Source organism: Flavobacterium hauense, assembly GCF_054457175.1.
Genome location: NZ_JBTKVX010000008.1, coordinates 1 through 115343 on the forward strand (window position 1 = coordinate 1; position 115343 = coordinate 115343).

Sequence of the window (115343 nt, forward strand, 5' to 3'; positions counted from 1 at the left end):
TCAAAGCGGCTGCAAAACTACAACTTCTTTTTAATCCCGCAAGCTTTTTCAAAAAAAAATTTTTCTTTTTTTAAAGCTTACCTTTTTAAGTCTTCCAGTCTTTTATGAACTCCCCATCCTTGCGGTTTGGGAGGGCAAAGATAAATCCTTTTTCCCTTTAATTCCAAAAGTTTTCTAAACTTTTTTTTCGGTTATTTTCACTCCTTAGTATAAAGATGAAAATGCGGTCAGTATCTCAAAGTACGTTGCTGCGTTAAGCGGGTGCAAAGGTAAGATTGTTTTTCTTAATTCCTAATATTATTTCAGCTTTTTTTATTTCCTTCTTTCAAAGGAATCCCTTTATTCATAAGGGTTAGCCGGTATCAGGATGTCAGTGAACTTCTTCGTTATTGCGAGTGCAAAAGTAGACCCTTTTTCCGCTTTCGCAAACTTTAAGCAACCTTTTTTTTACTTTATTTTAACCTTTAAACATAACTGACTGTTATATTGATATTTGGAATCGAAAGTTTTTGAAGGGTTTTTTAAAATCATTCCTGAAAGCCGTCCAAAAAAGACTCAAAGTTACCCACAACTCCATTAACTCTCCACTACCCTACATCAAAAACACACTATACATATATATGTATACAACAACATATTCTCGACTCATATCCCTAACAACCTATAAACCAACACATAATCACGTAAAAACACCTGTAAATAAATGAAGCCCTATACTTAATTTTACTCTACAATTCATTCAAAACAAACTCAACCATCCAATTATCAACTACTTAACACCTTACTCACATGAAAACCACAGGCAAATTCATCCTTATGGATCGCGACGAATTCGCAACCTGGCTCACGACCCAAAAGATTGGCCGTAAAATAGTACTGGTACAGCAACACCATACTTATATACCCGGATACACCCATTTTACAGGCGACAATCATTTTAAGATGTGCCAAAGCATGGAGAACTCACATAAAGAAAGAGGATTTTCGGAGATCGGGCAGAACTTCACCACATTTCCCGACGGGAAGATCATGGTGTGCCGCAGCCTGAACGCTACTCCTGCCGGCATAAAAGGTGCGAATGCCAACGGTATCTGCATTGAACACGTAGGTTATTTTGATACCGGCAAAGACAAGATGACCGACGAACACCGCGAAACTATCCTTTTCCTGACCAGGATGCTGCTTCAGAAATTCAACCTTAAGCCTAGCGACAAGTCTATCGTATACCATCATTGGTACGACCTGAACAGCGGACTACGTGTTGACGAAGGCAAAGGCTCTACCAAAAGCTGCCCCGGTACGGCGTTCTTTGGCGGGAATACAGTAAAGGCGTTTAATACAAACTTCCTTCCGCTTATATAATAGTAAGAGCTATTCCGCGAAGATGCACAAAGGCGGCGCAAAGATTCGCAGAGTTTTATTTGATCAGTACGTTATGAGAACACACTTTCTTGTGCCTACAAGCACATTGCCGTGTATACATATATATGTATGGAATAAAATGTAACTTTTGACACACATCTATATATAAGTGTATGATAAGCAATGACTCCTTTAGGCAAAATGGGCTTTCTTTCCTGACACTTCTGCGATTATCTTCGATCATCCGCCAAATCCGTGGTCATCCGCGTTCAAACAATTCCGCATTGAGTGAGATTTTTTCACTTCGCTGCAGTACGGTCGACTCGAGGTCATTGACCACTGGCGAAGCAAATGACAGGACATGAAGAATACTTCCCAACCCCTAGTCCCGATTAAAGCGACATCCTGCCGACCAACGGAAGGCAGATATAGCGGAAAGCGGGAAAAAGCTCCCAACAAAAACTACCTTTATTAATTCCTTATAAAATAATGTAAAACAATTCGTAATGCCTACATATATATATTGTATGTGTAAAGGCATTACGTTATATTTGCGCTTTATAAATTTTTTCTAAATGATAAATATTACATTACCGGACGGGTCGGTCAAGCAATTTGACGCCGGGGTAACTCCTATGGACGTTGCCATGAGCATTAGTGAGGGATTAGCAAGGAACGTTATATCGGCTTCCTTCAATGGTACAACTATTGAGACCAAGACCCCACTGACGACGGACGGTTCGCTAATATTATACACCTGGAATGACAAGGACGGTAAAAAAGCGTTCTGGCACTCTACATCGCACGTTATGGCACAGGCCCTTCAGGAACTGTACCCGGGTATCAAGCTTACTATCGGTCCTGCGATCGATAACGGTTTTTACTATGACGTAGACTTTGGCGATAATACTGTTACCGATAAGGATTTTAAAGCCATCGAGGACAAAGTATTGGAGATCGCAAGGGAGAAGCATGAGTTCACTATGCGTTCGGCTACTAAGGCTGAGGCGCTTGCATTCTACAAAAACGAGAACAACCCGTACAAAACGGAACTTATAGAAAACCTTGAAGACGGTACAATCACGTTCTGCGACCACGCAACGTTTACTGACCTTTGCCGTGGCGGACACATTCCGAACACAGGCATTATCAAGGCATTCAAGATCATGAGCGTTGCCGGTGCATACTGGCGCGGTGATGAGAAGAACAAACAGCTTACACGTGTGTATGGTATCTCTTTCCCGAAACAGAAAGACCTTACCGAGTACCTTGAGCTTCTTGAAGAGGCTAAAAGACGTGACCACCGTAAGCTTGGTAAAGAACTTGACCTTTTCACTTTCTCACAGAAAGTAGGCCAGGGTCTGCCGTTATGGCTGCCAAAAGGTGCTGCACTTCGTGACCGCCTTGAGCAGTTCCTTAAAAAAGCACAGAAGAAAGCCGGATATGAGCAGGTGGTAACGCCGCACATCGGGTCTAAAGAATTATATGTAACATCTGGCCACTACGCTAAGTATGGCGCTGACAGCTTCCAGCCTATCCACACGCCTAACGAAGGTGAAGAGTTTATGCTGAAGCCAATGAACTGCCCGCACCACTGTGAGATATTCAACGCGAAGCCTTGGTCGTACAAAGACCTTCCGAAGCGTTATGCTGAGTTTGGTACTGTATACCGTTATGAGCAGAGTGGTGAGCTTCACGGACTGACACGCGTTCGCGGATTTACTCAGGATGATGCACACATCTTCTGTACGCCTGACCAGCTTGATGCTGAGTTCAAAAATGTAATCGACCTTGTACTTTATGTATTCGGTTCACTTGGTTTTGAAGACTTTACTGCTCAGATATCACTACGTGACCAGGAGAACAGGGAGAAATATATTGGTTCTGATGAGAACTGGGAGAAAGCTGAAAATGCTATCATCAATGCAGCAAAAGACAAAGGTCTTAACACTGTAGTTGAATATGGCGAAGCAGCATTCTACGGCCCTAAACTTGACTTCATGGTAAAAGACGCTCTTGGCCGCCAATGGCAGCTGGGTACAATTCAGGTAGACTACAACCTTCCTGAGCGTTTTGACCTGACATACAAGGGTTCAGACAATGAACTTCACCGCCCTGTGATGATTCACCGTGCACCGTTTGGTTCAATGGAGCGTTTCATAGCAATTTTGCTTGAAAATACAGCCGGAAACTTCCCGCTTTGGCTTATGCCAGAACAGGCTATCATATTGTCTTTGAGCGAGAAATATGAAAATTATGCTAAAAAAGTTTTAGAATTGCTGGAAAATCACGAAATTCGCGCCCTAATTGATAACCGAAACGAAACAATAGGCAAGAAAATACGCGATGCTGAAGTTCAGAAAATGCCGTATATGCTTATCGTTGGTGAGGAAGAAGAGAAAAACGGAACGATTTCTGTACGTCGCCACGGTGACTCAGGTAAGTCGAACCAGTCGATGACAATTGAAGAATTCGCTGCTGCAGTACAGCAGGAAATAGATAAAACATTAAAAACATTCTAAGTTTAACTTAAATATTTAAAGCCATAGCAATAAGAAACAACAGAGGTTACCAGCCTCGAGTAGAAAAAAAAGATGCGCATAGAACAAATGCTGCAATCCGTGTCCCTGAAGTAAGGCTTGTTGGGGACAATGTAGAGCCTGGACTTTACAAAACTTCTGTAGCACTACAAATGGCAGAAGAGCAGGAAGTGGATTTGGTGGAAATTTCGCCAAACGCCGAGCCGCCCGTATGCAAGATCATGGATTACAAAAAGTTTCTTTACGAACAAAAGAAACGCGATAAGATGCTTAAGGCAAAGTCTACGCAGATTACCGTAAAAGAAATACGTTTCGGGCCTCAGACGGATGAGCACGATTACGACTTTAAAAAGAAGAATGCAGAGAAGTTCCTTAAAGAAGGTTCTAAACTAAAAGCGTTCGTATTCTTTAAAGGACGTTCGATCATTTATAAAGAACAGGGGCAAATCCTTTTATTAAAGCTTGCTACCGATCTTGAAGAATGGGGAAAAGTAGAGGCTATGCCTGTGCTTGAAGGAAAGAGAATGATCATGTTCATCGCTCCTAAGAAGAAAAAAGTTTAAAACAGTCGAAAGTCTAATGTCATAAAGCCGCAAAGTCCTCGAGGGGGCGTTACGATTTTACGACTTTAGACTTTATGACTAAGACAATAAAGTAAGTAAGAGTAAATCAAATACAGGAACAAAATGCCTAAAATGAAAACTAAATCCTCTGCTAAGAAACGTTTCAAAGTTACTGGCTCAGGTAAAATCAAAAGAAAGCACGCTTTTAAGAGTCACATCCTGACTAAAAAATCTAAGAAGCGTAAGCTAGCACTTACTCACTCTGCACTTGTTCACAAGACAGACGAGAGAAGCGTAAAACAGCAGTTAAGATTAATCTAATCGCTGTTTCGGTTAAAACAATTAAATAACCCTGGAGCATGGCCACTAAGTTCCTTACACATTGTATAGGGCGCCTGCTACAAAAACATCAAAATTATGCCAAGATCAGTAAATTCAGTAGCATCAAGAGCTCGTAGAAAAAGAGTATTGAAGCAAGCCAAAGGTTTCTTTGGAAGACGTAAAAACGTTTGGACAGTAGCCAAAAATGCGGTAGAAAAAGCAATGGTTTATGCTTACCGTGACAGAAAACAAAAGAAAAGAAACTTCCGTGCTCTATGGATCATGCGTATCAACGCTGGTGCACGTCTTCACGGAATGAGCTATTCTCAATTCATGGGTCAGGTGAAAGCTAAAAATATCGAATTGAACCGTAAAGTTCTTGCAGATCTAGCTGCTAACCACCCTGAAGCGTTTACAGCTATCGTAAACCAGGTTAAATAAATCGTCTATAAACAATATATTTATTCTTACTTACATAAAGACCCGCTCAGCAATGAAGCGGGTTTTTTATTTATATTAGATGTAGCAATTCTAAATCTTTCAATCATGAACACAGACCGCTACACTAAAATTATCCTTACCGTCATCGCTTTCTGCCTTGTGGTAAATACCCTCGATAAACTTGATATCATTCCTAAGGCATACGCTAATGTCCCAGCACCCGCTCCTGCCCTGCCTGTTACCACATCCAATTACGGTCTTGTTCCGCTTAACGCTGATGGCAGCATCAATGTAAAGACAATTTCTCCGATGGATGTAAACATTACCGGCATTCGCACCAGCGACGATCTAAAAGTAAATGTGTCTGGCATCAATACCAGCAGCAGCCTTAATGTAAATGTAAACCTTGATAAGATAGCAGGTTCATCTGCTTATGGCGGATTACCGGTTAAGGTGATAAAATAAGTAACGGCTCAATTGAGCCGTTACTTATTTTAAAGCTTTTTTTATAGCCTTCCGTAAAGATTTTATTCCACCTTTTCGGTAACCGTAATCAAATTTTATAAGGTTACCTTCTCTATCATATAGTATAGTAGTAGGGTAATATTGTACATTAAATAGTTTAGGAATATTATTGCCGGTTTGATAAGATGATGGGTAATTCATTTTTTTGTATTTGATATAATCTACTACATCTTGCTGAATATCCTTATTGTTAATTGCTATAATAATGAGGTCATCTTTAAATTCATCCTGCAATTTTATTATATCAGGTATTGCTTCCAGACACGGAGCGCAGCCTCTATACCAAAAGTCGAGTAAAACAACCTTGCCCTTAAATTGGTTTAGATTAGCCGTTGTGCCATTATGAAGTTTAATTTCTAAATCAGGCAGCGTTTTCTGAGTATCGGAAGATTGTGCATTTGCGTTAAACATGCCGATAAACAAAAAAATGATTACTACTATATAATTGGTTTTTACTTTCATACTATAGAATTTAGAAATTTACTTATCGAACCTTACTTTTTTGCTGAAACATTTTATATCTTTCTTCAGCATTAATAGTTTCATTTTTGGCTACGGTAAACTCTTCTAAAGGAATATTCGGATTAATAGCTAAATAATTAACTTCATAATAGTTGTATTGCTCCATGTTTTCCCATCTTAAAAAATCAGAATGCGCTATGGGCAGTAAATCAGATTTTCTGATATAGTGTTTTTCTACATTATCTCTTACGTCATCATGATCTTTAAACTTTATAGTAAGCACATAAACGGGAATATTTTTAAAAATCTCTTCATCTACCTTAATCATTCCTGCAGAAGACTCATATCTCCCAAAAGGCTTTTTATGAAATAAATACTCTCGCAGCAAAACTTTACTATAATTATCTACTATCCCTTCAGCAATCTTTTTTTTACTTTCTATATCAGGTTGAATATCCATACTAAGAGAATCTACTGAGTAATTTACCCAAAAAGCTCTTTTCCCATCATATCGCCTATGCCCATAAGTATGCCCTTTTGAGTCATAAAATTCTAAATCAACAATATTATAGGCTTTCATATTATCCTTCGGAGCGATGTATAAAGAACATATTGCAGTGGTATGAAGAGTATCTCTTAATGATAATGCCTTATTGTTATGATCAATTTTATAAACCACCGTTTTAATACTACCCAGTGACTCATCTATCTTCAGTAATAAATCACGCACTTCATTTTCCGAAAATTGTGCTTTACAATTAAATGATCCCAATAAAAAAACAACAATAAGTAAGAAATACAAAAGGTATTTTCGCTCCATATACTATAAATAAGAAAAGCCTAATATAATAATTATACCAGACTTTTCTTATTTTTTATTTGAACAAACATCCTACTTCGGATATCACACAAAACTATGTTTTAAGTTTCTTTTTCCTTGCCGCCGGGAACAACACGTTGTTCAGGATAAGTCGGTAGCCCGGTGAGTTAGGGTGCAGGTCAAGGACCGTAGGCGCATCGCCTACCCTGTGCTGGTAATCTTCGGGGTCGTGGCCACCATAATACGTGAACATACCCTTACCTTTAGTACCGTGTATGTAACGCGCTTCACCAGTTTGTTTGTTCTCACCCATAACCAGTACGCTTGATTTTACTTTATCAGCCTTGAAAGCAGTTGTCTGCCCCATGAAGCCTTTCACAAGCTGTGTATGGTTTTGGCATAACATAGACGGAATCGGGTCCCACTTTGCCGAATAATCCATCAGTGTAAAGTAATCGCTATCCATTAGTACAGTACGCCCGTTTGTGGTATCAATATCCGAGAATTCATATACCTGCGGATTACGCTCCAGTATAAAATCCTTAAAGGCAAACGAATTATTATAATCGATCTTAGATTGGTAATTCGGTTCGCTTGCATCGCCGTCAAACATCGTCTCACAAATATCAACACCTTCGGCAGATAGTGCAATATCAAAACTGTCGGTAGCCGAACACATGGCAAACATGAATCCGCCACCAATCACAAAGTTCCTGATCTTTTGGGCAACGGCCAGTTTTTCCTGCGATACTTTATTGTAACCTAGTTTGGCAGCCAATGCTTCGGCTTCTTTCTTTTGTTCTATATACCAGGGTGCATTGCGGTAGGCTCCGAAGAATTTGCCATATTGTCCTGAAAAATCTTCGTGGTGCAGGTGCAGCCAATCATATAATAATAGTGCATCGTTAAGCACTTCTTCATCATAAATAGCAGTAAACGGAATCTCGGCATAGGTAAGCACCATTGTTACGGCATCGTCCCACGGCTGTTTTCCGGGAGGGGTGTATACTGCAATCTTTGGCGCTTTTTCAAGCACAACATTCTCCATATTCTGCGACGGACTGCTGATATCATCCAAGATGCCATTCGCCTCACCATCACTCAGTACTTCAAAGGTTACACCACGTATCTGGCATTCCCGACGAACCTGCTCTGCATCGGGCAAAAGGAATGATCCTCCCCTGTAATTCAGGAGCCAGTTAACCTTATAGCTTTTATCAAGTGCCCAATAGGTAATTCCGTAAGCCTTTAAATGGTTTTGCTGTGATGTTTCATCCATAGGGAGCAGGATCATTGAGGCTTTCGCCGAAAAACCAATAACCAGCAACAGGACGATATATAACTTTTTGAATGGCATTTTCATTGTTTTAGTAAATCCAAAGATACTAAACTAACGACAGATATTGAAGCCTATTATAACACTAAAGCCAAAACAAGAGCCTCAATGAAAATTTAAGAAGAAAATAACATCAAATAATTCTAAAAACCCTTGTAAATACAGCAAAAACGCTATTTTTGCAACCTAATTTAATTATAAGCAACAACCATGAAAGATCTATTCTCTCAAATCAACGCCGAGATTGAAAAATTCAAAGCTGAAGCTGAGCTTCACATCGAAAAAGGTAACAAAGCTGCTGGAACAAGAGCTCGTAAATCTGCTCTAGAGCTAAGCAAACTTCTAAAAGACTTCAGAAAAGTATCTGTAGAAGAGTCTAAAAAATAATTGAAAAAGCCGCTTTTAACGAAGCGGCTTTTTTTATACTCTTTTTTCCCTCAAAAAAAAGTGCATCCCTTCCCGGATGCACTTTTATTAGTTTGATGTTTAGTCGATGGAATAATGCCGCTTAATCTTCTACAGTGATATGTTCGGCACCGTTAACATCCATTTGTCGTATTGCTTCGCTTAGCACGAAGTCTTCATGTGTAGTTTTCCCCATATATATTCTCGGTTAGGTTGATTATCTTACTTCTTAGAACGGAACGTCATCATCGTTAGACGGTCCGCTGTTCATATTGCTTCCAAAAGCATCGTTAGCCGATGGCAGGTTCCTGATAAAATCATTGTTGCTGTTCATGCTCGATGGTAATTCGTCAAATGGTGAGCCAAAGTCATCAAGGTTGTCAAACTTACCAAGGTTTCCAATAAACTTCAGCCTGATGTTATCCAATCCACCGTTACGGTGTTTTGCCACGATAAATTCGGCTTGCCCTTGTGTTGGAGAACGCTCCTCGTCATCCCATTCATCAATTTTGTAGTATTCAGGTCGGTAAATGAACGATACGATATCCGCATCCTGCTCGATCGCACCCGACTCCCTTAGATCCGATAGCAGCGGTCGCTTGCTCGAACCCCTGGTCTCTACCGCACGCGATAACTGTGACAGTGCAATAACCGGAACGTTAAGTTCTTTTGCCAGTGCTTTCAGGGTTCTCGAGATAGTCGAGATCTCTTGCTCACGGTTACCTCCGCCTTTTCCGCTTCCTCCGGCAGTCATCAGCTGAAGGTAGTCGATGATGATCATCCTGATACCATACTGCGATGCCAGCCTTCGTGTTTTTGCCCTAAGATCAAAAATAGACAGTGATGGTGTATCATCTATGTAAAGAGGTGCCTTTTCAAGGTCTTTTACTTTAATACTTAATTGTTCCCATTCGTGTTTTTCAAGCTTACCGGTACGCAGTTTCTCTGACGAAAGGCCGGTTTCACTCGAAATCAGACGGGTAATAAGCTGCACTGAGGACATCTCGAGTGAGAATAGCGCAACCCCGTGCCCAAAGTCGATCGCAATATTTCGTGCCATCGAAAGTACAAACGCGGTCTTACCCATACCCGGACGTGCCGCGATAATGATAAGATCCGATGGCTGCCATCCAGAAGTAAGCTTGTCAAGGTCATGAAAACCTGTAGCGACACCGCTCAAACCTTCTTTTCCGGCAATCTCTTCGATACGTTTCTTAGCCTGGATAACCAAACTCTGCGCAGTTTCTGAGCTTCGCTTGATGTTACCCTGCGTAACTTCATATAATTTTGATTCGGCTTTATCAAGAAGGTCGAATACATCGGTGGTTTCGTCATACGATTCTTCGATGATCTCGCTAGATATCCTGATAAGGCTTCGCTGAATGTATTTTTGAAGGATGATCCTTGAGTGGAACTCAATGTGAGCCGACGAAGATATCTTCTGCGTAAGTTGGATAAGGTAGAAATCACCCCCTGCCAATTCCAGTTTTCCCGATTTTTTTAGCTGCGCCGATACTGTTAACAAGTCAATAGGCTGCGTATCGTTGAAAAGCTCAACAATAGCCTCATAAATATGCTTGTGCCCATCTTTATAAAAAGCATCTGGCTGGAGGATATCAATAACATCATCAACCCCCTTCTTGTCAATCATCATGGCTCCCAATACAGCCTCCTCAAGGTCGAGCGCCTGCGGTGGCAGCTTGCCTTTCTCGAGGTTGATAATGGTTGTCTTATCAACTTTTACGGGGTTTACGTTCCTGATATTTTCCATAGTACGAAAGTAATTAAAATAGCGGCTTTAGCGTTAAGCAATTGTTAAGAGGGGTTGTTGATAACCACTATATTACATGTTGATAAATAAACAAATTTTGTTGATAAGCCAAAAAAAATCCGAAGCCGTGGGGCTTCGGACTAATTAATGCTTTTATGGCCTATTATTCCTTGAATTCGCCCATTTTGCTATACTTATCCATTCTTTGAGCAACTAATTGCTCTGTTGATAAGTCTTTTAGTTCGTTGTATCCTTTAAGGATATATTTTTCTACCTCCGTGAATGCAGTTTCCCTGTCATAGTGGGCTCCGCCAAGCGGTTCAGGTATAATATCATCGATCAGGCCGTTCTTTTTCATGTCAGTTGCAGTAAGCTTAAGCGCTTCAGCAGCCTGCTCTTTGTACTCCCAGCTTCTCCAAAGGATAGAAGAACAAGATTCCGGTGAAATTACAGAGTACCATGTGTTTTCCATCATGTATACTTTATCACCCACACCTATTCCTAATGCTCCTCCCGAAGCTCCTTCACCTATTATAACGGTAATGATAGGTGTTTTAAGGCGTACCATCTCTAAAATATTTCTTGCGATAGCTTCTCCCTGCCCTCTTTCCTCAGCTTCAAGACCCGGATATGCTCCCGGAGTATCTACTAAAGTCACTACCGGAATGCCGAATTTCTCTGCCATTTTCATTAGGCGAAGTGCTTTACGGTACCCTTCAGGGTTTGCCATACCAAAGTTGCGATATTGCCTTGTTTTGGTATTGTGCCCTTTTTGCTGCCCGATGATCATAAACGACTGCCCGCCTATTTTTCCAAGGCCGCCAATCATCGCTTTGTCATCTTTAAAGCTACGGTCGCCAAACATCTCAAGGAACGTATCGCCCGAAAGCGCTTTTATATGATCCATGGTGTAAGGACGGTTAGGGTGCCTTGACAACTGAACCCTCTGCCACGCAGTAAGGTTCTTATATATTTTCTTTTTGGTCTCTTCCAGTTTTTCTTCGATCTGCTTGCATGTGTCAGATACATCCACGTCAGACTCCTGGCCTATAATTGTACACTTATCCAGTTGGTCTTCAAGTTCCTTGATAGGAAGTTCAAAATCTAAATATTCCATAGTATGGCAGATTTTTAATTTTAATACGAACTGCAAAGATAGAATTTTAAGCGGTTTAGGAAATACCCTTAGCCATTTAGTTTATCTTTTTCGCTCTGTTTTTTAGTATCCCGTTGAGTATCACGGTAGTCAGTATAATAGCGGCGCCGGCATAAAACCAAACGCTCATTTTTTCCTTATCATTAAACACCAGTACTGCAAGAATTATCCCATAGATAGGCTCCATATTTATAGTAAGCATTACTGTATACGGGCTCAGGTATTTCATTACGTGAACTGATGCAATAAAGGCATAGGCGGTGCAGAATGAACCCAGTATGAACAACCATTGCCAGTCAGACGCCGATACATTAAAAAATTCGGGGGTAAAACTGCCCGAGAACAGCAGGTATACCGAAAAAAAGAATATCCCACCCAGCAACTCATAAAACGATATGGTTACCGAGCTGTATTGTGTAGCATATTTTCCGTTGATGATTGAGAAAGAAGCCGACAGAAATGCCGATGATAATGCCAGCAAAATCCCATTAAGATAATTGCCTTCAAAGTGAAATATCATATACAATCCGCCGATGACCATCAGGCCGAACAGCACTTCGTATATCACTATTTTTCGTCCGAAGAATATAGGCTCAAGAAAAGACGTAAAAAACGCTCCTGTAGAAAGGCAGGCCAAGGTAACCGATACATTCGAGACCTTTATAGCCTGAAAGAAGGTAAACCAGTGCAGGGCAATAACCAGTCCGGCTATCAAAAAACCTATTAATGTCTTAAAGGGTATTTTAAGGGGAGCCTTAGTAATTGCTGCATAAATCAGGATTATTCCCACGGCAATACACATCCTGAACCACACCAATGGCAGGGCATCAAGTGTAATCAGCGCACCCAAAACCGCAGTAAACCCCCAAATGAATACTATAAAATGGAGGTGCAGGTAATTTTTCAGCTTAACGTCTTGCATTGCGTAACAGGTATATTGCAAGGACACCGAAAGCAACATTTGGTATCCAGACAGCTATTAACGGACTCATCGAAGATTTTTCTGCCAGGGTACCAAAAACCTTATCTACAAATATATAGACAAAGGCAAGCGATATACCCAATGCAAGGTTTACACCCATTCCTCCTCTACGCTTCATAGATGATACGGCTACCGCAATAACCGTAAGTATGAATGCTGAGATAGGAATACTATATTTTCTGTAAAGCACAACGTAGTAAGCATTGATATTGCCTGAACCGCGATCTTTCTCTTTTTCGATGAAATTGTTCAGTTCGCCAAGGCTCATGGTCTCGGCAGCATAAATGGTAGGGGTAAGATCGTCAGGCTTAAAGTTAAACTTGAATTTCTTCTCCGGCAGCGATTCCAGCTTATCACCCATAGGCCCCACTGTTCTTTTATTAAAACCTATAAGCGTATAGGTACTGTCTTTTTCGTTCCAGCGGATAGAAGATGCATTTATTTTATATACCAGCTTGTTGTCCTTAAAATTCTCAAGGTTAAAATTATATCCCGTCTTTTCGAGATAATTAAAGCTGCTTACATATATATATTCGTTGTCGCTTATCTGCTTATAAACATCGGCACTCTGCCGTGTTTCGGAGTTGTTCTTAAGATAGGTGTACCTAAAATCGTTAAAGCCCTTACTTGCTCCGGGCACAAAAAATATACCCATAATAAGTGCTATAAAACACACAATTGAAGCTCCTATGATATAAGGCCTTAAAAAGCGCATATAAGAAATACCAGACCCCAATATAGCGATGATCTCGGTATTGTTAGCTAACTTAGACGTAAACCAAATTACAGAAAGGAACAACAAGATCGGAAAAAGCAGATTGGCAAAATAGATGGTAAAATCGCCATAATAAGCCGCAACTTTAAGAAAAGGCACTTTTTTAGCCAATATCTTATTGATTTTCTCTGACACATCAATCACGATACCAATAGGTATAAACATGATGAGCATTACAAAAAATGTGGCCAGGTAGCGTTTTAAAATGTACCAGTCTATTATTTTCACTAACGTATTACTTTACAGTTATATAATTAAAGCCTTTGACTCATGTTTTTTACCATCATGTCTTTCCACTCACGGAAATCTCCTGCTAATATATGCTTTCTTGCTTCACGAACCAACCACATATAGAAGCCAAGATTGTGAATCGTAGCGATTTGTTTACCTAGGAATTCATCAGCAGCAAAAAGGTGCCTTAAATAAGCCTTGGTATATTCAGTATCAACAAAAGTGATGCCCATCTCGTCTATTGGCGAGAAATCATCAGCCCACTTCCTGTTTTTGATATTGATAGTTCCGTTTGCCGTGAAAAGCATACCGTTACGTGCATTACGCGTAGGCATAACACAGTCGAACATATCTACCCCAAGGGCTATATTTTCAAGGATATTAATAGGTGTACCAACCCCCATCAGGTAACGGGGCTTGTCTTCCGGAAGGATGCTGCATACAATATCAGTCATAGCATACATCTCTTCGGCTGGCTCGCCAACAGACAGTCCGCCAATGGCGTTACCCACAGCGCCTGCATTGGCAATATATTCGGCAGATTGCGCTCTTAGGTCAGTATAAGTACTTCCCTGAACGATTGGGAAGAACGCCTGAGTGTAATCGTATTTGAACGGAAGCTTTTCAAGGTGTGTAATACACCTGTCAAGCCAGCGGTGCGTCATGTGCATAGAACGTTTTGCATAACGGTAATCGCACGGATAAGGTGTACATTCATCAAAAGCCATGATGATATCGGCACCAATGGTACGCTGAATTTCCATTACGCTCTCCGGCGAAAAGAAATGATATGACCCATCAATGTGCGATTTGAATTTCACCCCCTCTTCCTTGATCTTACGGTTAGCCGAAAGGGAATACACCTGGTATCCTCCGCTATCGGTAAGGATAGGCTTATCCCAATTCATGAATTTGTGCAGTCCGCCTGCCTGCTCCAGTATAGGAGTTTGCGGGCGAAGGTATAAATGGTAGGTATTCCCAAGAATGATATCAGGGTTGATGTCATTCTTAAGTTCGCGCTGGTGCACCCCTTTTACGGTACCCTGCGTACCTACAGGCATAAATATCGGGGTTTCAATAACACCGTGGTCGGTGGTTATACTGCCCGCCCTTGCTTTAGACTGCGGGTCTTTGGTGATAAGGTCAAATTTCATGGCTCTCTTTTACAGCGGGCAAAGATAGGCAATTACGGTGGATTTGTTGATTTGGTTATTCGGTTATTTGAGGCTGAATGATTAGTTTGACCTGAACCTAACCTGCGTTCATCCGCCTAACCTTCATTATAGTGTTCCATTGGATTCTGATGCTTCTACTTCCCATATGAGACTCCAATCACGAACTTCCTTTCTAAAACCATAAAAACAAGTTACTCAATATGCAAATTTCAACTATGAAATTTATCTGATAATTATACAAAAGTAGTGCTTTAATTAAACAGGTTTATTTATGTTAAATTTATGATAAAGCAAATATATTATTGATTATAAAGATATTAAGTTTAAGTAAACTTTCCGGAAATCGTTCGAAGGCTGGATAAAATGTTCCGCTCAGCAGCCTCAAGCAATTATGCACTGGGAACGAATTATTATGAGAAAACATATTCTACTACTTTCTCTTTTATCGCTGTCTGCTATTACATGGTCATGCAGCAATGATGTTGGCAACGACGTAGGTAAAGACACTACTGCCGTTGTCAAAAAAACTGTCGAAATGACCAATTTTGAAAAGTCATTTGCTGTCAATGCAAAAAAATTCGAAAGAGGCGAGATCAACGGTGCCGAACACAAAAAACTTACACTTGAAAATGCTAAAAAATATCTTAAAGATAATAATGAGGCAATTAAAGCAGGTGCTACAGATTTTGAAATCATCAGTCAGGCGCTCGATCTGAATCTTGCACAAATCAAAAAACTAAATTCAAAAAACTAATCCATCTACTAACATTATGAAAAAATTACTTCTTTTATTGCTAATGATAACTTCGGCATACTCATTTGCAAGCACAGCACCACTAAAAATTGTAAACAACACACAATTCTATGTTAGCTATCAATTAATAACTTACCCCCCAATTGGCAGCGGACTTACACCTGAAGTTGCAACTTCAGGCAACTCACAGGGCCTTATTACAGTAGCACCTTTTTCAACTACAAATTATGATGTACCGGGAGCCCCAGGCCTTCCTTACAACCTTATACCTTCATGGAATGTAAATACAAATACCAATCAAATAAGCGGAAATACTGCCTATGCCAACTATGGTTCGAGATTTCGCTGGGGTAAATTCAAATTCTTTGTAAGCATCGAAGGTAATCCTTCTACTTCAATTGTTGGCGGAAACGTTGGCCCAATGGGAGACTTTATGAGTATAACTCAATCAGGTGTTACCATTGCATGGACACCGGCAGGAACAGGAGTTATAGTTACCATTTCTCCTGCTTAAATCTGACTCATTAAAATAGCAAAACCTGCTCACAATTGGGCAGGTTTTTTTTATATAATCATATATGTCACAAAACAATATTGCACTTTGTGCTTGCGATATTCATCAATAAGCATCTATCCCATTAAAAACAAAAGCATTAGACTGAAAAATTAAAAAACCAATATCTAAAATGCTCGGTATAATGGTCAACCAAATGGTTGACTATATAGGAGATGTAGATGGAAATGTAAATGAAGATATAATTTAAAATGGAATTTTAATTGTAGTTTTTGGAAAGGGGGTGCGGGGAAAACCATTACTGAAAGAATGGCTTCAGTAAACAAGGGCAATATCGTTCGTACCTTTGCAGTGTTGTTGTCGCCCGGGGATGAGATGGAGCGAACGGTCTTTGAAACTCTGCCACTCTGCCACTTTGAAACTCAAAAACTTCACAATTCCTGTAACAAACACAGGGGTTTTCCCGTCTTATCTCAAACCAACAATCTCAAATCATGAAAAACAGGATTACGCTTGCATTAGGTTGCTTTTTTATCGCACTTACTACCTTTGCCCAAGTGCCGGACAAAACAAAACTTGACCAGTATTTTGCCGCCCTTGAGGCAAATGATAAGTTTATGGGCACCGTAGCGGTATCGCAGAACGGTAAGACCATCTACACCAAATCCATTGGCTTTGCCGACAAGGATAAGAACCAGAAAATCAACGAAAACACCAAATTCAGGATTGGGTCCATCTCAAAAACCTTTACCGCTGTACTGATTTTTAAAGCCATCGAAGAAAAGAAACTGAAGCTTACCGATAATCTTTCGGCCTACTTTCCTACCATCCCTAATGCTTCTAAAATCACGATAGCGCAAATGCTGAACCATCACAGCGGAATCCACAGCTTTACTGATGATGAAGATTATACAAGCTGGATGACCCAGGCTAAAACGGAAGCCGAACTGGTTGCCATAATCGCTAAAGCACCTGCCGACTTTGAACCGGGAACACAGGGTAATTACAGCAACTCCAACTACGTTTTACTTAGCTATATCCTTGAGAAAACATACAAAAAGCCTTTTAAAGCCATCGCAGACGAAAAGATAATCAAGCCCCTTGGCCTTAAAAACACCTACTTTGGCGGAAAGATAAACCCTGCTAGTAACGAAGCCTATTCGTATGAGTTTGACGGTAGCTGGGCAAAATCTCCTGAAACAGACATGTCGGTTCCTATGGGAGCAGGTGCCATGGTGAGCAACCCTAACGACCTTTCGCGCTTTATCGAAGCTCTTTTTGCTGGCAAGCTCATTACCATGGAAAATTTAGAACAGATGAAAACCATTAGTGACGACTACGGAATGGGTTTATTCATGATCCCTTTCAACCATAGAAAAGGTTACGGGCACACAGGCGGCATAGACGGATTCAGCTCAATGCTGGCCTATTTCCCTGAAGATAAAGTTACATTTGCCCTGACTTCTAACGGAAACAGCATCAGTAACAACGACATTGCCATTGCGGCTTTAAGTTGGGTTTTCAACCAGCCATTTGAGATACCGAGCTTTAAAACCTTTGCGTATACCGATGCCGAGCTTAACGCTTATACAGGCACTTACACTACGTCCGAAATGCCTGTTTCATTCATCATTGCAAAAAATGGAAGCACATTGACGGCACAGGCCAGCGGACAGGGCGCCTTCCCTATTGAGTCATCCGAAAAGAACATTTTTAAGTTTGATGCTGCCGGCATTACCATAACATTTAAGCCCGAAACTAAAAGTTTCCTTATCGTACAGGGCGGCCATGGCGTAACTTTCACAAAGAAAGAGTAAAAGCCTTTCAGCCCTTTTTATAAATTAATGAGATATTCCCGTAAAAATCATCGTTTTACGGGAATATTTTTATTTATAAACACTGCTTTCATAACTTTTTGGAAATGTGGAATGTGCGGCTTCCGAAATCGAATTATCTGATTATCTTTGCACCAGTTTAACTTTAACAGAAAAAATGAAGCCTAACACACAACAACTTAACGACTTAACGACTCAGGTAAGAAGGGATATCCTTCGTATGGTGCACGCGGTAAACTCAGGACATCCCGGAGGATCGCTTGGCTGTACAGAATTTTTGGTAGCCCTTTACCAGGTTTTAATGGACCGCAAAGAAGGTTTTGACATGGACGGTATTGGCGAAGATCTATTCTTCCTTTCTAACGGACATATCTCTCCTGTATTCTATAGCGTACTTGCCAGAAGCGGATACTTCCCTGTAGCCGAGCTTGCTACTTTCCGTCTATTAAACTCAAGACTTCAGGGTCACCCTACTACACACGAAGGCTTACCAGGTGTGCGTATGGCCTCAGGATCTCTTGGTCAAGGAATGAGCGTTGCCATTGGTGCAGCACAAGCCAAAAAACTTAACGGAGACAACAAACTTGTTTACAGTCTTCATGGTGATGGTGAGCTTCAGGAAGGACAAAACTGGGAAGCTATGATGTATGCCTCGGCTTACAAAGTAGACAACTACATTGCTACAATTGATGTTAACGGTAAACAAATTGACGGACCAACTGACGAAGTACTTAACATGGGTAGCATCAGTGCTAAATTTGTTGCTTTCGGATGGGACGTTGTAGAAATTCAGCAAGGAAACAACATAGAAGCTATTATCGCAGGTATGCTTGACGCTAAATCAAGAACAGGCAAAGGAAGACCGGTTTGCGTTCTTCTTCATACCGAAATGGGTAATGGTGTAGACTTTATGATGCATACACACGCTTGGCACGGTAAAGCGCCAAACGATGAGCAGCTTCAAAAAGCGTTTGACCAGAATGCAATTACTTTAGGCGACTATTAATTTTTAGATAATAGATATGAGAATTGAGATGTGAGATAACGCTCACTACAAAATATCAATACTCAACACTAAAATCTCACTACTTAAAAAGAACATGAAAAAATATACAAATACAGGAAGTAAAGATACCCGTTCAGGTTTTGGAGCGGGACTAACTGAACTTGGAAAAACTAACGAAAATGTAGTTGCCCTTTGTGCTGACCTTATCGGGTCGCTTAAGATGGACGACTTTAAAGCGAACCACCCTGAGCGTTTCTTTCAGGTAGGTATCGCTGAGGCTAACATGATTGGTATGGCTGCAGGCATGACCATTGGCGGAAAGATTCCTTTCACAGGAACTTTTGCTAACTTCTCTACTGCAAGGGTTTATGACCAGATTCGCCAGTCGGTTGCTTACTCTGACAAAAACGTAAAAATATGTGCTTCTCACGCCGGACTTACTCTTGGCGAAGATGGCGCAACACACCAAACACTTGAAGACATCGGTTTGATGAAAATGCTTCCGGGCATGACGGTAATCAACACGTGTGACTACAACCAGACTAAAGCGGCTACTATTGCTATCGCTGAGCACCACGGACCGGTTTATCTTCGTTTTGGACGTCCGTCTGTACCAAACTTCACTTCTGAGACAGGTGAGGATTTCGTAATCGGAAAAGCAGTGATGCTTAATGAAGGCACTGACGTTACCATCGTAGCTACAGGTCACCTTGTATGGGAAGCTCTTGTTGCTGCCGAAGCTCTTGAGGCTAAAGGTATCTCTACAGAGGTTATCAACATTCACACTATCAAGCCACTTGATGATGAGGCTATCCTTAAATCGGTTGCTAAAACAAAATGCATTGTAACTGCTGAAGAACATAACATTATTGGCGGACTTGGAGAAAGCGTTGCACGTGTGCTTGCGCTTAACAGCCCTGTTCCACAAGAATTTGTTGCAGTAAACGATACTTTTGGAGAATCAGGAACACCTGCCCAGCTTATGGACAAGTACAAACTGAACAGTGCAGCTATTATCGAAGCTGTTGAAAAAGTGATCAAAAGAAAATAATTTTCTTTTTCAGATATAGAGAAATCCCGTTCGAAAGATCGGGATTTTTTGTTTTATTTCTTGTTTAGAGATGTTGCATTCGTCTGGCATAAATACAGTCCCAAAAACCCATCTACTACGAACACTTATTCATCATCACGAGATTAGCTCTACACCTTCTATAAACTTTAAAGATAACACACGTCACAATTCACAAACCTTATATTAATGTTTAGGTAATCTTTAAAAGCGTCTGCCATGTTAAATTTGTAGCCCAATTTTTAAATTTTACACATGAATGATGATTTAATAGATATTTTTGAAATTTTTATAACAACACCAGATAAAAATATAGCCGAGATAAATTTTGAGCTCCTTATAACTCACTTTTCCGGCCAAAAAAAAGACACAACCTATTTTGTAAAATTAAAAAATGACTTTTTTCATTATAAGCCCTGGGAAATTATAGGTATACACTCTGCCCTGAAGGTCGAATTCGAAAGACTGAGCGGACTAAGAATACATTAGGCTGTTTTATACAAATTTCGACAAAAAATCCAATTACGTATTACATCTAAAGAAATGATCAACATTACAATTAATCAAAAAACGCATTTCATCCGATAATTTTAACATCTCATCGGATGAAATGCATTAAGCTTTTTTCTGACTAATATTTTTTGTTCATTTACTATACCAAACAAAAAATACTAATACATAACATCTTACTATGAAAACGATGCTAAAAAACTATCTGCCAGCTATTGTTCTTATTATCACATTAACCGATGTATACAAGGCACTCGAGATCTTTTATCCAACGGCACTCTAACTCAAAGCATATTATTACGTCTAAATAAAAAAAATCCCAACCTTACAGATTGGGATTTTTTAATTTATACTTTGAAATTATTGGGCTATTCCGCCTCTACATGCATTATCCATGTATTTCGGAACAAAATAATTCTTTCTTATTGTGTTAGCACATTTAAACTCCTCTTTAAGAGAACCGTCTTCATTAAACATCTCATCATAGGTATAATACTCGGTCGTGCTTGGAAGTCCATTTACTAATTTTCTTATCTCATCCTTAGTCAGGAAACCATCACCATCATCATCCGTATCAGCATAATTAGGAATCCCATCACCATCTGTATCCGAAAAAACAACAGCAATGCGAGCACCGGTCTCATCATTAATTTCAAACTCATCTTTGTTCAGTATCTTATCTCCGTCAATGTCGGTATAGGTAACATCAAACAGTTGAAAAGTGAACACCATACATGAGTAAGCAGGCACAAGGTTGCTTGGTGAAGCATTAAAATAAGATAATCCAGATGGCAGGAACATCGCTCCAGCGCCAAAATCGGCAAATGAAGCCGGATTACCGTCGTCTCCACCTAAATAAGTACCACTGTTAAAAAGAGGCAATATATCCTGCCAGCCTTTAGCTACTACACTATTAAGAGAAAAACCTTCTCCAGATACAGGCCTGTAATCAAACTGGGTACCATTAAGAAGCGTACCCCTGTAATTTACGGTAATGTCATCAACACCCGATGGAGCATCTCCTACCCCCTGGCGGAAGTTAAGATAGTAAACAGTATAATCTATTCCGTTTCTGCGAACAACTGTATTCTTTAGTGGAAATTCAGTATTATCCCAAATAGAAGGCTTGGTAGTTCCCTCAGTGATCGCAGGGAAATTAGCCTCATAAGTAGTCTCGTTAAGTTCTATATAATGTGTCTTAAGAAACTTGGTAATACTGTCCATATCGGCTTTATTCTGTACTCCAAAATCCCTCGGAGGCGCTATGCTGACATCGTCATCTTTTTTACACGAAGCAAAAAAAGCGATAAGGGCTATAAGACTGAAAGCCTTTAAAATTCTGTTCATTTTAATTTTTTTTAATGGGCGCAAGATACAATTTTCATTTATTTTTGTACTGAACTCATCCTGACTTTTTTCAGCTAGCTATAAAAGCTGCTGTTTGATCAAAAAGAGTTCTTGCTAATAACAACGATTTTTAAGAATTAGTATGAGGATTGACAAATATTTATGGTGTGTGCGTTATTATAAAACCCGCAGTATTGCCACACAAGCCATACAAAAAGGACATGTTACCGTAAACGGGCAACAGGCCAAAGCTTCACGCGAGGTTTTTCCGACGGATAAGATTACCGTGCGCCGTGATCAGATAAACTACAAGCTTACCGTTCTTGATGTACCCGCTAACCGTGTAGGCCCAAAACTGGTTGACATGTACCGAAAAGACGAAACACCCGCCGAAGCGTTTGAGCACCTAGAGCTGCTTAAGCTGTCAAAAGCACATTACCGCGCTACAGGAACCGGAAGGCCAACCAAAAAAGACCGCCGCGACCTTGACGATTATGGTGATGATGTAAAAGATTCGGATTTTGACTTTGAATAAAATCTGACCATATAGCCAACTCTTTTTTATCTTTGAACAAATTATACTTTATATAATGAAAAATATAATCCTAACCCAACAGGAAATAGACCATAAAACCAGGCGTATTGCCTACCAGATATATGAAACTTTTCCTGAAGATACCGAAGTGGTGCTTGCCGGAATTGCCAGCAACGGCTATCTGTTTGCCCAAAAACTGGCAACGGAAATAGAAAACATATCTGAGATTAAGGTTACGTTGTGTGAGGTTAAGATTAACAAGCAACAACCGCTTGAACCGGTTCAGACTTCACTGAAACCTGAAGAGTATGCCAACAAAAGCCTTGTGCTTGTAGACGATGTACTAAACAGCGGTACAACACTTATATATGGCGTAAGGCATTTTCTTGACGTACCACTTAAGAAATTCAAAACTGCAGTATTGGTAGACCGAAACCATAAACAATACCCTGTAAAGGCAGATTTTAAAGGACTTTCGCTTTCTACTTCGCTTCGCGAGAATGTACAAGTGGTTTTGGATGAAAAAGAACAATACGCTTTCCTGGAAGACTAGATCAGCTTCATAATCTCGTTTACGATTTCTTCCGGCGATTTACCATCGGCAGCTATGACGTGTTTTGCCTGATGATAATAATAGCTGCGCTCAAAAAGGTGCTGCGCGATGAACTCGTCCAGTTCATCTTGTTTTAGCGCATCTAATAATGGGCGCTGTCCCGACTGATTGCGCAGCCGCTTTGCCAACTCCCCTACACTTACCTTAAGATATACGGATACAACATCGTCCTGCTGCAGTATCAAATGATTATTGGCATATACAGGTGTACCACCACCAAGACTTAAAATAAAGCTTTCTCTGCCACTTACTATAGCAGCAAGAGCCTCGTGTTCCAGTTTCCTGAATTTAATCTCACCTCCTTCTTCAAACAACTGCGGAATAGTTTTTCCGGTATTCTGCTCGATAACCTCGTCCAGGTCGATGTAGGGCAATCCCGCCTTTTCAGAAAGAAGTTTTGCCGTTGTCGTTTTACCCGATGCCATGTAACCGCACAATATTACTTTTTTCATACTGCAATTTTAGTTACTTTTTTTGTGAGAAGACCTTATTTTACCTGAAATAATCCTTAATCATAAGGTAAGGTTAAAATGATGTAAAATTTTCTTTAGTAATAAGACCCTAAAAATAAAGGCGTTAAAAAAAATAATATAAAAAATATAAAATTTCTCTCAAAAACGCTTTGAATAATGAATAATAGATGCGTATATTTGCACCCGCATTCAGGGAATGAAATAACAGACTCGGTAGCTCAGCTGGTAGAGCACATCACTTTTAATGATGGGGTCCTGGGTTCGAATCCCAGCCGGGTCACTAGTAAGACCTGATTTTATTTCCTGAAAGCAAGACTCGGTAGCTCAGCTGGTAGAGCACATCACTTTTAATGATGGGGTCCTGGGTTCGAATCCCAGCCGGGTCACAAAAAGTTAAGCTCACGCTTAACTTTTTTTGTTTATACTACATTTTGGATTTTGGCCACGTGGAGAAACTGGTAGACTTGCCATCTTGAGGGGGTGGTGCTGAAAGGCGTATGGGTTCGAATCCCATCGTGGTCACGAATAAATAAAAACCGCTTTTAAAAATACTGAGCTTGCTCGAAGTCTTTTTAAAAGCGGTTTTTATTTTCAAAGCGGAGCTTCGTAGTGAGTCTGAAAGCAATCCCATTCGTGACACCAAAAAATATTACACTAAACCTCTTCCGCTTAATTAAAGCTCCTCCTGAATTCTACCGGAGAAAGGTTGGTTTTGGTTTTAAATAGCTTACTAAACGATTGAGGGTGCTCAAAGCCCAGGCGATAAGCTATCTCACTAACCGATAGGACTGTTATTGAAAGTTGTTCCTTGGCTTTTTCTATTAACTTGTTATGTATGTGCTGTTGGGCATTCTGTCCGGTAAGCGAACGCAGCATGTCGCTAAGGTAACTGGACGATATGTTCAGCCTATCTGCAAGGTACTGCACAGTAGGTATACCCCCACTAACCGATTGTTCGCTACCAAAATATTCATCCAGAATTTCTTCAAGGTTTTCGAGCAGGTTGTTACTCATAGCCTTGCGGGTTATGAACTGGCGTCGGTAAAAACGATTGGCATAATTAAGCAGTAGTTCAATCTGTGAGATGATCACATCCTGGCTGAAATCATCGAGGCGGCTGTTGAGTTCCTCTTCAATAATCTCAAAAAAGGAAATTATTACAGCTTTTTCTTTGTCAGACAGATGCAGTGCCTCATTAGCCGAATAGGCGAAAAAACCATATTGTTTTATTTTTTTTGCCAAAGGATACGACAATAAAAAATCAGGATGAATAAGCAATGTATATTGTGAGCATACTCCCCCATGGTTTTCATCATTGCCTATTATCTGCCCTGGAGCCGCAAAAAGCAGTCCGCCCTCATCAAAGTCATAATAATGCTGGCCGTATTTAATACGTCCGCTTAAACGGGGCTTGTATGATATTTTATAAAAATGAAGTACATGAGACTGCGGAACATTGTGCTCTACCACCCGGGTACTTTCAGCTCCCAATATGGTTATAAGCGGATGATTGGGCTCCGGCAAACCAAAAGCACGTGCTGCTTCGGTTAGCGATGTAAAGTTGTATGGCAGGTTTTCGTCTTTTTTCATTTGCTGAAAATTTATATAAAGATAACCGATAATCAGCAGACTATCGGTTACCTATTTAATTCTTTACTATTATCCCTGAGCGGCGATGGCTACATTTTCCCAAGCTTCCCATTCGGCCATTCGTTCTGCATATGCTTCTTTAACCCACGCAAGGTTGTTACTGCCAAGCGAAAGTCGCAATGGTGGATTTTCGGCATCTATAGCAGTAAATAATCCTGTCGGGGTAGCATCGGGATTACCACGCTCCATGTTTTGCAGGCTCTGGAAAAAGTTATTTTTAAAGTCATTGTAAATATCCATTCCCGGAGCAAACTTAAGCGACTCCTGACTTCCAAATTCGGTAGCATAGGCCCCCGGCTCTATAATGGTTACTTTAATACCAAAGTCCTTAACCTCTACTGAAAGGCTTTCGTGTATTGCTTCAAATGCCCATTTAGACGAAGCATAGTAACCTATGACCGGAAGTGTTACATGTCCCAGATTACTCGATGTACCCAGTATATGACCATACCCCTGCTCCCTTAGTATTGGTAAAGCCGCCTGTATTACAGCAAGCGCACCGAAAATATTAGTATCATACATAGCCTTAACATCATCGGCACTGGCTTCTTCAATAGTACCTACCAGCGAGTAGCCCGCATTATTCAATACTATATCCAACCTGCCAAAATGAGCATGGGCTTTCTGCACTACTTCTTTTGCCTGTGTTGCGTTCGTTACATCAAGTTCCAGTGTAAGTACTTTGTTACCAAACTGTTCGTTAAGTACAGCTATGCTCTCCATTTTACGGGCTGTAGCAACTACCTTATCGCCACGTTTTAATGCCGCCTCTGTCCATACACGGCCAAAACCACGGGAAGCTCCTGTAATAAACCAAACTTTTGTGTTATCTGTTGTTTTTTGATCCGACATAATTTTTATGTTTTTTAAATTGATAGTACAAAGTTCGGCAGACAGAACATGGTAAACGTAGCCTAATCAGGGTAGAACTTAGCCTAAATGAGAAAAGCGTCATTTTAAATTTGTCCCATCCTCCCTCCCACTTGTCTTTAATGCACATTTATATAAAAAATCAGATACTATACTTTTGGTATATATAATAAACCAAACACTATGAGAACAATAATTTCATTTGTACAGATCTCGCTTGATGGATTTCACTAAAACAATCACTCACATCCCATAAAAAAAAACGAAATTTGAAAAACAGAAACATTTTCTTATGAACACAGAAGAGCAAATCAAAGAATATACAGCCAGCCAGCCGGAACCGAAGCGCAGTGACATGGAAGCATTGCACCAATGTATACTTCAGGCTATGCCGGGATGTAAATTATGGTTTCTTGATGGAAGGAATAGCGAGGGCAAAGTGGTTTCCAATCCTAATATAGGATATGGTTCCTATATCATAAAATATGCCGACGGTTCAACAAAAGAGTTTTATCAGGTCGGCCTGAGTGCCAACACAACCGGAATATCGGTTTACATTATGGGTCTTGAAGACAAGAAATACTTAGCCGAAACCTTTGGGACAGCAATAGGCAAAGCAAGCGTAACCGGTTATTGTATTAAGTTTAAAAAACTAAGTGACATAAACGTTGATGTACTTGAAGAGGCAATACGATACGGCGTTACGGCTTCGAAAGATAAATAGATTATTACTACCAATAGAGATCAATCAAACCGCAATAGAAAGACAGTTGTGGTTTTCCATTTACAAAACACGTAAAAACACCTGTTCGCATTCTGCTTGTTGTCAATATTTTTGAAAGATTATTATATCAATACATTTTAAAAATGAGTACAACCAATATAAACGAAGTAAAAATAGGAGAACAGATATGGACAACCCGAAACCTGGATGTAGCAACATATTGTAATGGCGATCCAATTTTTCAGCCAACAAATGAATTAGACTGGCTGGAGGCATCCCGAAGCAAAACTCCGGCATGCTGCGCTTATGACTTTGTAGAATCAAACATACCTATCTGGGGAAGGCTATATAACTGGTATGCAGTTAACGACCCAAGAGGACTCGCTCCCGAAGGCTGGCATATACCTACTAGCCGTGAATGGATGAAATTAGTAGATTTTCTGGGAGAATCAACTGCCGGTCATAAACTAAAATCTTTTGACCATTGGGGAGGATCTTGGGGCTCTAACGAGAGCGGATTTACAGGTTTTCCGGCTGGAGCAGGAACATATGGTGGTGGAGGTATATTTTTAGGAGATAAAGCCTATTTTTGGAGTTCTGACAGACAGTCCCATGAATCTTCATTCACACTTAAACTGGGAAGAAGCTTTTATACGTCGTTCCTCGACGTTCATCACTCATCACCCCAATCAATACGATTTATTAAGAATATATAGTTCAAACTATACTGTATACATCGCATTTTTCCCTTCATTTCTTTACCTTTGCCGCAAATACAAAGACCATCATGAAATTAGAAGATATACTGAAGCAAAGAAGCGGAAACGTTTGTGAACTGAGTGGTGATAGCGAAAACTTATTTGTTTACGAAGTTCCTCCTGACCAAAACACCGGTGCTGACGGCTCTATACTTATCAGTGAGAAATGCCTGAACCAGATTGACAAAAAAGAAGAATTAGACGCCAGCTTCTGGCAGGGCATACTACCCACATCGATGTGGAGCGAGGTTCCGGCTGTACAGGTTGTTTCATGGCGCATGCTTAACCGTTTCCGTAACGAAAGCTGGGCTGCTGATGCACTTGATATGATGTATCTTGACGATGCGAACCTGGAATGGGCTAAAGCTACAGGAGACCATACCGGAGACGGAACGATTGAATTCCACAAAGACAGTAATGGCAATATTCTTCAGAATGGTGATACTGTAACACTTATTAAAGACCTTGATGTGAAAGGCTCCACGCTAAACGCAAAGATTGGTACAGCAGTGCGCAATATCCGTTTGGTACACGACAACCACGAACAGATTGAAGGAAAAATAGAAGGCCAGCAGATTGTTATCCTTACCAAATATGTAAAGAAATAATCTTCTCGTTAACGATAAATACAAAACCCGGAGCAGTAATGTTCCGGGTTTTGTATTTTGGCTTCGTATGAATTATTAAAAAAGCTTCTCCGTTTTTTTGAGGAAGTTGTCAATGGCAACTTTTATATCGATGCCTGATCTTTCTGCTAAGACAATCAGCCACCATATATTTTCACCGAGTTTATGCTCAAGTTCATTATGGGAATCTGATTTAGGCCAGCGCTTTTGTTCTGACATTATATTTCGGCCTATTAGTCCTGCATCGGTCAGATAAGCCAACGCATCCTCCTCAACTGTCCATTTGCTATCGTGATGAAGCAATTCTAACTCATGATATTTTTTCCTGATCTCAAGAGAACGACTTATGATAGTGTCAAAATTATTTTTATCCATTTCTTTATTTTTTAATGTAGTAAATCAGCTTTTACAAATGCTATCTTATTATTTTTAAAGGTAAGATCAAACATTCCTCCTATTGAGCCTTCAGTAAAGTCACCAATAAATTCAACTTCTAAATGTACAAATATATCGTCTTTAATTTGCAGATGTACCAGTCGGGTTTGAGTATTATAACCTATAAAATAATCTTGAAAATAATCCTTGATGCCTTCATGCCCTATGAACTTTCTTCCTACAGAAGGGTCATCTAAAATAGCATCCGCCCAATAAAATTCTAAGTATTGTTCTACATCGAATGCGTTGCCGGCTGCAATCCAATCGTTTATAAAAGTATGTATATCCATTATTGTATTTTTATTTAAGAAATAGAAATGAGAATACTGCCCGGCTTCCATGAACGGAATAGTATATAGTATGCCGGTAAGCTTCAATTTGTTTAATTAAGAAGTGTCTTTTTATAATCCAGAGGCGATAATCCTGTCTTGTTTTTAAAAAGTTTATTAAAAGATTGTGGATGCTCAAAACCTAAGTGGTAGGCAACCTCTGCTACTGTGAATTCATTTTTAGCTAAATATTCCTTTGCTTTATTAATTACTTTATCATGGATAAACTGTTGCGTATTCTGCCCTGTAAGGTTACGCAATAAATCACTCAGGTATCGTGGTGTGAGATTTAATTGTTCTGCTATCCAATTCACAGATGGCAAACCTTTAATTAATGATTCATCGTCCTTAAAGTAATCATCTAATAAAATTTCAAGCTTATTTAAAATATCGTTATTAATAGCCTTTCGGGTAATGAACTGACGGTCGTAAAAACGATTAGCATAATTTAGCAACAACTCTATCTGGGAAAGAATCACATCCTGACTGAATTTATCTATCCTCTGCTCTAATTCTTCACTAATAAAACGATAAACATTTAAGATAGTTTCCTTTTCCCTTTCCGAAAGATATAGCGCCTCAGCAGCAGAGTAACTAAAAAAACCAAACTGCTTTATAGCTGTACTAAGCGGATAAGGCTGCAAAAAGTCAGGATGAATATGTAAAGTCATCCCATCATAATTTGCTTCTTCATCCTGCATTCGCAGTAATTGTCCCGGAGCAATAAAAGACATCCCTCCCTCTTCAAAATCATAAAAGCCCTGTCCGTACCTAAGTCTTCCCGAAAAACTGGTCTTAAAGGATATTTTATAAAAGTTCAGTATAATGCCCTGCTCATAGTCTTTAGGGTCAAAACATGCCTCTCCATAGTTCATAATACTGATTAATGGATGAACAGGAGCTTGCTGTCCCATTGCTTTATGAAGCTGGGAAAGGGAGTTGAATATTACAGGCTGTTTTTTCATTTCAAACAAATTTAATCAAAATTAAAACGAAAGTTTTTCCGGCATATCATTAAACTAATAGCCCCATCTTGCTGTTAAACAAAAACTGGGATCTTATCTTTTTAAACTGCGTTTCAGGTCCAAGTTCTATTCGTTCTTCATATAATGCAACCGCATCATTTCCTGCAATATATCGAAGTTGTTCTTTCCCGTCAGTTGCTGCTGTAAAAATTATTTTTGCTACATCTTCCGGCTTAGTATAATTTGCAATCTGTTCAGGACTATAGCCTTCGCTAACTTTAGCGGTTAATTGCTGATAAGCATCGTGGGAGCGGCCTTGCAGGGAACGGCCGGCAAAATCGGTTTGCATTCCGCCCGGAGCTATTACTTTTACTTTGATACCAAACTGCGCAAGCTCGTAAGCAAGACCTTCAGAAAAACCATCGACAGCAAATTTGGTAGCACTGTAAACTGAACAGGTTGGGAAACTCAATAAACCAAATGTAGAAGTTATGTTGATAAAAGTTCCGCTCTGCTTCTGTCTGAAATAAGAAAGGAATGCTCTGGAAACATTGATTACACCAAATAGATTAGTCTGAATCTGTGCGTTAATCTGTTCATCGGTAAAAGCCTCTAACGGGCCTATTAATCCGTATCCTGCATTATTCAGCACCACATCAACATCCTGATACTTCAGTAATTCAGTAATAGTTTCATTAATCTGTTTAGGATTGGTAACATCAAGACATAATAATGTCACATTTTCCAGTTGATTTAGTTCTGTCTCTTTTTCAGGGTTACGCATTGTCGCTATTACATTCCAGCCTTGTTGCTGAAATAATTTAGCCGTAACTTTCCCTAACCCTGAAGAAGCTCCTGTAATAAAAATTGTCTTTTGCATAATATTTTGTTTTAATTGTATGATGCAAAATTCAGTACTTACAGCGTTTAAAAATTAGTCGAAATGACATAAACAGTAGCCAAAACGACAAGCTTATCTATTTTTATAGTTTGGAATTATCAAGTACTTTCTCATAAGCCCTTCGGGTACTTCCCCTGAAATAGACTTCACCACAGTAGACATAACCAAGTTTTTCAAAAATCCTCATCATGGCAGGATTATCAAAATTAGTGTCCACTTTTATGCTGTTGATATTGTTTTGCAGCGCCAATTCTTCAATGTGATTTAAAATTTGAGCCGATAATCCTTTTCCCAGGTAATCAGGCGAAACAGCTATCCTGTGCACTACCACAAAATCGCCATTTGTAAGCCATTTGCCTTCAATCCCGGCATAAGCAGGTTCGTCATTAATCAGAACTGCACTATATCCTATGATTACCTCATCATCGGTCAGTACATAGCCAACACCTTTATCAATATCGTTTTGTATAACATCCGGATTTGGGTAACCGTCCTGCCACTGCCTGCTGCCATCTTCTTTACGGCGTATGATGGCCTGTTCCAGTATATCCCATATCTGGGAAGCATCTCCTTTTTGTGCTTTTCTAAACTTGTATTCCATAAGTATAAATATAGGGCAAACAGTAATCTGCTGCAATGTTACATCTTAGAATTTTTTCCTTCTTCGTATGTAGTCCCATAGATACCGGCAGCTTATTGCCTGTAGCACGCAGGTGACTAGTCCTAAAATAAGTTGACTTTTTTAGAACTAGTCATACCCCGATTTGCATACAACCTTCAGGGATTTGAATACGCCTGGCTCTGTAAGGATGCTGAACTTTGTCTTGTAAAAATTTAATATATGGAAATTAAGAAGATATCATTAGGTAACCAGGGATTGATAGTACCCTCTATTGGTTTAGGCTGTATGGGCATGACCGGTTTTCAGGAAGGAAATATGTATGGCCCCGCAGATGAGAAGGAAGCCATAGCAACCATTCACAGATCGCTTGAATTAGGCGGCAACTTTTTAGACACAGCCGATTTGTATGGCCCATTTAAAAACGAACAGCTTATTGCCAAGGCTATTAAAAACAATCGCGACAAATATATCCTCGCCAGTAAATTTGGTTGGGAAATTGACGATAACGACAACGTAACATGGGCCATCAATGGTAAAAAAGAATATGTAAAAAAAGCTGTTGAGCGTTCTTTAAAAAACCTCAACACAGATTATATCGACCTTTACTATATGCATCGCCTTGATAAAAGTACACCTATAGAGGAAACCGTTGATGCCATGAGCGAACTGGTTAAAGAAGGCAAAATAGGTTACATAGGCCTATCTGAAGTTTCTTCGGAAACTGTGACAAGAGCCCATGCGATTCATCCGGTTACAGCAGTACAAAGCGAATACTCTTTATTTGAACGTACTGTAGAAGAACGTGGCGTACTGAAAACCTTAAACGATTTGGGAATAGGCTTTGTTGCTTATTCACCTCTTGGCCGTGGTTTCTTATCAGGTCAAATTCGCAGTATCGACGATTTGCCTGAAAATGATTTCAGACGTAATATTCCACGCTTTCAGGAAGAACACTTCTATAAAAACATGGAACTAATAAATGCCATTGAGACTATGGCTAGAGAAAAAGACATAACCTCTTCTCAACTGGCACTGGCATGGATAATGAGCAAAGGCATTTTACCTATACCGGGAACAAAACGCAGAAAATACCTGGAACAAAACATTGCTTCTACAAGTATTGAATTAAGCAAAGCTGAAATATCGAGACTGGAAAGTATCGTTCCGTTAGGAACAGATACCGGCAACCCGTATGATGAATTCAGTATGGGGCTTATCGATTAAATTTATGTAAGGCTGTATTTTTAACAATGCAGCCTTTATTCTATTATCTGTAATGACTAAATTAGTTTTATGAATGCAATCAAATCCATATCAGAATTTCACAGGCTGTTATCATTACCTGAACCTCGCCACCCTTTAGTAAGCGTTATTAATCTTAACGAATGTATTTTTCTGGAAGATGATATTTGGAAAGGATTTGTAAACCGTTTTTATTGTGTGGCCTTAAAAAGGGAAGCAAAAGGCAAAATAAAATATGGCCAGCAGCATTATGACTATGATAAAGGCGTATTGAGCTTTACCGCTCCAAATCAGGTTCAGAACCTGGATTTACAAACTGTAGAATGCGGATCGGGCAATCTGCTTATTTTTCATCCCGACTTTCTGTTAAAGCATTCATTGGCAAACACTATTCATAGCTATGGATTTTTCTCTTATGCGGTAAATGAAGCATTGCACCTATCGGCAGAAGAGGAAGACAATCTTATAGCAATACTCAATAAAATCGATAAAGAATGCATACACATAGATAAGCATACGCAGGAAATTATCCTTTCGCAAATTGAATTGCTGCTCAACTATTCAAAACGTTTTTATGAGCGTCAGTTCATTACGCGAAAAAACAACAATCATCAGTTGCTTATAAAATTTGAACAAATCATTGATGATTATTTTAACGCTAACGATGACTCTCCACGTACTCTGCTAACCGTTAACCATATTGCAGGACTCATGAATCTCTCGCCAAATTACCTTAGCGATTTGCTGCGTGTGCATACAGGGCAAAATACCCAGCAGCACATACACGAAAAGCTTATTGAAAAGGCTAAAGAAAAACTTTCAACTACAAGTTTATCCGTTAGTGAAATTGCTTATACACTTGGTTTTGAGCATGCACAATCATTCAGCACTCTCTTTAAGAAGAAAACCGATATGTCACCAATGGAATTCCGCCAAACGTTTAATTAGCAACCTCTGATGTTTTAAAAACCTTTGCCGGGTAACGCGCTGCATAATTAGATACAAGCTGCATGATGTAGTCGTTGCTTCTATATGGTGTAACATACTCTTTTATTTCAGTAGCCTCAGCAATGCCAACCTCTGAACTGATATAGCCCATACCATAAAAATGGCCGTTTTCAACCCAGATGCAGCTGCGCTCGTCTGCAGTCCTGCCCTTATCGATAATGGCAAAACTTGGTTTATTGGCTACAACAAAATCAATAGCCTTTTGTACCTGGTCGTTATGAACCTCAACATCGGGCAAATCGGTTAGGTCGTATTTCTGGATGGCCTCTTTCTCCCCTGAAACACAATATTTGCAAAACCTGTAATCAATCTCAAACTGTAGTGAAAGATTACGAAGCAAATCAATACCTGAATGAAGATTATTAAAAACCTGAACACCTGTCTGGAATTTAGTTAGCCTGCCAACGGCAAGATATCTGTAACCGCTTCGGGCTTCGTATTCATACAATCCGAATTTTGCTTCAAAACGTTTTAATGCCTTGTTGTGTACCGGCCATAAGTGCTTTATTTCGGTACACTCCAATAAAAGTGCCATTAGTTCGGTAGCGCAAACTTCAAACGAAATTCCGTGAATATCCCTTAAAAAATGTTGTCGTTGCGGCGTAATCTTATGTCCACTGAAATGTGAAGCCACACGTTTTTTTAAGTTAACGGCTTTACCCACATAGACTACCTTCTTAGCCTCATTATAAAAATAATAAACACCCGGCTTTTCCGGCAGCTGCTCAAAGTCGGCAGGAGGTAAATTTGGTGGAAGCCGCTGGTCTTGTGCCGTCTTCCTAACCATTCGGTCTATTTCCCCATCTGTATCCCATTCGAGCAATCGGGAAAACAATATTGTAGTAGCATCGGCATCGCCACCAGCCCTGTGTCTTTGCTGTACCGGTATATCAAGTGATCGGCAGAGGTTGCCGAGGCTATAGGAACTTAAACCCGGTTTTATCTTTCTGGCCGCACGTACCGTACATAACTTTCTGGCTGTCCATTTAAAACCTGACTCTTCCAACTGATGACGTACAAATGAATAATCAAAGTTTACATTATGTGCAACGAAAATGCGGCCATTGAGCATCTCGAATACTTTTTCGGAAATGTCATCAAAGATAGGAGCATCGCGAACCATTTCATTATTGATCCCTGTAAGGGCAAAAATGGGGATCGGGATTTCTTTCTGCGGATTGACAAGCGTTTCCCAGCGGTCGACAACACTTGTACCATCATGTATAATGATTGCGATTTCTGTAATGCGGCTGCCACTGGCATTACCGCCCGTGGTCTCGATATCTACTATGGCATACTCCTGCTTTTTCATCTAATCAACCCATTGATATTCAAGGCGCAATGTAGTCAATCGCAGGCTAAAAGAAAATAGGGTGAATGTTAAAACCTAAAAAACAAAACCCGCTTTACAGCGGGATTATATATATTCTGTTATGTGATTATTTCTTCTCATGAAGTTCTTTATGAAGAGTCAGTACAGGCGTTTGATTCAGTCGCATAATTCCTGTTTCAGGACGATCCAGAACCAGTATCAAAAACATTACTGATGCAAAAATAATGGAGATGAAAACAGCCAGTATACGGTTACTTTTACCTGAAATACCAAACTGGTAGCCCAAAAGTAATGTTGAAAACACTGTGATAATAGACAACACCCACATAATTGCAGCAGGAATACGGTATTCAAATGTATACGTTAAACGCTTGTGGTATACTTCAAAAAGATCACTTACAGAGACTGTGAACAGCGAATATGCCTCAGAACTACGGTCCTGCGCTGCAAGCGCTTCTGCATTGCTCCAAAGATTGTCGAGTATGGCATCCGACCTTAATTTTGCACGATGCAATTCTTCAGGCGTAACATCTTTGGCTATGTCGGCACGTAAATCGGTATATTCCAGTAAAAGTTTTCGGGATGAAGAACGGTAAGGTTCAGGTATCAGCCCGGCATCAAGATATGTAGTCCTTATTGTAGAGACTTCTTCGAGCAAAAGTTCTTTACGGTTACTGTAACGGCTATCGACGATCTGAAAAGTAAAAGCAAGCATAAATGCCAACAGTCCGAGCGCCGCTCCCACTACTGCACCTACGGGAGAATCGTTTATAGTGTCTGTTTTTTTCCTGATGTAAAGTCCATAATATTCCCCAATAAGGATTGGGATGCACACAGCTACAAACGGAATTAAGAACATTACAACGATTGTCAAAAAGTTCACACTACCCATAACTCTCACATTTAATGGTTTACAGATTAAATATAGGACTATTTCTCCAAACTTTAACAAATGACAATTTTTAGGAGTACTTTACGAATGCTATCTGCAATCCTCATTTATATTTTCTTCTGACCCTTACTTTGATATTTTATAGCTTATTCATTTTCTCAGAATAAAATCAAAACAAAATTGATACATTTAATCGTTTAAACATAAATATGAAATAATCTGCCGGTTGGACACAAATAACAATTATAAACTCTATGGCCTCGACCATTTAAGGTTTATCGCAATTGCATATGTTTTCTTTTTCCATTATTTTATCCTTAGCAATGGGGAACCGAACTGGCTTCCGGGATTTGCAAAATTTGGATGGACAGGGGTTGATCTGTTTTTTGTCCTGAGCGGATTCTTAATTTCTTCGCAACTTTTTGCCCAAATAAAACAAAGACAGAATATTTCATTCCGTCAATTTTTCCTTAAACGCTTTTTCAGGATCATTCCCGCATTTTGGGTAACTGTATTGTTGTATTTTTCATTCCCTGTTTTTAGAGAAAAGGAAGCACTGCCGCCGTTCCGGAAGTTTTTAACTTTCACTCAAAATATTGGGCTGGATCTCAAAAATTTCGGCACATTTTCTCATGCCTGGTCACTTTGCGTCGAAGAACATTTCTATCTGTTTCTGCCTGTAATACTTATAGTACTTCAGATTTTCAAGGCTAATCGAATGGGTTACGTGATAATTATCGCTTTGTTTCTCATGGGCTTTATTGCCAGGATATACAGTTATAATTATTTATACATCCCGAAAGTGGAAATGGAAAACAGCTGGATGTACTGGTATAAATACATTTATTATCCTACCTGGAACCGTATGGATGGCCTTCTTACTGGAGTTGTAATTGCCGGGATCTATCAGTTTTCACCTATTGCATGGGAAAGGATTTCTAAATATGGGAACCTTCTTCTTGTCTCTGGTTTATTGGTATTAACAGGCGCCTCTTTTTTATGTGAAGACCAGCAGTCATTCAACGCATCGGTTTTTGGATTCACTATTGTAGCTTTCGGGTATGGATTAATTGTTACAGGTGCAATATGCCCTACCAGCTTTTTATACAAATGGAATTCAAAATTCACTTCATTTATGGCAAAGCTTTCGTATGGAATTTATCTGACACACAAAGGCATAATCCATATCACACATTCAATACTTGACGATCTCACCATAAATAGTAACATAACGATGTTAATCTGCATCTTAAATTGTGTTGTCTTCGCATATCTTTTAAACATTGCTGTTGAAAAACCATTTATGAGGCTTCGACATAAATTCATTACTTAATTTTAAGACCTCTATCCAACCATTCCTTATTATACTTTTCTCTGTATCCTACCGGCGACATGCCTGTAATTTTTCTGAATACTTCACGGAAAGCTTTTACATCAGAATAGCCGACCTCATACATCACTTCATTAATGGTCTTTCGGCTGGTTTCAAAGGCGCGTTTTGCCGACTCTATTTTTACCCTCTGCAAATATTCCAATGGCGTATTGCCCGTAGCCTTTATAAACCTTCTGTCGAAATTGCGCCTGCCCACGGCAAACGTAGCCGAAAGCTCCTTTATAGATATCTTTTTCTCCATATTCTCTTCTATATAGCTCTGGGCTTCTTTTACGGTCTCATCTTCGTGCTGCTTTTGTCCCTTAAATATGATGAATTGCGATTGCGACTGCCTGTCCATCTCTACCTGAAATACCTTTGAACAGTAAATAGCCGTCTGCCTGTCGAATTTCTTTTCGACAAGATAAATAATAAGATTCAGGAACGAATAGGCACCACCATTGGTATAAATGCCATTTTCGTCGGTTATGAGTTTATCGGGCTGTAAGTTTACCTTCGGGTACATATGCCTGAAAGCTTCAGTTGCTGCCCAGTGGGTAGAACAGCTTTTACCATCGAGCAGGCCGGTAGCCGCTAACAAATATGCACCAGTGCAGATACTCGCAACGTCGGCACCGTTCTTATATTGGTTCTCAATCCAGCAGGCAACACTTTTATTACATTCCAATGCTATGTTATAATTATGGTTAAGCGACGGAATGATGACAAGATCTGTCTTTTTTATTTTATCTATATGTGTATGTGGCTTTACCGAAAACAGCCCCCCAAAATAATCCACCTCATGAGAAATACCCGCGAGCTGAATCGAATACAAACTAATTCCGTGATTTTGCTTCCAGTAATCATTGGCACGAGTAAGTATCTTATACGAGCCCGCAATGCTCGTCAGGTTGTTATCGCCATCAGGCACAAGTATGGTAATATGTTTCATGATGAGGGTATTTCTTTTTATAAAGGTACAGCTTTACATTGTCCAAATCAACCCCCTACAATGTCTGTTTCACACCCTATACTACTGACAATTAGACAATACATTTACATTAATCAAAAATCAATCAAACTAATTTAAATAAAGTTATGGAAAATCAGGATTTCACTTATACCATGGTCGTGGATCAGTCACCTAAAGAGGTTTTCGACGCTATCAACAATATTAAAGGATGGTGGACAGAAGACTTCAGTGGTCAATCTGAAAAGCAGAATGATGAATTCAAGGTTCGCTTCTTTGGTGATTTACATTATTCTAAACAGAAGCTGACTGAGGTTATTCCCAACAAAAAAGTGGTGTGGTTCGTAACGGAGAGCCGCCTTAATTTTCTAAAGGATAAAGGCGAATGGATGGGTACTTCTATAAGATTTGACATTAGTGAAGAGAACGGCAAAACAAAACTATTCTTTACACATCATGGACTTGTTCCCGGAATCGAATGTTATAATGATTGCACTAAAGGATGGTCTTACTATCTTGAAAGCAGCCTGTTGCCGCTTATTACCACCGGCAAAGGTAACCCAACACTTCTCGGTGAAAAACTAAACGAATTACCTATGGCAAATGAAAGCTTCACTACTACTTTTCTGGTAGATAAAAGTCCTATGGAAGCTTTTAATGCAATCAACAATCCGCGGGAATGGTGGTCCCGGGAAATTGAAGGCAATACCTATATGGAGGGTGATGTATTTACCTATCATTACAAAGACATTCATAAGTGCAAAATAAAAGTCTCCGAGGTTCTCCCAGGTAAAAAAGTAGTTTGGGATGTGCTTGACAATTATTTCAACTTTACCAAAGACAAGAGCGAGTGGATAGGCACTGAAATAATTTTCGACATTTCTGAGAAAGACGGCAAAACCCAGATTAAAGTAACTCACCAAGGACTGGTTCCTGAATATGAATGTTATGACATCTGTTCAGCTTCATGGACCAACTACATGCACAGTAGCCTCTATAAGCTTATATCAACAGGTAAAGGAGAACCGAACCCGAAAGAGAGTTAAATACTGCCTTCATCTAAATGCAAAACCCCGTAACTTAATTGTTTCGGGGTATTTTTATTACGTATTAAAATATATCAGTTTTTTTCTACATTTGCAACTCAATCAACCTAACTAATATGAAAAAAATAATACTGTTGCTTTTTGTTGCGGTTTTTTCGAAACTCAACGCCCAGTCGTTGGATGCTACATTTATTGAAATAAATAAAAGTGAATCCGGTTATCCAATGGATATTACTAAGGGCACTACCAAAGTCTATTTTTCAGCTGTAGATGGAGTCCATGGAAGAGAATTATATTCTTATGATCTTATTACACAAGACACCAAACTCATTAAAGATATCAGACCCGGTGATAGTTCAGGTATTGACGAAGAAAATGAAGGCGAAAGTTATTTTTTCACAATCGGTGATATTTTATATTTTAAGGCAATCTACCCATCCGTTTCTTTATGGAGAAGTGACGGAACAGAAGAAGGAACTTTTAAATTAATAGACCTTACAGAGACAAATTTCAGCAATAATCCTATAAAATCCATGGCAGGCTATAATGGCAGCCTTTTTTTTAGCACATATGATGAAATTAATGGGTTTGAGCTTTGGAAAAGTGGCGGAACCGCCGAGAATACTTTATTACTGAAAGATATAAATCCGGGTACGGCAGGCAGTAATATTTCTAATATGCTTGTATTTAATGATAGCCTCTATTTTACGGCATATACACCTCAATATGGACTTGAGTTGTGGAAAAGTGACGGAACTGCGGAAGGGACTACTTTATTAAAAGATATTTATCCTTTATCAAATTCAGGAATTACGGGTCAGATAATTACTATGGGGAATAATTTTTATTTTTCAGCTAATGATGGCATAAACGGATTTGAACTTTGGAAAAGTGATGGGACAGCCGAAGGAACATCTTTGGTAAAAAATGTTTTTACAGGATCAAACGGAGGTATAACATTACTTGATGGTGAGGCAGCCGGAAATTACGTTTTGTTCAAAAGCGGATCTTTAGACGGAAATTATGATCTATGGAAATCTGATGGTACAACCGGAGGAACAATTATGCTAAAACCTCATGATACTGCTAACGGTGGCATCAACAATTTCTATGAATATGTAAGTTTAAACGGCACTACTTATTTCACAGCAGGAAACTATAATGATTCGGAGGCAATCTGGAAAACTGATGGAACTACAGTTGGAACAGCATTAGTTATTGATATGTATGAGCAATACAACAAAAAAATTGATCAGATAACAACTACCCAAAATCACCTTGTTTTCTCTGCACTTGGTAGTCCTCAAACTTCAATATGGTCAAGTAATGGAACTGCTGCAGGCACCTTTGCACTTAATAATCTTAAAAAATATAACTCCACAGCTGCAGACCTTCACTTTGAAACTGTAGATGGTAAAGTTTTATTTCAGGCATTATCAAGTGATGAGTACGGATCAGAATTATGGATTACTGATGGAACTATTGAAAACACTAAACTTATCCAGGATATTTATCATAGGTATGCCGGGTTTATAGGTTATGGAACTACTCTCGGCAATAAATTTATTTTTGCAGGTAACAATGGACCATCAGGATTTGAACCATTTGTAAGTGATGGAACAATTAATGGAACTCATCTTTTAAAAGACATCGCTGTAGCTACCTTTGGCAGTGCTAATAGTATTAATATTGAAAAATATACTTTTCAGGATATCTTTAAGAGAGTAGGAAATACTATTTACTTTACAGCCTTTAACAATACTTACGGAAGAGAATTGTTTAAGACTGACGGAACTCCAGAAAACACAGTTATTGTAAAAGATATTGCTCCGGGAACAGGCAGCTCTACTCCTGAATATACATACAGCATGGAATATAATGGTATTCTCTATTTTAAAGCGGATGACCTAGTACATGGCAATGAATTATGGAGAACTGATGGAACATCTGAAGGAACATATATGCTGAAAGACATTTACAGTGGTTCAGGATCAGGCATAACGGGCTCTAACTTTTATAAATCAGATTTCACAGGATATACGGTCTTTAATGGTAAACTTTATTTTAATGCTGTTGACGCTACAGGTAATGCTGTATGGCAAACAGATGGTACCGAAGCCGGTACTGTAAAAATGTATCCAGGCAAATATGTACTGAATTCTACCAGCAGCAAACTATACCTTATCTCAATTGAAAACAATTCAACATATGGGCCAAATACTTTATGGAGCAGCACAGGAGATAACACCAGCCCTGCACTTGTAGGATCATGGAGCGATTTCGCTTCAGACCAGTTTAAAAAGAATTGCATCCTTAATGATGAGTTATATTTTTTCACTACTGTTTTAGGTACCGGGAACTGTATCATTAAAACTAATGGAACGCCACAAGGCACAACAATCGTAAGCATTTTTAGCAATGGCACTCAATTCGGTTTCTTTGATGTATGCGGTGATTATATATATTATGGTGGCACAACTGCGATATGGAAAACCGATGGAACATCAGAAGGAACCACTTTGGTAAATGGAAATACCTTATTTTTTATAAGTAAACCGGCTTGTTTCGACGACAAAATGTTTTATACAAATACTATGGACAGAAATACCTTATGGTATTCCGGAAATAATGAAGAAAACACTGGTTCTGTAGACCTCAATTTTACCAATTACAGCTTTGCAAGCCAATATGAAGGTGTTAATGCGATAGCAGGTATTACCAATAATACTATTTACTTTGAGGCATCGAGCATGGAGAGTGGAACAGAATTGTTGTCTGCACAGTTAGGCCCGTTGGCCGACATGGATAATCATGAAGAAAACATCTCAAAAGACGAACAGTTTATTGTATATCCAAATCCTACAAATGGTACAATCAATATAACAACAGTAAATAATTCGGTGATAAGGACTGCCGCAGTTTATGATTTTACCGGCAAAAAAATACTCGAGAAAAAAATAGAAAGTGTTTCAGGTATTCTAGAGCTTCCTCAGCTATCTCAGGGAATATATTTCCTGACCTTAAAAACTGATACTGTCAACGTAACCAAAAAGATAATTCACAACTAATGTAAAAACCGGTTTGCCAGCTTTTTATACAAAACCCCGTAACTTAATTGTTGCGGGGTTTTGTATTATCATTAAAATGTTAAAAAAATCTTAACGCGATAAAAACCTCTGCCAATATCCTTATTTTTAAAGGAGTAACCAACATTCAAACCAATTAAACAGCAAAATCATGAAAAGACTTACCTGCCTACTATTTTCTATCGTAGCCTTTACAGCCGTAAGCTGCGGATCTACAACATCTATTACAGCTTCTTACAGAGAGCCTGAAATTACCAGTGCTGACTTTAAAAAGGTCTTTATCGTAGCCATGACTGATAATACCTACGTACAGCAGGCTGTTGAAAATAGCATGGAAAAAATGATAAAAGAAAGAGGAGCTTCGGTAATTAAAAGTATGGATGTACTACCTCCTAATTTCAGAAAGGTAGCAGAGAAAAAAGATAAAGAAATGGTATTGCAGAAATTGCGTGAAAAAGGCTGTGATGCAATCATGACGATAGCCCTTGTTGATGCCAAAGAGGAAACCAGGTATGTACAGGACAGTTCGCCATACTACCCTATCGCTATACCCTACTATGGCGGGTTCGGATCTTATTACATGTATGGGTATGACAGCTTTTACTCTCCCGGATATTATACCGATGATAAGATATATTACCTGGAGACGAATGTATTTGACGCAAATTCTGAAAAGCTTGTATGGTCTGGACAGTCACAAACTGTTAATCCTGAATCTATAGAAGATTTTCTGAAAGGCTACAGCCAGGCAGTATCTGAACGCATGACAAAAGACGGACTGATGAAAAAGACCAAATAAAAATAGTATACTAAAAGCCGGATAAATCCGGCTTTTATGTTTCTGTCCTTACTTCTATTTTTCCTTTTTTAACTGCGTCTAATAAAGCGTGATAATCTTGCTCGGCCTGGTCGCTGTAAGCTACAGAAAATTTGGTTATAGCATCTTCGAATACTTCGCTGCTACCCATGTAGCCTTCCAAAACCGAAGCATCGCCTGCCCTGGCATGCGCCCTGGCTAATGCCCAGCCGCACGCCCTCGCATATCCTGAAAAATCTTCAGCTTCCATCATTTCAAGTATGGGCTTTACTTTAGCATCACGTAACTGCCTGATATAAAAATGCCTTCCCGCCTCACCTTTTGTCCACCCCAGGAAAATATCTGATGCCGATTGCATAAGACGTTGGCCAACAACTACTCTTTGCCCATTATTATCAAATTCACTCTCTCCCGCAAAAGGCTCAAGTACGCTTTCAAAAGCTTCTTTAAACTGCAGGAACAAAGGCTCGCCGGTAGCAGACATAAACAATGCAATACCACAAAAAGTACCTACACTTCCTACCCCAACTACTTTCATGGCTATGTCCTGGAGCTTATACCTGCTCAGCAAAATCTGGCGTTCGTGGGGCAAAGACAAGAGATAATCCGTAAAAGCATTTTCAAACCTATTGAAAAAAACACGTTCTTCTTCAGGTGTCGCGGCATGGTAAATAAGTGGCGGATCATCTTTAATGCGGGCACGGCTGCCTTTTTGAAAAGTAAGCTTTGCAAACTCTTTTTCATGGTCGGCACGGTTCATAGCCTTTTCAAGACGTTTCAGCCTGTACTTTCGTAATGTTTTGTTCTTATCTGCTCTTATTAATTTTTCAAGATCAAGATGAGAATACCATACCTGCAATGCCGACATTTGGGCATATTGCCCCATATGTATTTTGTAACTGTTAGCCACCATCCAGGCGGCCTCTTCACATTCGCTATTTGAAAAATTTTTCCATCTCCCTCCAATGACGAAACTGGCTGCTAAGCGTTTCACATCCCACTCCCATGGTGCTACCGAAGTTTCATCAAAATCGTTGATATCAAAGACCATCTTTCGCTCCGGTGAGGCAAAGCCCCCAAAATTCATCATGTGGCAGTCTCCACATATCTGTATATGTAGCCCGGTAGAAGGTGTACCCGCTAAATCGGCGGCCATCACTCCTGCACTTCCCCGAAAAAAAGCAAAAGGCGATTCTATCATCCTGCCGTAGCGTATAGGCAACAGGCTCTCGATCCTGCCTTTGCTACCCTCTACTATAATTTGCACGGGATCGCGTTTTGGATTTGGCTGAAAAATGCCCTGCTCTTCGCGTGAGCATATTTTTCGTAGCGATTTCCCAAATTCATATCGATCGGCTTTAGATACAACCGGTTCAAATTTTGGCATATCGGCATCGGCGTCGAAAGGTTCCATAGGCATTCTGATTTTATTAAATTATTTCAAACAATTCAAAATCAACATCTAACCTAAAATTAATCAATTAAATGTAATCCCTGATTTTTAAAATGGAAATGTTTAACATGGCTCCATTAAGATGGACTGTTTGAGTGTTTTATCAGAAATGCTAATGCTGTTCAGGTTTTACGTTGCTCGTTTGCCATTTAATTAATATATTTGATGGGATTCCTGAGTACTACAAACCCCTTACAGTTTAGCTCAGGGTTTCGCAATTATCCAAAAAAAATAAAAATTTACAGATGCCTGATACTAAATTCCCTATACCTCATAACGAAAAGGAAAGGCTGGCAGCTTTAAAGCGTTACAATATAATTGACACGCTTCCTGAAGAGGAATTTGATGACATCGCAAAACTGGTAGCATACATCTGCGATGTGCCCGCGGCCCATGTATCGTTTATAGATGATAAGAGGCAATGGTTTAAAGCCACAGTAGGTTTTGATGCCGACGAAGTACAAAGGGATACAACATTTTGCCAGTATACCATCATGGAAGATAACCTGTGGGTAATTCCTGATGCCACAAAAGAACCGAAGCTTATAGACAATCCTAATATCTACGATGGCTTTAAGGTAAGATTCTATGCCGGCATACCGCTTACTACCCACGACGGCCATAACATTGGTACCATTTGCGCCATAGACCATGTGGTTAGAAATATCAACGAGGAGCAAAAAACAGCCCTTAAAATTTTGGCAAGGCATGTAATGAGCCAGTTAGAGCTTCGGATCAAAAACACGGAGCTTGACAGGCAAAAAGAAATTGCCGAACGTGCCATTTATGCCAAAGACAGTTTTTTGGCAAACATGAGCCACGAAATAAGAACTCCGTTGAATGCCATCATTGGCTTCACCGATCTTATTGCCAAAACACAGCTCGACCCTACCCAAAAAGACTATATAGAAAACGTACAGACAGCAGGCGAAAACCTGATGCTCATCATTAATGATATTCTTGACCTGTCTAAAATAGAATCGGGTAACCTGATCATAGAGTCACAAACATTTAGCCTTAGGAATACACTTAAGCATACCTATGAGCTGCTCAAGGTAAAAGTACACGACAATATTGAGTTCAATCTTTTCCTGGATGCCGATATGCCCGATATGGTTATAGGCGACAGGGGCAGGTTAAACCAGATCCTTACCAACCTGGCCGGCAATGCCATCAAGTTTACACCTGATGGCGACATCACTATTTCTGTAAAGAAAATTGCCGAAAACGATACAACATATACACTTAGGTTCTCGGTAAAAGATACCGGTATAGGCATTAGCGAAGATAAGCTCGAAACTATATTTGACCGTTTCACCCAAGCCGAAGAAAGCACTACCCGCCGTTTTGGGGGTACCGGTCTTGGCCTGAATATCGTAAAGCAGTTGGTTGAATTACAACATGGTGTTATCAATGTAAAGAGCACTCCCGGAAGAGGTTCGGAGTTTTACTTTATACTAAGTTTCGGAAAAGCCTTCGGACAGGAAATTGTCCAGGTGCAAAACGTAGAAGAGCTTAAACCACTGAAAAAACTATCTGTATTATTATTCGAAGATAATATCCTGAATCAGAAACTGGCAAAAAGTGTTATAGACGAATTTGGTTTTGATCTTGATATTGCCAATAATGGTGAAGAAGGAATCGAAATGTTCCATAAAAAGACATATGATCTTATACTTATGGATTTACAGATGCCGATAAAAGACGGTTATCAAACAACCGAGTATCTTCGTTGCGAACTGAAATCGGATATACCTATCATTGCCATGACTGCGCATTCCCTTGTTGGCGAACAGCAAAAGTGCTATGACATAGGCATGAACGGTTATGTGCCAAAACCTTTTAAACAAGCCGAACTTCTTAATGAGATCAACAGGGTTATGAATAAAAAACCTTCCGAGACCTTTAAGGGAATCGACCTGTCTTATCTGGTAGAAATGTCATGTGGAGACCAAAACTTCATAAACGACATGATAGGGCTTTTCATTAATAAGGTTCCTAAAGAAACAGAACTGCTTGAAAAAGCCATTGATGACAAGGATTACGAAACTGTAAAGAAAATTTCGCATAATATGAAATCCAGCCTGCCTATATTTAAGCTGGATGAACTGCTGAAACATCTTAATATCCTTGAGAGGCAAGCTATAGATGCTCAATTTAACGACGAGACATTTCAAAAATTCGATGCCCTTAAACAAGGCCTTGAAGAGACTGTTGCTAAATTAAACACCTACGAAAGCTAAAACCTTAGCGATTTAAACGAAAAATCTGTATTTTAGACTTTACTCATAAATTTTAGCACGTAAACCATTGGGGGATGCTTTGCAACTAAATTTATCATTATGAAAATAATTCTGGCTGAAGATAACGACCTGCTTAGAAAATCACTATCCTTTTTTTTAGAATCAAAAGGCTTTGAAGTCAATCAATTCTATGACGGAAGAGAAGCACTTGAGGCTATAAAGGATAACAATTATGACATCATACTAACTGACATAAACATGCCGGGCATAAGCGGTATGGAAATGACCCAATACGTACGCATCACGCTAAAGCGGGATACGCCGGTAATTATATTTACCTCTTCGGGTATTGAGCAGACAGAACTTGATGCATTTGACATTGGCGCTAATGACTTTATGGCTAAACCCATAAGTCCGTCGGTATTGCTTGTCAGGATCAACAAACTCCTTAAAGAAAGAAGCCGATGAGACTATTAGCCTGTTTACTTTTCTCTTTATTTATCCATCAGCTGTCGTTTGCCCAGCAGGATATTGACACCGCCTTCAAACAGGTAAGGACAAAAGCTGAAGCTAAAAATTATAACGAAGCCCTTAAAATACTCAATACTTTTGAACAAAAATACCCGGGCAACGAAGACATTATAGTTTATCAGGGGCGTGTTTACAGCTGGAAAAGGGATTTCTCTAAAGCAAAGAAAACACTCCGCCCACTGGTTGACAGGGAAAAACCGAATATGGAAGCTCTTGAAGCACTTATCAATGCCTATTACTGGTCGTATGATTTTGAGGCCTGTATAACCTATTGCGACCAGTATCTTGCATTGCAGCCTGATAATGCAGATATATTGATCATTAAAGCTACCTGCCTTGAAAAAACAGGGCGTGATACTGAAGCTCTTGCCCTTATTGACCAATTACCCGAACCCTATAAAAGCAATGAAAAAGCTACAGGACTCAAAACTATCATAAGCCGAAAAAAGAAAAATGCCATAGCTGCTTCTTATCTTAATATTTCGACTGCAGATCCCGGAGAATCGCCTACACATTATGGTTATGTGGAGTATTTGAGAAAATTTACCAAATCTACAATCGTTGGGCGTGCTAACATTGGTTACCGCTATGGCGAAACCGAAGGCCAGGTAGAGGCTGATTTTTATCAGACCTTTAAGAGGAGCTATCTTTATGCCAATGCAGGCTTTTCTAACGGAGAGTTTATTTTTCCGCAACTAAGGCTTGGCACTGAGTATTATTTTGCTCCTCAGGCACAATTTGACTTTTCACTTGGAGCCCGTTATATGCATTTTGAAGATGACAATGTTACCTTACTTACCGGACAGGCAGGCTACAGGTTTGGAGAATACACTGTCGCATACAGGCCCTATTATGACGTAAACAATACGCTCTTCTCTCATGTAGTAAGCTTTCAGAAGTATGATGAGCAAAAAGAAAACCTTGTAAGGCTGGAACTGCAATATGGCAACGTACCTTACCTTTATATTTACAGTAATAGCATAGAACCGTTAACTGCATACAGGGCAGGAATACAATACCAACACAGGTTTGGCGACTCATTTTTTATAAAGCCTGTATTCCTGTATGAGTACGAAGAATATCTACCGGATTCTTTCAGGCATAAATTCAATTGCCAGATAATTTTCACTAAACGATTTTAATGGAAAACCTTTGGAAGGCATATAAATCAGGTATTTGGCTGGAACCTTTCCTGCTATTCTCAATTGCCCTATTTATCGGTATAGCAGGCATGCTGTTCCTGTTTATTATGGTCATCCGTTCTGAAAAGATAGAACGAAGGAAAAACTATGCAAAGTACAATGCGATCATAGAAACAATGTTCATGTCGGTTATTTTTGGAGAACGCACTTATGCTTCTATAAAAGAAGACAGCGAATATGCCGACTTCCTGAAAATAAAAAACTTCAGAAAACAAATGATGAAGTCCATCATCAACCTGCATCAAAATTATGGAGGGGCATCCGCCCGCATACTCGAAACTTTCTATTATGAATCGGGACTGATGAAGACATCACTATGCAAACTCAGAAGCAAAAAATGGCCGGTAGTTTGCAAGGGCATACAGGAGCTCGGCGAAATGAGGATTACCAAAGCTTTTTCACGTTTGGCTAAACTAACCGGTTCTAAAAACAAAGAAGTAATGATCGCGGCCATTAAGGCATGTACAGCCCTTGATGTAAACAAAGGGATTGTACAGCTCACCTACCACAAAGACCCTATTTATATGTGGGAGCAGGTTAACATCATAAATGCTTTTAAACGAAATTATGCTGAAGAGAATGAAGAGGTAGAACGACTACTTACATCAAGCAATACAACAGTGATAAGCCTTGGACTGAAAATTATCCACACCCTTGAGCTGGCCCGTAAGATTCCGTTTGTATCAGACCTGTTAGTCAATGCTCCAAACGAACATATAAAGCTTGAAGCGCAGGAATTGCTGAATTTTTTAACAACCCAAACAAAAAAGAACAATGACTGGGTTTAATACAGAAATATCTGTCCTTGTACACATATACCTCATCCTGATCCTGGCCTATGCCATACTCATCATGTCGTCGTACCTTATACTCGCCTACCTTTCTGCCAGGGAATTGCGTGAATACCTGAAACGTAACAGCTTTGTAGATTATGAGGTATTGCTGTCCAGCGAATATGCTCCGGCACTTTCGCTTATTGCGCCCGCTTATAATGAAGGAATGACTATTAAGGAGAATGTGCGCTCACTCCTCTCACTTAACTATAACAATTACCAGGTAATCCTTGTCAATGATGGAAGCAAGGACAATTCTATGGAAATCCTAATTGAAAGCTATGAGCTTGTTCTTGCAGATTTCAACTATAACGAACAAATACCTACCAAACCCATAAAAGGTGTTTACGTTTCTAAAAATGCTGCTTTTAAAAAACTGGTGGTAATAGATAAAGTAAACGGCGGCAAGGCCGATGCTCTCAACATTGGCCTTAACATTGCCCACAATCCGTATGTAGTTTGCATAGACGTAGACTGTATATTAGACAAAGACTCGCTGCTAAAACTTGCCAAACCTTTTTTAGAAGGCCACGGAAAAAGAGTAATAGCTACCGGTGGTGTAGTAAGGATCGCCAACCAGTGCGTAATAAGGGATGGCCGCCTTGTAGAAGTAAACATTCCTGACAAGATGCTGCCAAGGATACAGGTATTGGAATATTTAAGGGCTTTTCTTTTAGGACGTATGGCCTGGGGCCGCCTCGATGGATTGTTACTCATCAGTGGGGCATTTGGGGCATTTGACAAAGAGATAGCATTATTGGCCGGAGGATATGACACAAAAACCGTAGGCGAAGACATGGAACTAGTGGTACGCATGAGGCGTTATATGCTTGAGAACAACGCTCCTTATACCGTGAGTTATATTCCCGACCCGCTTTGCTGGACAGAAGCTCCGGAAAGTGTAGACATATTCATTAAACAGCGCAGCCGGTGGATGCGTGGTACTATAGAAACTCTTCAGATACATAAAAAAATGTTCATGAACCCTAAATATAAACTACTGGGCATGATAAGTTTTCCTTATTGGACATTCTTTGAGTTTCTTGCTCCTTTTATAGAATTTATGGGTATAGTAATTACTATTGTGTTTGTGATTTTCGGATTATTGAACTGGCATTATTTTATATTACTGCTGCTGTTTGTATACACCTTTGCAGTTGTATTCTCAGTATTGGCATTGTACACCGAAGAAAGAACCTACCATAAGTACAGAAAAAGAAGGGATTTTGGAAAAATGCTGATGGCTGCTTTTCTCGAACCAATATATTTCCATCCAATAACAGTATATGCAGCACTAAAAGGCTATGTAGAAAAAATGAGAGGACAGAAAAGCTGGGGCGAAATGACCCGAAAAGGCTTTACCGAAAAGAAACCGTAAATAATAAATTTATACTTATAAAGCATCCGCCATGGCGGATGCTTTATTTTGGTATGTTATAAAATCTCTAATAATAGCTTAGTAATAAACAAATACCAAAGCCACAGGCTATCTTTGCATAAAATAAATAATCGTGAGCAGGCAAAAATACATTTCACTTATACTCATCTTAGGATTCTTAACAACACTTGGCCCTTTCTCTATAGACATGTACCTTCCCGGATTCACAGCGATAGCTGACGATCTGCACACCACAGTAAGTAAGGTTTCGCTCTCTTTATCCAGTTATTTCATAGGCATCTCTGCGGGACAGCTGCTTTATGGGCCGCTATTAGACCGCTTTGGCCGAAAAAGACCTTTATACATAGGACTTGTTGTTTACCTGATAGCATCCCTTGGTTGCGCGGTAACAAAAGATATAGATGTATTTATAGCATTGCGTTTTGTTCAGGCTGTAGGAAGCTGTGCTGCCTCAGTAGCTGCAATGGCTATGGTGCGCGACCTGTTCCCGGTAGAAGACAGCCCGAAAGTATTTTCACTACTGCTACTTGTTTTGGGCCTTTCGCCAATGCTTGCCCCAACCATAGGCGGTTATGTAATCATAGCATGGGGATGGCATAGCATCTTTATAATACTTGCCTTGATGGGCTTTGCCGTGTTACTTGCTTCACGCTTTGGATTACCTCATACAAGAAAACCGGATCATTCTATCTCACTAAAGCCAAAACCGATACTTAAAGGTTTTGCAAAGGTACTTACACATCCACAGTTTTACACCTATGCCCTTTCCGGAGGCATAGCATTTTCAGGATTATTTACTTATGTTGCAGGTTCTCCGCTCCTGTTTATGGACATATTTAATGTTTCAGGCGAAACATACGGATGGATATTCGCTTTTATGTCGGTAAGCTTTATTGGTGTTAGCCAGCTCAATTCCTTGTTGCTACGCAAATATAAAAGTGAGCAGTTAGTTTACATCGGACTGATATTGCAATTGGTAATAAGCTTCGCCTTCCTTATAGCCGCCATCAACAACTGGCTCGGCCTTTATTCAACAATAACCATGCTGTTCCTTTATTTGGGTTGTTTAGGCCTTACCAATCCGAATACCGCAGGGCTATCACTGGCACCGTTCTCAAATAATGCAGGAAGTGCTTCGGCACTATTAGGTGCTTTACAAATGGGATTAGGTTCACTGGCTTCTATGGCAGTAGGTGTATTGGTAAAAGATTCTATGGTGCCAATGGTAGCCATCATGGCATCGAGCACTCTTATTGCGTTACTGATACTATTAATTGGACGAAGGAGAATAACCACGTTTACAGAAAGCAGCGATACTGATACAATAATTGCACATTAACTTGTGTGTTATTGTACTTCGAAACCGAGGAGGTCACAGTAAAAAGTGCCATGAAAGTTATAATTGACTCCATCACCGGCTAATGTATAGACCGAAAAACGGACTTCAATTTGTTCAAGTCCTTTACGTTTTACCATAGCCATAAACTTTTTTGTTTCGGGCTTATTGCAATCCGAAGTGAGTAGTTCATCCTCGTTTGAGCAGGGAAGTATGTCCAGCCTGCCAATACAGGGAATTATTTTATAAAGCTGTATGCATTCTTTAGCTATGAAATGCTTAGGTTCTGCTTCAAAAACAATTACATCACCAATATTAGCCTTTATTTTCAGGTTAGAGCTGTTATAGCCCGACACTATCGATTTCATATCAGACAGCATGGAAAGCACTCCGGCATCTACTCTCATTGCTCCCTTTTTGTTAAGGCCCGCATCAGGAAAATTCTTCAGTATATAATCTGTATCTATGATTAAAGATACAGTAACCAGTCTGGCATCAGCAATTACATAGGATTCCATATCAGTAAGGTTGATTAAGACAGCATTGGGTGACAATGCATGCACCTGCAAATATGAAATTTAATTCTTTAGAAAAACCAGGTAAAAATACCTGATTTTTGCATTGACCCTTAATAATTAGCAAAACGAAAAGCTCTCCACGTTAATGGAGAGCTCTGCTATATTGGATTGTTGTCTTTTAGCTTATGCTAGTGAAGCAACGTGTTTAGTCAATTTAGACTTAAGGTTTGAAGCCTTGTTCGAGTGAATGATGTTTTTCTTCGCTAATTTGTCGATCATAGAAACAACCGATGCAAGTTTAGCAGAAGCTTCGCTCTTCACAGTAGCTAAACGTATTGCCTTTATAGCATTACGAGTAGTTTTGTGCTGATATCTGTTCAACACTCTTTTCTTTTCGCTTGTTCTGATTCTCTTTAATGCTGACTTGTGATTTGCCATTTTCTTAACTTATAAACTTGTTAATGTTTTAATTGTAGTCCGTAGGGGAATCGAACCCCTGTTACCAGGATGAAAACCTGGCGTCCTAACCCCTAGACGAACGGACCATTATACTCTCAAATTGTTGTAGCCCGTGGGGGAATCGAACCCCCCTTACCAGGATGAAAACCTGGCGTCCTAACCGATAGACGAACGGGCCATTTTGTTTCTGTATTGCGGTTGCAAATGTACAACTATTTTTCACTTCCGCAAGAGTTGAAACAAAAAAAATTAAAAATTTTTAATTTTCTAATATGCCCTTGCAAAAAGAACTCTTCCAACTGACGGATTACCAGTGTATACGCACGTTCCCGCCTCTTCTACTCTATCTAATGCGATACAGCGAATTGTTGCTTTTGTAAGTTCTTTTATCTTTTCTTCAGTAGCCGGCGTGCCATCCCAATGGGCCGCAACGAAGCCTCCTTTGTTATCCAGCACATCTTTGAATTCATCAAAGCTGTTTACCTCAGTTATATGCGAGTTTCTGTACTCAAGTGCCTTATTGAATAATTCCGACTGGATTGTCTCCAGCATGTCCTGAATATAAGTAACAATATCGCCTGCGTTGATAGTTTCTTTAGTAAGCGTATCTCTTCTCGCAACTTCAAATGTACCATTAGCAAGGTCATTTGGCCCGATAGCTACACGAAGCGGTACACCTTTAAGCTCATACTCATTAAATTTCCAGCCCGGCTTTTGTGTAGTCCTGTTATCATATTTAACCGATATGCCTAATTTTCTCAATTTAGCCATAAGCTGGTTTGCTTCTTCAGAGATTGCAGCAAGTTGCTCGTCACCTTTGTAAATAGGAACGATAACCACCTGTATCGGCGCCAGGTTTGGAGGCAGCACTAGTCCGTTATCATCAGAGTGTGTCATTACTAACGCACCCATAAGACGTGTCGACACTCCCCATGATGTAGCCCATACGTAATCCTGTTTCCCTTCCTGGTTAGCAAACTTCACATCAAAGGCTTTAGCAAAATTCTGCCCTAAAAAGTGCGAAGTACCTGCCTGTAGTGCTTTACCATCCTGCATAAGCGCCTCGATACAATAGGTTTCAAGAGCTCCTGCAAAACGTTCGTTGGCTGTTTTTACACCTTTCACAACCGGTATAGCCATAAAGTTCTGAGCAAAATCAGCATATACATTCATCATTTGTTCTGCTTCTGCGATTGCCTCCTGCTGTGTAGCATGGGCAGTATGCCCTTCCTGCCAAAGGAATTCAGCAGTCCTTAAGAAAAGCCTTGTCCTCATTTCCCAACGCACAACGTTTGCCCACTGGTTAATAAGAAGGGGCAGGTCACGGTACGACTGTATCCATTTCCTGTAGGTATCCCAGATAATAGTTTCTGATGTAGGCCTTACGATAAGCTCTTCTTCAAGCTTAGCATCAGGATCTACTTCTATAGAGCCATCTTCAGCTGTTCTTAGCCTGTAGTGAGTAACAACCGCACACTCTTTGGCAAAACCATCTACATGGCTCGCCTCTTTACTGAAATAAGACTTGGGTATGAATAAGGGGAAATACGCATTCTCATGTCCTGTCTCTTTGAACTTCTTATCAAGTTCTGCCTGCATTTTTTCCCATATTGCATAGCCGTATGGTTTAATCACCATACATCCCCTAACCCCTGAATTTTCAGCAAGGTCTGCTTTTACAACCAGTTCATTATACCATTTGGAATAATCTTCTGCTCTTGTTGTTAGATTTTTACTCATTTTAAATAAATTGGCACAAATATTGTTTTACTTTTATATATAAATATAGTTTAGCAAAACTAACTATTTTTGAATACTTCAACAATAAAAAAAGCAAAGCCATGAAAACTAATTACTTCAATACCCAGCGGATTTCCCTTTTTTGCCTATTGGGAATATTAGGGCTGGCTATTACTTCCTGCAGCTCTGCCAAAAACAGCTCGACACAAGATAATGACGGCGTTTATGGCTCTGTACCGCGCGATGCTAATGGCAGTCCCGTATATAAATATAATGATGGCAACGTTCAGCAATACAGGGACGGTGAAAATTCAGGCCAAAACTATTCAGCATATTATAAATCGTTACAAAACGAATTCCCACTTATCGAGACAGGAGAAAAAACTGCTAATGATACTGTAGTGCGCACTCAGGGCTATGCAAGCAGCTACACTGAGAGCAACTCTTATCCGGGATGGGGTGAAGAAACCAGCACCACCAATGTAAATGTTTACGGTGGCTATGGCGGTTACGGCGGCTATGGCTATGGAGGATGGGGACTTTCCATCGGATTTGGATGGGGATGGGGCTATCCTTATTACGGCTACGGATGGGGATATCCTTACTACGGATGGGGATGGGGTTATCCTTATTATGGCGGTGGATACTATGGTGGAGGATATTATCCCCCTTATTATGGTGGCGGAGGAAACTATGTCAACCCAAGATCAACTTCTTATTACGCAGGCAGCAGAAGCCAGTATTATGGTAATAGCAGCCGAAGCACCAACAGAAATGCTTATGCTAATTCCCGTAATGCACAATTTAACAGCAGAAACGGAGGCAGTAACGTATACACTTCACGAAGCAGCAGCAGAAGTATAAACAACGTAAACGGTGGCAGCCGATTTAATACTGCCGCAAGGGACGGTAATACCGTAAGGTCTCGCGGAAATGCAACCTATAATACCCAAAATAACGGAAGCAGCAGAAACTCTTACAACAATAACTCTTCGAGAAGCAACAACACTTATACTCCTTCAAGGAGCAGTGCACCATCGCGAAGCAGTAGCCCAACCTATAGCGCTCCATCACGTAGCAGTTCCGGAAGCGGAAGCTTCGGCGGCGGAAGATCCGGTGGTGGCGGAGGTGGTGGCTCACGCGGTGGAGGCGGTGGAGGCGGCCGACGAGGATAACACAATACAAGCCCCCTATGTTTATTAAGCATGGGGGCTTTTACATTAATCCCTATTGTTATGAAGAAATATATACTATTTGCCGTTACCATCCTGACTGCTACAGCTTCTTCTGCTCAGCAGACATTAAATACAGCCGGAAATGCCGTGCGCTATACAACTGACAATCTCAACGGAACAGCCCGCTTCAGATCCATGAGCGGTGCCTTTGGCGCTGTGGGCGGAGATCTTTCTGCGATGACCATCAATCCTGCAGGAGCAGCGATATTCAACTATAATGTAGGTACGCTATCTGTCTCAAACTATAATTTAAGCAATAATGCAAATTATTTTGGCACAAAGGAGCGCGAGAACTATAACAACTTTGACCTGAACCAGCTGGGAGCTGTATTTGTATTCACAAACAACAGTGAAGAGGCAACCATGCGAAAATTCACCATTGGATTCAACTATGAAAACTCTAACAGTTTTTATAATCGCACTTATTCACGCGGTGTAAATCCAAACAATTCCGTAGACCAGTATTTTTTGAGGTATGCCAATGGCCAGGGTAACGAAGAACCTATTTCGCTAAACACTTTAAATAATGCCTACTATCCTGACCTGAGCTATAATGATCAGCAGGCATTTTTAGGCTATAATGCTTATGCGTTTAACCCAACAACCACCGAAGGGCCTCCTTATGCAGGCAATGTTCCTGCAACCGGAAATTATTACCAGGAAAATTACATGCGCACAGCAGGTTTTAATGGCAAGGTAGCTTTCAATTTTGCTGCCCAGCTAAAAGAGCGTCTGTATGTAGGTATAAACCTTAACGCTCATTTTACGGACTATATTGAAAACAGCACCTTCTACGAAGACACTAACAATCCCTTAGCCACGGGGATGCAGTCATTACAATTTGACAACCACCGTTACACCTATGGAGGCGGTTTTTCATTCAATCTTGGTGCAATATATAAAGTAAGCGATTCTTTTAGAGCAGGATTTGCTTATGAATCTCCTACATGGATGACGCTTCGCAATGAAGTTTCGCAAAGAATAGGTTCTTATTGTCCTGAATGTGATGCCAACAGCGACGCAGCATCTTTTATTTTTGATCCCGGGATGATATTCGTTTATGATAAATACACCATCAAAAACCCTGCAAAATATACTGTCAGTGCAGCTTACATCTTTGGTAAAAGTGGGCTGTTAAGTTTAGATTACTCCATAAAAAATTATGCCAATACAGAATATAAAAGCCATGGATACAGTGCAATTAACGACCAGTTAAACAACACTCTTCAGGTAGCGAGCTCGGTAAGAGTTGGCGCAGAATATAGAATTAAACAAGTAAGCATCAGGGGTGGATACCGCTTTGAGCAAAGCCCATACAAAAACGGCAAGACCATAGGGGATCTTAACGGTGCAACCGGCGGACTTGGATATTCATTCGGAACATCCAGGCTTGACCTTGCCTACTCATGGTACCAGCGCTCGCAAGAAGGGTTAATGCTGCCTACAGCATTCTCAGACACATCAAACATAAAAACGACAAGCAATAACGTGACGCTGTCCTATACTATAGACCTGTAATTCATTAATCTTGTTTTATAAAAGAAAAAACCTTCTTTAGCAATAAGGAAGGTTTTTTTGTAAACAGTCCTAATTGATAAGTCAAAACACTAAATCCAACAGTAAACATCGAACCTTCGGGCATCGGGCTTAAAACTTTAACCTTTAACCCCGCAAGAAACCAAATAATTGCTTAATTTTGCACTCCAATTTTCAAGTACATGAGAACCAAATCGTTAAAGAAGAATAAGATCAATGTAATAACCCTGGGATGTTCTAAGAACGTTTACGACAGTGAAGTTCTTATGGGACAGCTAAGGGCAAGCGGTAAAGATGTGACCCATGAAGCCCCTGCCGATCAGGAAGGTAACATCATCGTTATCAACACCTGCGGATTCATTGACAATGCAAAGGAAGAGTCGGTTAACATGATCCTGAATTATGTTGACAAGAAAGAACAGGGAATTGTAGATAAGGTTTTTGTTACCGGATGCCTTAGCGAACGCTACAAGCCTGACCTTCAAAAAGAGATCCCTAATGTAGACCAGTACTTTGGAACCACTGAGCTTCCCGGACTATTGAAGGCTCTTGGCGCTGACTACAGGCACGAACTTCTGGGTGAACGCCTTACCACTACCCCAAAAAACTACGCTTACCTTAAGATTGCCGAAGGTTGTGACCGTCCGTGCAGTTTCTGTGCTATACCGCTGATGCGTGGAAAACACGTATCGCAGCCTATCGAAAAACTAGTTAAGGAAGCCGAAGGCCTTGCACGCAATGGCGTAAAAGAACTTATACTTATTGCTCAGGACCTTACTTACTATGGCCTTGACCTTTATAAAAAACGTAACCTTGCAGAACTGCTTGAAAACCTTGTTAAGGTAGAAGGCATTGAGTGGATACGTCTTCATTATGCTTTCCCTTCGGGCTTCCCGATGGATGTTCTTGAACTAATGAACCGTGAGCCGAAGATCTGTAATTATATAGATATTCCTCTTCAGCACATAAGCGATAACGTATTAAAATCGATGCGTCGTGGTACTACCAAGGAAAAGACTACCAATCTTCTAAAAGAATTCAGGAAAGCTGTTCCCGGAATGACCATCAGGACTACTCTTATTGTAGGCTATCCTGGAGAGACTGAAGAGGACTTCCAAATCCTTAAAAACTGGGTCGAAGAGATGCGTTTTGAGCGCCTTGGCTGCTTTACCTATTCTCACGAAGAAAACACCCATGCTTACCTTCTTGAAGACGACGTGCCTGCTGATGTAAAACAGCAGCGTGCCAATGAGATCATGGAGATTCAGTCGCAAATATCATGGGATCTGAACCAGGAGAAAATCGGGCAGACATTCCGTTGTATCATCGACCGTAAAGAAGGTGCACACTTTGTTGCACGCACAGAATTTGATAGTCCTGATGTAGATAACGAAGTACTGATAGATGCTTCTCTTGCTTATATGAAAACAGGCGAATTTGTAAACATAAAAATTACCGACGCTACCGAATTTGACCTTTATGGTATTCCTGCTGACGTAGTCGCAAACTAATTGTACAAAAAAAGCTAAAGTCTCAAAACTTTAGCTTTTTTGTTTGGCACAATTTTAGTAGGTTTGATATTATTATTTATAAACACATGAAACTTAAAGCATCTTTACTACTTGTTATTTTTGCCTTTTTATTCACCACAGAGCTTAGTGCACAGGTAGACCGCCGCATTGCTCCTTCGCAATACAAACGCGACAGGAAAAAAGGCGGTAAAGTAGATTTTGTAGAGCAGTCTACAGATTATCTTGCAAAAGAACTTAAACTTGATGATTTCCAGAAGGCGGCTATAAAAGACATCATAGAAGGAGAAAGGGAAAACATCATGAACTTGAACTCTGAAAAGGACATCACTACAGATGAAAGAAGAGACAAGGCCTCTGCAATATCCGGAAGGATATACAAGAAAGTATTACCACTTCTCTCTAAAGATCAGGCAGAGAAATACACCAAAATGGAAGAATCCAAGAAATTCTAAATATACTTCTTACAATACTAAAAGCCCGTAATCGCGTAAAGTGTTTACGGGTTTTCCATACCATAGCAGTTCGAAATCATCTAGGCCTGCATCGTCATAGCTTTGTTTGGCTTTTGCAAAAGTCATTACTTCTTTAGCGGCTACAGCGGCTTTTTCAAGAAATACAGCCAGCCACTCCCCTTGCTCTTTATCCGTTTGAATGGTAAAGCTCTCTTTTTTATCATGGAAAGTCAGCGAAGCCGTTTCGAAGCTCCTGCCCTTCTTGTTTTTAGTAAAGTAAGACACCGAAGGCTTCCCCCCTGTCCACACAACTTTAGCTGTAGGTTTTACATTAAAGCTGTCATCATCCTGAAGCACGTTATAGATATAATCATCCGGAATTTTGGTACGTGGCACTTTGAAGTCAAACCAATCCTGTAATTCGTAGTCAAAACAAATTCCGTGCATATAGTTAAACAGCGACTTCTTCAGTCCGAAACTGAACTTATCGTGGTTAGCCCCCGACTTGTCGACATGCACTATGTCATTATTGGCAAAGCTGCCAATGCTTTCATTTTCTTTCAATACCCCAAATTGTTCCGGATACATACCCACCGGACTATGTGCCGTCATGGCAAACTGGTGCCAGAATCCCGACTGAAGCACACCCGCTTCAAACATCTGGCGTACCATTTCGAGTGAGTCGATGGTTTCCTGTGCCGTTTGCGTCGGGAAACCATACATCAGGTAAGCATGAACCATAACACCGGCTTCGGTAAAGTTACGGGTTACGCGTGCTACCTGGGCTACCGTTACCCCTTTTTGAATCAGCTCCAGCAAACGGTCAGAAGCAACTTCAAGTCCGCCGGAAACAGCAATACAGCCCGATGCCTTCAACAATTTGCAAAGATCGGCCGTAAAGCTCTTCTCAAAGCGTATGTTTGTCCACCAGGTCACAGCCAGATTGCGTCGTAGTATCTCTAAAGCCACCTCTCGCATCAATGCCGGTGGAGCAGCCTCATCTACAAAATGGAAGCCGTTCTGCCCCGTTTGGGCAATAAGTTCTTCCATCCGGTCAACCAGCAATTTTGCTGCAACGGGTTCGTATATTTTTATATAATCAAGGGAAATATCACAAAAGGTACATTTACCCCAATAACAGCCGTGAGCCATGGTAAGCTTATTCCAGCGTCCGTCACTCCACATGCGGTGCATTGGGTTAACAATCTCGATTACAGAGATATAATTATCAAGCAGGAGGTCGGTATAATCAGGCGTGCCAACATCGGCTTGTTTGTAATCCCTGCATCCTGAATTGTCTATATATTTTACTTCTCCATCGATGAGGACGAAAGTACGTTTCAGCTGGTCAATGCTTCTTCTACCTTCAAGGTGCTCGATAAGGCATTCCACCGGAGCTTCGCCATCATCAAGCGTAATGAAATCAAAGAACTCCATCACACGTGCATCAGTCAGCGAGCGCAGTTCCGTGTTCGGGAAACCGCCACCCATAGTAATCTTCACACCAGAAAAATGCTGTTTGATGTATTGCGCACTTCTAAAAGCCGCATATAAATTCCCCGGAAAAGGTACAGAGAAGCCTACCAGCGTTGGATCCACATCCAGCATGCGTTGATGCAATATCTCCAAGAGTAATTCATCTATATACGTATAAGGCTGCTGAAGGCTATGGTATAACTCATCGAACGAATTAGCCGAACGCCCAAGCCTTTCGGCATAGCGGCTAAAGCCAAAATGCGGGTCGATGCATTCAACGATAAGGTCGGATATATCTTCAAGATATAGCGTAGCAAAGTGTTTGGCCTTGTCCTGTGTTCCCATAGAACCAAATGCCCAGTCGAGTTCTTCAAGCTGCGAAAAGCGTGAAGCCTCGGGCAGGAAATCTTCACTGCATATCAGGTGCGACAGCGTAGGGTTCTTTCCCTGAAGAAAAAGCATTACAGCATCTATCGTTTTAAGGTATTCACTTTTAAGGGCGATTATACGTTGTGAATTGGTTGATGGTTGTCGGTTGTCGGTTGTCGGACTTTTGCCTTCTGCCTCCTGCCTTTTCTCTTCAATCCTGCCAAATAAATCCGTCAATCCCTGTTTTGAAAATAATTTTAATATTACCTCAATACCAAGATCGGCCTGAAAGGAGGCTATGTTCTTGGTATTCAGAAATCCTTTTAAATAAGCTGTACCTGGATAGGGTGTATTGAGCTGCGTAAAAGGCGGAGTAATTAAAAAAGCTTTGGTATTCAAAACAGATAGGGATTAAAGTGCAAAAATACGGGATATTTTTGGGATTTGAATAATTTAGAAATCATCCACTTTATTAGTCCCATATTCAACATACGCATAATTCTTTTTTTGTCAGATTATTATATAATCAATTGATTGTTAAACTTCAGGTAAGATTTTTATTATATTTGCCGGTTCAAACCCCCACTGAATATGAAAAAAATAATTAATCTGAACGGCACACTGGTAGAACTTGCCAAAGTGAAAAGCATAACCATTAATGGCGAAGGCTTTTTTGATGTTAAGCTTAAACCCAATTTCATCAAGATACAGCTTTCGAACCGAAAAGATTATCTGTACAATCCTGAAAGCAAAGCTTATGAACTTATTGATGTAGAAGATGAAATCCTTATAGAATACCCTAACAGCGAATATGCCTATAACAGTTTCCTGAGCCTGAAAGAGGTTTGGGAAGAGGCCGTAAATATTTAAGTTGTCTTTTTAAGAAAGTGACGTATTTGATATGTCATTATAAAGTGACATCGAAATTGTTTTTTCCTTAATTTTACGGGAAAATTTATACTAAAATGCCATCAGACTGTATCAGCTTCCAGAGTTCAGGATATTTCACCCCAATCATAAACGACTACCTTAACCAGAAAGATACGCTGAAGCCGCTGTACAACCGTTTCCCTACTGTAGAAAATTTTAAATCACAGATAGAGGAAAAGCAGGAAAATTACAATCCTGAGTTTCGAAAAACGCTTGTAAACGCACTTGAAAGACAGTATAAAGACACTTCTGCTTCGGCATATACCCAACAAAACATACAGCTGCTCGCCGGACACGATACGTTCACTATCACTACCGGCCACCAGCTTAATTTATTTACAGGTCCGCTATATTTCCTTTACAAAATAGTTTCTGCCATTAACCTGAGTAGGCAGCTGAAAGAAGCCTATCCCACCAAAGAATTCGTTCCGGTGTACTGGATGGCAACTGAAGACCATGATTTTGAAGAGATCAATTACTTTAACTTCAGGAATAAAAAAATAAAATGGCCGCGAGAAAGTACAGGGCCTGTAGGCCGATTGTCAACCGACGGCCTTACTGCCGTGCTCGATGTCTTTGCTAAAGAATTAGGTATCGGCAATAATGCCGTATGGCTAAAGGAACTGTTTAAAAACGCTTACCTGAAACACACTAACCTTGCCGATGCTACCCGTTATCTTGCCAATGCAATTTTTGGCAGTGAAGGACTTGTAATAATCGATGGTGATGATGCCGATCTGAAAAGGCATTTCGCACCATATGTTAAGGAAGAGCTGTTAAAACAGACTTCACATCAAAAAGTAGCCGAAACGGCAACACTGCTTAAAGATTACAACATACAGGTAAACCCAAGAGAAATCAACCTGTTTTATATAGAAGACAACATCAGGGAACGCATTATCCATCAGGAAGGCAACTATTACATCAATAACACAGAATTGAAATTCTCTGAAGCTGAGATTTTAGCCTTATTAGAATCCAACCCTGAGAAATTCAGTCCTAATGTTATTATGCGTCCGCTTTATGAGGAAGTAATACTGCCTAACCTTTGCTACATTGGCGGAGGGGGTGAACTGGCTTACTGGCTGGAGCTGAAATCCTATTTCAATTCCGCTAATGTCACATTCCCTATATTACTATTGCGTAACTCGGTTTTGGTAGCAACACAAAAACAAGTTGAGAAACTGGACAAACTTGACCTTAGTTGGGAAGATGTTTTCTCAAAACAACAGCAGCTTCTTAACAAACGGGTTCAATCTTTCTCTGAGTTTAAGCTTGATTTTTCGGCACAAAAAGAATTCCTGGCAGAGCAGTTTGAAAATCTGAATGCCATGGCGGCTAAAACCGATGCTTCGTTTACAGGCGCTGTAAAAGCACAGCAAATAAAACAACTTAAAGGACTTGAGAACCTTGAGAAACGATTATTAAAAGCCGAAAAACGCAGCCATGCCGAGCAGCTGGAACGCATTACTCAAATTCAGAATGAGCTTTTCCCAAACCATAGCCTTCAGGAGCGCAAAGCTAACTTCTCTGAATTCTATCTTGAATACGACGGTAAACTTTTAGCAGAACTATTTGATAAACTGAAACCTCTGGAGCACGAATTCAATGTTATTGTGCTTTAAAAATCAAAAAACATTAACGGTTTATTAAAATTATTTCACTAAAATCCCCTATTTTTGCACAAAATTTAAAATTTACAATGGCAACAAACAGGACTTTCACAATGATCAAGCCGGATGCAGTAGGAAATGGGCATATCGGTGGTATTTTAGCAATGATAGCTGATGCAGGTTTCAAAATCGTATCACTAAAACTTACTCAACTTACTGTAGCTGATGCTCAGGCATTTTATGCTGTACACAGTGCAAGACCTTTCTACGGAGAGCTTGTAGAATTCATGTCAAGAGGTCCAATCGTGGCTGCTATCCTTGAGAAAGAAAATGCAGTTGAAGAATTCAGAACACTAATCGGTGCTACTAACCCTGCTGATGCAGCTGAAGGTACTATCCGTAAAAAATATGCTACTTCAATCGGTGAGAACGCAGTTCACGGATCTGATAGCGATGAGAACGCTGCTATCGAAGGTGCTTTCCATTTTGCAGGAAGAGAGCAGTTCTAATCAGAAAGAACCAAAGCTTTTATATAAAAAAATGCCGCTAAAGAGCGGCATTTTTGCTATCGTAACACTACGTCTTTTACAACTTCGCGTTTCAGTTCTTCATTTATCATCTTAACGATCTTGGCCTTACCAAAACTCAGTTCCTCCCGCAACACTGCCGAAGTAAGCTCTACATACAATGTAGTCCCTTTGAGCATGATCTCTCGCGTATAGTTGTTCACTCCATTGCCCATAAGATTTTTCCAGGCATCGCGCACATCTATCTTATCCATGCCTGGTTGCAGCCTATTCTCCTGCATGAACTGTTTCAGCACATCACCTACCGACTGTTCTTCATTAAATCGTTTTGCCATTACTTAACAGAAAAAGGTTGCGGTTTCTTATAATGGTATTCTATATCATGCTGGTTCTTCACTACCAGTTCTTTATCATCAAGCTCTAAAAGCTCTTCCTTCCATTTTGCATATTCAGTCGTATAACTGATATACGTTTTGCCATTTTCTTTCACGATCGCAATCTTTTCAGACAGATCGTTTACCCTATAGGTACCGTCCAACTGGGGCATTACTTTTTTACGAAAACCTTCTTTGCCTTTAAGCTCAAAATAATCTATTGTTGGGTTTACCGTATATTCTTTTTTGCCACCATCGGTCATAATAACTTCTTCGATTTCCCAGTAACCATTCAGCTTAGGAAGGTCTTCATCAGAAACAGTATGTCCGCAAGAGAAAGCAAACAGTGACACAAAAAGTAATATGACAGTTTTTTTCATCGTTATGTTCATTTTATTGGTAAGGCAAATTTAGGCATTAAAAGTGTGCTTTATTACTATATCATACGAAACTATTTTTTGCATTTAGTTTTCAATTATAACATAAAAAAAATATTTTACTACCCGTACCAGTATGCTTGACAGCATAAGCTTTTTTAATTAATTGTATAACTAACTATTAAGCCAAGCCTGCTTATTTCAGTTTTAAATGAGCTAAGTGTATCATCAAGAAAATCCCTCTTGGTAACATAGCGCGCTGCTACTCCATATCTTCCAAAATTATAACCTATTCCAAAGTTTAAACCAAAGGCAGGTGTAAGATCAAACGACGAATACTCCCCGTTGTAAGGCGTGCCATTAACCGGATGTATCAGAGTTGTCCTTTTTATATCAGCAACAGGCGCACTAAAACAAAAGCCGGCATCAACATAAAGCGAATGCTTATTAGTTATCTGAAAATTATAGCGAGGGCCAAAAATAAAATTGAAAGCACTACCACTTAATTTATAAGAACTCTCGAACACATTATATACTTTGTCATATGAATCAACATTTTCTGAGTTTAACGACTCATACTCAATCCTGAAAAATAACGAAGGCCCTTCAGAAGGAAAAACATATGCTATCTCTCCTCCAAAAGTATAGTTAACATTCGTTTGGTCGCTAACCGGAGGCACAGCACTGTCAATACCAACATTCAGACTATGTATACCGGCAAAAGCACTATACCTGAAGTTCGATTTTTTCACCCCATAAACTTTGCTCTTAACCCCTTTGCATTTATTGTATTTTTGAAAAACCTCTATAAGCTTATTCTGAGCGTAAGCAATATCAGTAAAATCAGATATTTGTTCTCCATCACATTTTACAGCATTAAAAAGCTGTTGCCTGAACATTTTGTTCTCAGCTACAGTTCCATCTTCTAATATATATTGTTTATACACCAACTGATCAATCTGCTCTTGTGCCGATTCTACACTAAAGAAAAATACAGTCTTATAATTACTGGTATAAGAATACAGGGTAGCTTTTCCTTTCAGCAATACATTCAGAAACACTTCCTGTGTAGACCATTGAGGATCTTTATCATTACTATTATTACCCGAAAAATCAATTTTCACCTTATGTTTTTCAAATATAAGCTTTTCATCAACTGCACCATACTCAACAACACCCTGTGGCAAAACAGCAAATTCACCACTTCTGGATTGCTTAAATTTCAAAGACGCTGTCTCAAAAAAATCTCCATATTTAAAAAAGCCATTAACTTTTTTTCCCGATTCAGTTATATAATAGCCCTCAACATCCTGAGCTGATAATTGTGCCGCAAAAAATAATGCCGCAATTAATGTAAAAAATTTCATTAGTGTATCTGATTGGTTTAGTTTAAATCGGAAGCAAATATAGATATATTCTTACATGTGTTCCAAAAAAAAGGTAGTGCTTTTGCACTACCTTTTCATATCTATTTTAGATTCTTACTTAAAAAAAGAATCTACAAATTCATATTTATTAAATACCTGAAGATCTTCAATTCCTTCACCTACTCCAATGTATTTTACCGGAATCTGGAACTGGTCAGATATCCCTATAACCACTCCGCCCTTAGCAGTACCGTCCAGTTTAGTTACTGCAAGACAGCTAACCTCGGTAGCAGCTGTAAATTGTTTAGCCTGTTCAAAAGCATTTTGTCCTGTAGAACCATCAAGAACAAGTAATACATCATGCGGAGCATCTTCTACCACCTTTTGCATTACCCTCTTCACTTTGGTAAGCTCATTCATCAGGTTGACTTTATTATGAAGACGTCCGGCAGTATCAATAATAACCACATCGGCATTTTGGCTTACAGCACTCTGTAGCGTATCAAAAGCAACCGAAGCAGGATCACTACCCATCTGCTGTCTTACGATTGGTACACCTACCCTGTCTGCCCACACCTGAAGCTGGTCTATAGCCGCAGCCCTGAAAGTATCAGCAGCACCCAGCACTACATTGTAGCCTGCTTTTTTGAGCTGGTACGCCAGTTTACCAATGGTCGTAGTCTTACCAACACCATTTACGCCAACAACCATTATAACATAAGGTTTTTTATTGGCCGGTATATCAAATTCAGAAGCCTCTCCACTATTGGTTTCTGAAAGCAATCCTGCAATCTCTTCCCTTAATATCTGGTTAAGCTCATCTGTTCCAAGATATTTATCTTTAGAAACGCGCGCTTCAATGCGCTCAATAATTTTAAGCGTAGTGTTAACCCCAACATCCGAAGATACAAGTATCTCTTCCAGGTTATCGAGAACTTCATCATCTACTTTTGCTTTTCCGGCAATAGCTTTTGACAGTTTCGAGAAGAAAGAAGTTTTGGTTTGTTCAAGTCCTTTATCTAATGTTTCTTTCTTTTCAGAAGAAAATATTTTTTTAAAGAAATTCATATAAGCAGTTGTAATTTTTGTTTTTTCCCGTGGTAAATATAGAAAATAAAAAAGCTACTTCCGTAAACTGAAAGTAGCTTTTCTATATATTATGGTAGATATTATTTCTTCTTAAGAAATGCATCTACTTCCTCTGGGTTCATAACGCTTTCAACGAAAGTGTAAGCTCCTGTTTTAGGAGATTTTACCATCTTGATAGCTTTAGTTAACCTTTTTGAAGATGTCTGTAACGATGCTACGGTTTTCTTTGCCATGACTAATAATTATTTTATTTCTTTATGTACAGTCACACGCTTAAGAACAGGATTAAATTTTTTAATCTCAAGTCTGTCTGGTGTGTTCTTTTTGTTTTTTGTAGTAATGTACCTTGAAGTTCCAGCAACGCCAGAAGCTTTGTGCTCAGTACACTCTAAAATCACCTGGATTCTATTACCTTTCTTTGCCATCTTGCTATATATTTATTAGGTATGGATTATTTAATAAACCCGTTAGCTTTAGCTTCTTTCAAAACAGCAGCTATACCATTTTTGTTAATTGTCTTGATAGTAGAAGCGGCTACTCTAAGTGTGATCCACTTATCTTCCTCAGGAAGATAAAAACGCTTCTTCACTAAGTTTACACTAAACTTCCTTTTAGTTTTGTTCATTGCGTGGGAAACATTATTTCCTACCATCGCTTTTTTACCGGTAAGGGCACAAACTCTTGACATTATTTCTCGCTTTTATATCGTTATTCAAATTCAGGGTGCAAAGAAAAGAAAAATAAAATGATTACACAAACATAATCAATTAGTTTTTTAAAATTTCATGATAAATCTTCTCAAGAGCCTTATTAGAAGCTCTTTCGATAACCTTCTCTCGCGGCTGTCCCAGGTCTAACTTTTCGCTAAATACACCTTTTGGGGTTGCAATCCCTATAAAAACTGTCCCCACTTCGACTGCCGAATCGCCTTTTAGAGGACCTGCATTTCCTGTAGTAGAAACCGCATAATCGGCACCAAAAAGTGTCTTCGCCCTTAGCGCCATATTCTCGGCAACCTGAGCGCTTACAACACTAAAAACATCAATTAGCTGTTGTTCTACTTTCAGTATATTTACTTTTGCATCGGTAGCATAGGTTACCGCACTTCCTTTAAAATATGCCGAGGATCCCGCTACAGATGTTATCATCTGAGCGATTTTTCCTCCGGTGCAGCTTTCGGCCAGGGCGAGCGTTTTACCTTTTTGTTTCAGCAATCTTCCCAGCACCACCTCAATGGTCTCTCCTTCATCAAATCCTACAATAATATCACCTATTAGCTCTTTAAGCTTTTCTGCTTCAGCTTCTATACTGCTACGCAATAAAGCTTCATCAGTCCCCCTGGCACTCATACGGAGCCTTACCCGCCCCGGATTAGGCAGATAAGCCAGCTTTATGAATTCCGGCAGATTGTTCTCCCAGTCTTCTATACGTTCGGCAACAAGGCTTTCTCCCTGTCCGTGCGTAATTATGGTTTTATGAATAATATATGGCCTTTCATATTTTTCGATCAAAGCAGGGATTATCTCATTATCAATAATATACTTCATTTCATAAGGCACACCCGGCAACGACATGAAAACGGTATTAGCCTTTTCCATCCACATACCGGGAGCGGTACCTACTGCATTATGCAATATTCTTGCTTTGGAAGGCACTAATGCCTGATCTTTATTCATTTGTGACGCAGGCCTTTTCATAGCCTTTTCAATAAGTGCTATTACATGAGCCTCAAGTTCTTCGTTACGCACAAGATGGTCTTCAAAATAGTCACAAAACGAAACTTTTGTAACATCATCTTTTGTTGGCCCCAAACCACCGGTTACAATCACCAAATCTACCCTGTCCTGATAATAAGAAAGCGTATCTAAAATATGTTCTCTTTCATCGCTTATAGAACGCGTTTCATAAACACTGATACCTATCTTATCAAGCGCCTTGGCTATATAACCCGAATTAGTATCTGTTATCTGCCCTATAAGTATCTCATCCCCAATGGTAACAACCGCTGCTTTCATTATCTAAAGGTCATAATCTTTTTTAAGTTCTTTCACCGTCTTGCTTACGTATTCTTTAAGGCTTTTCACAATATCCTTAATCTCCTTCCTCTTACCTTCTGCACGGCTCCAGGTTTCAACCGCAACCACATCCTCATAAGCCAGATCCATCCCCAACAGGTCAAGCGTAGGCTTAATTTTATGAGCTGCATGATACACTTTCTGATAGTCTTTCTCCTCAAGCCCGTCTTTAATATTCGTAATTTCTACAGGTACTTCTTCAAGAAAAAGCACCACGATCTGCTTTGCAAACTCAACATCATTATCTGAGATCGCATATACTTTTGATAAGTTGTAGTATAGTGCCATTATTTAACCTGTATCCTGAATAATTTCTTTCCTTCTATAAAACCTTCCAGCACATCATCCGGGCTTACTTTCGCAACCCCTTCCGGCGTACCCGTAAAGATGACATCCCCCGTTCTGAGCGTAAAATACTGCGACACATAAGCTATAATCTCATCTATCTTCCATAACATGTGCTGTGTATTGCCTTTTTGCACAACAGTACCATTATTGGTCAGTTCAAAACTGATATTATCCAGCGCAGCAAATTCTGTTTTCGAAACAAAATCACCTATAACTGCCGATCCGTCAAAGGCTTTTGCTTTTTCCCACGGCAATCCTTTTTCTTTAAGTTTTGCCTGCAGGTCACGCGCTGTAAAATCGATACCAAGCCCAATTTCGTCATAATATTTGTGTGCAAATTTAGCATCTATATATTTACCCACCTTATTTATCTTGACCAATACCTCAACCTCATGATGCACATCATTAGTAAATTCAGGTATAACAAACGGAAACTGCTTTTGCACCACCGCCGTATCAGGCTTTAAGAAAATAACAGGCTCATCAGGCCTTTCGTTTTGCAGTTCTTCAATGTGTTTAACATAATTCCTGCCTATGCAAATTATTTTCATCGTGTTTTCGGGGGAAAATTGTTTAAGCCAATTTATTATTTAATTTTCGGAGTTTTATAGCCGTTAACACCTTTTTGGTATAAAGCGGAAAATCAGCATTTTGTATCCATCCAAAATAACCGGGCTCCTGCTCCAGCACTTTCTCAACTTTTGCCCCTTTGTGCTTACCAAAGGTAAACATCTCATCGCCGTCAGCATCAATCACGATGAAACCTGCAAAGTCTACTACTTTTTTACGTGTAGTATATTCCGATAGCAATTTCATATCGTTCTGAAGATCGTCATAGCGCTCCAGCTGCGATTTCAGTATTTCGTAGGTAGCATTGGTATCCGCTTCTGCCGTATGGGCATTATCAAGTGTTTTTCCGCAGTAGAATTTATACGCAGCGCTAAGCGTGCGTTCTTCTTTTTTATGGAAAATGGTCTGTACATCTACCGATACCCTGTTCTTCATATCAAAGTCCACACCGGCACGAAGCAACTCTTCTGCCAATAGCGGAATATCAAACCTATCAGAATTATATCCTCCAAGATCTGAATCTTTTATCATGTTATGAATGGTATTTGCCAGCTCCTTAAAAGTAGGCTCGTTAACCACTTTATCATCGGTAATACCATGAAAAGCAGTTGTAGCTGGCGGTATTGGCCTTTCGGGATTTACAAGCCATGTACGGCTTTCTTTATTCCCGTTAGGATAAACTTTTAAAACCGATATTTCCACGATACGGTCTCTTGATATATCAGTCCCTGTCGTTTCCAGGTCAAAAAAGCATATAGGTTTATGCAGTTTAAGTTCCATAATAAAAATTGTATAGGAAGACAAAGATAATAGGAGATTACCTTATAACGGAAATTTTTAGCAACAAATAGACAGACAATGACGTAGAATTATTCGCAATCCCACCTGAAATCAGCGGTTTCGTAGTTTTGTTTTTTATAATCAAAATGCCACCACTCATGATTATAGGGCGAAAAACCGGCCTTTTTCATAATATTACGCAAAGCCCTCCTGTTACGCCTAGCCTCACGGGTAATGCCATCGGCATCATAATGGGATTGTTCAGTAAAATCATCAAAAGGCGTCCCCATATCCAGCAGGTTTCCATTCTCATCTGCCAGCGACAAGTCAATTGCGCGACCGCGGTTGTGGTTAGAACCTTTGCCCGGAGGTGCTACATAACGTGGGTCATTCACAATATCATACATAACCTTTTGGTAGCCATACGGCCGATAGCAATCATATACAACCAACGTATACCCCTTATCTTTCGCAATCTGATTGGCCTCTTCCAAAGCCTCAGCCACTTCAGGGCGCAGAAAACAACGTGCACAGGGATAGATTTTCTGATGCATAAAGTTGGCCGTATCAGCATAAGCCATACGATTCTGAATACCCTGCGCTTCAAAATTAACCTCAGCCCATTCTTTTACAGTATCCTGTACAATTTTGTTCTCGCTTTCGCGGAAGGACATGCCTTTTGGCTGAAACACCAATAGTCCCATAAAACTAAGAAAGGATATGTAAGGAATGATTTTCATGAGAAAATGTTTGTATTACAAATATAACAGAAGATGGCAGCTACCCATAAAAAAAGCCGGAAAATTTCCGGCTAATAGTTTCAATTTAAATTCTAATCTTCCCTGCTGCCGTCATCAGCCATACGCACCAGTTTCGGGGTAAATTTGGCAACAACATCAACAAGATCGGTCTGCGAAGCCATAACAGCCTCAATGTCTTTATATGCCATTGGCGCTTCGTCCCTTCCGGCACCAATAAGCGATACACCGTGGTCTTTCAATACCTGTCTCATATCGGCTTTGGTAATATTCTTTATGGCTTGAGTACGGCTCATCTGCCTTCCGGCACCATGCGAGGCTGAGTTAATGGCATCTGCCTCTCCTTTACCTCTCACAAGGAATCCCGGTGCCGTCATACTCCCCGGAATGATACCCATAACACCTTTACCGGCAGGGGTAGCACCTTTTCTATGCACAATCACTTCTTCACCATTCAGTATTTCTTTCCAGGCAAAATTATGATGGTTCTCCACTTTAGCCAACACTTCGGCACCTAAAGCTCTTTTCATCTTATCATGGATAACCTGATGGCATGCCGAAGCATAATCGCCTGCAAGATTCATGGCTATCCAGTACTCCTGCCCTGCCTGAGAGTTAAGGTCTAAATATGCCAGATTAGCCGCTTCCTTTGGAAGTTTAGTAATATCCTTAGCAAGCTTTGTATAATGCCCTGCTATTGTCGCACCAAATCCTCTTGACCCTGAATGCGTAAGCAATGCCACATAGCGGCCTTTTTCGATTCCAAGCACCTCATCCCTTTTATCGAATTCAATAATACCGAATTCCACAAAGTGATTTCCTCCTCCCGATGTACCTAACTGTGACCAGGCCTTATCGTGAAGATTTTTGATGAAAGGCGCAATATTGAACTCCTTTCTATCCAATACTTCATGATCCGTTTTATACTGACCATGGTAACCATGCCCTGCCCCAAATTTAGTATGAGCAATAAGCTCTCTCTTATATTTGGCTTCGTTCAAAAGAAAATGCTCTTCGGGAATATCATAAACCGACAATGCCATTCTACACCCAATATCAACACCAACACCATAAGGAATAATGGCATTTTTTGTCGCCAGTACCCCACCTATTGGCAATCCGTAACCCTGATGCGCATCAGGCATCAAAGCCCCTGCAACAGTTACCAGAAGCTTCATAGCCACATCCATTTGGTCTTTGGCGCCCTGCTCGATATGGGCTGTTCCATAAACGGTATAAGCCTCAGCCGTCTCTTTTAGCGGAATAGTTTCCTCTTTAGGCGCATTAGCTTCTTCTATCATCGCAGAAGCTAACTGTTCCAGCACCTCATCATCGAGGAAATTTTCGGGATAGTCTTTCACTTTCTTGAAAAGCGCCAGTACCTCTTCCTTCGGCTGATCATTATATTTTGAATTAGCAAGCTTTAAAGCAAGCCCTAATATTCCTGTTTCTTTGTAACCAACATATAGTAAATCGGTTCCGTTTATTAATGCTTCCATAATGGTATGGTTTGAAATTTAAAATTAATCTGTTTTTATTGTAAATAGGGTTAATTGAATATTAAAAAGAGGCAATAATCGCCGGGTGTGAAAATTTCTTTGGACGAAGTAACACCAAGGCAACGGCACTCTTTAGGCATCAAGAGCAATGGTAACAAGCGCTTTTTATACTTTCGGGATTCGAACCCGACGAAACAACCGGACGAAGTAACGCTTTGTAATACGGCATCTCAATATTTTTATATTTTCAGGAGCAAAAGGCAGTGCAGGCTTTTTAATCGGGGCGTGTCAGCGCCGGAGTCGAACCGGATAGCCTTGCCACACAAAGACGACTACGCTATTCCTCCCCTGGGTTGAGACGAAGTATCCCACACCTACGGCATCCTGTATATTTTTGGTAAGGCAAAAAGCGAAGAGGGCGTGATTTCACACTGTTGTCTTCGGGATAACAGCGACGGGATTCGAACCCGCTATAGCCAAAGAAGTATCCCTTTTCTACGACACTTACCAATATTTTTTTCCTCACCCATAACCCCTCTCCTTTGAGAGGGGAGTAAGAACATATATTTTTTATAAACTCCCGCCGCAGCATGCTAAACGGGAGCATCTCCATAGTGTAAGGCAACAGCTAAAGAAAGTTGTTTGCTCTACCAACTGAGCTACATTGCTAAACCCAGTCAATGATGGGAATCGAACCCACGACAAAACGATGAAGCTCTCTTAGACGACACTTACTTTTTCTTCTTTGCACTCTCCCGCAACATCCGTTGGCTACGGGAGATCCTTGCAATAACTCAGACAGGGTAAGATTCGAAAAGGCCTTACTAGCGTGTGTTACCAATTAAACCATGCTTCTTTCGAAACAGCCGGACTCAAACCGGCATCGCGCTACCTGAAACGAAGAACTCCTTATCTACGACACCTGTCCTTGCTTTTTAATGTTTTATAAACTCCCGCCGCAGCGTGCAAACGGGAGCACTACCTAATTTTTAACAGGGCAAAAAGCAAAAAGGGACTGTTTCCTTGCTCTAACCAACTGAGCTACATACCCAATCTGTAAAGAGTCGGATATAGCGGGGCTCGAACCCGCGACCGAGGGCGTGAATGGCGAAGTAACCCTTCTCTACGGCACCTGTTATATTATTTTCAAAATCTCACCCCTCCCCATAGTTATCGGGACTCTCCAATGGAGAAGGGAGCAAGAAGTACTTCTTAGTATTACAACTCTATACTGTTTATCTTAGTCAATGCATTACCTGCATCTTCCATAGAAAAAAGAACATCAAATATCTTGTCGCTCCAGCCTGCTATAAGGTGTATATCATTTCGGCGTACATCAAGCGGCTGTGCGCCATGGCCGGCAAGGTCAAACAAATACAATTTGGCATTTGGCGCTATAGCTTTGTAACGGTTCCATGAGTTTTCAAACGAGTTTGAAGAGCCATTGGTGCTGTACATCTGCACATCGGTAAACAACATTACCTTATCAGCTTTCTGCCTTCTTTGTATAAGGTCTTCTATCACAAGGTAACCATTAGTGGCATAACCCACTTCTCCTTCCCTTCGGTAAAATTCCATTACATTGGCAAGCACATTACGCTGTGGCATGTTTATGACTTTCCATTTATCACCAAACATACCGGTAGTTACATTTTTACATTGCGACTGCATAAGCATGGCAAGCATAAGGCCAATGTCATACAACTGCACTTTGCTTTTTGCCGATACAGGCTGCTGCATAGAACCTGAAACGTCTGCAGCGATAACTACCGAAGTATTGTAACCAAAACCTTTTATGTTTTTGGCGCTATGCATCACGGCATCTTCAAGCGCATTCAATACCGCAGAGGTATAACCCGACTTAAGTTCTTTTATCTCTCTGTAAGCCGAAAGGAAACGGAAAGGCAATTGTTTTGAACCCATAACCGCTTTCTCATTGGCTATGTATTCGCAAACCATTTGTATATGCTTTGCCGAAACTTCAGCTTCCACGATATTCCTTAAATTCCTCATCAACGCCATGTAGCCTACCTTCCTGCTTTCTATCAACTCACCCCATTTGGCGGCTACTGCTCTTTTCTTTTCTTCTGCATTCGTAAATTTTATTTTACCTAACTCAGACAATTCGGTCTCCCATGTATAGGGTGTTGCCAGTTTATCAGCAGCTATTTTATTAAAGATTTCCTGCTGGGATTCGTCTTTTGCTTTTGGGTGAACCAAAAACAAAGCATCTCTTAATTTCACATCTGTTGCACGGTTATATTTGGCAAACTGATACTCATCAAATTTGTTGAAGCATACCGCAAGGCCTTTCTGCACCTGTTTAGACAACCTGTTCAGCTTTTTAGTAGCAGTCCTTTCATTCGCCACCTGATAGTATGCCAGCAATTCAGTAATCTCATCAGCACGTTGTATAACATTGCTTACAGTCCTGCTTACCACATCTGTACCCGATGACTGCTTTGCCAATTCTACCGAAAGCACCACCGGCACAGAGCGCAAATACATTTCAGTCCTTGCATATACAGCCAGTCTGGCTACAAACTCAGCATCGCATTTAGTGATTAGGTTTTTTATCTTTTCAAGCCTCTCACTACCCGACTCGTAGAATGAATCATTCAATCCTGTGGTAACCACGGCAGAGTATAATTCAAGTTCCGGTGTCATCTTGTAAGCCTTTGCACCTTCATGATTTACTGTTACGCTTTTTTGCCTGTTTAAAAAATTGAATTTCATAATACGAATCTTTTTAGGTTATTATCTTGTTGTTTGTTAGGAGAGTAATTGTTGTCTCATCCTGACATTGCAAATATGCATACGCATGTGCGCAGTGAAAATGCGCAGTACTAAAAAAATTAAATTATTTTCAAAAAAGCACTGATTTAAAACAACTTACATTAGAAAATAATTTTAAATACATAGAAAAAAAGACAACTGCGCAGGTGTATTGCGTAGTAAAACCAATTTTTAGTTATTTTTGAAAGGCATTTTTGCCAAAAAAAGTCAAAAACAATAAAATGGCTACAAACAAGCTTGCGCTGCTGCGCTATAAAACCATAGACGAATGCCTGAAGAACCGTTTCAGGAAATGGACACTTGATGATATCATAGAAAAGGTGGCCGATGCGTTGTATGAATATGAAGGGATAACCAGCGGTGTGAGCAAACGCACCATTCAGGCCGATATTCAGGTAATGCGTAGCGACAGCCTTGGCTATAATGCCCCTATAATAGTTACCGATAAGCGCTTTTACATTTATGAAGATCCCGGTTACAGCATTACCAAGTCGCCCATAAATGAGGCCGATATGGTAAAGATGAAGGAAGTCGTAAGTGTGCTAAAACAGCTTAACGGTTTCAACTATTTCGATGAGATGAGCGAACTCATAGCCAAGCTGGAGAATAATGTAAACAAATCAGCTAAGAAGACGGCTAACCATATACAGTTTGACGACAACAAAAAACTGAAAGGCATTGAGCATATCAATCCGTTATATCAGTCTATTTTAAACAAAACACCTTTGCTTATAGACTACCAGTCGTTTAAAGCCCTAAAGCCTTCAAAAGAAATTTACTACCCATATCTCCTTAAAGAACACCGCAATCGCTGGTTTGTGGTAGCCATGAAAAAGAAGCACCCCTTCCTGATGACACTGGCGCTTGACAGGATCATTGAATTCCAGCCTCTGACCAAGGAACCCTATATAGAATATACAGGAGTAAATTTTGAGCGCTACTTTGATGACCTGATAGGTATAACCAAATCGCATCGTGACAGGGCACAAAGGGTGATACTTGAATTTGATAAGGTAAATGCACCCTATGTAATAACAAAACCGCTCCATCATTCACAGCAGGTACTGAGCGAAAATGAAGATGGTATCATCGTACGCATTGATGTGGTATTGAATTTTGAGCTGGAGAAAGAGATATTAGGCTTTGGCGAATGCGTAAAAGTTTTATCTCCGAGAAACCTTCAGGCAAGGATAAAAAGAAGGATAGATAATGCTGCAAAGCATTATAAGGAAGAAGTTAAATAAAAAAACGCCTCCGACTGGAGGCGTTTCTGTATATAAATAAAATATATTTCTTAGTAATCCCTGTTCACATCAAATGCTTCAAGGTATTCAGCAACACGCTTAACGAATGATCCTCCAAGAGCCCCATCTACCACACGGTGGTCGTAGCTGTGAGAAAGGAACATCTTCTGGCGGATACCGATAAAGTCCCCATCAGGAGTTTCGATAACTGCAGGCACTTTACGTATTGCTCCAAGAGCAAGGATACCTACCTGCGGCTGGTTAATGATCGGCGTACCAAACACACTTCCGAATGTACCCACGTTAGTTACAGTATATGTACCACCCTGAGTATCGTCCGGTTTAAGTTTACCAGCTTTCGCACGGTTACCAAGGTCGTTTACAGCTTTAGCCATACCTACCAGATTAAGCTGGTCAGCATTTTTAATTACCGGAACGATAAGGTTACCGTTTGGCAATGCAGCCGCCATACCAAGGTTGATGTTTTTCTTTTTGATGATGAAATCTCCGTCAACTGAGATATTCATACCAGGGAAATCTTTAAGCGCTTTGGCTACAGCTTCCATGAATATCGGAGTGAAAGTAAGTTTCTCACCTTCTCTCTTTTCAAACGTAGTCTTAACCCTGTCTCTCCATTTTACAATGTTGGTTACGTCTACCTCGATGAATGACTGCACGTGAGCCGATGTTTGTACCGACTGCACCATGTATCCAGAGATAAGTTTACGCATACGGTCCATCTCAACGATCTCATCACCACCGTTAACCGATACCGGAGCTGCCTTAGCTGCTGCCGGTTGCTGAACAGCTTGTGGAGCCGCTGCCGGTTGAGATACAGGAGCTGCTGCTTGTGCAGGCTGGCTTCCACGATTCTTAACGTAATCAAGTATATCGTTTTTGGTTACTCTTCCTTCTTTACCTGTACCGCTTATAGCTTCAAGTTCAGCAAGAGAGATACCTTCTTCTTTTGCAATGTTTTTTACCAGTGGCGAAAAGAATTTTTCAGAAGCAGAAAAATCTACAGGAGCAGCAACAGCAGTTGCTGCCGCCTCAACAGTTTTCTCTATAATCTGAATGTTTGCAGCAGTAGTTTCCTCTTTTGGAGCATCTACAACCACACCGCCTTCGGTTTCAATATAGGCAATGGTCTGTCCAACCTGAACCACATCATCAACCTTAAAAAGTACTTCAACAAGCGTACCCGATACTTCGCTCGGCACTTCTGAGTCTACTTTGTCTGTTGCGATTTCAAGTACAGCTTCATCAGCCGCAATGTGATCGCCAACATTTTTTAACCAATTTGTTATTGTTGCCTCAGCAACACTTTCACCCATTTTGGGTAATTTTAGTTCAAATTTTGCCATATCGATAACCTAAAGGTAAAATTAGTATTTCAGCTTGCGAAATTAATAAAAAAAACAAGTCATTGCTTTTTTTCAGATAATTATTCGCCAACTATATCGTTTTTTATTTTTATCACATTTATTCAAACACAACCACTTCACCTCTATCATTACTACTGTTGCTCCCAACAATAAACGCAGAGCCCGCAGGCCTTATCTTGAAAGTGAAACCGTCATTTTTATGCATTTCCATAAAAGCAATACTGTCTTTAAAGCTAACAAATTCATTATCAAAGATCACTTCCGCTTTTTTATTCTTCATAGAAAGCACACTCTCCATCTTTTCTGTCCTGATAATACTCTTCTCAAGTTTACCCTGAAGTGCTTCTCTTAATTCCTCACTTTCAGAAATGAGTACATAATATTGCGGAATGTATACAGGTGCTGTTTTATTCCTTTTGACTATTGCAAAAAAGAAAGCACCAATCTTCATCAGCACATCAAATTGCGGTGACCTTCTAAAGTGCTTTTTGTAAAAAAACTGCATAGCTTCCCTGAAACGCTTCATATAAGCTCCGTCTTTTACCGTACTCTCACCTTTATAATGTATAACCGATGTTTCGGCAAAGTAGTAATTACGAAGCCCTTTTTTAAGCACCATGTAAGAGAGGTCAATATCATCGCTATACATAAAGCAATCTTCATCAAACCCGCCAACTTCAAGATACAACTCACGTTTCATAACCATGAACGCACCAACAAGTATATCCACTTTTCCGCTTTGGTCTTCCGAAAGATGCCGGGCATAATAGCGATTGAAAATTTCCTTTCGTGGAAGCAGTTTATATAGCCCGCCTATTTTAGTAAAGGCCACCCAGGGTGTAGGAACTCCGCGCTTACTCTCCGACAAAAAGAAGCCACGTCCGTCAACCAGCTTTACTCCGGAAATCCCAAAGTCTTTTTGTGCTTCGGCGAATGCGAGTGTTTTTTTAAACGTGTCTTCAGCCACAACTGTATCAGGATTAAGTATACAAACGTATTCCCCTTTTGCTTCTGCAACACCAATATTGTTACCTTTCGGAAATCCGGCGTTGACAGCACTTTCAATAAGTTTTACATCAGGAAAACGCGCCTTCATCATGGCACAGCTATCGTCAGGAGAGTTGTTATCTACCACAATTATCTCGGCATCCATACCCACAATAGCCTGCTGAACGCTCAGCACGCATTGTTCCAGGAAATAGCGAACATTATAATTGAGTATAACTACAGATAGCTGCATTTGGCAAAGATAGCAGAATTTAAGAATTATGAAAACCTGCTAACTTTTGATCACAATGGACACCAAAAATAAAAGCGCCCCTTGAGAGAGCGCTTTCATCAACTAACCAACCAAATCCAATCATTATTTATGAAATATCTATAGATCTTTTTGCCTGTGGCAATGTTTCTTCTTTTTTAGGGAGGCTGACATTTAATATACCATCCTGATAAGCAGCATTGATCTCATCTGCTTTTACATTTTCAGGAAGCTTAAATGATCTCCTGAACGATGCAGTACGGAATTCCCTTCTTGTGAATTTACCATCTTCTTTTTCGATTGATTCCGCTTTAACTTCAGATGAAATAGTAAGCAGGTCCTTATCAATCTCGATTTTAAAGTTTTCTTTTTTTAATCCCGGAGCGATTAACTCAAGAGAAAAAGCTGTTTCAGTCTCTTTTACGTTTACCGGAGGAACCGGTGTATGAGCAGCCTGCGTTCCGCCTAAAATATCTTTAAAGAATTGATCCATTACAGGAAATCCGTGTACGCCGTTTCGTTTTATTACGTTCATGATTTATTTTTTTAGTGTTTGACTTTCAATTATTTATTTAGTAATAGTCAACTTTTATTCCAATGTAATTTTTACAGACAAAATGTCGCTTCGCATGACTTTTTGTCTGAAACACGTTTTTAAAACGAATAAAATCTATATTTACTCTACCAAAAACCAACCAAAAAATGGACACAATAAAACAACGTATACAATCTATAGATGTTTTACGCGGCATCATCATGGCACTCATGGCATTAGACCATACAAGGGATTACTTTCACATTGACGGAATGAGCGGTGATCCTACCAACATGGACACGACCACACCTTTCCTCTTCTTCACCCGTTGGATCACACATTTTTGTGCGCCAACCTTTGTGTTTCTATCAGGAACTTCTATTTATTTACAAAGCCTGCGCAAAACAAAAAAGGAGCTCGCATGGTTCTTATTTACCCGTGGACTTTGGCTTATCATAGCTGAGCTCACTCTTGTAGGTTTTGGGTGGAGCTTTAATATTTTCTTTAATTTCTTTTTTCTTCAGGTCATTTGGGCGATTGGATGCAGTATGGTAATAATGTCCGGATTGATATTTTTCAGGTATTGGGTATTGGTTGCCATCGGAATATTGCTCACCCTGACACACAACATTATGGATTACATCCTGATCACTGACGACAATCTTGATGTTGCCGCCAACTTTTTCCTTATAACCGAATTTGAACCCTATGTACTCGGAAGCGTGCGCATTATGACTGCTTATGCCATCCTACCATGGACAGGTATTATGCTTTTAGGTTACGCTGCCGGAAAATGGTACAGTAGCGAAATAAGTCCTGAAAAAAGAAGAAAAGCACTTATCATAACCGGAAGTCTGTTAATTGTTTTATTTATAAGCCTTCGATTACTGAACGGTTACGGAGACCCCGTTCCGTGGGAAACACAGCGTAATTTCACCTATACAGTATTATCACTCCTGAATGTTACTAAGTACCCACCATCATTACTCTATACATTAATGACGCTTGGACCGGCATTAATAGTGTTAGCACTGATAGAAAACATTCGCAACCGCTTTACAGCCATCTTTAATATATTTGGACGTGTACCTTTTTTCTATTACCTGATACACATATATATAATACACATACTATGCACGATACTTTTCTTTGCGGAAGGCTACACCATGAAAGACATTGAAATCATTCGAATGACATTCGCCTTCAGGCCTGAGGAAAATTTCGGCTTTTCTCTTGGTATCGTATACCTGATATGGTTGTTTGTATTACTGTTATGTTATTTCCCATCCAGATGGTATAACAACTATAAGAGCACACATAAGCAGTGGTGGCTTTCGTATATATAATCCCGAACACAAGGAATTCGCAATCCGTAATTTTAAATTCATAATTAATAAGTTACTTTTGCACAAAACAGAATACAAGTGAATTACCTTTCAGTAGAAAACATATCCAAATCATTCGGCGAGCGTACGCTTTTTGAAAACATCTCTTTCGGAATCAACAAAGACCAGAAAATTGCTTTTGTAGCAAAAAACGGTACCGGAAAGACCAGCATCCTGAAAATCATTACCGGCGAAGACATTCCCGACACAGGTCAGGTGGTTCTGCGCAAGGAAATGAAAATGGCTTTCCTTTCGCAGGAGCCAAATCTTAATCCGGAACTAACGATTGAAGAAAGCATCTTTGCTTCGGATAACGAAATCCTGAAGGTAATCGAACAATACGAAAAAGCACTTGAAAACCCTGAAGAGGAAGAAGCTTACCAAAAAGCTTTTGAACGCATGGAAATGCACAACGCCTGGGATTTTGAAACCCAGTTCAAGCAAATCCTCTTCAAGCTGAAGCTGGAAGACATGAAGGTAAAGATCAAGAACATGAGCGGCGGGCAGAAAAAGCGTGTAGCTCTTGCCATCATCCTTATCAGCAAACCCGACCTTCTTATACTTGATGAGCCTACCAACCACCTTGACCTTGAAATGATCGAGTGGCTGGAGAATTATTTCGCCAAAGAAAACATGACCCTTTTTATGGTTACGCACGACCGTTTCTTCTTGGAGCGAGTTTGTAACGAAATCATAGAACTGGAAAATGGAAAATTATACCAATACAAAGGCAATTACTCTTACTATCTTCAAAAGAAAGAGGAACGCGTAGCTGCCGAAAATGCAAGTATAGACAAAGCCAAGAACCTTTATGTAAAAGAGCTTGACTGGATGCGCCGCCAGCCTAAGGCACGTACCACAAAGTCAAAATCGCGTCAGGATGACTTTTATGTTATCCAGGAAAAGGCTCATAGCCGACGTAAAGACCACCAGGTAGAACTGGAGATCAACATGGAGCGTATGGGCAGCAAAATTGTCGAACTGCACAATGTCTCTAAAAAATTCGAAAAGAAAACCATACTCGATAATTTCAGTTTCAACTTTAAAAAAGGAGAACGTATCGGTATCATTGGAAAGAATGGAACAGGAAAATCTACCTTCCTAAATATACTTACACAGACTATCCCACCAGATGGCGGTAAAGTAATAACAGGTGACACTATCAAGATAGGCTACTATACACAGAGCGGTATCAACCCTAAACCGGAGCAAAAGGTAATCGACATCATCAAAGAATATGGAGAATACATTCCGCTAGCCAAGGGAAGGACTATCTCCGCTTCGCAGCTGTTGGAGAAATTCCTTTTTGACCGTAAAAAACAATATGACTTTGTCGAAAAACTAAGTGGTGGGGAACTGAAACGACTTTACTTATGTACAGTCCTGATCCAGAACCCTAACTTCCTCATACTGGATGAGCCTACCAATGACCTTGACATCGTTACCCTTAATGTACTGGAAAGCTTCCTTCTTGATTATCCGGGCTGTCTTATCGTGGTATCGCACGACAGGTACTTTATGGATAAAATCGTAGACCACCTTTTTGTGTTCAGAGGCGAAGGCGTTATCGAAGATTTCCCTGGTAACTATAGTGATTTCCGTGCGTATGAAGACAGTTCAGAACCTACCAAAGAGGAACTGAAACCGGTAGGTGATAATAAAAAAGCCTGGAAACAGAACAACGTAAAAGCCGGACTAACATTCAACGAGCAGAAGGAATTCCAGAAGATTGAGAAGGAAATAAAAGATTTGGAACGCGAGAAAGAAGCTATCGAAAAACAATTTGCTGACGGTAGCATTGCCGATGCAGATATTGCCAAAAAAGCTGCCGATCTTGAAACAATACTTAAGAAAATAGAAGCTAACACAGAGCGCTGGTTTGAGTTAAGCGCTAAAATGGAATAAAACCAGCAATCAGTTTTCAGTGGCAGTCAGTCCACTCTACTGAAAACTGAGACTGCAAACTGAGACTACTATGCCGCAACTATCGTACAATTCATTTCTTTGGAACTCGGTAAATTTACACGGGGTACATTCACCATTTGCATTCAGGATTACAAAAGCACTGAACACAAAAACCAATGTTGCAGTCAAAACTGACAATCCGAGAGTACTAAGCCAGGAAGCCACAGAGATACTTTGCAGGGTCTTAGTAAATCTTAGATGCGAAAAAATGGTTGCCTTAGGAGAAGATACTTCAGCTATAAACCAGCTTATACGAAAATGTGGTGAAGAGCTAAATCTTAAGCTATGGTTCCTATCAACGTTTGCACCCATCACCGGAAATCTGGACATGATTTACATATCAGCCATGGACAGTCAGGCGATATTACCACAAATAGAAAGACTTTTGCCGAATATTGGCAGCAATACGGTTTGTGTAATCAGCAAGATACACAATTCAGCACAGTCAGAATACGACTGGGAAACCATCAAAAAAGACCCACGCATTACCGTTACCATAGACACCTATCATTTAGGCATTATATTCTTCAGGCCGGAACAGGCAAAAGAACATTTCATGATACGAACATCTACATCAAAGACACTTGACTTCCTGATAGGAGCCAAAAACCTTTGGGGGTTATTGTATAAATCAAAATAAAAAAAGGGTGTACCGAAGCACACCCTTTTACTCACACAAATTTATAAAAAACCTTAACTCTTATTAGTTTGCTTTATCTTTGGCATCCTGGTTTTCCTCACCCTTAGCTGTTAAGCGTTCCCAACGGAATTTTGGAGCAAATTTAAGCTTAATACCTGCGATCTTGTTGTTGTCAGAAGAACTAAGACCTTCTTTCTCTACAGTATTTTTACGAGCATCAAGTGCCTCATACCATGCTTTTACCTTATCAAGATCCTGTCTTGAATATTGATTTTTTTCAGCATCAAAAGTTTCGTAGAATTTTTGGTACACAGTAAGAATGTTGTCTTTGTTAACCCATGCAAACGTCATATCGTTACCTACAACATTACCAGGTCCGAAAAGTGTATCTGCCAATCCTCCACCTGCAGCAGGTGCAGCAGCTTCAGCAGCAGCCTTAGCTTCAGTTTCAGCCTGTACTTTTACACCATCAAATTTAGCTTTGCTTTCGTCAATTCTTTTTTGAGTTTCAGCATCATTTTCAAGTGCAGCAAGTGCAGCTTCTGCTTCAGCAACTCTTCTTTGGTACTCTGCATCAATAGCAGCCCAGTTGGCAGTTCTTTCGGCAGCATCAAGATCATTGATTGAGTCAACAAACACTACATAGTGGTCAACTTCTGTTTTTGCCATTTCTTTTTTCTCGTCTTTGCAAGAAGTAAATCCTGCTGCTATCAGGACAGCGCCTAATGCTAAATTGAATCTTTTCATGGTTGTTTTGTATTTTATGTTACTTTGATGATTCAAAATTATGTCATCATTAGCTACATTTCAAAACAACTATTAATTTATTAAGAATACTTTAGCAAACTTAACCATCAATCAAGAATACTTAAGAATTCATTAACTTTTTAAGAAATGAGATTTATAGGTTTTATTAACAGAAAATGTTTTTCCAAGTCTCCTTCAAGCAAATAACTTTAGTCATTAAGGGCAAAATTCTCGGTAACATCTTTTCCGGTAGTAGCATCTTTACCATAGAAGTTTATGGAAGAAACAGAAGTACCCAATTTATTACAGTAAAGGAACATTCTTTTAAGATGAATGTTTTTTCCGTTTATTTGAACACATACCCTTGGAACGTTTGCGTTGCAAAGCTTGAGCGACATTTTTTTAGAAGGATAGGCCGCAAGCGTAAAATCAAAGGAATTAGAACCGGTTTTGGTAAATTCTACACCATAAGCCATTTTTCGCTGCATACTGGTCAGCTCTTCCTTAATACCTCCCTTTTTATAATTGATGCGGTAAACATTAATAGGATCAGAATCTTTAAGGAATTTCCCTGAAACGAAATTGGCATCATACACAAAAGTATTATGATTGTTAGCATGCTGTATGTAGAACAGCCGTAAAGGACTATCCGGAGGCACGGGATAACCATCCTGCATTGGACACATAGCTAACGAGACCATAACCGCAACGAAGAAAATAATGTTTTTCATAAACCTTTGACCTTGTGTTATATAAAGTTAAAGAAAATAACTCTAAAATGTTATGAAAAGTATAATTTTTTCAACTTTAACACTGTCAAGCCATTGATTGCCTGTTAATTGGGAATCCATTAGGATTTGTATATCTTTTCCCGTTGTATTTTTACCTCGCAACTAAAAACTACTCTATCATGGAACGCAAAATATATCATGTTTTAGGTAACGGCCGTAATGGCTGGAAAAGCATGCTTGAGCGATCAGGGCGTGCGTCGGTAACGGGCGACAATAAACAGGATGTTATCAACAGAACTGTCGCCATGGCAAAGAACCACAGCAAATGTTCGGTGATCATACATAAAATGGACGGCACGATACAGGAAGAAAGAACGTATCCGCGAAGTGTCGACCCTATGTACAGCAAAGGATAAACAACTGATCTATTATAATTGGAAAACCACCTGAAGAGGTGGTTTTTTTTATCTTATTTTTACCAAACAAATAAAAATAATGACATCTAGACTAAAGGCAATATATCTTCTTTTTATATTATCACTTTTCATTTCTTGCAAAGAAAACACTAATAGCATTATATATAATGAAGATATTGTCAAAATTTTAGCAGAGTATGATTATGAAAATGGTATTCCGCCACCTCCTAATTTTCCTGATATTTTTATAAAAACCAGTGACAATAAACTTTGTATAACTACACTCGAAAAGACTTATCATATTTATGATAATTATTACAAAACTCAACACCTTGATTTTAAATCTTTTTTATTCGATATCATGAATCAAAGGAAGCGGTTAAGAGCTAATGAAACAGAAAATTTCATGGAGTGCTTTCAACCAGATGAAAAAATCATTCAGGAGTATCGTAGAATTGGTTTTGACAAACTATTAGATAACCATTGTATAGAAACAGAAGACCGATTTAAGTTAAATAACCAACAGTCTTACCAATACCCACAACTTTTAACATTTGGCTACATTTGCTACTTGAACAATTATAAATTAGTAACTGACGATTATATTGGTGCATACTCCATTTATAAATTAAGATTGGATTTGAATTGATCTGTCAACTATATTCAAAACCAAAAAATTCCTTACTTTTAGGCCTCAAATCATCAATCATGTCAGAACCAATAATAGAGATCAAGGGCATAACACGAGATTTCCCTTTGGGAAGCGAAATTGTAAAAGTTCTTAAAGGCGTAGACCTTAACATAAACAAAGGTGAATATGTAGCACTAATGGGGCCGTCAGGATCCGGGAAGAGTACATTAATGAACATGTTGGGCTGCCTGGACACGCCAACCGGCGGAAGTTACATCCTGAACGGAAAAGATGTTAGCCGTATGGCCGACGACGAACTTGCTGAGATACGCAACAAAGAGATTGGTTTCGTTTTCCAGACCTTCAATCTTATGCCCCGAACCACGGCACTTGATAATGTTGCCCTGCCAATGGTGTATGCCGGTTTTAAAAAACCCGAACGTAATGTCCGTGCCACCGAAGTACTGACACAGGTAGGCCTTGAAGACAGGATGGACCACAAGCCTAACCAATTATCCGGAGGGCAGCGCCAAAGGGTTGCCGTAGCAAGAGCTTTGGTAAACCGTCCGTCCATCATACTTGCCGATGAGCCTACAGGTAACCTGGATAGTAAGACATCGGTAGAGATCATGAAACTATTTGGCGAAATTCACGCTAACGGCAACACGGTTATCCTTGTAACTCACGAAGAAGATATTGCTGCCTATGCCCACAGGGTTATCCGCCTTAGAGACGGTATCATAGAAAGTGATAATGTAAATCCTAATCCGCACAAATAAAAACGAAGGTACTGAGGCCCTTAGAAGCTTAGTTACTTAGGCCTTACTCAGGACGATAAGAAACCTAAGAATCTAAGTTCCTTAGCAACTAAGCAACTTAACAGATGAAAGTATACACTAAAACAGGAGACAAAGGCACTACTGCCCTATTTGGGGGAACACGTGTGCCGAAACACCATATACGTATAGAGAGCTACGGTACCGTAGATGAGCTAAATTCTCACATAGGCCTTATCCGTGATCAGGATATTAACCCTAATTATAAGAAAATACTGGAAAGAATACAGGACAGGCTGTTTACGCTAGGTGCCATATTGGCAACAGACCCTGAAAAGTCAGTTCTTAAAAATGGTAAAGACAGACTTAACATCCCTAAAATTTCTGAAAACGATATCGAACTCCTTGAAAACGAGATTGACAGTATGGAAACCGAACTGCCACCAATGACACATTTTGTGCTTCCGGGAGGACATACAACGGTGTCATATTGTCACATAGCGAGGTGTGTTTGCCGTCGTGCAGAGCGTCTTTCGGTACATTTACATGAGTTAGAACCTACAGATGAGATGGTTTTAACCTACCTGAACCGACTTTCTGACTACCTTTTTGTATTGGCACGAAAGTTGTCGCATGACCTGAAGGCTGATGAAGTGAAATGGATACCGGAAAAATATTAGTTTACGGTTTACAGTATACAGTTCATAGCATAGAGGAGACAGTTAAAGGGCTCTAATTTAAAAGGGTATGACTGAAAAACTGTCAGCCGTAAACTGATAACTGTTAACCAAAAAACACGTTCTTAATTTTTTCAATAAAATAAACAACTTTTTACTTGACAATCTCAGTAGAAAATTTATTTTTGCATAAACTTTAATCGTTAGAAGATGTATTGGACATTAGAACTAGCATCATATTTAAGTGATGCTCCGTGGCCTGCCACCAAAGATGAGCTAATTGATTATGCCATCAGGACCGGTGCTCCTCTTGAGGTAGTAGAAAACCTTCAATCCATTGAAGACGAAGGTGAGATCTATGAATCGATGGAAGAAATATGGCCGGATTATCCTACCGACGAAGATTATCTTTGGAACGAGGATGAATACTAGGAAAAAATAAAATTCAATTGAAAAGTCTCTCCACGAGGCTTTTTTTTTGGCTAAATTTGTATCCTATTACATTTAAAAATAAGTAATTACAAAATAATGAGTTTAATAAACAGTATTCTTAAGGCCTTTGTAGGCGATAAGTCGCAGAAAGACGTCAAGGCTATGCAGCCGCTGATCAATAAGATCAAGTCGTATGAAAGCGCTTTGGGACAGCTTAGCCATGACGAGCTAAGGGAGAAAACAATATATTTTAAAGACACTATCCGTAAGGCCCGTGCAGAGAAAGATGCCAAAATAGCATCTTACCTGGAAGAGGTTGAAAAAATCGAGGATATCGATGCAAGAGAAGACATCTATGCTTCTATCGATGCACTTGAGAAAGAAGCTTACGAAATATCTGAAAAAGCATTGATGGAAATTCTTCCTGAAGCATTTGCCGTGGTTAAAGAAACTGCAAAACGTTTTAAAGAGAATACTTCTATCACAGTAACCGCTACACCTAAAGACAGGGAGCTATCGGCTACTAAACCGTATATAACCATTGGAGGCGACAACGCTACATGGGCAAACTCATGGAATGCTGCAGGTAAAGAAATTACCTGGGACATGATTCATTATGATGTACAGCTTATAGGCGGTATCGTGCTGCACCAGGGTAAAATATCTGAGATGCAGACGGGTGAAGGTAAAACCCTTGTGGCTACCCTTCCGCTTTACCTTAATGCACTTACAGGAAATGGTGTTCACCTTGTAACCGTGAATGACTACCTTGCAAAAAGGGATAGCTCATGGAAAGCACCTCTTTTTGAATTCCACGGTATTACGGTAGATTGTATCGACAATCACCAGCCAAACTCTGATGCACGTAGAAAAGCTTATGCAGCAGATATTACTTATGGTACCAATAACGAATTTGGTTTTGACTACCTTAGGGATAACATGGCACATTCGCCAAGCGACCTTGTACAGCGCAAGCACAACTATGCAATTGTCGATGAGGTCGATTCAGTATTGGTTGATGACGCACGTACACCACTTATCATATCAGGCCCGGTGCCTCAGGGTGACCGTCATGAATTCACTGAACTTAAACCGAAGATTGATAACCTGGTAAACCTTCAGAGAAATCTAATAAACGGTATTTTGGCAGAAGCCAAAAAACTGATCCGCGAAGGCAATACTAAAGAAGGTGGCGTACTTTTATTAAGAGCACACCGCGGTTTACCAAAAAACAAAGCACTTATCAAATTCTTAAGTGAAGAAGGTGTTAAGCAATTACTACAGAAAACTGAAAACCAGTACATGGCCGACAACAATCGTGACATGCACAAAATTGATGAGGTTCTGTACTTTGTAATTGAAGAAAAGAACAATCAGGTTGAACTTACAGATAACGGTATACAGTTCCTTTCTCAGGATACTGACAGCCAGTTCTTCGTTCTTCCGGATATTGGAACTGAAATTGCAGCCATCGAGAAGCAAAAGCTTCCTAAAGAAGAAGAAGCTGAAGCTAAAGAAGAGCTTTTCAAAGACTTTGGTGTGAAAAGTGAGCGTATCCACACGCTTACACAGCTTCTGAAAGCCTATACCCTGTTCGAGAAAGATACAGAGTATGTTATCATGGATAACAAAGTGCTTATCGTAGACGAACAGACAGGCCGTATCATGGATGGCCGTCGTTACTCTGACGGATTACACCAGGCTATCGAGGCTAAAGAAAATGTAAAAATCGAAGCCGTTACACAAACATTTGCAACTATTACCCTGCAAAACTACTTCAGGATGTACAGCAAACTTGCCGGTATGACCGGTACAGCTGTTACTGAAGCCGGTGAGTTCTGGGAAATCTATAAACTTGACGTTGTTGAGATACCTACCAACAGAGGTATTTCAAGGAAAGATGAGCATGACCTTATCTACCGTACAATGCGCGAGAAATTTAATGCGGTTATCGAAGACGTATCTGTATTATCTGCTGCGGGAAGACCGGTACTTATCGGTACAACATCTGTAGAGATATCAGAGTTACTGAGCCGTATGCTGAAAATGAGAAACGTCCCTCATAACGTACTGAATGCGAAGCTTCATAAAAAAGAAGCAGAGATCGTTGCCGAAGCTGGTAAGCCGGGGGTTGTAACCATTGCAACAAACATGGCAGGCCGTGGTACCGATATCAAGCTTACTCCTGAAGTGAAAGCCGCAGGTGGACTTGCCATCATTGGTACTGAGCGTCACGATTCACGTCGTGTAGACCGTCAGCTTCGAGGCCGTGCAGGTCGTCAGGGTGACCCGGGAAGCTCTCAGTTCTATGTGTCTCTTGAAGATAACCTGATGCGTTTATTCGGTTCTGAAAGAGTTGCTAAGATCATGGACCGTATGGGACTTAAAGAAGGTGAGGTTATTCAGCACTCTATGATGACCAAATCTATTGAGCGTGCACAGAAAAAAGTTGAAGAAAATAACTTTGGTGTACGTAAGAGGCTTCTTGAGTATGACGACGTTATGAACGCACAGCGTGAGGTTGTTTACAAACGCAGAAAACACGCATTACATGGTGAAAGGCTTAAAGTAGATTTAGCCAACATGATGTATGATACTGCTGAACTTATCGCAGAAACAAATAAAGCTACAAACGACTTTAAAAACTTTGAGTTCGAACTTATCCGTACGTTCTCTATCAGTTCTCCGGTAACTGAGGCTGAGTTTGCAAAACTTTCTGAAAGAGAGCTTGCAGGCAAAGTATATAAAGTTGTTCTTGATTATTACACAGAGAAAACCGAACGCAATGCTGCCGAGGCTTTCCCAGTAATTAAAAACGTATATGAGAACAATAATGGCCAGTATGAGCGTATCGTTGTTCCGTTTACAGATGGTATCAAAACCCTAAACGTAGTAACCGACCTGGAGAAAGCTTACCAAAGCGAAGGCCGTACACTGGTTAACGATTTTGAGAAAAACATCACTCTTGCCATTGTTGACGAAGCGTGGAAAAAACACCTTCGTAAAATGGATGAGCTGAAACAATCGGTACAGCTTGCGGTTCACGAACAGAAAGATCCGCTTCTTATCTATAAATTTGAAGCTTTCAACCTGTTCAAGAAAACTATGGATGATATTAATAAAGAAGTGATCTCTTTCCTTTTCAAAGGAGACCTACCTTCTCAAAACCCTAATAACATTCAGGAAGCAAGACAGGAAACTATTCAGGAGCAATATACCGAGTCTAAAGACGAAGTATTAAATACTGATGAAATGGCAGCCAAAGCACGTGAAGTATCACAGCAAAGCCAAAGCCGTCCGCAAACAGTTGAAACCATCGTTAGGGATGCACCAAAAATCAACCGTAATGACAATGTTACCATTAAACATGTTATGAGCGGCAAAACCGAAACAATGAAATTCAAAAAAGCTGAAGGCCTTCTGGCTACAGGCGAATGGATTATTGTTGGTGAATAATAATCGTTATTGATTTATATAGTAAAAGTCCCCAAATTGCTTTGGGGACTTTTTTATGATCGTATATTCCTGTTGATTACCAAATTCTCAAAACTTTAACCTCAATTTAAATTTTAAGATTCACACTTATGGGCATTTCTTTTCATTTCCCTATATTTGAAAACTAAACATTAAACTTATCATGAAAACAAGACTTTTAACCATAGCACTACTGCTGGCCGTTTCCTTGAGCGGTTTTGCCCAGGATAAGGCTTCTCTTACTGAAGCTACCAAAAGAATGATCGCGTTATCTCAAAGTGGAGATTTTGATGCACAGCTGGCAACAATCTATCCCGGCTATTTTAATGTAGTTCCTAAAGATGATTATATGAAGGAGTATTACAGCACCATGAGAGGTAAAGATTATGCTGCCCATATAAGAAAAATTGATCCTTCAATAGATTACGGTGCTTTGGAAAAAGCCAATAACGGAACTTTTTGTGTGATTAATTACGACAGAGTAATTACAATCAGCCTTGAAAACAAATTGACTCCTCAGGAAATCTCGCCTAAGAAGGAATATTTTAAAAAGCTTTTTAAAACTGATGGCGTTTACTACATAACTGAAACAAACACTTTTGATATAAAAAAACGTGTTCAGGTTGTTGCAATAGCCGATGAGGCTTCAAACATGCAATGGACATTCCTTGATCCTCTGCTTCCGGGAGCAGACAAACTTCTTTCACCTGAGGCAAAGGAAATATTAGATCCTGAAAATATTACACAAACAAGCCAAACAAGCCAGAAAACAATTGAAAATGATAAAAACCTTACAGAGGATCAAAAAAACATTCTTAGGGATGAAGCTGTTAAAAGATCTTTGAAGAAAAAATCATAGCCATATTTAAAGATACCATCCAAAAGCCCTGAAATTTCAGGGCTTTTGTTGTTTTAAGGCGCTTCATAATTAGGTTTTTAGCCTTTTTTTCGTTATGTTTGTAGCTATACGCCTTTCATTATTTTCAGTCGCAGTCTCAATCAGACAGGTAATTAGCTTTTAATCATCATCAATCATTGCACTGAAAATGTATATCTGAGACTGCACATGTTCTTTTGCCCATGGAATTATATTATTCACTTTCCGTTCTTATTGTTCTGGCATCTTTCTTTGCCTATTTTAATGTCCGATTTTTAAAACTGCCATCAACAATTGGTGTCATGGTGCTTGCCATGGCAGTATCAATTGTATTGGTAATATTCGGTAAGGTATATCCAAGTCCGCTAAATCACATTTCTACCCTTATACACGGTTTGGACTTTACCCAGGTACTGATGGGAGCCATGCTAAACTTCCTGCTCTTCGCCGGAGCTGTTCATATTAATCTTAAAGATTTACGGGAGCAACGCGGCCCCATAATGGTATTCTCAACACTAAGCGTGGTTATCTCTACATTTGCAGTTGGAACACTCATCTATTACATTTTACCTTTTTTAGGCGTTACACTGCCTTATATGTACTGCCTGCTGTTTGGATCGCTTATATCCCCTACCGATCCTGTTGCTGTACTCAGCATCCTTAAAAAAGCAGGGGTAAAGAAATCACTTGAAACCAAAATTGCAGGTGAGTCTCTTTTTAACGATGGTGTTGCTGTCGTAGTATTTGCTGTAATACTGCAACTGGCTCAGGAAGGCCCCAATCCTACTGTGGGCTATGCATCATGGCTATTATTAAAAGAAGCAGGAGGAGGCTTTCTTCTGGGTGTAGCATTAGGCGTAGGAGCTTCACGTGCAATGCGAAAGATTGACGACTATAAAGTATCCGTACTGATCACATTATCTGTTGTAATGGGTGGCTACCTTATTGCATCTACCCTGCACTTTTCAGGACCGCTTACGATGGTTTTTGCCGGACTGATAATAGGTAACTTTAAAAAGAGGTTTGCGATGTCTCCGGTCACTAAAGACTATCTTGATAAATTCTGGGAGCTTAATGACGAAATACTCAATGCAATACTTTTCCTTTTTATAGGCTTTAACCTGCTTGTTATAAAAGACATCAATAATTACTGGCTGCCGGGACTGGCATGTATCATTCTGGTTTTATTTGCCAGATACGTTTCGATTTGGCTTCCTACCAAATTCATTAAATTCAGGGAGAAGTTCAGTAATGGGACCATAAAAGTACTTGTATGGGGAGGCCTCCGCGGAGGTGTATCGATTGCCCTTGCGTTATCCATAAATGATGGCCCTTATAAAGACATCATTATTGCCATAACTTATTTTGTAGTCGTATTCTCCATAGTAGTTCAAGGATTAACGATTGGCAAAGTAGCTTCCAAAGCATTTCCTAAAGCGTAACTTTATATAGTAAACATTACAGTATAAAATAATAAAACCAATGAAGTAGACCCAAACTATTTCATTGGTTTTATTGTTTATACGCACAAATAAGATATTCCAACAGCAGGGAATATTATTTTGTTTTTTCAGGATACGTTACTTCTTCACCTTTAGATATAAAAACTAAAGCATCGTAGTGTTTAAACCAGTTTGTTTTTGATTTATTATCATCCTCAAGATTAAACATTCCGTCATATTCTTTATTAGCATATTCAGGATTTTCAAAGATGACCTTATCGGAATCAATAAAATAATTCTTTTCGGTAGTAGGCAAAAAGTGTAGTAAATTTTCTTTGTCTTTACCATATTTCTCAATCTGTTTTGGCTTCCTGTAAAACAGGTGTATTGATGAAACGGCAATATTGTATGAAATACCCGGATTTGCTTTGACAAATTGTCCCCCCATAGTTTCTCCGGGCACGAATATGTATTCATATTTTGCCATGTGTGCATTGTGCAACCATACAATGAATTTTTTCTCAGGCATTGTTTTCACGAGAAAATCCAGGTTTTTTGCCATTTGGGCATCCCTGACAGGTGTTCCTTTTTCTTTTCCTTTATGTGTTGACACAATCATGACAAAGCTCTTGTAACTTTCCAGGATACTAACCCAAAGTTTATCCTGAATAACTTTATCGTTTTTTAATAATGTATCTATTCCACTGAGTATCTTTTCGATATTTTGCTTACCGTCAGTTTTACCAAGTTCGGAAGCATTACGAAAAAAAGTATCTGTAAGTCTTATAAAATCCTTGTCAGCGTCAATAGCATTTGCATTTAGAAATTCTGTAAGCTTTTCCAAAAAATTCGATTTGGTATATTGAGAATAAATCTGATTATCAAATCCCCAAATCGTCACATTATTTTCCCTTAAGAATTCAAACAATTCACTGCATTGGATTGAATTTGACCAAAAACTATGCAGATGCGTTTTGTTATGATCAAAATACAGCGCAAAGAAATCATCTTCAAAAGCAATGTCCTTGTAACCTTTTTCTAAAACCAGATACTTTACGAATTGAGTCTTAGCCAAAAAATCAGATCCAACAAAATGACCTGATTCTCCCAAAAAGACAACTCTTTTATCTTTTAAATTCACATTTAAAACTCCTTTAACATCATTGGTTAAAAGGCTTTCCATTGAGCCCAATTCATACGTATTCTTTTCAACTTGAGCCCAAACAGAATTTATACTAAGAAGTATAAAAAATACTATTGCCTTTTTTTTCATTTTACTTTTAGCATTACTATACATTATCCGGCAGTATTTTTCCCGGGTTAAGGATATTATTGGGGTCGAATATATTTTTGATGCTTTTCATCAGCTGCAATTGCGTTTGGTTAAAGGCAATATCCATGTAGTTCTTCTGTACATAGCCTATGCCGTGCTCGCCGGATAATGTTCCTTTCAGAGAAACCGTAAGCTCAAATATTTCGCGAATGCCTTTAGGCACTTCGTTATGCCAGTTTTCGTCGCTCATATCGCCTTTAATGATATTCACGTGAAGGTTGCCATCTCCGGCATGGCCATAACAAACCGAATGGAAACCATATTTTTTTCCGGCAGCCTTAATACCCGCCAAAAGCGTGGGTAGTTCATATCGTGGTACAACAGTATCTTCTTCCTTATAAACAGAGTTTGATTTTACAGCCTCGCCTACTGCGCGGCGCATTTTCCAAAGCGCATTTTTCTGGTCTTCGCTGTCGGCAAAAAGAATTTCGTCAATTTCAAACTGTTCCAGTACACCCATTATTTTTTCCGCTTCCGCAAAAAGCATGTCCGGATAATTGCCATCGACTTCAATCAATAAATGAGCTTCAACATCATCTTTAATATCGAGGCTTACACCATCAACATATTTCAGTGTCCAGTCAATAGCATCACGCTCCATAAATTCGAGAGCACTTGGCACAATACCAGCCCTGAATATTTCGGCAACTGCTTCACAGGCCTGCGCCGATTTAAAGAAAGGCACCATCATGAGTATGTTGTGCGAGTTTTTTGGCAATAGCTTCATTACGATTTTAGTGATGACGCCAAGTGTACCTTCGCTTCCAACCATAAGCTGGGTAAGGTTATATCCTGTAGAATTCTTAAGTGTATTGGCACCTGTCCATATAATTTCGCCGGAAGGCAAAACCACTTCAAGGTTCAGCACATAATCTTTAGTCACACCATATTTTAGCGCACGGGCACCTCCTGCATTTTCTGCCACATTACCTCCAATGGTACAGCTGCCCTGGCTGCTTGGGTCTGGTGGGTAGAACAACCCCTTTTCGAATGCTGCTTCACGAAAAACCTGTGTAATAACAGCTGGTTCTACAATACCCTGAAGGTTTTTCTCGTCGATCTCAATCTTATTGAAACGTTCCATAGAAAGACCGATGCCCCCGTAGATGCTAAGCGCACCTCCGCTAAGGCCGGTACGCCCCCCAATAGGAACAACGGGAACTTTATAATGATTCGCAAGTTTCATGATTTCAGAAACTTCCTGCGTACTGCCAGGTTTTAGCACAACCGATGGCGGAAAGTTATAATCTTCCGTTTCATCATGTCCGTAATCCTTTCGGGTTTCTTCATCCAAAAAAAGAAATGACTGCCCCACTATCTTTTCAAGTGAAGCAATCATTTCCTGTGGTATTGTTATATTTTCCATGGTATTTTATCAGCGTATCTACGTTTCAAAAATACTATAATTTGAGCTTAAGAATATACTCTTGGCCTTCTCTTTTTATAGATAAGATGGTCAATGGAATATTTACCGCTTCCGGTTATGAGCAGCAGCACATAAATAACCAGGTATAAGCCCGGCAATTCCTGTTGTTCGAAACCATCGGGTGCATGCACCACAAACACAATACTAAACATGGTTATGATAAGTGGTATTACAGCCAGACGTGTTGCAAAGCCTATCAATATGAAAACAGAACAAATAAACTCAGCTATAAAAGCCAGTATTAGTGTATTCGTCTGGCCCATACCAAGCGGATCGGCAAATTGTATCGGCTCTCCGGAAAAAAGCATCATGTACTTTTTAGCCCCGTGTGTAAGCATAAAACAGCTTACCACTAACCTAAGCAACAATAATCCTGTATGGTACAGTTTCTTGTCGCGGGATGTATCAAACAACCACATGATTATTGCTGTATAAATTGCAGATTAGCAATCAGTTTCACTTCTTCGCTTACAGTAAGTCCACCGCCTTCTACAACTGCATTCCAGTTCAGTCCAAAATCCTTGCGATTCAGTTTACCTTTAACCTCAAGCCCAACTTTAGTGTTTCCATATCCATCGGTTGCTTTACCTCCGTATTCTCCTTTGAATTCTATTGCTTTGGTCACTCCTTTCATGGTAACATCTGCAACAATGGCATATTCATCATCATCAATTTTTTTTATTGATGTCGTTTTTATGGTAATTTCAGGATGACCCTCAGTTTCAAAAAAATCGGCACTTTTCAAATGCCCATCACGTTGTTCATTATTGGTACTGATACTGGCAGCATTAATGCTTACAGAAATCTCACCTTCCTCGAAAGTATCTTCGGGAGTTGAAGCTGTACCACTGAATTCTCCAAAAGAACCCGTAACGGTAGAGATAACAAGGTGTTTAACTTTAAACTGTATTTCGGAATGCGCCGGGTCTATCGACCAGTTTTTTGTTGACATAGTGTATAAGATTTGGTTTATCTTATAAAATTAGGCAATATCCTACAACTCACCCGTTAAAGTTATGTGAACAAATCAGCTCTTTTTCTTAAGATTAGGCAGGAACATAGCAATTATACCAATTAACGGCAGATAAGCACAAATATCATATACATGGTCTATGCTTGTTTGCTCTGCCATGTAACCTAATATTGCCGCTCCTAGTCCGCCCATACCAAATGCAAATCCGTAGAAAAGCCCTGAGACCATCCCCAGTTTTTTAGGAAGCAGTTCCTGCGCATATACCAATATTGCAGGGAAAGCAGATGCAAGCAGTGTTCCAATGATCACTGACAATACAGTTGTCCAAAACAGATCGGCGTATGGAAGCATAAGCGCAAATGGTGCTACACCCAATACCGAGAACCAGATCACATATTTTCGTCCGAACTTATCGCCAAGTGGCCCTCCAAGTAAAGTTCCTATAGCCAAAGCCAATAAAAATATGAATAAATGATACTGCGCATCCTGAACCGACAAATGGAATTTGTCAATCAGGTAAAATGTAAAATAGCTGGTGATGCTTGCTACATAGAAATATTTAGAAAAAATAAGCACCAAAAGTATGATCACTGAAATAACGATTCGCCTTTGCGAAAGATCCGGCAATACGATTTCTTTTTTGTTACCTGCATTCAGGTTAAGGTGATGAAAATACCAGTTTCCTATACGCCATAACACAACCATTGCGATAAGGGCAATGATAGAAAACCAAATGATATAATGCTGATCGTGCGGCACCACTATCCATGCAATAAGCAACGGCCCGATAGCAGTTCCCATATTACCACCTATCTGGAATATAGATTGCGCCAGTCCCCTTTTTCCTCCCGAAGCCAGATACGAAACTCTTGAAGCTTCCGGGTGAAAGATTGATGAACCAATGCCTACAAGTACTACTGATGCTAATATCAACCCAAAAGTTGTTGCATAAGACAGCATCACTATACCAGCAAGTGTAAACACCATTCCGAACATCTTAGAATACGGCTGCGGCTTCTTATCGGTATAAAAACCTACGAAGGGCTGCAAGATTGATGCCGCCAGCTGATAGGCAAAAGTGATCAGGCCAATCTGGGTGAAGGTCAGGTTATATTTGTCTTTAAGTATAGGGTATACTGCCGGAATAACTGCCTGCAGCAGGTCATTGAGCATATGCGCAATGGCAACTGAAAAAAGTATGGAATAAACCGTTTTCTGAACTATTTCTTTACGCGGGTCGTTTAGAACCGCAGTTTCAATATTCTTCATAGTAAAATTTAAAATGTATTCAATATATAATACCAAAATGCCAACGTGATGAACGAAAGCGGTATCCCTACCCCAATCATCATACCCGCAAGCCTTGGTTTAAGTCCGTATGCCGATGCCAGTATTGCCGCCGAAATCATGGGAGCCATAGCAGCCTCCATAAGCGACACATCAATCTCTCTTCCTTTACCTCCCAATACTATTTTGTATAAAAGGTACAAAACACCCGGCATGATCATCAGCTTATAAAAAAGGCCAAGGGATAAAAATCCCCAATGTCTGCTTCGTCTTTGTATCTTCAACTGCATGCCTACCGCCACAAGTGCCACTGGAGTTACTGTACTGCTCAGCCGTTGAAAGACCGGCTGGACCATATCTGCAAAATCGTATCCGCTGGCATTCATAACAGTTCCAATGAAAAAGGCCAGAAATGGAGGAAACACAATGATTTTTCTGATTATGGCCGATGTTCCTGCTGTTTCTCTTGAGTAGGCTGCTGCAACGATAATTCCCAATGTTGCCATTACCACAAAAGTTCCGGGCTGGTCTACAATAATGGCTGTTTCGAGTCCGCTTTTTCCGTATAGCGCTTCTATTATGGGAAAGCCTACAAACGATGTATTACCCAACCCTGCTGTAAGTATAAGGCAACCAGTTAGTTTCTTTGACCATCCAAGCCATTTGCCTAAACTGCCAAAGAAAAGCCAGGCAAGCAGAAAACCAATCCAGGCCACACCCAACGGGTATAACAATTTAGTACTGATCTCTATTTTAGGAATGTAATACAGTGCAAGTGCAGGAAGCGAAATATGAATAACAAACTGGTTGAGTGCCGTATGTGCATTGGCCGGGATGGCTTTAACACGCTGCAGGGCTATTCCCGCAAACAGGCAGACAAATATCAGTATGATGCTATCCATTAAAAAGGCAGGCTTGTAATTTGAATACAAATTTAAGGCGCACTGTTCAATACACCCAACAAAATCGGCAGAAATATACTGTAACTAAATTATTTGCAGATATTAAAAACTTCGCTATATTTGTAACAGAATTTATTACAGTATGATTTCAGGCAAATTTGCCATAACGGTTCACATTCTTTCGCTGCTCTCCAGGGAGCCGGAAAACTTCCTGTCGTCAGAATATCTGGCGGGCAGCATGAACATCAATGCTGTATTGGTTCGAAAAGAGATCGCCAACCTGAAAAAGCATAACATCGTAGAAAGCCGTGAAGGTAAATATGGTGGTACACGCCTGCTAAAGCCTGCAAAGGAGATCACTCTTAAGGATATCTTCTGCATGACATTTGAGTCGGTTCACCTTGGCTATGCCAAAAATGATCCTAACCCGGCCTGTCCTGTAGGTAAAAATATTAACCAAAATCTGGAGATCCTTTACTCTGATATTAACAAAAACATCAGCGGACAGCTGGAAAAGATCTCGTTGCTTGAATTTACAAAAGACTTTTAAAATTTTTTACACAAAACTGTAACAATATAAGTTACATATAACCATTTACACTTATGAAAATAGCAATCATTGGAGCAACAGGATTTTTGGGCTCATTATTAGTAAAAGAATTTGCATCACGCGGACATGAGATCACAGCGATTTCAAGAAACCCATCTGAAGATGTACCTACAAATGTTACTGCGGTTAAAGCTGACATTTTTAATACACAGGAACTTGCTGATATTCTGAAAGGCCATAATGCCGTAGTGAACGCATACAATCCGGGATGGACCAACCCGAACATCTATGACGATTTTGTTGCCGGTTCAAAATCGATACAGGAAGCAGTAAAACTTTCGGGAGTAAAACGTTTTGTTACAATAGGTGGTGCAGGAAGCCTTTATATTGCTCCAAACCAGCAATTGGTAGATACTGCTGAGTTTCCTAAAGAATATTATGCAGGAGCATCAGCTGCCAGAGATTACCTGAATATCCTTAGGGATGAAAAAGAGCTTGATTGGGCTTTCTTCAGCCCTGCCATCGAAATGCACCAGGGTATCGACACAGGCCGTACAGGCAATTATCGTTTAGGACTTGAAAACCCGGTATTCAACGAAGATAACCGCAGCATCCTTTCAGGCGAAGATCTTGCAGTGGTTCTTGCTGACGAAGTGGAAGCACCTAAACATCACCAGCTGCGATTTACAGCAGCCTATTAATTTTTTGTTTCGGGTTAGTTCACACTCCTGTCTCAAACATACACAACAATCCCCTTTGCAATTTTTATGGCAAAGGGGATTTTAATTAGTGCAATTCGTGGCCGATAAATAAAGGAAAAACCTTAATTTTACTTCTCTAATCCAGTATTGTGAATAAGCCAGAAGCCCATAAAACCGCACTGCACGAAGTTGACGGCATCGACCAGCCGGTAAGCATCAGCAGGGCATCTATAGAACACGTAACCCGCCTGAGGAAACAACAGCCTACAGCACAGGAATTGGTTGATGGTATACTTATTGGCGACAAAACGGCGCTGAGCCGTGCTATCACACTTGTAGAAAGCACCAATCCTTCACATCTGGAAAAAGCCAACGATGTAATCAATCAGTGCCTTCCGCATGCCGATAAGTCGGTGCGTATAGGCATAACCGGTGTACCGGGCGTGGGCAAGAGTACATTTATAGAAGCTTTTGGCAAACACCTTACCTCTTTAGGACGAAAAGTAGCCGTACTGGCAGTTGACCCCAGCAGTTCGCTTTCTCACGGAAGCATATTGGGCGACAAGACCCGTATGGAAGAACTGGTTAAAGATGAGAATGCCTATATACGCCCCTCAGCTTCAGGAGATACACTTGGCGGTGTAGCACGCAAAACCCGTGAGGCTATCATTCTTTGTGAAGCCTGCGGATTTGATACTATTATTATAGAGACTGTTGGTGTGGGCCAAAGTGAAACTGCTGTACACAGTATGGTCGATTTCTTTTTGCTGCTTAAGATTTCCGGTGCCGGAGATGAGCTTCAGGGGATCAAACGTGGTATCATGGAAATGGCCGACCTTATCGTTATCAATAAAGCCGATGGTGATAATATCAAAAGAGCAAGACTTGCTAAAACGGAGTTTAACCGCGCTTTGCATCTCTTTCCGGCTAAAAGCTCAGGATGGCAGCCTACAGTAACAACCTGCAGTGCTGTAACCCATGACGGCATTCCCGAAGTATGGGATACAATAAACCAATACCTGGATCTGACAAAAGATAATGGATTTTTTGGCTTACGCCGAAGCGAACAAAACAGCTACTGGCTTACCGAAACCATCAATGAGCAATTGAAGAGTAACTTCTACTCCCGCGAAGATATAGCTGCGCTACTGGAACAAAATAAAAAAGCGGTGCAAAATAACGAGTTATCGCCTTTTGCAGCCGCTCAGGTATTATTAGAAAAATATTTTAAAAAGAGTTAAGAATTAGCCTTGACAACTTTTTCCAGCTGGAGTATATAATTTTCTATTTGTGTTTGATCAAAATTAAGTTCAAAACTTAATACATTTCATCTGGAAATCTTTGGTAATCATAGGCTGATACTATCATTAAAAAATGTCCAATACCATCACCTTTAATCTTTAATCTTTAATCTCAGGTCGTGTTCCAAAGTATTAAAATCAAAACTTCCATTTAAATTATCATATAATTTCGCAAAGCCCTGCTTCAATAATTCAAAATCTCCCGACATAAAATCAGCTTTATATATACCTGAAAATATTCCTGCTTTTACCTCAATAGTAGTACTAAAAAAACCATCAAAATTACTTTTAACCGGAGTAAGTTTCAAGAATCTATCAGATTCCTTGATTTCAAAAAATAAATCTTCCAAACTAATTACTGTCCTTCGTAACGTTCTACTTCCCTGTCGTAGAAATTATTCGCAGCCTCGATAAGGCCTTCCATTTCAGCATTAAGTTCGTTTTCGTCAAGATCTTCCGGCTCTTCCATAAATTCTACCTCATCATCTTTAAGGTTAATGATAAAACGAGGGTAATCTAAGTGAATGATATAGATATCATCCGGGTGATCAGTATTATCTGCCAGTACAAATTTTGGTAATTCCATTGTATATATTCTAAAGTTTTAAAGTCGTAAAGTCTAAAGATTATTATTCTGTCAACAGTAACTCTTCACTGTGCGCAGTTTTTATCATCTTATTCGTTAAATAATTAAAGCGAAGATACAAAAATATTGCGGCAACGGTAAGTCCTGACAGTAACCCTATCCATATTCCCATTGCTTTCAGTTCGGTATAGATACCCAGATAGAAAGACACAGGGAAACCTATTACCCAATAAGCAACAAAGGTTATTATTGTAGGCAGCTTAACATCCTGCAAACCACGAAGCGACCCCAGCACCACTACCTGCAGCCCATCCGATATCTGGAATATAGCAGCTACTATAAGCAATTGCGATGCTATGGCAATAACTTCGGTATTATCATGAAGCTGGCTCACGTTTTCCATATTCAGGAAGAAATGCGGCAAAACGGTATGCAGCGCAATGAACATCAATGCAAAACCAACCTCTAAGATCAATGTCAGTAAAAAAATGGAACGCGCCACGATCTGCAGGTTTTTATAGTCTTTTAGACCCTTTTGGTTCCCTACCCTAACCATTGCGGCTACACTAAGCCCCATACCAAACATAAAGGTCATTGATGACAGGCTTAGTGCAATCTGGTTGGCAGCCTGATTGGTCTTCCCTATAGAACCTGATATCCATACCGCTCCTGTAAACAATGCTACTTCAAACAGCATCTGCATTGACGAAGGCAGTCCAAGGGCAGTGATCTTTTTAAGCATTGATTTTTTTATCTCGCTAAAGCTGAAACCATGAAAATACTGTTTCAGTTTCTCCTGTCGTGACAGCATAATGTGCATATAGGTAACCATGAACAAACGCGAAAGTACTGTTCCAAACGCAGCACCGAGTATACCAAGTTTAGGGAATATCCATATCCCGTAGATTAGAACATAATTGATTCCAATATGGATAACATTCGATGCAATCACGGCATACATTGCATATTTTGTCAGCGACATGCCATCGGCAAATTGCTTATAACCTTGAAATATAACCATCGGTACCAACGAAAAAGCAACCCAGTCTACAAAAGGAGAAGCAAGCTCAATAACTTCCTGTGGCTGGTGCATAAGGTGCATTAATGGCTTGGCAAACGAAACCACTCCAAAAAGACATATTCCCAGAATAGTACACAGCAATAATCCGTGGTGGAAGGCAGAACGCACAGTTCCGGCATCTTTGGCTGCATCGCCTTGTGCAACTATGGGCGTAATCGCAGTAGAGAAACCTATACCAACCGACATCGCAATGAATACCATGCTGTTACCCAGTGATACAGCTGCAAGTTCGGTTGCACCAAGGCGGCCAACCATTATATTATCAACTACGCTTATAAGGGTATGCCCCAGCATGCCCAGTATTACCGGGTAAGCCAGGCGGATATTAGCTCCAAATTCTTTGGTATATGCAGATAAAGTCACGTCTTTTTTTTGCAAAGGTAGGCAGAAGGATGAGATTAAAAAATATCAAAACATAAAACATTATCAATCAAAACATTAACCAATCAATTCTTTAATTTTATGAATTTATTACAACTAATTAACGAATCGTTGTGTTTTTTAGTAATGCAAGCATAGTAATTTTACTCTCAACTAACACTAACAATGGAGAACATGAAAATGGGAATTAAACTGAGAGGACTGTTGCTTGCTGCTATGCTAACCTTTGGCAGTACTGCATTTGCACAAGTAGGTGCATCCTCTCCGGATGGCTACGACCAGGGATTTAAACTTGGCTTTGGCGTAAATGCCGGTGTAACTACGGGTGATTATTTTAACTGGGCGCTGGGTGGTGATGTTCGCCTGCAATACAACTTTACCCAAAGGACATCGCTGACGCTTACTACAGGTTTTACCAATCTGTTTGGCGATAACGAAATAAAAGACCTTGGATTTATTCCTGCTAAGGCAGGTTTTAAAGCCTTTGTATGGGAAGACCGCTTTTATGTACTTGGAGAGGTTGGTGCCGGTTTTGCCGTAACCAATGATTATGACGAAACTACATTCCTATGGGCTCCGGGTATAGGATATGCGAGCAAATATATTGACGTAAGCGTAAGGTATGAGGGAATGAATGATTTTAATGCCGACCAGATTGCCCTCAGGCTTGCTTACGGATTCAATCTGTAATACCTAAGATAACCTAAGTGCAAAACTAACCTTTGCTAAACCTGCGGTATATTGCCGCAGGTTTTTTACTTTTGTAACAGCCAACACATTACCCATGAAATTATTTATTATTGACTGGTCCAAAGAACTTACTACACCGCTTATCGATTATTGTAAAAAAAATGCTGAGGTAGTAGGCATAGAACTTAACGACGGTGCAGAAGCCTATCGCAAAACAGGCCTTTTAAAACCCGACGCGATCGTTATAAATTATGCCAACAAGCCTTCACACGGCCGCAAAACTGCCGACAGCATTCGTCAGCGAAAGGCTACTTCGCAAATTCCTATTTATTTTATTGATGGCGCCGAAGACGAAAACGAACTGGCGGAGCATATGGGCGTTTGTTTTTCACAGGAAGAACTGGAGGATTTATTGGGAGAATAATTTTTTGTACGGAATCCAAAGTCGGATGTTGCCAGTGCGATGAAGCACTATGACACAATCTTTTTAATTTCACAAGAAGCTCTTAAATTTTATATCTTGCCATAAAATTCAGGTATGTGAAACCATCCAAAGCTGAAAGGAGAAAACAACAGAAAATTTTAGAAGGAAAGCAGAGAACCAGAGATAAAGCAGTCTATGCAGGTTTTATAGCATGTGTGGTTTTGTTTGTAGCCATTTATTGGTTTAAACCACTTACTATTGGAACTGATGGTACTCATACTTTTTTTGTTATAGTTCTTCCTATTCTGGCTGGTATAAGCCTCTTAATAAGCTACAGAAAGAAAATCTTCAATACCGAGGCCATAGCTGCAGTAACCAATATATGGCATAAGATAGGTCTTAGCATTATTATACCACTCCTGGCATCGTTGTTTTCTTTTATAATATTTGGAACTATCGCCAACCTGGCATTTGAAATTTCAAATTATTATGCAGCGAAGCATTCAAGGCAACAAACTGTAGTACTCCCTGTAGATGAATTTCATATAGGAAGAGGAAGCAAAGCGAAGCACACTATCCGATTCAACTTTAAGGGAGAAAAAGAATACATAAAAGTAAGCCGGAATTTTATTGATCAATATGTTAGGGAAACAAATTCCAAACATCAAATAAAACTAAAGTTACGCAAAGGCCTTTGGAATCATTATCTCGTAGACGATTTTGATATTATAAAATAATCACTCCTCATTCTTCAGTTTGTTCTTATATAAATTAATGTTTTCCAATACCTCTTCATTCACTTCCGGTTCCCGAATATCTTCATATACCGTAAGCGCATCAAAAATGGTTTTTGCAACCAGATAACGTGCTGTTTCTTTATTATCTGCCGGAATCACATACCAGGGGGCGTGCTTTTTAGAAGTACTGTTAATAGCATCCTCATAATACTCCTGGTATTTATGCCAAACTGCTCTTTCATCAAGATCAGCCGGAGAGAATTTCCAGTTGTGACTTTCCTTATCCAGCCTTCGCAATAAACGGCGCTTTTGCTCCTCTTTACTCAGGTGCAAAAAGAATTTGAATACAATAATGCCATTCTGGGCAATATGTTTTTCAAAATTATTTATCTGTTCATAACGCTGTTCCCATAGGTTTTCGGGGATATCTTCAACAGTAGTAATTCCCGGCAGATTCTCGTTTAGTAGTATTTCAGGATGTACACGTGCTACAAGTACATTCTCATAATGTGTGCGATTGAAAACTGTAAACTTTCCTTTTTCGGGCAAAGCGATATAATGACGCCAGAGATAGTCGTGTTCGAGCTCGGTCGAAGTTGGCTGCTTAAAGCTATAGACATTTACACCCCTTGGGTTAAAACGGCTGAACACTTCCCTGATAAGGCTGTCCTTACCGGAGGTATCCATACCTTGAAGGCATACTAACACACTGTAGCGGTTGTTGGCATACATTTTGTCCTGCAGCTTACCGAGTTTGCTCCTTGTTTCTTTAAGTGCCTTACGGACTTTCTTTTCTGAAGTCCCGGTGTCAATCAAAGTTGGTGCATTCGCTATATCAAAATCGCCCGTTATTTTAAAACTTTGGGTGTCTATTGGTTTCATAGATAATTGGTTTATCTTTATATAAATGTAAGCATTAATTTAGGCAGTACATTTTTACAAAAACATAATATTATGCAAAAGTTTCAGCTGGAACTGTTTTTACACATTATAGGCATTGGGTCGGCATCAGGCCTCTTGCTTAATGGCACTAATCTTTACCTGGTTTCAGACAACAGCCATATACTGTATGACTATAACCTCACCGATAAGAAACTCGACAAAATAAACATTGCACCACAAGGCTATAACGGTCCGCTGGAAAATGTTCCCAAAAAAGAAAAAGCCGACTATGAAGCGTTAACCTCTATTGGAGAAGAACTGTATCTTTTTGGCTCAGGCTCGACAGCTAAGCGAAATACTATATTGCATGTAGACGCACAGTCTAAGAAAGTACACCCACCAATAGATGCAACCGAACTGTATCTTGCCATGCAGGATTTTGGCGAAATAAACCCAGATAATTTTAATATTGAAGCTGTAGCCAACGATGGCAGCAACTGGTATGTTTTTAACCGTGGTAATGGACCCAAAGGACAGAATGGTGTTTTCACAATGACAGGCGATATAAACGAAACAGCTTTCCAGTTTGTTTATAACGAAGTAAAACTGCCTAAAATAAATGGTGCGCCCTCGAGCTTTACCGATGCGATATTCGTAGATGACAAACTTTATTTTTTGGCTGCTGCCGAAAAGACAACCTCTACCTATAAAGATGGCGAAGTGGCCGGAACACTTATAGGCCGTATGGATCCCGAATCTATGGAAGTAGAATTTACCGAAGTCATCTCAACCAAAAATAAATTTGAAGGCATTACGCTTTTCAAAAAAAATGGCAACAAACTTGAGTTCCTGCTTTGCGAAGATACCGACAGCGATGCCGCCGAAAGTGACATTTATAAACTTACTCTTGAAAAGTAGTATTCAGTCGCGGTCACAGTTTTCAGTGATTTACGTACAACTACTGCAAACTGCGACTGAATACTGCAAACTTTTTTTCACTCCCCTCCCAACCTTTTCATCGCTTTTATAATCTATATACAAAAGAGACAAATTGTGATGGACGAAAAACTCATAACAGCATGCAGGAAAATGCACCGGGACTCCCAGAGGCAGGTGTATGAGCTTATGGCTCCCAAACTGTACCATACCTGCAAGAGGTACCTGAAAAGCGAGGAAGAGATAGAAGAGGCCATGGCCGATGCCTTCTACACTATTTTCACCAAACTTGACCAACTGAAAGAAGATAAAGCCTTTGAAGCATGGGCCCGCAAAATTGCGGTTAACCTTTGCCTGATGAGCCTTAAAAAGAACGTGAACTTCAATATTTATATTGAAGAAATGAGCCGCAGCGCAGAACCCTCCGAAGCCCACTCGGCCGGACTTGAGGAAGAAGATCTGCTGAACCTGCTCACTCATTTGCCGGAAGGCTGCAGGACCGTATTCAACCTGTTTGCCATAGAAGGCTATTCTCATAAAGAGATCGCCGCCATGCTGAATATTTCTGAGGGAACATCCAAATCACAATTAAACGTCTCCCGAACGAAGCTTAAAGAACTAGTAAACAATGTTTATTACCAAAACGAGAACAGCCATGGAAAATCAAGATAAATTATACGAACAGTTTAAAGAGGCAGCTGGCAAAGCCGAACAAAAGGATTTTGCCCGCATGGAGTCGGTATGGAACCGCGTAGAGGAAAAACTGAACAATAAAAAACAGCGCAGGATTGCCGCCTGGTGGAAATATACCGGCATGGCTGCCATGTTCCTGCTGTTTATGGGCGTTGGTTTCTTTATGCTGACCAACGAAAAGAACAACCCAGTTATTGCTCCAACAGTAACTCCTGAAAATAATGTTACAGCGATAGACACCCAAAAAGTAAAAGAGACTTTTGATCCGGCTAAGGCTATGGAGAAAGAAGAAGTTGTAGTTAACGAAACAATTCAACCTTTATACGATGAAGGTAATTCTACTACAGCTCCTGCTTATAAACAGAAAGACACAATACCTTTCTCTACCAAAACCAGTAAAGCAAGAGTTTACAATGAAAATGACAATTTAGCTAAAGCCTCCGCTACAGTCACCCCTGCCGGAGATATGGTTTACAAAGAAAAGACAGAGCCTGTGGCACAAGCGGCAACTAATACCGTCGCTTCAGCGGTGTCTGACATTACAGAACCCAAAATGGTTTCAGGTGTCATAACTGACAGCAGCGGCATGCCTGTTCCAGGAGTAAATGTTATGGTGGCCGGCAGTAGTAAAGGCACCCAAACCGATTTTGACGGCAAATATCTGATCGATGCCAAAGAAGGCGAAAGGCTTATTGCTTCTTTTGTTGGTATGCAAACGCAGACCATTACGCTTGGCAATCGAAAAGAGAATGTGAACATTAATTTAAAAGACGATGCAACTGTACTTGAATCAGTTGTTGTAGACACATATAGAACCACCACAAGAGCTCAAAGCAATGTAGCTATTACAACTGTTGTCGAGAAATCGACGAGAGCTGAGAGAAAAAAAGCAAAAAAAGAAGCTGAATTAGCTGCAAAATCAGGAACAGTAAGTATGGGTATTGGAGCTCCTGTTATGGCATCTCCACGTTATTTTGAGACATCAACACCTTCAACCAGAACTTATAGGGATGGAGATAAACTAACTAATAAAGCAGTAGCCGCCACAACTGTTACCTCAAAAACCATTGAAGGCAAACCTAACGCCAACTTTGTGCAAACATTACAGGGACAGGTTCCGGGAGTTTATATAAATACAGGTTCAGAGCAGTATGGAGCAAACAGCACAGTAGTATTAAGAGGATATGGCTCTGTAAATGGCACTATCGAACCACTATATGTAATAGACGGTGTGCCGCTTAGTGCTGAAAACTTTAAAAGCATTGACCCTAAAGACATTGAGTCGGTATCTGTGCTTAAAGATGCGGGTGCCACATCAATATACGGAAACAGGGGTGCTAATGGTGTTGTAATAGTCAAGACAAAAAATGCCCTGACTGAAAAAGAAAAACGTAAACTGGAGCGCCTCAATAAAAAACTTGAAAAACAGAAAAAGGAACATCCTGAAACTATCATGTTTATGGAAACTACCAAACGAGCTCTGATAGAAGTTGATCATGAAGAGTATGAATCGTTTGAAGAGAACCAGTTTGAGAACCCTGTTACTACCCCATTGTCAACCTTTTCGATAGATGTGGATAACGCTTCGTACACTAACATCAGGCGTTTCCTCAACAACGGGCAGACCGTTCCTAAAGATGCGGTGAGAGTTGAAGAGATGATCAACTTCTTTAAGTACCAGTATCCGCAACCGATAAACAATGAGCCGTTCTCTATCAATACCGAGTACAGCGACGCACCGTGGAATCCGCAGCATAAACTGCTAAGGATAGGCCTTCAGGGTAAGATCATCCCTGATGATAACCTGCCTGCTTCAAACTTTGTGTTCCTTATCGATGTATCAGGATCAATGGGTAACCAAAATAAACTCCCATTACTTAAGCAAAGCATGAAGCTGCTGGTTGAACAAATGCGCAAAAAAGACAAGATCGCAATTGTGGTATATGCCGGTGCTGCCGGACTAGTGCTGCCATCGACCGACGGCAATGAGAAAGAGAAAATATATGCCGCGCTTGATAACCTTAATGCAGGCGGAAGCACTGCAGGAGGCGAAGGCATCGAGCTAGCCTATAAAACGGCTCAGGAGAACTTCGTAAAAAATGGCAATAACCGTGTAATACTGGCAACTGATGGCGACTTTAATGTAGGTGCATCATCAGACAGCGATATGCAGACGTTGATTGAAGAGAAACGTAAAAGCGGTGTGTTCCTGACTTGTCTTGGCTACGGCATGGGCAACTACAAGGATTCTAAAATGGAAATCCTTGCCGATAAAGGCAATGGTAACTATGCCTACATAGACAATATGCAGGAAGCTGACAGGTACCTGAACAAGGAATTCAAAGGTTCTATGTATGCGATTGCCAAAGACGTTAAGATTCAGATCGAGTTCAATCCTAAACATGTACAATCGTACCGACTAATAGGTTATGAGAACCGCAAGCTGCGCGATGAGGATTTTGCCAACGATGCCATCGATGCCGGCGAGCTGGGCAGCGGCCACACAGTAACGGCACTCTATGAAATTATACCGACCGGTATAAAAAGTGAGTACTTTAACGCAGCTCCTGAACTGAAATACAGCCAGCCGACAGGCAGTACTAATCAGTACAATGATGAATTAGCCACCATAAAATTCAGGTCAAAGAAACCGAATGAAGACAAAAGCACCGAGATCGTAAAGATAATACCGAACAACCCAATCCCAATGCAAAACACTTCAGGCGATTTTAAATTCTCTGCTGCGGTGGCGTGGTTTGGCCTGAAACTGAGGGATTCAAAACTTGTTTCCAACAAAAAAACTGACGATATAAAAGCGCTTGCCAAGCAAGGACTGCAAAATGATCCCGATGGATACAGGGCGGAATTTGTAAGGCTGGTGGATATGGTAAAATAATTTTTAGTTACTTAACTCAGCGAAGCCCGGTAGTTGACATAATCCGCCTGGCTTTTTTAAAAACACTACATAATGAAGAAACTTATAACCGTATCTCTACTTTTTTTATTGACACAGAATAGTTCAGCGCAGGAAAGCAAAATACAATTACCCGAAAATCAAGAATATGTAACAATTGTAAAAGCTGACAGCCTTTCCAAAACAAAGAAAACTATTTGGCTTGGCTCTAAAGTCCATGTAGAGCCATTATATGTTATTGATGGTGTACCCTCAAATGCTAATTCTCTAAAAAAAATAAAAACTGAGAATATTGTAGATATTTTTGTGATTAAAAATGCAGAGGCTATATCAGCTTATGGAAAAAGAGGCGAAAATGGTGTTATCATCGTCAAAACAAAAAATGGCCTGACCAAAAAAGAGAAACGCAAACTGAGGAGAGAAGCAAAAAATCAGGAAAAGAAGAAGACAAACTAAAAACCATGAAACAATTAATTACAATCCTTCTTTTACTGCTGAATTCATTCATTGTTTTGGCACAAGAGAAACCTAATATTGGAAGTAAAAAAATAACAGGAGTAATTACTGATAGTGAAGGTATGCCTATTCCCGGAGCAACAATCACCATATCGGGAACATCCAAAAATGTCCAGGCTGATTTTGATGGCATATATACAATTGAGGCCAAAGAAGGCGAAAAATTAGTTGCGTCACATATTGGAATGGCTAATGAAACAATTGCTATTAGTAAACAAACCACTATTGATTTTAAACTTTTAGAAGCAACACTTGTTACAAAACCTATACATGCCCCAGATACACATGCTGTAAAAAGTGTCACAGCATTTTGGGAAGAAAAAAAGCTTAGTGAAAAATTTATAATGTATAAGGAAAAACCACTACCAGTGACAAACGGATGTATAGGTGGGCAATCTGAAGGAACAGTTATAAGATGTTATGGATCTATCAATGGATCTCCCCAGCCGCTCTATGTTATTGATGGTTTTCCCCTAAATGCTGATAACTTCAAAGCAATAAATCCTGATGATATTATTAGTATTAATGTACTTAAAGATTCGGGAGCGACATCAATTTATGGTAATAGAGGAATGGATGGTGTTATCATTGTCAAAACAAAAAATGGCCTCACGAAAAAAGAGAAACGCAAACTGAGGAGAGAAGCAAAAAATCAGGAAAAGAAGAAAATAAACTAAAAACCATGAAACAGTTCATTACAATACTCTTTTTTCTGACAAGTTCATTTAGTGTTTCGGCTCAGGAAAAAACACCTCAGGAAAAATTTGACAACGACCTTAAAAAAAACATCGTTACGCTATACCAGCTTGGCGGATTCGCCCCAAAAGCAAAGACTCAAATCGATTTGGATTTTCAGTTAAAATACAAGATTAGGTACTACGATTTTGGCTGCCTTGCTCCTGTTAATATCAGCTTTTATGAAGATTACAATCTTATTGCATTAAATTACCTAACGGAAAAATTTGGCAGGGATACTATAAAAGATGTCCGGAAAGATATATTAGGATTTGATAAATGGAGTAAGAAATAATAAAAAAGGCAGAAGCTCACGCTTCTGCCTTTAGATTTAGGTTTGGATGGATTTGGGGTTATATCTTACTTAGCTTTTGTGTCGCTATCGAACCATTCTCAAGAGTTACCTGTACAATGTAAACACCTTGCTGCTGCGCAGAGATATCAATAATTGCCTCAGCACTCTCAAACACTTTTTGCCCTGTGATAGTAAAGACAATAACCTTTTGTATTTCCTGTGAAGCCTGTATTGTCACTATAGCAGCAGACGGATTTGGATACAATACAAATTGTGCAACAGCAGGGTTATTAAGACCGGCTGTCTGTACATTAATCACCACTTCAATTTCGTCATAAAGAGTTTCATTATCATCAGACGTTGCTCTTATTACAACAGTACCGTTAGCAATAGCAGTAACAAGTCCGTTTTCATCAACTGTTGCAAATTCACTTCCGCTAACAATAGTCCATATAACATCTGCATTTGTAACATCCTCAGGTGAAATTTCAGCTACAAGCTGAAGCGTTCCCTGTACTGTTGTGATAACAGCCTCGGCATTATCTGCCACTGAAACAGCTAAAGCCGTTGCAGCAACATATTGGCTAGAGATCGTTATTTGTATCTCGTCAAAAATCGTATCGTTATCTTCTGAAGTGGCCCTTACTACAACAGTACCGTTAGCAATAGCAGTTACAACTCCGTTTTGGTCAACTGTTGCCAATTCGTTTCCGTTTACAATTGTCCAGGTCACATTACCATTGGTCACATCTGCAGGGGTAATTTCAGCGATTAGCTGAAGTGTCCCTTCGTTAGTTGAGA

At 39.9% G+C, this 115343-nt stretch carries 116 protein-coding genes, 5 tRNA genes and 1 pseudogene (1 of these 122 running past the window's edge); 65 read left to right on the forward strand and 57 right to left on the reverse strand.

Going from position 1 to position 115343, the window contains the following annotated elements; genetic code table 11:
• The first annotated feature begins 789 nt into the window (after positions 1 to 789).
• From ACX0HA_RS07035 to ACX0HA_RS07060, 6 genes are all read left to right on the forward strand, one after another.
• Complete coding sequence (locus tag ACX0HA_RS07035; protein WP_458844566.1) at positions 790 to 1362, forward strand: peptidoglycan recognition protein family protein; 573 nt, start codon at positions 790 to 792, stop codon at positions 1360 to 1362.
• Positions 1363 to 1937: 575 nt separating this feature from the next.
• Positions 1938 to 3884 carry a threonine--tRNA ligase gene (gene thrS, locus ACX0HA_RS07040; protein ID WP_458844567.1) on the forward strand — a complete coding sequence of 649 codons (1947 nt, stop codon included), beginning with the start codon at positions 1938 to 1940 and terminating at the stop codon, positions 3882 to 3884.
• 29 nt (positions 3885 to 3913) lie between these two features.
• Positions 3914 to 4465 carry a translation initiation factor IF-3 gene (gene infC / locus ACX0HA_RS07045; protein ID WP_458844734.1) on the forward strand — a complete coding sequence of 184 codons (552 nt, stop codon included), beginning with the start codon at positions 3914 to 3916 and terminating at the stop codon, positions 4463 to 4465.
• 123 nt (positions 4466 to 4588) lie between these two features.
• Complete coding sequence (gene rpmI, locus ACX0HA_RS07050; protein ID WP_114757754.1) at positions 4589 to 4786, forward strand: 50S ribosomal protein L35; 198 nt, start codon at positions 4589 to 4591, stop codon at positions 4784 to 4786.
• Between the two features lie 96 nt (positions 4787 to 4882).
• Entirely contained in the window at positions 4883 to 5227 is a 345-nt protein-coding gene (gene rplT / locus ACX0HA_RS07055) for a 50S ribosomal protein L20 (protein ID WP_458844568.1), read from the forward strand.
• A 105-nt stretch (positions 5228 to 5332) separates the two neighbouring features.
• The gene (locus ACX0HA_RS07060) at positions 5333 to 5692 is read left to right on the forward strand and encodes a hypothetical protein (RefSeq protein ID WP_458844569.1); all 360 of its coding nucleotides are present in this window, start codon (positions 5333 to 5335) and stop codon (positions 5690 to 5692) included.
• A 24-nt stretch (positions 5693 to 5716) separates the two neighbouring features.
• Here ACX0HA_RS07060 and ACX0HA_RS07065 read toward each other — a convergent pair whose 3' ends face one another.
• From ACX0HA_RS07065 to ACX0HA_RS07075, 3 genes are all read right to left on the reverse strand, one after another.
• On the reverse strand, positions 5717 to 6214 hold the full coding sequence (locus tag ACX0HA_RS07065; RefSeq protein ID WP_458844570.1) for a TlpA family protein disulfide reductase: 498 nt from the start codon (positions 6212 to 6214) through the stop codon (positions 5717 to 5719).
• 22 nt (positions 6215 to 6236) lie between these two features.
• Positions 6237 to 7034, reverse strand: a complete 798-nt coding sequence (locus ACX0HA_RS07070) for a hypothetical protein (protein ID WP_458844571.1) — start codon at positions 7032 to 7034, stop codon at positions 6237 to 6239.
• Between the two features lie 94 nt (positions 7035 to 7128).
• The gene (locus ACX0HA_RS07075) at positions 7129 to 8391 is read right to left on the reverse strand and encodes an asparagine synthetase B (protein WP_458844572.1); all 1263 of its coding nucleotides are present in this window, start codon (positions 8389 to 8391) and stop codon (positions 7129 to 7131) included.
• 189 nt (positions 8392 to 8580) lie between these two features.
• On the opposite strand from ACX0HA_RS07075, the gene ACX0HA_RS07080 reads away from it, so the two are divergent.
• Positions 8581 to 8757 carry a histone H1 gene (locus ACX0HA_RS07080; protein ID WP_458844573.1) on the forward strand — a complete coding sequence of 59 codons (177 nt, stop codon included), beginning with the start codon at positions 8581 to 8583 and terminating at the stop codon, positions 8755 to 8757.
• 247 nt (positions 8758 to 9004) lie between these two features.
• Here ACX0HA_RS07080 and dnaB read toward each other — a convergent pair whose 3' ends face one another.
• The 5 genes from dnaB to tgt all read right to left on the reverse strand — a co-directional run bounded on the left by dnaB (position 9005) and on the right by tgt (position 14844).
• Positions 9005 to 10546, reverse strand: a complete 1542-nt coding sequence (dnaB, locus tag ACX0HA_RS07085; protein ID WP_458844574.1) for a replicative DNA helicase — start codon at positions 10544 to 10546, stop codon at positions 9005 to 9007.
• Between the two features lie 163 nt (positions 10547 to 10709).
• Positions 10710 to 11663 (reverse strand): acetyl-CoA carboxylase carboxyltransferase subunit alpha, encoded by a 954-nt coding sequence (locus ACX0HA_RS07090; RefSeq protein ID WP_458844575.1) that lies wholly within the window; start codon positions 11661 to 11663, stop codon positions 10710 to 10712.
• Positions 11664 to 11739: 76 nt separating this feature from the next.
• A complete protein-coding gene (locus tag ACX0HA_RS07095; RefSeq protein ID WP_458844576.1) occupies positions 11740 to 12624 on the reverse strand; it encodes a DMT family transporter in 885 nt (294 codons plus the stop codon).
• Positions 12611 to 13687: an LptF/LptG family permease gene (locus ACX0HA_RS07100; RefSeq protein WP_458844577.1), complete on the reverse strand. Its 1077-nt coding sequence runs from the start codon at positions 13685 to 13687 to the stop codon at positions 12611 to 12613. Before ACX0HA_RS07100 ends, ACX0HA_RS07095 begins: the two co-directional genes overlap by 14 nt.
• Positions 13688 to 13713: 26 nt before the next feature.
• Positions 13714 to 14844, reverse strand: coding sequence for a tRNA guanosine(34) transglycosylase Tgt (gene tgt / locus ACX0HA_RS07105; protein ID WP_458844578.1), 1131 nt, complete (start codon positions 14842 to 14844; stop codon positions 13714 to 13716).
• A gap of 433 nt (positions 14845 to 15277) precedes the next feature.
• Between tgt and ACX0HA_RS07110 the strand changes: the two genes are divergently transcribed.
• The 6 genes from ACX0HA_RS07110 to ACX0HA_RS07135 all read left to right on the forward strand — a co-directional run bounded on the left by ACX0HA_RS07110 (position 15278) and on the right by ACX0HA_RS07135 (position 20532).
• On the forward strand, positions 15278 to 15619 hold the full coding sequence (locus tag ACX0HA_RS07110; protein WP_458844579.1) for a hypothetical protein: 342 nt from the start codon (positions 15278 to 15280) through the stop codon (positions 15617 to 15619).
• A 16-nt stretch (positions 15620 to 15635) separates the two neighbouring features.
• Complete coding sequence (locus ACX0HA_RS07115) at positions 15636 to 16133, forward strand: hypothetical protein (RefSeq protein ID WP_458844580.1); 498 nt, start codon at positions 15636 to 15638, stop codon at positions 16131 to 16133.
• 494 nt (positions 16134 to 16627) lie between these two features.
• The gene (locus tag ACX0HA_RS07120) at positions 16628 to 17950 is read left to right on the forward strand and encodes a serine hydrolase domain-containing protein (protein ID WP_458844581.1); all 1323 of its coding nucleotides are present in this window, start codon (positions 16628 to 16630) and stop codon (positions 17948 to 17950) included.
• A gap of 175 nt (positions 17951 to 18125) precedes the next feature.
• Positions 18126 to 18974 (forward strand): transketolase, encoded by an 849-nt coding sequence (locus tag ACX0HA_RS07125; protein WP_458844582.1) that lies wholly within the window; start codon positions 18126 to 18128, stop codon positions 18972 to 18974.
• Positions 18975 to 19068: 94 nt separating this feature from the next.
• Positions 19069 to 20025: a transketolase family protein gene (locus ACX0HA_RS07130; protein ID WP_458844583.1), complete on the forward strand. Its 957-nt coding sequence runs from the start codon at positions 19069 to 19071 to the stop codon at positions 20023 to 20025.
• Between the two features lie 273 nt (positions 20026 to 20298).
• Positions 20299 to 20532 carry a hypothetical protein gene (locus ACX0HA_RS07135; RefSeq protein ID WP_458844584.1) on the forward strand — a complete coding sequence of 78 codons (234 nt, stop codon included), beginning with the start codon at positions 20299 to 20301 and terminating at the stop codon, positions 20530 to 20532.
• Between the two features lie 381 nt (positions 20533 to 20913).
• Here the strand turns inward: ACX0HA_RS07135 and ACX0HA_RS07140 are convergent, their stop codons facing one another.
• Positions 20914 to 21900, reverse strand: coding sequence for an FKBP-type peptidyl-prolyl cis-trans isomerase (locus tag ACX0HA_RS07140; RefSeq protein ID WP_458844585.1), 987 nt, complete (start codon positions 21898 to 21900; stop codon positions 20914 to 20916).
• A 142-nt stretch (positions 21901 to 22042) separates the two neighbouring features.
• On the opposite strand from ACX0HA_RS07140, the gene ACX0HA_RS07145 reads away from it, so the two are divergent.
• Positions 22043 to 22435, forward strand: a complete 393-nt coding sequence (locus ACX0HA_RS07145) for an RNA-binding S4 domain-containing protein (protein ID WP_458844586.1) — start codon at positions 22043 to 22045, stop codon at positions 22433 to 22435.
• 52 nt (positions 22436 to 22487) lie between these two features.
• Positions 22488 to 22988 carry a phosphoribosyltransferase family protein gene (locus ACX0HA_RS07150; RefSeq protein ID WP_458844735.1) on the forward strand — a complete coding sequence of 167 codons (501 nt, stop codon included), beginning with the start codon at positions 22488 to 22490 and terminating at the stop codon, positions 22986 to 22988.
• Here the strand turns inward: ACX0HA_RS07150 and ACX0HA_RS07155 are convergent.
• Positions 22985 to 23500: a shikimate kinase gene (locus ACX0HA_RS07155; protein WP_458844587.1), complete on the reverse strand. Its 516-nt coding sequence runs from the start codon at positions 23498 to 23500 to the stop codon at positions 22985 to 22987. The genes ACX0HA_RS07150 and ACX0HA_RS07155 overlap by 4 nt on opposite strands.
• Before the next feature lie 228 nt (positions 23501 to 23728).
• On the opposite strand from ACX0HA_RS07155, the gene ACX0HA_RS07160 reads away from it, so the two are divergent.
• The 3 genes from ACX0HA_RS07160 (at position 23729) to ACX0HA_RS07170 (ending at position 24043) form a co-directional block, all read left to right on the forward strand.
• Positions 23729 to 23801: transfer RNA gene (locus ACX0HA_RS07160), tRNA-Lys, on the forward strand.
• 33 nt (positions 23802 to 23834) lie between these two features.
• A tRNA-Lys gene (locus ACX0HA_RS07165) sits at positions 23835 to 23907 on the forward strand.
• Positions 23908 to 23961: 54 nt separating this feature from the next.
• Positions 23962 to 24043: transfer RNA gene (locus ACX0HA_RS07170), tRNA-Leu, on the forward strand.
• A 147-nt stretch (positions 24044 to 24190) separates the two neighbouring features.
• Here ACX0HA_RS07170 and ACX0HA_RS07175 read toward each other — a convergent pair.
• Both ACX0HA_RS07175 and ACX0HA_RS07180 read right to left on the reverse strand, forming a co-directional pair.
• Positions 24191 to 25111: a helix-turn-helix domain-containing protein gene (locus ACX0HA_RS07175; protein WP_458844588.1), complete on the reverse strand. Its 921-nt coding sequence runs from the start codon at positions 25109 to 25111 to the stop codon at positions 24191 to 24193.
• Positions 25112 to 25180: 69 nt separating this feature from the next.
• Entirely contained in the window at positions 25181 to 26023 is an 843-nt protein-coding gene (locus ACX0HA_RS07180; RefSeq protein ID WP_458844589.1) for an SDR family NAD(P)-dependent oxidoreductase, read from the reverse strand.
• Positions 26024 to 26333: 310 nt separating this feature from the next.
• Here ACX0HA_RS07180 and ACX0HA_RS07185 point away from each other — a divergent pair, with 310 nt between their 5' ends.
• The 3 genes from ACX0HA_RS07185 to ACX0HA_RS07195 all read left to right on the forward strand — a co-directional run bounded on the left by ACX0HA_RS07185 (position 26334) and on the right by ACX0HA_RS07195 (position 28131).
• Entirely contained in the window at positions 26334 to 26765 is a 432-nt protein-coding gene (locus ACX0HA_RS07185) for a DUF1801 domain-containing protein (protein WP_458844590.1), read from the forward strand.
• A 143-nt stretch (positions 26766 to 26908) separates the two neighbouring features.
• A complete protein-coding gene (locus ACX0HA_RS07190; protein WP_458844591.1) occupies positions 26909 to 27481 on the forward strand; it encodes a fibrobacter succinogenes major paralogous domain-containing protein in 573 nt (190 codons plus the stop codon).
• Between the two features lie 71 nt (positions 27482 to 27552).
• On the forward strand, positions 27553 to 28131 hold the full coding sequence (locus tag ACX0HA_RS07195) for a PhnA domain-containing protein (protein ID WP_458844592.1): 579 nt from the start codon (positions 27553 to 27555) through the stop codon (positions 28129 to 28131).
• Positions 28132 to 28206: 75 nt separating this feature from the next.
• Here the strand turns inward: ACX0HA_RS07195 and ACX0HA_RS07200 are convergent, their stop codons facing one another.
• The 5 genes from ACX0HA_RS07200 to ACX0HA_RS07220 all read right to left on the reverse strand — a co-directional run bounded on the left by ACX0HA_RS07200 (position 28207) and on the right by ACX0HA_RS07220 (position 31380).
• Positions 28207 to 28524 (reverse strand): MazG-like protein, encoded by a 318-nt coding sequence (locus ACX0HA_RS07200; protein ID WP_458844593.1) that lies wholly within the window; start codon positions 28522 to 28524, stop codon positions 28207 to 28209.
• 11 nt (positions 28525 to 28535) lie between these two features.
• Positions 28536 to 28874, reverse strand: a complete 339-nt coding sequence (locus ACX0HA_RS07205; protein WP_458844594.1) for a nuclear transport factor 2 family protein — start codon at positions 28872 to 28874, stop codon at positions 28536 to 28538.
• A gap of 92 nt (positions 28875 to 28966) precedes the next feature.
• Positions 28967 to 29878, reverse strand: a complete 912-nt coding sequence (locus ACX0HA_RS07210) for a helix-turn-helix domain-containing protein (protein ID WP_458844595.1) — start codon at positions 29876 to 29878, stop codon at positions 28967 to 28969.
• 49 nt (positions 29879 to 29927) lie between these two features.
• Positions 29928 to 30758, reverse strand: a complete 831-nt coding sequence (locus ACX0HA_RS07215; protein WP_458844596.1) for an SDR family oxidoreductase — start codon at positions 30756 to 30758, stop codon at positions 29928 to 29930.
• 103 nt (positions 30759 to 30861) lie between these two features.
• Positions 30862 to 31380 (reverse strand): N-acetyltransferase family protein, encoded by a 519-nt coding sequence (locus ACX0HA_RS07220; RefSeq protein WP_458844597.1) that lies wholly within the window; start codon positions 31378 to 31380, stop codon positions 30862 to 30864.
• A gap of 240 nt (positions 31381 to 31620) precedes the next feature.
• Here ACX0HA_RS07220 and ACX0HA_RS07225 point away from each other — a divergent pair, with 240 nt between their 5' ends.
• Complete coding sequence (locus ACX0HA_RS07225) at positions 31621 to 32625, forward strand: aldo/keto reductase (protein WP_458844598.1); 1005 nt, start codon at positions 31621 to 31623, stop codon at positions 32623 to 32625.
• A 69-nt stretch (positions 32626 to 32694) separates the two neighbouring features.
• Positions 32695 to 33591 carry a helix-turn-helix domain-containing protein gene (locus ACX0HA_RS07230; protein ID WP_458844599.1) on the forward strand — a complete coding sequence of 299 codons (897 nt, stop codon included), beginning with the start codon at positions 32695 to 32697 and terminating at the stop codon, positions 33589 to 33591.
• Here the strand turns inward: ACX0HA_RS07230 and ACX0HA_RS07235 are convergent.
• A complete protein-coding gene (locus ACX0HA_RS07235) occupies positions 33584 to 34963 on the reverse strand; it encodes an exonuclease domain-containing protein (protein ID WP_458844600.1) in 1380 nt (459 codons plus the stop codon). The two genes, ACX0HA_RS07230 and ACX0HA_RS07235, sit on opposite strands and share 8 nt — an antisense overlap.
• 127 nt (positions 34964 to 35090) lie before the next feature.
• Positions 35091 to 35876, reverse strand: coding sequence for a bestrophin-like domain (locus tag ACX0HA_RS07240; RefSeq protein ID WP_458844601.1), 786 nt, complete (start codon positions 35874 to 35876; stop codon positions 35091 to 35093).
• 226 nt (positions 35877 to 36102) lie between these two features.
• Between ACX0HA_RS07240 and ACX0HA_RS07245 the strand changes: the two genes are divergently transcribed.
• Positions 36103 to 37209: an acyltransferase family protein gene (locus ACX0HA_RS07245; protein WP_458844602.1), complete on the forward strand. Its 1107-nt coding sequence runs from the start codon at positions 36103 to 36105 to the stop codon at positions 37207 to 37209.
• Here the strand turns inward: ACX0HA_RS07245 and ACX0HA_RS07250 are convergent.
• Positions 37202 to 38200, reverse strand: a complete 999-nt coding sequence (locus ACX0HA_RS07250) for a GlxA family transcriptional regulator (protein WP_458844603.1) — start codon at positions 38198 to 38200, stop codon at positions 37202 to 37204. The genes ACX0HA_RS07245 and ACX0HA_RS07250 overlap by 8 nt on opposite strands.
• 146 nt (positions 38201 to 38346) lie before the next feature.
• Here ACX0HA_RS07250 and ACX0HA_RS07255 point away from each other — a divergent pair, with 146 nt between their 5' ends.
• The 3 genes from ACX0HA_RS07255 to ACX0HA_RS07265 all read left to right on the forward strand — a co-directional run bounded on the left by ACX0HA_RS07255 (position 38347) and on the right by ACX0HA_RS07265 (position 43149).
• Positions 38347 to 39264, forward strand: a complete 918-nt coding sequence (locus tag ACX0HA_RS07255; RefSeq protein ID WP_458844604.1) for an SRPBCC family protein — start codon at positions 38347 to 38349, stop codon at positions 39262 to 39264.
• Between the two features lie 116 nt (positions 39265 to 39380).
• Positions 39381 to 42332, forward strand: coding sequence for a T9SS type A sorting domain-containing protein (locus ACX0HA_RS07260; protein ID WP_458844605.1), 2952 nt, complete (start codon positions 39381 to 39383; stop codon positions 42330 to 42332).
• Between the two features lie 169 nt (positions 42333 to 42501).
• Positions 42502 to 43149, forward strand: coding sequence for a DUF4136 domain-containing protein (locus ACX0HA_RS07265; RefSeq protein WP_458844606.1), 648 nt, complete (start codon positions 42502 to 42504; stop codon positions 43147 to 43149).
• A 34-nt stretch (positions 43150 to 43183) separates the two neighbouring features.
• On the opposite strand, the gene ACX0HA_RS07270 is transcribed toward ACX0HA_RS07265, so the two are convergent.
• Positions 43184 to 44581, reverse strand: coding sequence for a DUF2252 domain-containing protein (locus ACX0HA_RS07270; RefSeq protein WP_458844607.1), 1398 nt, complete (start codon positions 44579 to 44581; stop codon positions 43184 to 43186).
• A 284-nt stretch (positions 44582 to 44865) separates the two neighbouring features.
• Between ACX0HA_RS07270 and ACX0HA_RS07275 the strand changes: the two genes are divergently transcribed.
• The 6 genes from ACX0HA_RS07275 (at position 44866) to ACX0HA_RS07300 (ending at position 52167) form a co-directional block, all read left to right on the forward strand.
• Entirely contained in the window at positions 44866 to 46863 is a 1998-nt protein-coding gene (locus ACX0HA_RS07275; protein WP_458844608.1) for an ATP-binding protein, read from the forward strand.
• A 99-nt stretch (positions 46864 to 46962) separates the two neighbouring features.
• Positions 46963 to 47331: a response regulator transcription factor gene (locus ACX0HA_RS07280; RefSeq protein ID WP_458844609.1), complete on the forward strand. Its 369-nt coding sequence runs from the start codon at positions 46963 to 46965 to the stop codon at positions 47329 to 47331.
• On the forward strand, positions 47328 to 48536 hold the full coding sequence (locus ACX0HA_RS07285; protein WP_458844610.1) for a YaiO family outer membrane beta-barrel protein: 1209 nt from the start codon (positions 47328 to 47330) through the stop codon (positions 48534 to 48536). Before ACX0HA_RS07280 ends, ACX0HA_RS07285 begins: the two co-directional genes overlap by 4 nt.
• Positions 48536 to 49384 carry a hypothetical protein gene (locus ACX0HA_RS07290; protein WP_458844611.1) on the forward strand — a complete coding sequence of 283 codons (849 nt, stop codon included), beginning with the start codon at positions 48536 to 48538 and terminating at the stop codon, positions 49382 to 49384. The genes ACX0HA_RS07285 and ACX0HA_RS07290 overlap by 1 nt, the downstream gene beginning before the upstream one ends.
• Positions 49371 to 50807, forward strand: coding sequence for a glycosyltransferase family 2 protein (locus ACX0HA_RS07295; protein WP_458844612.1), 1437 nt, complete (start codon positions 49371 to 49373; stop codon positions 50805 to 50807). Before ACX0HA_RS07290 ends, ACX0HA_RS07295 begins: the two co-directional genes overlap by 14 nt.
• A 133-nt stretch (positions 50808 to 50940) precedes the next feature.
• Positions 50941 to 52167, forward strand: coding sequence for a multidrug effflux MFS transporter (locus ACX0HA_RS07300; protein WP_458844613.1), 1227 nt, complete (start codon positions 50941 to 50943; stop codon positions 52165 to 52167).
• A gap of 8 nt (positions 52168 to 52175) precedes the next feature.
• On the opposite strand, the gene ACX0HA_RS07305 is transcribed toward ACX0HA_RS07300, so the two are convergent.
• The 5 genes from ACX0HA_RS07305 to proS form a co-directional block, all read right to left on the reverse strand.
• Positions 52176 to 52682 carry an AidA/PixA family protein gene (locus ACX0HA_RS07305; protein ID WP_458844614.1) on the reverse strand — a complete coding sequence of 169 codons (507 nt, stop codon included), beginning with the start codon at positions 52680 to 52682 and terminating at the stop codon, positions 52176 to 52178.
• Between the two features lie 183 nt (positions 52683 to 52865).
• A complete protein-coding gene (gene rpsT / locus ACX0HA_RS07310) occupies positions 52866 to 53120 on the reverse strand; it encodes a 30S ribosomal protein S20 (protein WP_458844615.1) in 255 nt (84 codons plus the stop codon).
• Positions 53121 to 53155: 35 nt separating this feature from the next.
• Positions 53156 to 53227: transfer RNA gene (locus tag ACX0HA_RS07315), tRNA-Glu, on the reverse strand.
• Between the two features lie 20 nt (positions 53228 to 53247).
• Positions 53248 to 53319, reverse strand: a tRNA-Glu gene (locus tag ACX0HA_RS07320).
• Between the two features lie 89 nt (positions 53320 to 53408).
• Positions 53409 to 54881 carry a proline--tRNA ligase gene (gene proS / locus ACX0HA_RS07325; protein ID WP_458844616.1) on the reverse strand — a complete coding sequence of 491 codons (1473 nt, stop codon included), beginning with the start codon at positions 54879 to 54881 and terminating at the stop codon, positions 53409 to 53411.
• Positions 54882 to 54982: 101 nt separating this feature from the next.
• Between proS and ACX0HA_RS07330 the strand changes: the two genes are divergently transcribed.
• The 4 genes from ACX0HA_RS07330 to ACX0HA_RS07345 all read left to right on the forward strand — a co-directional run bounded on the left by ACX0HA_RS07330 (position 54983) and on the right by ACX0HA_RS07345 (position 59636).
• Entirely contained in the window at positions 54983 to 56056 is a 1074-nt protein-coding gene (locus ACX0HA_RS07330; protein ID WP_458844617.1) for a hypothetical protein, read from the forward strand.
• A gap of 60 nt (positions 56057 to 56116) precedes the next feature.
• Positions 56117 to 57634 carry an OmpP1/FadL family transporter gene (locus tag ACX0HA_RS07335; RefSeq protein ID WP_458844618.1) on the forward strand — a complete coding sequence of 506 codons (1518 nt, stop codon included), beginning with the start codon at positions 56117 to 56119 and terminating at the stop codon, positions 57632 to 57634.
• A 200-nt stretch (positions 57635 to 57834) separates the two neighbouring features.
• Positions 57835 to 59163, forward strand: coding sequence for a 30S ribosomal protein S12 methylthiotransferase RimO (gene rimO / locus ACX0HA_RS07340; RefSeq protein WP_458844619.1), 1329 nt, complete (start codon positions 57835 to 57837; stop codon positions 59161 to 59163).
• Positions 59164 to 59249: 86 nt separating this feature from the next.
• On the forward strand, positions 59250 to 59636 hold the full coding sequence (locus ACX0HA_RS07345) for a hypothetical protein (RefSeq protein ID WP_458844620.1): 387 nt from the start codon (positions 59250 to 59252) through the stop codon (positions 59634 to 59636).
• 9 nt (positions 59637 to 59645) lie between these two features.
• Here ACX0HA_RS07345 and ACX0HA_RS07350 read toward each other — a convergent pair whose 3' ends face one another.
• Positions 59646 to 61880 (reverse strand): B12-binding domain-containing radical SAM protein, encoded by a 2235-nt coding sequence (locus ACX0HA_RS07350; RefSeq protein WP_458844621.1) that lies wholly within the window; start codon positions 61878 to 61880, stop codon positions 59646 to 59648.
• 192 nt (positions 61881 to 62072) lie between these two features.
• Here ACX0HA_RS07350 and ACX0HA_RS07355 point away from each other — a divergent pair, with 192 nt between their 5' ends.
• The 3 genes from ACX0HA_RS07355 (at position 62073) to ACX0HA_RS07365 (ending at position 64533) form a co-directional block, all read left to right on the forward strand.
• Positions 62073 to 62351, forward strand: coding sequence for a hypothetical protein (locus tag ACX0HA_RS07355; RefSeq protein ID WP_458844622.1), 279 nt, complete (start codon positions 62073 to 62075; stop codon positions 62349 to 62351).
• A gap of 95 nt (positions 62352 to 62446) precedes the next feature.
• Positions 62447 to 64036: a bacillithiol biosynthesis cysteine-adding enzyme BshC gene (gene bshC / locus ACX0HA_RS07360; protein ID WP_458844623.1), complete on the forward strand. Its 1590-nt coding sequence runs from the start codon at positions 62447 to 62449 to the stop codon at positions 64034 to 64036.
• Positions 64037 to 64113: 77 nt separating this feature from the next.
• Positions 64114 to 64533, forward strand: coding sequence for a nucleoside-diphosphate kinase (locus tag ACX0HA_RS07365; RefSeq protein ID WP_317500666.1), 420 nt, complete (start codon positions 64114 to 64116; stop codon positions 64531 to 64533).
• 56 nt (positions 64534 to 64589) lie between these two features.
• Here the strand turns inward: ACX0HA_RS07365 and ACX0HA_RS07370 are convergent, their stop codons facing one another.
• From ACX0HA_RS07370 to ACX0HA_RS07435, 14 genes are all read right to left on the reverse strand, one after another.
• On the reverse strand, positions 64590 to 64886 hold the full coding sequence (locus ACX0HA_RS07370) for a DUF721 domain-containing protein (protein ID WP_458844624.1): 297 nt from the start codon (positions 64884 to 64886) through the stop codon (positions 64590 to 64592).
• On the reverse strand, positions 64886 to 65305 hold the full coding sequence (locus ACX0HA_RS07375; RefSeq protein ID WP_458844625.1) for a lipocalin family protein: 420 nt from the start codon (positions 65303 to 65305) through the stop codon (positions 64886 to 64888). The genes ACX0HA_RS07370 and ACX0HA_RS07375 overlap by 1 nt, the downstream gene beginning before the upstream one ends.
• A gap of 155 nt (positions 65306 to 65460) precedes the next feature.
• A complete protein-coding gene (locus ACX0HA_RS07380; protein WP_458844626.1) occupies positions 65461 to 66669 on the reverse strand; it encodes a hypothetical protein in 1209 nt (402 codons plus the stop codon).
• 114 nt (positions 66670 to 66783) lie between these two features.
• A complete protein-coding gene (gene ftsY / locus ACX0HA_RS07385; protein ID WP_458844627.1) occupies positions 66784 to 67737 on the reverse strand; it encodes a signal recognition particle-docking protein FtsY in 954 nt (317 codons plus the stop codon).
• A gap of 101 nt (positions 67738 to 67838) precedes the next feature.
• Positions 67839 to 67991, reverse strand: a complete 153-nt coding sequence (locus ACX0HA_RS07390; RefSeq protein ID WP_458844628.1) for a DUF4295 domain-containing protein — start codon at positions 67989 to 67991, stop codon at positions 67839 to 67841.
• Between the two features lie 9 nt (positions 67992 to 68000).
• Positions 68001 to 68183, reverse strand: a complete 183-nt coding sequence (rpmG, locus tag ACX0HA_RS07395; protein WP_011963553.1) for a 50S ribosomal protein L33 — start codon at positions 68181 to 68183, stop codon at positions 68001 to 68003.
• Positions 68184 to 68209: 26 nt separating this feature from the next.
• On the reverse strand, positions 68210 to 68446 hold the full coding sequence (gene rpmB / locus ACX0HA_RS07400; RefSeq protein WP_114757812.1) for a 50S ribosomal protein L28: 237 nt from the start codon (positions 68444 to 68446) through the stop codon (positions 68210 to 68212).
• Positions 68447 to 68525: 79 nt separating this feature from the next.
• Positions 68526 to 69773, reverse strand: a complete 1248-nt coding sequence (locus ACX0HA_RS07405) for a CinA family nicotinamide mononucleotide deamidase-related protein (protein ID WP_458844629.1) — start codon at positions 69771 to 69773, stop codon at positions 68526 to 68528.
• Positions 69774 to 69776: 3 nt separating this feature from the next.
• Positions 69777 to 70121, reverse strand: a complete 345-nt coding sequence (locus ACX0HA_RS07410; RefSeq protein WP_458844630.1) for an Hpt domain-containing protein — start codon at positions 70119 to 70121, stop codon at positions 69777 to 69779.
• Positions 70121 to 70732: a fumarylacetoacetate hydrolase family protein gene (locus ACX0HA_RS07415; protein ID WP_458844631.1), complete on the reverse strand. Its 612-nt coding sequence runs from the start codon at positions 70730 to 70732 to the stop codon at positions 70121 to 70123. The genes ACX0HA_RS07410 and ACX0HA_RS07415 overlap by 1 nt, the downstream gene beginning before the upstream one ends.
• Positions 70733 to 70754: 22 nt before the next feature.
• Entirely contained in the window at positions 70755 to 71531 is a 777-nt protein-coding gene (locus ACX0HA_RS07420; protein WP_458844632.1) for an exonuclease domain-containing protein, read from the reverse strand.
• An 89-nt stretch (positions 71532 to 71620) separates the two neighbouring features.
• Positions 71621 to 72271 (reverse strand): M15 family metallopeptidase, encoded by a 651-nt coding sequence (locus tag ACX0HA_RS07425; protein WP_458844633.1) that lies wholly within the window; start codon positions 72269 to 72271, stop codon positions 71621 to 71623.
• Positions 72272 to 72363: 92 nt separating this feature from the next.
• Positions 72364 to 73788, reverse strand: coding sequence for an RtcB family protein (locus tag ACX0HA_RS07430; RefSeq protein WP_458844634.1), 1425 nt, complete (start codon positions 73786 to 73788; stop codon positions 72364 to 72366).
• 1218 nt (positions 73789 to 75006) lie between these two features.
• Positions 75007 to 76524 (reverse strand): TROVE domain-containing protein, encoded by a 1518-nt coding sequence (locus tag ACX0HA_RS07435; RefSeq protein ID WP_458844635.1) that lies wholly within the window; start codon positions 76522 to 76524, stop codon positions 75007 to 75009.
• Positions 76525 to 76805: 281 nt separating this feature from the next.
• On the opposite strand from ACX0HA_RS07435, the gene ACX0HA_RS07440 reads away from it, so the two are divergent.
• Positions 76806 to 77828 (forward strand): helix-turn-helix transcriptional regulator, encoded by a 1023-nt coding sequence (locus tag ACX0HA_RS07440; protein WP_458844636.1) that lies wholly within the window; start codon positions 76806 to 76808, stop codon positions 77826 to 77828.
• Between the two features lie 50 nt (positions 77829 to 77878).
• On the opposite strand, the gene ACX0HA_RS07445 is transcribed toward ACX0HA_RS07440, so the two are convergent.
• The 3 genes from ACX0HA_RS07445 to ACX0HA_RS07455 all read right to left on the reverse strand — a co-directional run bounded on the left by ACX0HA_RS07445 (position 77879) and on the right by ACX0HA_RS07455 (position 81006).
• Complete coding sequence (locus ACX0HA_RS07445; protein WP_458844637.1) at positions 77879 to 79192, reverse strand: dihydrolipoamide acetyltransferase family protein; 1314 nt, start codon at positions 79190 to 79192, stop codon at positions 77879 to 77881.
• Between the two features lie 118 nt (positions 79193 to 79310).
• Positions 79311 to 80453: a glycosyltransferase family 2 protein gene (locus ACX0HA_RS07450; protein WP_458844638.1), complete on the reverse strand. Its 1143-nt coding sequence runs from the start codon at positions 80451 to 80453 to the stop codon at positions 79311 to 79313.
• 127 nt (positions 80454 to 80580) lie between these two features.
• Positions 80581 to 81006 (reverse strand): Hsp20/alpha crystallin family protein, encoded by a 426-nt coding sequence (locus ACX0HA_RS07455; protein ID WP_458844639.1) that lies wholly within the window; start codon positions 81004 to 81006, stop codon positions 80581 to 80583.
• A 167-nt stretch (positions 81007 to 81173) separates the two neighbouring features.
• Here ACX0HA_RS07455 and ACX0HA_RS07460 point away from each other — a divergent pair, with 167 nt between their 5' ends.
• The 3 genes from ACX0HA_RS07460 to ACX0HA_RS07470 all read left to right on the forward strand — a co-directional run bounded on the left by ACX0HA_RS07460 (position 81174) and on the right by ACX0HA_RS07470 (position 84996).
• Positions 81174 to 82352: a DUF1624 domain-containing protein gene (locus ACX0HA_RS07460; RefSeq protein WP_458844640.1), complete on the forward strand. Its 1179-nt coding sequence runs from the start codon at positions 81174 to 81176 to the stop codon at positions 82350 to 82352.
• Positions 82353 to 82430: 78 nt separating this feature from the next.
• Positions 82431 to 84296: an ABC-F family ATP-binding cassette domain-containing protein gene (locus ACX0HA_RS07465; protein ID WP_458844641.1), complete on the forward strand. Its 1866-nt coding sequence runs from the start codon at positions 82431 to 82433 to the stop codon at positions 84294 to 84296.
• A gap of 70 nt (positions 84297 to 84366) precedes the next feature.
• Entirely contained in the window at positions 84367 to 84996 is a 630-nt protein-coding gene (locus ACX0HA_RS07470) for a hypothetical protein (RefSeq protein WP_458844642.1), read from the forward strand.
• Positions 84997 to 85059: 63 nt separating this feature from the next.
• Here ACX0HA_RS07470 and ACX0HA_RS07475 read toward each other — a convergent pair whose 3' ends face one another.
• Together ACX0HA_RS07475 and ACX0HA_RS07480 are read right to left on the reverse strand one after the other, a co-directional pair.
• Positions 85060 to 85743, reverse strand: a complete 684-nt coding sequence (locus ACX0HA_RS07475; protein WP_458844643.1) for a hypothetical protein — start codon at positions 85741 to 85743, stop codon at positions 85060 to 85062.
• A 209-nt stretch (positions 85744 to 85952) separates the two neighbouring features.
• Positions 85953 to 86474: a DUF4833 domain-containing protein gene (locus tag ACX0HA_RS07480; protein WP_458844644.1), complete on the reverse strand. Its 522-nt coding sequence runs from the start codon at positions 86472 to 86474 to the stop codon at positions 85953 to 85955.
• 179 nt (positions 86475 to 86653) lie between these two features.
• Between ACX0HA_RS07480 and ACX0HA_RS07485 the strand changes: the two genes are divergently transcribed.
• The 8 genes from ACX0HA_RS07485 to ACX0HA_RS07520 all read left to right on the forward strand — a co-directional run bounded on the left by ACX0HA_RS07485 (position 86654) and on the right by ACX0HA_RS07520 (position 95199).
• Positions 86654 to 86890 (forward strand): DUF2188 domain-containing protein, encoded by a 237-nt coding sequence (locus ACX0HA_RS07485; protein ID WP_458844645.1) that lies wholly within the window; start codon positions 86654 to 86656, stop codon positions 86888 to 86890.
• 79 nt (positions 86891 to 86969) lie between these two features.
• Positions 86970 to 87539: a hypothetical protein gene (locus ACX0HA_RS07490; RefSeq protein ID WP_458844646.1), complete on the forward strand. Its 570-nt coding sequence runs from the start codon at positions 86970 to 86972 to the stop codon at positions 87537 to 87539.
• Positions 87540 to 87598: 59 nt separating this feature from the next.
• On the forward strand, positions 87599 to 88300 hold the full coding sequence (locus tag ACX0HA_RS07495; RefSeq protein WP_458844647.1) for an ABC transporter ATP-binding protein: 702 nt from the start codon (positions 87599 to 87601) through the stop codon (positions 88298 to 88300).
• A gap of 104 nt (positions 88301 to 88404) precedes the next feature.
• Entirely contained in the window at positions 88405 to 88977 is a 573-nt protein-coding gene (locus ACX0HA_RS07500) for a cob(I)yrinic acid a,c-diamide adenosyltransferase (RefSeq protein WP_458844648.1), read from the forward strand.
• Between the two features lie 207 nt (positions 88978 to 89184).
• The gene (locus ACX0HA_RS07505; protein ID WP_002986941.1) at positions 89185 to 89406 is read left to right on the forward strand and encodes a DUF2795 domain-containing protein; all 222 of its coding nucleotides are present in this window, start codon (positions 89185 to 89187) and stop codon (positions 89404 to 89406) included.
• Between the two features lie 96 nt (positions 89407 to 89502).
• Positions 89503 to 92862 (forward strand): preprotein translocase subunit SecA, encoded by a 3360-nt coding sequence (secA, locus tag ACX0HA_RS07510; RefSeq protein WP_458844649.1) that lies wholly within the window; start codon positions 89503 to 89505, stop codon positions 92860 to 92862.
• A 181-nt stretch (positions 92863 to 93043) separates the two neighbouring features.
• Complete coding sequence (locus ACX0HA_RS07515) at positions 93044 to 93739, forward strand: hypothetical protein (protein WP_458844650.1); 696 nt, start codon at positions 93044 to 93046, stop codon at positions 93737 to 93739.
• Between the two features lie 221 nt (positions 93740 to 93960).
• Positions 93961 to 95199 carry a cation:proton antiporter gene (locus ACX0HA_RS07520; RefSeq protein ID WP_458844651.1) on the forward strand — a complete coding sequence of 413 codons (1239 nt, stop codon included), beginning with the start codon at positions 93961 to 93963 and terminating at the stop codon, positions 95197 to 95199.
• Positions 95200 to 95314: 115 nt separating this feature from the next.
• Here ACX0HA_RS07520 and ACX0HA_RS07525 read toward each other — a convergent pair whose 3' ends face one another.
• The 6 genes from ACX0HA_RS07525 to ACX0HA_RS07550 form a co-directional block, all read right to left on the reverse strand.
• On the reverse strand, positions 95315 to 96472 hold the full coding sequence (locus ACX0HA_RS07525) for an erythromycin esterase family protein (RefSeq protein WP_458844652.1): 1158 nt from the start codon (positions 96470 to 96472) through the stop codon (positions 95315 to 95317).
• Between the two features lie 16 nt (positions 96473 to 96488).
• Complete coding sequence (locus ACX0HA_RS07530; protein ID WP_458844653.1) at positions 96489 to 97898, reverse strand: FAD-binding oxidoreductase; 1410 nt, start codon at positions 97896 to 97898, stop codon at positions 96489 to 96491.
• A 47-nt stretch (positions 97899 to 97945) separates the two neighbouring features.
• The gene (locus ACX0HA_RS07535) at positions 97946 to 98377 is read right to left on the reverse strand and encodes a DoxX family protein (RefSeq protein WP_458844654.1); all 432 of its coding nucleotides are present in this window, start codon (positions 98375 to 98377) and stop codon (positions 97946 to 97948) included.
• A gap of 2 nt (positions 98378 to 98379) precedes the next feature.
• The gene (locus ACX0HA_RS07540; RefSeq protein WP_458844655.1) at positions 98380 to 98910 is read right to left on the reverse strand and encodes a YceI family protein; all 531 of its coding nucleotides are present in this window, start codon (positions 98908 to 98910) and stop codon (positions 98380 to 98382) included.
• 75 nt (positions 98911 to 98985) lie between these two features.
• On the reverse strand, positions 98986 to 100200 hold the full coding sequence (locus tag ACX0HA_RS07545; RefSeq protein ID WP_458844656.1) for an MFS transporter: 1215 nt from the start codon (positions 100198 to 100200) through the stop codon (positions 98986 to 98988).
• An 8-nt stretch (positions 100201 to 100208) separates the two neighbouring features.
• Positions 100209 to 101120, reverse strand: coding sequence for an AEC family transporter (locus tag ACX0HA_RS07550; RefSeq protein ID WP_458844657.1), 912 nt, complete (start codon positions 101118 to 101120; stop codon positions 100209 to 100211).
• A gap of 142 nt (positions 101121 to 101262) precedes the next feature.
• Here ACX0HA_RS07550 and ACX0HA_RS07555 point away from each other — a divergent pair, with 142 nt between their 5' ends.
• The 3 genes from ACX0HA_RS07555 to meaB all read left to right on the forward strand — a co-directional run bounded on the left by ACX0HA_RS07555 (position 101263) and on the right by meaB (position 103612).
• Complete coding sequence (locus tag ACX0HA_RS07555) at positions 101263 to 101670, forward strand: Rrf2 family transcriptional regulator (RefSeq protein WP_458844658.1); 408 nt, start codon at positions 101263 to 101265, stop codon at positions 101668 to 101670.
• Between the two features lie 53 nt (positions 101671 to 101723).
• On the forward strand, positions 101724 to 102371 hold the full coding sequence (locus ACX0HA_RS07560) for an NAD(P)-dependent oxidoreductase (protein WP_458844659.1): 648 nt from the start codon (positions 101724 to 101726) through the stop codon (positions 102369 to 102371).
• A gap of 149 nt (positions 102372 to 102520) precedes the next feature.
• A complete protein-coding gene (meaB, locus tag ACX0HA_RS07565; protein ID WP_458844660.1) occupies positions 102521 to 103612 on the forward strand; it encodes a methylmalonyl Co-A mutase-associated GTPase MeaB in 1092 nt (363 codons plus the stop codon).
• Positions 103613 to 103764: 152 nt separating this feature from the next.
• Here the strand turns inward: meaB and ACX0HA_RS07570 are convergent, their stop codons facing one another.
• The 3 genes from ACX0HA_RS07570 to ACX0HA_RS07580 are packed head-to-tail and all read right to left on the reverse strand — an operon-like array spanning position 103765 to position 105702.
• Positions 103765 to 104022, reverse strand: coding sequence for a WapI family immunity protein (locus ACX0HA_RS07570; protein ID WP_458844661.1), 258 nt, complete (start codon positions 104020 to 104022; stop codon positions 103765 to 103767).
• 5 nt (positions 104023 to 104027) lie between these two features.
• Complete coding sequence (locus tag ACX0HA_RS07575; protein ID WP_458844662.1) at positions 104028 to 104258, reverse strand: hypothetical protein; 231 nt, start codon at positions 104256 to 104258, stop codon at positions 104028 to 104030.
• A gap of 43 nt (positions 104259 to 104301) precedes the next feature.
• A complete protein-coding gene (locus tag ACX0HA_RS07580; RefSeq protein ID WP_458844663.1) occupies positions 104302 to 105702 on the reverse strand; it encodes an MATE family efflux transporter in 1401 nt (466 codons plus the stop codon).
• Between the two features lie 183 nt (positions 105703 to 105885).
• Between ACX0HA_RS07580 and ACX0HA_RS07585 the strand changes: the two genes are divergently transcribed.
• The 3 genes from ACX0HA_RS07585 (at position 105886) to ACX0HA_RS07595 (ending at position 107571) form a co-directional block, all read left to right on the forward strand.
• Complete coding sequence (locus ACX0HA_RS07585) at positions 105886 to 106410, forward strand: hypothetical protein (protein WP_458844664.1); 525 nt, start codon at positions 105886 to 105888, stop codon at positions 106408 to 106410.
• A gap of 94 nt (positions 106411 to 106504) precedes the next feature.
• A complete protein-coding gene (locus ACX0HA_RS07590; protein WP_458844665.1) occupies positions 106505 to 106834 on the forward strand; it encodes a hypothetical protein in 330 nt (109 codons plus the stop codon).
• 116 nt (positions 106835 to 106950) lie between these two features.
• Positions 106951 to 107571, forward strand: coding sequence for a hypothetical protein (locus tag ACX0HA_RS07595; RefSeq protein WP_458844666.1), 621 nt, complete (start codon positions 106951 to 106953; stop codon positions 107569 to 107571).
• Here ACX0HA_RS07595 and ACX0HA_RS07600 read toward each other — a convergent pair whose 3' ends face one another.
• Positions 107572 to 108453 (reverse strand): PPK2 family polyphosphate kinase, encoded by an 882-nt coding sequence (locus ACX0HA_RS07600; RefSeq protein WP_458844667.1) that lies wholly within the window; start codon positions 108451 to 108453, stop codon positions 107572 to 107574. It abuts the gene before it with no gap.
• A 72-nt stretch (positions 108454 to 108525) separates the two neighbouring features.
• Between ACX0HA_RS07600 and ACX0HA_RS07605 the strand changes: the two genes are divergently transcribed.
• The 7 genes and pseudogenes from ACX0HA_RS07605 to ACX0HA_RS07635 all read left to right on the forward strand — a co-directional run bounded on the left by ACX0HA_RS07605 (position 108526) and on the right by ACX0HA_RS07635 (position 114542).
• On the forward strand, positions 108526 to 109371 hold the full coding sequence (locus ACX0HA_RS07605; protein WP_458844668.1) for a DUF6929 family protein: 846 nt from the start codon (positions 108526 to 108528) through the stop codon (positions 109369 to 109371).
• Between the two features lie 171 nt (positions 109372 to 109542).
• The gene (locus ACX0HA_RS07610) at positions 109543 to 110061 is read left to right on the forward strand and encodes an RNA polymerase sigma factor (RefSeq protein WP_458844736.1); all 519 of its coding nucleotides are present in this window, start codon (positions 109543 to 109545) and stop codon (positions 110059 to 110061) included.
• 574 nt (positions 110062 to 110635) lie between these two features.
• A pseudogene (locus ACX0HA_RS07615) lies at positions 110636 to 110872 on the forward strand (carboxypeptidase-like regulatory domain-containing protein); the annotation flags it as partial.
• A gap of 144 nt (positions 110873 to 111016) precedes the next feature.
• Positions 111017 to 112978 carry a vWA domain-containing protein gene (locus ACX0HA_RS07620; protein WP_458844737.1) on the forward strand — a complete coding sequence of 654 codons (1962 nt, stop codon included), beginning with the start codon at positions 111017 to 111019 and terminating at the stop codon, positions 112976 to 112978.
• 72 nt (positions 112979 to 113050) lie between these two features.
• Positions 113051 to 113452: a hypothetical protein gene (locus ACX0HA_RS07625; RefSeq protein ID WP_458844669.1), complete on the forward strand. Its 402-nt coding sequence runs from the start codon at positions 113051 to 113053 to the stop codon at positions 113450 to 113452.
• Between the two features lie 5 nt (positions 113453 to 113457).
• Positions 113458 to 114189 (forward strand): carboxypeptidase-like regulatory domain-containing protein, encoded by a 732-nt coding sequence (locus ACX0HA_RS07630; RefSeq protein ID WP_458844670.1) that lies wholly within the window; start codon positions 113458 to 113460, stop codon positions 114187 to 114189.
• Positions 114190 to 114194: 5 nt separating this feature from the next.
• Entirely contained in the window at positions 114195 to 114542 is a 348-nt protein-coding gene (locus ACX0HA_RS07635) for an FEKKY domain-containing protein (RefSeq protein WP_458844671.1), read from the forward strand.
• Between the two features lie 58 nt (positions 114543 to 114600).
• Here ACX0HA_RS07635 and ACX0HA_RS07640 read toward each other — a convergent pair whose 3' ends face one another.
• Positions 114601 to 115343 carry the end of an Ig-like domain-containing protein gene (locus ACX0HA_RS07640; protein WP_458844672.1) on the reverse strand. 3907 nt of this gene lie beyond the right edge of the window, so the window shows 743 of its 4650 coding nt (coding positions 3908-4650); the start codon falls outside the window, past its right edge; the stop codon is at positions 114601 to 114603.

Excerpts from the sequence above, each read along its gene's own strand:
- ACX0HA_RS07630 (WP_458844670.1), top strand. The coding sequence starts at position 113,458 with ATGAAACAATTAATTACAATCCTTCTTTTACTGCTGAATTCATTCATT.
- ACX0HA_RS07220 (WP_458844597.1), bottom strand. The coding sequence starts at position 31,380 with ATGGAATACAAGTTTAGAAAAGCACAAAAAGGAGATGCTTCCCAGATA.
- ACX0HA_RS07610 (WP_458844736.1), top strand. The coding sequence starts at position 109,543 with ATGCACCGGGACTCCCAGAGGCAGGTGTATGAGCTTATGGCTCCCAAA.
- ACX0HA_RS07455 (WP_458844639.1), bottom strand. The coding sequence starts at position 81,006 with ATGAACGTAATAAAACGAAACGGCGTACACGGATTTCCTGTAATGGAT.
- ACX0HA_RS07260 (WP_458844605.1), top strand. The coding sequence starts at position 39,381 with ATGAAAAAAATAATACTGTTGCTTTTTGTTGCGGTTTTTTCGAAACTC.
- rpmG (WP_011963553.1), bottom strand. The coding sequence starts at position 68,183 with ATGGCAAAGAAAGGTAATAGAATCCAGGTGATTTTAGAGTGTACTGAG.
- ACX0HA_RS07605 (WP_458844668.1), top strand. The coding sequence starts at position 108,526 with ATGCAAAAGTTTCAGCTGGAACTGTTTTTACACATTATAGGCATTGGG.
- ACX0HA_RS07625 (WP_458844669.1), top strand. The coding sequence starts at position 113,051 with ATGAAGAAACTTATAACCGTATCTCTACTTTTTTTATTGACACAGAAT.
- ACX0HA_RS07405 (WP_458844629.1), bottom strand. The coding sequence starts at position 69,773 with ATGAAAGCAGCGGTTGTTACCATTGGGGATGAGATACTTATAGGGCAG.
- ACX0HA_RS07035 (WP_458844566.1), top strand. The coding sequence starts at position 790 with ATGAAAACCACAGGCAAATTCATCCTTATGGATCGCGACGAATTCGCA.
- ACX0HA_RS07330 (WP_458844617.1), top strand. The coding sequence starts at position 54,983 with ATGAAAACTAATTACTTCAATACCCAGCGGATTTCCCTTTTTTGCCTA.
- ACX0HA_RS07520 (WP_458844651.1), top strand. The coding sequence starts at position 93,961 with ATGGAATTATATTATTCACTTTCCGTTCTTATTGTTCTGGCATCTTTC.
- ACX0HA_RS07525 (WP_458844652.1), bottom strand. The coding sequence starts at position 96,472 with ATGAAAAAAAAGGCAATAGTATTTTTTATACTTCTTAGTATAAATTCT.
- ACX0HA_RS07135 (WP_458844584.1), top strand. The coding sequence starts at position 20,299 with ATGAATGATGATTTAATAGATATTTTTGAAATTTTTATAACAACACCA.
- ACX0HA_RS07505 (WP_002986941.1), top strand. The coding sequence starts at position 89,185 with ATGTATTGGACATTAGAACTAGCATCATATTTAAGTGATGCTCCGTGG.
- ftsY (WP_458844627.1), bottom strand. The coding sequence starts at position 67,737 with ATGAATTTCTTTAAAAAAATATTTTCTTCTGAAAAGAAAGAAACATTA.
- ACX0HA_RS07390 (WP_458844628.1), bottom strand. The coding sequence starts at position 67,991 with ATGGCAAAGAAAACCGTAGCATCGTTACAGACATCTTCAAAAAGGTTA.
- rpmI (WP_114757754.1), top strand. The coding sequence starts at position 4,589 with ATGCCTAAAATGAAAACTAAATCCTCTGCTAAGAAACGTTTCAAAGTT.
- ACX0HA_RS07210 (WP_458844595.1), bottom strand. The coding sequence starts at position 29,878 with ATGAAAAAACAGCCTGTAATATTCAACTCCCTTTCCCAGCTTCATAAA.
- ACX0HA_RS07250 (WP_458844603.1), bottom strand. The coding sequence starts at position 38,200 with ATGAAACATATTACCATACTTGTGCCTGATGGCGATAACAACCTGACG.
- ACX0HA_RS07270 (WP_458844607.1), bottom strand. The coding sequence starts at position 44,581 with ATGGAACCTTTCGACGCCGATGCCGATATGCCAAAATTTGAACCGGTT.
- ACX0HA_RS07590 (WP_458844665.1), top strand. The coding sequence starts at position 106,505 with ATGAAATTATTTATTATTGACTGGTCCAAAGAACTTACTACACCGCTT.
- ACX0HA_RS07585 (WP_458844664.1), top strand. The coding sequence starts at position 105,886 with ATGGAGAACATGAAAATGGGAATTAAACTGAGAGGACTGTTGCTTGCT.
- proS (WP_458844616.1), bottom strand. The coding sequence starts at position 54,881 with ATGAGTAAAAATCTAACAACAAGAGCAGAAGATTATTCCAAATGGTAT.
- ACX0HA_RS07415 (WP_458844631.1), bottom strand. The coding sequence starts at position 70,732 with ATGAAAATAATTTGCATAGGCAGGAATTATGTTAAACACATTGAAGAA.
- ACX0HA_RS07335 (WP_458844618.1), top strand. The coding sequence starts at position 56,117 with ATGAAGAAATATATACTATTTGCCGTTACCATCCTGACTGCTACAGCT.
- ACX0HA_RS07125 (WP_458844582.1), top strand. The coding sequence starts at position 18,126 with ATGAAGCCTAACACACAACAACTTAACGACTTAACGACTCAGGTAAGA.
- ACX0HA_RS07215 (WP_458844596.1), bottom strand. The coding sequence starts at position 30,758 with ATGCAAAAGACAATTTTTATTACAGGAGCTTCTTCAGGGTTAGGGAAA.
- ACX0HA_RS07490 (WP_458844646.1), top strand. The coding sequence starts at position 86,970 with ATGACATCTAGACTAAAGGCAATATATCTTCTTTTTATATTATCACTT.
- rimO (WP_458844619.1), top strand. The coding sequence starts at position 57,835 with ATGAGAACCAAATCGTTAAAGAAGAATAAGATCAATGTAATAACCCTG.
- ACX0HA_RS07140 (WP_458844585.1), bottom strand. The coding sequence starts at position 21,900 with ATGAACAGAATTTTAAAGGCTTTCAGTCTTATAGCCCTTATCGCTTTT.
- ACX0HA_RS07290 (WP_458844611.1), top strand. The coding sequence starts at position 48,536 with ATGGAAAACCTTTGGAAGGCATATAAATCAGGTATTTGGCTGGAACCT.
- rplT (WP_458844568.1), top strand. The coding sequence starts at position 4,883 with ATGCCAAGATCAGTAAATTCAGTAGCATCAAGAGCTCGTAGAAAAAGA.
- ACX0HA_RS07200 (WP_458844593.1), bottom strand. The coding sequence starts at position 28,524 with ATGGATAAAAATAATTTTGACACTATCATAAGTCGTTCTCTTGAGATC.
- ACX0HA_RS07065 (WP_458844570.1), bottom strand. The coding sequence starts at position 6,214 with ATGAAAGTAAAAACCAATTATATAGTAGTAATCATTTTTTTGTTTATC.
- ACX0HA_RS07190 (WP_458844591.1), top strand. The coding sequence starts at position 26,909 with ATGAGTACAACCAATATAAACGAAGTAAAAATAGGAGAACAGATATGG.
- ACX0HA_RS07550 (WP_458844657.1), bottom strand. The coding sequence starts at position 101,120 with ATGGATAGCATCATACTGATATTTGTCTGCCTGTTTGCGGGAATAGCC.
- ACX0HA_RS07285 (WP_458844610.1), top strand. The coding sequence starts at position 47,328 with ATGAGACTATTAGCCTGTTTACTTTTCTCTTTATTTATCCATCAGCTG.
- dnaB (WP_458844574.1), bottom strand. The coding sequence starts at position 10,546 with ATGGAAAATATCAGGAACGTAAACCCCGTAAAAGTTGATAAGACAACC.
- ACX0HA_RS07375 (WP_458844625.1), bottom strand. The coding sequence starts at position 65,305 with ATGAAAAAAACTGTCATATTACTTTTTGTGTCACTGTTTGCTTTCTCT.
- ACX0HA_RS07175 (WP_458844588.1), bottom strand. The coding sequence starts at position 25,111 with ATGAAAAAAGACGAAAACCTGCCATACAACTTTACATCGCTAACCGAA.
- ACX0HA_RS07370 (WP_458844624.1), bottom strand. The coding sequence starts at position 64,886 with ATGGCAAAACGATTTAATGAAGAACAGTCGGTAGGTGATGTGCTGAAA.
- ACX0HA_RS07500 (WP_458844648.1), top strand. The coding sequence starts at position 88,405 with ATGAAAGTATACACTAAAACAGGAGACAAAGGCACTACTGCCCTATTT.
- ACX0HA_RS07230 (WP_458844599.1), top strand. The coding sequence starts at position 32,695 with ATGAATGCAATCAAATCCATATCAGAATTTCACAGGCTGTTATCATTA.
- ACX0HA_RS07240 (WP_458844601.1), bottom strand. The coding sequence starts at position 35,876 with ATGGGTAGTGTGAACTTTTTGACAATCGTTGTAATGTTCTTAATTCCG.
- thrS (WP_458844567.1), top strand. The coding sequence starts at position 1,938 with ATGATAAATATTACATTACCGGACGGGTCGGTCAAGCAATTTGACGCC.
- ACX0HA_RS07090 (WP_458844575.1), bottom strand. The coding sequence starts at position 11,663 with ATGGAATATTTAGATTTTGAACTTCCTATCAAGGAACTTGAAGACCAA.
- ACX0HA_RS07355 (WP_458844622.1), top strand. The coding sequence starts at position 62,073 with ATGAAAAAAATAATTAATCTGAACGGCACACTGGTAGAACTTGCCAAA.
- ACX0HA_RS07305 (WP_458844614.1), bottom strand. The coding sequence starts at position 52,682 with ATGGAATCCTATGTAATTGCTGATGCCAGACTGGTTACTGTATCTTTA.
- ACX0HA_RS07635 (WP_458844671.1), top strand. The coding sequence starts at position 114,195 with ATGAAACAGTTCATTACAATACTCTTTTTTCTGACAAGTTCATTTAGT.
- ACX0HA_RS07410 (WP_458844630.1), bottom strand. The coding sequence starts at position 70,121 with ATGGCACTATACTACAACTTATCAAAAGTATATGCGATCTCAGATAAT.
- ACX0HA_RS07470 (WP_458844642.1), top strand. The coding sequence starts at position 84,367 with ATGCCGCAACTATCGTACAATTCATTTCTTTGGAACTCGGTAAATTTA.
- ACX0HA_RS07575 (WP_458844662.1), bottom strand. The coding sequence starts at position 104,258 with ATGGAATTACCAAAATTTGTACTGGCAGATAATACTGATCACCCGGAT.
- ACX0HA_RS07515 (WP_458844650.1), top strand. The coding sequence starts at position 93,044 with ATGAAAACAAGACTTTTAACCATAGCACTACTGCTGGCCGTTTCCTTG.
- ACX0HA_RS07560 (WP_458844659.1), top strand. The coding sequence starts at position 101,724 with ATGAAAATAGCAATCATTGGAGCAACAGGATTTTTGGGCTCATTATTA.
- ACX0HA_RS07195 (WP_458844592.1), top strand. The coding sequence starts at position 27,553 with ATGAAATTAGAAGATATACTGAAGCAAAGAAGCGGAAACGTTTGTGAA.
- ACX0HA_RS07185 (WP_458844590.1), top strand. The coding sequence starts at position 26,334 with ATGAACACAGAAGAGCAAATCAAAGAATATACAGCCAGCCAGCCGGAA.
- ACX0HA_RS07265 (WP_458844606.1), top strand. The coding sequence starts at position 42,502 with ATGAAAAGACTTACCTGCCTACTATTTTCTATCGTAGCCTTTACAGCC.
- ACX0HA_RS07345 (WP_458844620.1), top strand. The coding sequence starts at position 59,250 with ATGAAACTTAAAGCATCTTTACTACTTGTTATTTTTGCCTTTTTATTC.
- ACX0HA_RS07620 (WP_458844737.1), top strand. The coding sequence starts at position 111,017 with ATGGGTATTGGAGCTCCTGTTATGGCATCTCCACGTTATTTTGAGACA.
- ACX0HA_RS07380 (WP_458844626.1), bottom strand. The coding sequence starts at position 66,669 with ATGAAATTTTTTACATTAATTGCGGCATTATTTTTTGCGGCACAATTA.
- secA (WP_458844649.1), top strand. The coding sequence starts at position 89,503 with ATGAGTTTAATAAACAGTATTCTTAAGGCCTTTGTAGGCGATAAGTCG.
- ACX0HA_RS07460 (WP_458844640.1), top strand. The coding sequence starts at position 81,174 with ATGGACACAATAAAACAACGTATACAATCTATAGATGTTTTACGCGGC.
- ACX0HA_RS07555 (WP_458844658.1), top strand. The coding sequence starts at position 101,263 with ATGATTTCAGGCAAATTTGCCATAACGGTTCACATTCTTTCGCTGCTC.
- ACX0HA_RS07440 (WP_458844636.1), top strand. The coding sequence starts at position 76,806 with ATGGCTACAAACAAGCTTGCGCTGCTGCGCTATAAAACCATAGACGAA.
- ACX0HA_RS07430 (WP_458844634.1), bottom strand. The coding sequence starts at position 73,788 with ATGGAAGCATTAATAAACGGAACCGATTTACTATATGTTGGTTACAAA.
- ACX0HA_RS07450 (WP_458844638.1), bottom strand. The coding sequence starts at position 80,453 with ATGCAGCTATCTGTAGTTATACTCAATTATAATGTTCGCTATTTCCTG.
- ACX0HA_RS07535 (WP_458844654.1), bottom strand. The coding sequence starts at position 98,377 with ATGTGGTTGTTTGATACATCCCGCGACAAGAAACTGTACCATACAGGA.
- ACX0HA_RS07255 (WP_458844604.1), top strand. The coding sequence starts at position 38,347 with ATGGAAAATCAGGATTTCACTTATACCATGGTCGTGGATCAGTCACCT.
- ACX0HA_RS07540 (WP_458844655.1), bottom strand. The coding sequence starts at position 98,910 with ATGTCAACAAAAAACTGGTCGATAGACCCGGCGCATTCCGAAATACAG.
- rpmB (WP_114757812.1), bottom strand. The coding sequence starts at position 68,446 with ATGTCAAGAGTTTGTGCCCTTACCGGTAAAAAAGCGATGGTAGGAAAT.
- ACX0HA_RS07120 (WP_458844581.1), top strand. The coding sequence starts at position 16,628 with ATGAAAAACAGGATTACGCTTGCATTAGGTTGCTTTTTTATCGCACTT.
- ACX0HA_RS07225 (WP_458844598.1), top strand. The coding sequence starts at position 31,621 with ATGGAAATTAAGAAGATATCATTAGGTAACCAGGGATTGATAGTACCC.
- ACX0HA_RS07075 (WP_458844572.1), bottom strand. The coding sequence starts at position 8,391 with ATGCCATTCAAAAAGTTATATATCGTCCTGTTGCTGGTTATTGGTTTT.
- ACX0HA_RS07475 (WP_458844643.1), bottom strand. The coding sequence starts at position 85,743 with ATGAAAAGATTCAATTTAGCATTAGGCGCTGTCCTGATAGCAGCAGGA.
- ACX0HA_RS07365 (WP_317500666.1), top strand. The coding sequence starts at position 64,114 with ATGGCAACAAACAGGACTTTCACAATGATCAAGCCGGATGCAGTAGGA.
- ACX0HA_RS07530 (WP_458844653.1), bottom strand. The coding sequence starts at position 97,898 with ATGGAAAATATAACAATACCACAGGAAATGATTGCTTCACTTGAAAAG.
- ACX0HA_RS07495 (WP_458844647.1), top strand. The coding sequence starts at position 87,599 with ATGTCAGAACCAATAATAGAGATCAAGGGCATAACACGAGATTTCCCT.
- tgt (WP_458844578.1), bottom strand. The coding sequence starts at position 14,844 with ATGAAATTTGACCTTATCACCAAAGACCCGCAGTCTAAAGCAAGGGCG.
- ACX0HA_RS07180 (WP_458844589.1), bottom strand. The coding sequence starts at position 26,023 with ATGTCGGATCAAAAAACAACAGATAACACAAAAGTTTGGTTTATTACA.
- ACX0HA_RS07130 (WP_458844583.1), top strand. The coding sequence starts at position 19,069 with ATGAAAAAATATACAAATACAGGAAGTAAAGATACCCGTTCAGGTTTT.
- ACX0HA_RS07295 (WP_458844612.1), top strand. The coding sequence starts at position 49,371 with ATGACTGGGTTTAATACAGAAATATCTGTCCTTGTACACATATACCTC.
- ACX0HA_RS07095 (WP_458844576.1), bottom strand. The coding sequence starts at position 12,624 with ATGCAAGACGTTAAGCTGAAAAATTACCTGCACCTCCATTTTATAGTA.
- ACX0HA_RS07485 (WP_458844645.1), top strand. The coding sequence starts at position 86,654 with ATGGAACGCAAAATATATCATGTTTTAGGTAACGGCCGTAATGGCTGG.
- ACX0HA_RS07435 (WP_458844635.1), bottom strand. The coding sequence starts at position 76,524 with ATGAAATTCAATTTTTTAAACAGGCAAAAAAGCGTAACAGTAAATCAT.
- ACX0HA_RS07280 (WP_458844609.1), top strand. The coding sequence starts at position 46,963 with ATGAAAATAATTCTGGCTGAAGATAACGACCTGCTTAGAAAATCACTA.
- ACX0HA_RS07275 (WP_458844608.1), top strand. The coding sequence starts at position 44,866 with ATGCCTGATACTAAATTCCCTATACCTCATAACGAAAAGGAAAGGCTG.
- ACX0HA_RS07600 (WP_458844667.1), bottom strand. The coding sequence starts at position 108,453 with ATGAAACCAATAGACACCCAAAGTTTTAAAATAACGGGCGATTTTGAT.
- ACX0HA_RS07480 (WP_458844644.1), bottom strand. The coding sequence starts at position 86,474 with ATGAAAAACATTATTTTCTTCGTTGCGGTTATGGTCTCGTTAGCTATG.
- ACX0HA_RS07205 (WP_458844594.1), bottom strand. The coding sequence starts at position 28,874 with ATGGATATACATACTTTTATAAACGATTGGATTGCAGCCGGCAACGCA.
- ACX0HA_RS07115 (WP_458844580.1), top strand. The coding sequence starts at position 15,636 with ATGAAAAAATTACTTCTTTTATTGCTAATGATAACTTCGGCATACTCA.
- ACX0HA_RS07110 (WP_458844579.1), top strand. The coding sequence starts at position 15,278 with ATGAGAAAACATATTCTACTACTTTCTCTTTTATCGCTGTCTGCTATT.
- ACX0HA_RS07155 (WP_458844587.1), bottom strand. The coding sequence starts at position 23,500 with ATGAAAAAAGTAATATTGTGCGGTTACATGGCATCGGGTAAAACGACA.
- ACX0HA_RS07080 (WP_458844573.1), top strand. The coding sequence starts at position 8,581 with ATGAAAGATCTATTCTCTCAAATCAACGCCGAGATTGAAAAATTCAAA.
- ACX0HA_RS07545 (WP_458844656.1), bottom strand. The coding sequence starts at position 100,200 with ATGAAGAATATTGAAACTGCGGTTCTAAACGACCCGCGTAAAGAAATA.
- ACX0HA_RS07445 (WP_458844637.1), bottom strand. The coding sequence starts at position 79,192 with ATGGCAAAATTTGAACTAAAATTACCCAAAATGGGTGAAAGTGTTGCT.
- ACX0HA_RS07070 (WP_458844571.1), bottom strand. The coding sequence starts at position 7,034 with ATGGAGCGAAAATACCTTTTGTATTTCTTACTTATTGTTGTTTTTTTA.
- ACX0HA_RS07145 (WP_458844586.1), top strand. The coding sequence starts at position 22,043 with ATGAGGATTGACAAATATTTATGGTGTGTGCGTTATTATAAAACCCGC.
- bshC (WP_458844623.1), top strand. The coding sequence starts at position 62,447 with ATGCCATCAGACTGTATCAGCTTCCAGAGTTCAGGATATTTCACCCCA.
- ACX0HA_RS07235 (WP_458844600.1), bottom strand. The coding sequence starts at position 34,963 with ATGAAAAAGCAGGAGTATGCCATAGTAGATATCGAGACCACGGGCGGT.
- ACX0HA_RS07060 (WP_458844569.1), top strand. The coding sequence starts at position 5,333 with ATGAACACAGACCGCTACACTAAAATTATCCTTACCGTCATCGCTTTC.
- rpsT (WP_458844615.1), bottom strand. The coding sequence starts at position 53,120 with ATGGCAAATCACAAGTCAGCATTAAAGAGAATCAGAACAAGCGAAAAG.
- ACX0HA_RS07425 (WP_458844633.1), bottom strand. The coding sequence starts at position 72,271 with ATGAAAATCATTCCTTACATATCCTTTCTTAGTTTTATGGGACTATTG.
- ACX0HA_RS07420 (WP_458844632.1), bottom strand. The coding sequence starts at position 71,531 with ATGGAACTTAAACTGCATAAACCTATATGCTTTTTTGACCTGGAAACG.